Source organism: Streptomyces sp. NPDC015532, from assembly GCF_043078065.1.
Taxonomy (GTDB): Bacteria; Actinomycetota; Actinomycetes; order Streptomycetales; family Streptomycetaceae; genus Streptomyces.
Genome location: NZ_JBIBSY010000017.1, coordinates 80,544 through 194,198, shown reverse-complemented (window position 1 = coordinate 194,198; position 113,655 = coordinate 80,544). Strand labels below are relative to the sequence as shown.

At 71.6% G+C, this 113,655-nt stretch carries 105 protein-coding genes, 1 tRNA gene and 1 pseudogene (1 of these 107 cut by a window edge); 51 read left to right on the top strand and 56 right to left on the bottom strand.

Going from position 1 to position 113,655, the window contains the following annotated elements; genetic code table 11:
• From ACF07B_RS36465 to ppdK, 3 genes are all read right to left on the bottom strand, one after another.
• Positions 1-244: the beginning of a globin domain-containing protein gene (locus tag ACF07B_RS36465; RefSeq protein WP_392182061.1), read on the bottom strand. 971 nt of this gene lie to the left of the window's left edge; only the first 244 of its 1,215 coding nucleotides appear in the window; the start codon lies at positions 242-244; the stop codon falls past the left edge of the window.
• A 52-nt stretch (positions 245-296) separates the two neighbouring features.
• A complete protein-coding gene (gene adhE, locus ACF07B_RS36460) occupies positions 297-2,984 on the bottom strand; it encodes a bifunctional acetaldehyde-CoA/alcohol dehydrogenase (protein ID WP_392182060.1) in 2,688 nt (895 codons plus the stop codon).
• Between the two features lie 233 nt (positions 2,985-3,217).
• Positions 3,218-5,902 (bottom strand): pyruvate, phosphate dikinase, encoded by a 2,685-nt coding sequence (gene ppdK / locus ACF07B_RS36455; protein ID WP_392182059.1) that lies wholly within the window; start codon positions 5,900-5,902, stop codon positions 3,218-3,220.
• 348 nt (positions 5,903-6,250) lie between these two features.
• Here ppdK and ACF07B_RS36450 point away from each other — a divergent pair, with 348 nt between their 5' ends.
• The 4 genes from ACF07B_RS36450 (at position 6,251) to ACF07B_RS36435 (ending at position 9,035) form a co-directional block, all read left to right on the top strand.
• The gene (locus tag ACF07B_RS36450; protein ID WP_392182058.1) at positions 6,251-7,153 is read left to right on the top strand and encodes a universal stress protein; all 903 of its coding nucleotides are present in this window, start codon (positions 6,251-6,253) and stop codon (positions 7,151-7,153) included.
• Between the two features lie 73 nt (positions 7,154-7,226).
• Positions 7,227-8,123 (top strand): universal stress protein, encoded by an 897-nt coding sequence (locus ACF07B_RS36445; protein ID WP_392182057.1) that lies wholly within the window; start codon positions 7,227-7,229, stop codon positions 8,121-8,123.
• A gap of 81 nt (positions 8,124-8,204) precedes the next feature.
• Positions 8,205-8,411, top strand: coding sequence for a DUF5988 family protein (locus ACF07B_RS36440; protein WP_392182056.1), 207 nt, complete (start codon positions 8,205-8,207; stop codon positions 8,409-8,411).
• A gap of 222 nt (positions 8,412-8,633) precedes the next feature.
• Complete coding sequence (locus tag ACF07B_RS36435) at positions 8,634-9,035, top strand: VOC family protein (RefSeq protein ID WP_392182055.1); 402 nt, start codon at positions 8,634-8,636, stop codon at positions 9,033-9,035.
• Here the strand turns inward: ACF07B_RS36435 and ACF07B_RS36430 are convergent.
• The 3 genes from ACF07B_RS36430 to ACF07B_RS36420 form a co-directional block, all read right to left on the bottom strand.
• A complete protein-coding gene (locus tag ACF07B_RS36430) occupies positions 9,032-10,279 on the bottom strand; it encodes a ricin-type beta-trefoil lectin domain protein (RefSeq protein WP_392182054.1) in 1,248 nt (415 codons plus the stop codon). The two genes, ACF07B_RS36435 and ACF07B_RS36430, sit on opposite strands and share 4 nt — an antisense overlap.
• Positions 10,280-10,427: 148 nt before the next feature.
• Positions 10,428-11,123, bottom strand: a complete 696-nt coding sequence (locus ACF07B_RS36425; protein ID WP_392182053.1) for a VanZ family protein — start codon at positions 11,121-11,123, stop codon at positions 10,428-10,430.
• A gap of 289 nt (positions 11,124-11,412) precedes the next feature.
• Positions 11,413-12,063 carry a DUF4230 domain-containing protein gene (locus ACF07B_RS36420; protein ID WP_362402815.1) on the bottom strand — a complete coding sequence of 217 codons (651 nt, stop codon included), beginning with the start codon at positions 12,061-12,063 and terminating at the stop codon, positions 11,413-11,415.
• A gap of 433 nt (positions 12,064-12,496) precedes the next feature.
• On the opposite strand from ACF07B_RS36420, the gene ACF07B_RS36415 reads away from it, so the two are divergent.
• A complete protein-coding gene (locus ACF07B_RS36415) occupies positions 12,497-13,450 on the top strand; it encodes a ribose-phosphate diphosphokinase (protein ID WP_369481978.1) in 954 nt (317 codons plus the stop codon).
• Between the two features lie 215 nt (positions 13,451-13,665).
• On the opposite strand, the gene ACF07B_RS36410 is transcribed toward ACF07B_RS36415, so the two are convergent.
• Positions 13,666-13,836 (bottom strand): hypothetical protein, encoded by a 171-nt coding sequence (locus ACF07B_RS36410; protein WP_057605601.1) that lies wholly within the window; start codon positions 13,834-13,836, stop codon positions 13,666-13,668.
• A 182-nt stretch (positions 13,837-14,018) separates the two neighbouring features.
• Here ACF07B_RS36410 and ACF07B_RS36405 point away from each other — a divergent pair, with 182 nt between their 5' ends.
• The 10 genes from ACF07B_RS36405 to ACF07B_RS36360 all read left to right on the top strand — a co-directional run bounded on the left by ACF07B_RS36405 (position 14,019) and on the right by ACF07B_RS36360 (position 19,721).
• Positions 14,019-14,339, top strand: a complete 321-nt coding sequence (locus tag ACF07B_RS36405; protein WP_392182052.1) for a gas vesicle protein — start codon at positions 14,019-14,021, stop codon at positions 14,337-14,339.
• 40 nt (positions 14,340-14,379) lie between these two features.
• A complete protein-coding gene (locus ACF07B_RS36400) occupies positions 14,380-14,841 on the top strand; it encodes a gas vesicle structural protein GvpA (protein ID WP_369481977.1) in 462 nt (153 codons plus the stop codon).
• A gap of 3 nt (positions 14,842-14,844) precedes the next feature.
• Positions 14,845-15,594 carry a GvpL/GvpF family gas vesicle protein gene (locus tag ACF07B_RS36395; RefSeq protein WP_392182051.1) on the top strand — a complete coding sequence of 250 codons (750 nt, stop codon included), beginning with the start codon at positions 14,845-14,847 and terminating at the stop codon, positions 15,592-15,594.
• A 1-nt stretch (position 15,595) separates the two neighbouring features.
• Complete coding sequence (locus ACF07B_RS36390) at positions 15,596-15,850, top strand: gas vesicle protein GvpG (RefSeq protein ID WP_362402800.1); 255 nt, start codon at positions 15,596-15,598, stop codon at positions 15,848-15,850.
• A gap of 7 nt (positions 15,851-15,857) precedes the next feature.
• A complete protein-coding gene (locus tag ACF07B_RS36385; protein WP_392182050.1) occupies positions 15,858-16,859 on the top strand; it encodes a histone protein in 1,002 nt (333 codons plus the stop codon).
• 6 nt (positions 16,860-16,865) lie between these two features.
• On the top strand, positions 16,866-18,002 hold the full coding sequence (locus ACF07B_RS36380; RefSeq protein WP_392182049.1) for an SRPBCC family protein: 1,137 nt from the start codon (positions 16,866-16,868) through the stop codon (positions 18,000-18,002).
• Positions 17,995-18,318, top strand: coding sequence for a gas vesicle protein (locus tag ACF07B_RS36375; protein ID WP_369481973.1), 324 nt, complete (start codon positions 17,995-17,997; stop codon positions 18,316-18,318). The genes ACF07B_RS36380 and ACF07B_RS36375 overlap by 8 nt, the downstream gene beginning before the upstream one ends.
• A gap of 87 nt (positions 18,319-18,405) precedes the next feature.
• Positions 18,406-19,215 (top strand): GvpL/GvpF family gas vesicle protein, encoded by an 810-nt coding sequence (locus tag ACF07B_RS36370; protein ID WP_392182048.1) that lies wholly within the window; start codon positions 18,406-18,408, stop codon positions 19,213-19,215.
• Between the two features lie 3 nt (positions 19,216-19,218).
• Positions 19,219-19,446, top strand: a complete 228-nt coding sequence (locus ACF07B_RS36365; protein ID WP_362402786.1) for a gas vesicle protein — start codon at positions 19,219-19,221, stop codon at positions 19,444-19,446.
• Positions 19,443-19,721, top strand: a complete 279-nt coding sequence (locus tag ACF07B_RS36360; RefSeq protein WP_392182047.1) for a gas vesicle protein K — start codon at positions 19,443-19,445, stop codon at positions 19,719-19,721. Before ACF07B_RS36365 ends, ACF07B_RS36360 begins: the two co-directional genes overlap by 4 nt.
• A gap of 243 nt (positions 19,722-19,964) precedes the next feature.
• On the opposite strand, the gene ACF07B_RS36355 is transcribed toward ACF07B_RS36360, so the two are convergent.
• A complete protein-coding gene (locus ACF07B_RS36355) occupies positions 19,965-20,915 on the bottom strand; it encodes an NADP-dependent oxidoreductase (RefSeq protein ID WP_384240290.1) in 951 nt (316 codons plus the stop codon).
• 137 nt (positions 20,916-21,052) lie between these two features.
• Here ACF07B_RS36355 and ACF07B_RS36350 point away from each other — a divergent pair, with 137 nt between their 5' ends.
• Together ACF07B_RS36350 and ACF07B_RS36345 are read left to right on the top strand one after the other, a co-directional pair.
• The gene (locus ACF07B_RS36350; protein WP_362402875.1) at positions 21,053-22,000 is read left to right on the top strand and encodes a helix-turn-helix domain-containing protein; all 948 of its coding nucleotides are present in this window, start codon (positions 21,053-21,055) and stop codon (positions 21,998-22,000) included.
• 155 nt (positions 22,001-22,155) lie between these two features.
• Positions 22,156-23,001, top strand: a complete 846-nt coding sequence (locus tag ACF07B_RS36345; protein WP_392182046.1) for a hypothetical protein — start codon at positions 22,156-22,158, stop codon at positions 22,999-23,001.
• Between the two features lie 33 nt (positions 23,002-23,034).
• On the opposite strand, the gene ACF07B_RS36340 is transcribed toward ACF07B_RS36345, so the two are convergent.
• The 4 genes from ACF07B_RS36340 to ACF07B_RS36325 all read right to left on the bottom strand — a co-directional run bounded on the left by ACF07B_RS36340 (position 23,035) and on the right by ACF07B_RS36325 (position 27,206).
• Positions 23,035-23,589: a TetR/AcrR family transcriptional regulator gene (locus ACF07B_RS36340; protein ID WP_384240286.1), complete on the bottom strand. Its 555-nt coding sequence runs from the start codon at positions 23,587-23,589 to the stop codon at positions 23,035-23,037.
• Positions 23,586-23,948 carry a DUF1304 domain-containing protein gene (locus ACF07B_RS36335; RefSeq protein ID WP_369486522.1) on the bottom strand — a complete coding sequence of 121 codons (363 nt, stop codon included), beginning with the start codon at positions 23,946-23,948 and terminating at the stop codon, positions 23,586-23,588. The genes ACF07B_RS36340 and ACF07B_RS36335 overlap by 4 nt, the downstream gene beginning before the upstream one ends.
• Before the next feature lie 87 nt (positions 23,949-24,035).
• Positions 24,036-25,667 carry an amidohydrolase gene (locus ACF07B_RS36330; RefSeq protein WP_392182045.1) on the bottom strand — a complete coding sequence of 544 codons (1,632 nt, stop codon included), beginning with the start codon at positions 25,665-25,667 and terminating at the stop codon, positions 24,036-24,038.
• A gap of 45 nt (positions 25,668-25,712) precedes the next feature.
• Entirely contained in the window at positions 25,713-27,206 is a 1,494-nt protein-coding gene (locus tag ACF07B_RS36325; protein ID WP_392182044.1) for an APC family permease, read from the bottom strand.
• Between the two features lie 130 nt (positions 27,207-27,336).
• Here ACF07B_RS36325 and ACF07B_RS36320 point away from each other — a divergent pair, with 130 nt between their 5' ends.
• Positions 27,337-28,101 (top strand): TetR/AcrR family transcriptional regulator, encoded by a 765-nt coding sequence (locus tag ACF07B_RS36320; RefSeq protein WP_392182043.1) that lies wholly within the window; start codon positions 27,337-27,339, stop codon positions 28,099-28,101.
• A 90-nt stretch (positions 28,102-28,191) separates the two neighbouring features.
• Positions 28,192-28,653 (top strand): pyridoxamine 5'-phosphate oxidase family protein, encoded by a 462-nt coding sequence (locus ACF07B_RS36315; RefSeq protein WP_392182042.1) that lies wholly within the window; start codon positions 28,192-28,194, stop codon positions 28,651-28,653.
• A gap of 81 nt (positions 28,654-28,734) precedes the next feature.
• Here the strand turns inward: ACF07B_RS36315 and ACF07B_RS36310 are convergent, their stop codons facing one another.
• Positions 28,735-29,040, bottom strand: coding sequence for a DUF4235 domain-containing protein (locus tag ACF07B_RS36310; protein WP_392182041.1), 306 nt, complete (start codon positions 29,038-29,040; stop codon positions 28,735-28,737).
• Between the two features lie 149 nt (positions 29,041-29,189).
• Here ACF07B_RS36310 and ACF07B_RS36305 point away from each other — a divergent pair, with 149 nt between their 5' ends.
• Positions 29,190-30,248 carry a cation diffusion facilitator family transporter gene (locus ACF07B_RS36305; RefSeq protein WP_392182040.1) on the top strand — a complete coding sequence of 353 codons (1,059 nt, stop codon included), beginning with the start codon at positions 29,190-29,192 and terminating at the stop codon, positions 30,246-30,248.
• Between the two features lie 210 nt (positions 30,249-30,458).
• Here the strand turns inward: ACF07B_RS36305 and ACF07B_RS36300 are convergent, their stop codons facing one another.
• The gene (locus ACF07B_RS36300) at positions 30,459-30,902 is read right to left on the bottom strand and encodes a nitroreductase family deazaflavin-dependent oxidoreductase (RefSeq protein ID WP_392182039.1); all 444 of its coding nucleotides are present in this window, start codon (positions 30,900-30,902) and stop codon (positions 30,459-30,461) included.
• A 159-nt stretch (positions 30,903-31,061) separates the two neighbouring features.
• Complete coding sequence (locus tag ACF07B_RS36295) at positions 31,062-31,694, bottom strand: LysE family transporter (RefSeq protein ID WP_392182038.1); 633 nt, start codon at positions 31,692-31,694, stop codon at positions 31,062-31,064.
• 401 nt (positions 31,695-32,095) lie between these two features.
• On the opposite strand from ACF07B_RS36295, the gene ACF07B_RS36290 reads away from it, so the two are divergent.
• On the top strand, positions 32,096-32,629 hold the full coding sequence (locus tag ACF07B_RS36290; RefSeq protein WP_392182037.1) for a flavoprotein: 534 nt from the start codon (positions 32,096-32,098) through the stop codon (positions 32,627-32,629).
• Between the two features lie 70 nt (positions 32,630-32,699).
• On the opposite strand, the gene ACF07B_RS36285 is transcribed toward ACF07B_RS36290, so the two are convergent.
• On the bottom strand, positions 32,700-33,188 hold the full coding sequence (locus ACF07B_RS36285; RefSeq protein WP_392182036.1) for a hypothetical protein: 489 nt from the start codon (positions 33,186-33,188) through the stop codon (positions 32,700-32,702).
• 215 nt (positions 33,189-33,403) lie between these two features.
• Between ACF07B_RS36285 and ACF07B_RS36280 the strand changes: the two genes are divergently transcribed.
• Positions 33,404-34,018 carry a hypothetical protein gene (locus tag ACF07B_RS36280; protein ID WP_392182035.1) on the top strand — a complete coding sequence of 205 codons (615 nt, stop codon included), beginning with the start codon at positions 33,404-33,406 and terminating at the stop codon, positions 34,016-34,018.
• Here the strand turns inward: ACF07B_RS36280 and ACF07B_RS36275 are convergent.
• The 4 genes from ACF07B_RS36275 to ACF07B_RS36260 form a co-directional block, all read right to left on the bottom strand.
• Positions 33,996-35,816 carry an ArnT family glycosyltransferase gene (locus ACF07B_RS36275; RefSeq protein WP_392182034.1) on the bottom strand — a complete coding sequence of 607 codons (1,821 nt, stop codon included), beginning with the start codon at positions 35,814-35,816 and terminating at the stop codon, positions 33,996-33,998. The genes ACF07B_RS36280 and ACF07B_RS36275 overlap by 23 nt on opposite strands.
• 203 nt (positions 35,817-36,019) lie before the next feature.
• Positions 36,020-36,688, bottom strand: coding sequence for an HdeD family acid-resistance protein (locus ACF07B_RS36270; protein WP_392182033.1), 669 nt, complete (start codon positions 36,686-36,688; stop codon positions 36,020-36,022).
• A gap of 126 nt (positions 36,689-36,814) precedes the next feature.
• Positions 36,815-37,012 (bottom strand): hypothetical protein, encoded by a 198-nt coding sequence (locus ACF07B_RS36265; protein ID WP_369484629.1) that lies wholly within the window; start codon positions 37,010-37,012, stop codon positions 36,815-36,817.
• A 257-nt stretch (positions 37,013-37,269) separates the two neighbouring features.
• Positions 37,270-38,895, bottom strand: coding sequence for an MFS transporter (locus ACF07B_RS36260; protein WP_392182032.1), 1,626 nt, complete (start codon positions 38,893-38,895; stop codon positions 37,270-37,272).
• A gap of 313 nt (positions 38,896-39,208) precedes the next feature.
• Here ACF07B_RS36260 and ACF07B_RS36255 point away from each other — a divergent pair, with 313 nt between their 5' ends.
• Positions 39,209-41,872, top strand: coding sequence for a LuxR C-terminal-related transcriptional regulator (locus ACF07B_RS36255; RefSeq protein ID WP_392182031.1), 2,664 nt, complete (start codon positions 39,209-39,211; stop codon positions 41,870-41,872).
• An 82-nt stretch (positions 41,873-41,954) separates the two neighbouring features.
• Here the strand turns inward: ACF07B_RS36255 and ACF07B_RS36250 are convergent, their stop codons facing one another.
• From ACF07B_RS36250 to ACF07B_RS36205, 10 genes are all read right to left on the bottom strand, one after another.
• A complete protein-coding gene (locus ACF07B_RS36250) occupies positions 41,955-42,374 on the bottom strand; it encodes a hypothetical protein (protein ID WP_392182030.1) in 420 nt (139 codons plus the stop codon).
• A gap of 143 nt (positions 42,375-42,517) precedes the next feature.
• Complete coding sequence (locus ACF07B_RS36245) at positions 42,518-43,837, bottom strand: alpha-glucosidase/alpha-galactosidase (protein ID WP_392182029.1); 1,320 nt, start codon at positions 43,835-43,837, stop codon at positions 42,518-42,520.
• A gap of 116 nt (positions 43,838-43,953) precedes the next feature.
• On the bottom strand, positions 43,954-44,958 hold the full coding sequence (locus ACF07B_RS36240) for a carbohydrate kinase family protein (RefSeq protein ID WP_392182028.1): 1,005 nt from the start codon (positions 44,956-44,958) through the stop codon (positions 43,954-43,956).
• Positions 44,959-44,964: 6 nt separating this feature from the next.
• A complete protein-coding gene (locus ACF07B_RS36235) occupies positions 44,965-45,795 on the bottom strand; it encodes a carbohydrate ABC transporter permease (protein ID WP_369484635.1) in 831 nt (276 codons plus the stop codon).
• On the bottom strand, positions 45,792-46,754 hold the full coding sequence (locus tag ACF07B_RS36230; RefSeq protein WP_392182027.1) for a carbohydrate ABC transporter permease: 963 nt from the start codon (positions 46,752-46,754) through the stop codon (positions 45,792-45,794). The genes ACF07B_RS36235 and ACF07B_RS36230 overlap by 4 nt, the downstream gene beginning before the upstream one ends.
• Positions 46,755-46,823: 69 nt before the next feature.
• Positions 46,824-48,116 carry an ABC transporter substrate-binding protein gene (locus ACF07B_RS36225; protein WP_392182026.1) on the bottom strand — a complete coding sequence of 431 codons (1,293 nt, stop codon included), beginning with the start codon at positions 48,114-48,116 and terminating at the stop codon, positions 46,824-46,826.
• 11 nt (positions 48,117-48,127) lie between these two features.
• Positions 48,128-48,973, bottom strand: coding sequence for an endo alpha-1,4 polygalactosaminidase (locus ACF07B_RS36220; RefSeq protein ID WP_392182025.1), 846 nt, complete (start codon positions 48,971-48,973; stop codon positions 48,128-48,130).
• A gap of 279 nt (positions 48,974-49,252) precedes the next feature.
• The gene (locus ACF07B_RS36215; RefSeq protein ID WP_392182024.1) at positions 49,253-49,786 is read right to left on the bottom strand and encodes a universal stress protein; all 534 of its coding nucleotides are present in this window, start codon (positions 49,784-49,786) and stop codon (positions 49,253-49,255) included.
• Positions 49,787-49,791: 5 nt separating this feature from the next.
• Positions 49,792-51,105: an arsenic transporter gene (locus ACF07B_RS36210; protein WP_392182072.1), complete on the bottom strand. Its 1,314-nt coding sequence runs from the start codon at positions 51,103-51,105 to the stop codon at positions 49,792-49,794.
• A gap of 242 nt (positions 51,106-51,347) precedes the next feature.
• Entirely contained in the window at positions 51,348-53,723 is a 2,376-nt protein-coding gene (locus tag ACF07B_RS36205; protein ID WP_392182023.1) for a SpoIIE family protein phosphatase, read from the bottom strand.
• A gap of 796 nt (positions 53,724-54,519) precedes the next feature.
• On the opposite strand from ACF07B_RS36205, the gene ACF07B_RS36200 reads away from it, so the two are divergent.
• Entirely contained in the window at positions 54,520-56,304 is a 1,785-nt protein-coding gene (locus ACF07B_RS36200) for an RICIN domain-containing protein (protein WP_392182022.1), read from the top strand.
• A 117-nt stretch (positions 56,305-56,421) separates the two neighbouring features.
• Here ACF07B_RS36200 and ACF07B_RS36195 read toward each other — a convergent pair whose 3' ends face one another.
• Positions 56,422-57,666 carry an RNA-guided endonuclease InsQ/TnpB family protein gene (locus ACF07B_RS36195; RefSeq protein ID WP_392182021.1) on the bottom strand — a complete coding sequence of 415 codons (1,245 nt, stop codon included), beginning with the start codon at positions 57,664-57,666 and terminating at the stop codon, positions 56,422-56,424.
• 26 nt (positions 57,667-57,692) lie between these two features.
• Here ACF07B_RS36195 and tnpA point away from each other — a divergent pair.
• Positions 57,693-58,103, top strand: a pseudogene (tnpA, locus tag ACF07B_RS36190) (IS200/IS605 family transposase).
• 222 nt (positions 58,104-58,325) lie between these two features.
• On the opposite strand, the gene ACF07B_RS36185 reads toward tnpA, so the two are convergent.
• Positions 58,326-58,817: a hypothetical protein gene (locus tag ACF07B_RS36185; protein WP_392182020.1), complete on the bottom strand. Its 492-nt coding sequence runs from the start codon at positions 58,815-58,817 to the stop codon at positions 58,326-58,328.
• A gap of 10 nt (positions 58,818-58,827) precedes the next feature.
• Positions 58,828-59,832: a hypothetical protein gene (locus ACF07B_RS36180; RefSeq protein WP_392182019.1), complete on the bottom strand. Its 1,005-nt coding sequence runs from the start codon at positions 59,830-59,832 to the stop codon at positions 58,828-58,830.
• A gap of 945 nt (positions 59,833-60,777) precedes the next feature.
• Between ACF07B_RS36180 and ACF07B_RS36175 the strand changes: the two genes are divergently transcribed.
• The 3 genes from ACF07B_RS36175 to ACF07B_RS36165 all read left to right on the top strand — a co-directional run bounded on the left by ACF07B_RS36175 (position 60,778) and on the right by ACF07B_RS36165 (position 61,587).
• Positions 60,778-61,059, top strand: a complete 282-nt coding sequence (locus tag ACF07B_RS36175) for a hypothetical protein (protein WP_392182018.1) — start codon at positions 60,778-60,780, stop codon at positions 61,057-61,059.
• A 3-nt stretch (positions 61,060-61,062) separates the two neighbouring features.
• Positions 61,063-61,269, top strand: a complete 207-nt coding sequence (locus ACF07B_RS36170; protein ID WP_392182017.1) for a hypothetical protein — start codon at positions 61,063-61,065, stop codon at positions 61,267-61,269.
• A gap of 144 nt (positions 61,270-61,413) precedes the next feature.
• On the top strand, positions 61,414-61,587 hold the full coding sequence (locus ACF07B_RS36165) for a hypothetical protein (RefSeq protein WP_392182016.1): 174 nt from the start codon (positions 61,414-61,416) through the stop codon (positions 61,585-61,587).
• Between the two features lie 755 nt (positions 61,588-62,342).
• On the opposite strand, the gene ACF07B_RS36160 is transcribed toward ACF07B_RS36165, so the two are convergent.
• Positions 62,343-63,092 (bottom strand): hypothetical protein, encoded by a 750-nt coding sequence (locus ACF07B_RS36160; RefSeq protein ID WP_392182015.1) that lies wholly within the window; start codon positions 63,090-63,092, stop codon positions 62,343-62,345.
• Positions 63,089-63,403: a PadR family transcriptional regulator gene (locus ACF07B_RS36155; RefSeq protein ID WP_392182014.1), complete on the bottom strand. Its 315-nt coding sequence runs from the start codon at positions 63,401-63,403 to the stop codon at positions 63,089-63,091. Before ACF07B_RS36155 ends, ACF07B_RS36160 begins: the two co-directional genes overlap by 4 nt.
• A gap of 121 nt (positions 63,404-63,524) precedes the next feature.
• Here ACF07B_RS36155 and ACF07B_RS36150 point away from each other — a divergent pair.
• Positions 63,525-63,596, top strand: a tRNA-Ser gene (locus ACF07B_RS36150).
• Between the two features lie 110 nt (positions 63,597-63,706).
• Here the strand turns inward: ACF07B_RS36150 and ACF07B_RS36145 are convergent.
• The 4 genes from ACF07B_RS36145 to ACF07B_RS36130 all read right to left on the bottom strand — a co-directional run bounded on the left by ACF07B_RS36145 (position 63,707) and on the right by ACF07B_RS36130 (position 66,502).
• Complete coding sequence (locus ACF07B_RS36145; RefSeq protein WP_392182013.1) at positions 63,707-63,838, bottom strand: hypothetical protein; 132 nt, start codon at positions 63,836-63,838, stop codon at positions 63,707-63,709.
• Between the two features lie 86 nt (positions 63,839-63,924).
• Positions 63,925-64,155: a helix-turn-helix domain-containing protein gene (locus ACF07B_RS36140; protein WP_392182012.1), complete on the bottom strand. Its 231-nt coding sequence runs from the start codon at positions 64,153-64,155 to the stop codon at positions 63,925-63,927.
• Positions 64,156-64,361: 206 nt separating this feature from the next.
• On the bottom strand, positions 64,362-65,336 hold the full coding sequence (locus tag ACF07B_RS36135) for a 2-hydroxyacid dehydrogenase (RefSeq protein WP_392182011.1): 975 nt from the start codon (positions 65,334-65,336) through the stop codon (positions 64,362-64,364).
• The gene (locus ACF07B_RS36130) at positions 65,333-66,502 is read right to left on the bottom strand and encodes a lactate 2-monooxygenase (RefSeq protein WP_369484647.1); all 1,170 of its coding nucleotides are present in this window, start codon (positions 66,500-66,502) and stop codon (positions 65,333-65,335) included. The genes ACF07B_RS36135 and ACF07B_RS36130 overlap by 4 nt, the downstream gene beginning before the upstream one ends.
• 113 nt (positions 66,503-66,615) lie before the next feature.
• Here ACF07B_RS36130 and ACF07B_RS36125 point away from each other — a divergent pair, with 113 nt between their 5' ends.
• Entirely contained in the window at positions 66,616-67,794 is a 1,179-nt protein-coding gene (locus ACF07B_RS36125) for a PucR family transcriptional regulator (protein ID WP_392182010.1), read from the top strand.
• Positions 67,795-67,901: 107 nt separating this feature from the next.
• Here ACF07B_RS36125 and ACF07B_RS36120 read toward each other — a convergent pair whose 3' ends face one another.
• Complete coding sequence (locus ACF07B_RS36120) at positions 67,902-68,453, bottom strand: hypothetical protein (protein ID WP_369484649.1); 552 nt, start codon at positions 68,451-68,453, stop codon at positions 67,902-67,904.
• A 341-nt stretch (positions 68,454-68,794) separates the two neighbouring features.
• Between ACF07B_RS36120 and ACF07B_RS36115 the strand changes: the two genes are divergently transcribed.
• Positions 68,795-69,217, top strand: coding sequence for a subtilase-type protease inhibitor (locus tag ACF07B_RS36115; protein WP_369484650.1), 423 nt, complete (start codon positions 68,795-68,797; stop codon positions 69,215-69,217).
• Positions 69,218-69,596: 379 nt separating this feature from the next.
• Positions 69,597-71,114 carry a phosphatase PAP2 family protein gene (locus ACF07B_RS36110; RefSeq protein ID WP_392182009.1) on the top strand — a complete coding sequence of 506 codons (1,518 nt, stop codon included), beginning with the start codon at positions 69,597-69,599 and terminating at the stop codon, positions 71,112-71,114.
• 246 nt (positions 71,115-71,360) lie between these two features.
• Here ACF07B_RS36110 and ACF07B_RS36105 read toward each other — a convergent pair whose 3' ends face one another.
• The 5 genes from ACF07B_RS36105 to ACF07B_RS36085 all read right to left on the bottom strand — a co-directional run bounded on the left by ACF07B_RS36105 (position 71,361) and on the right by ACF07B_RS36085 (position 78,419).
• Positions 71,361-74,189: an NHLP bacteriocin export ABC transporter permease/ATPase subunit gene (locus ACF07B_RS36105; RefSeq protein WP_392182008.1), complete on the bottom strand. Its 2,829-nt coding sequence runs from the start codon at positions 74,187-74,189 to the stop codon at positions 71,361-71,363.
• 1 nt (position 74,190) lies between these two features.
• Entirely contained in the window at positions 74,191-76,413 is a 2,223-nt protein-coding gene (locus ACF07B_RS36100) for an NHLP family bacteriocin export ABC transporter peptidase/permease/ATPase subunit (protein ID WP_392182007.1), read from the bottom strand.
• Complete coding sequence (locus ACF07B_RS36095; RefSeq protein WP_392182006.1) at positions 76,410-77,219, bottom strand: HlyD family efflux transporter periplasmic adaptor subunit; 810 nt, start codon at positions 77,217-77,219, stop codon at positions 76,410-76,412. Before ACF07B_RS36095 ends, ACF07B_RS36100 begins: the two co-directional genes overlap by 4 nt.
• Positions 77,220-77,310: 91 nt before the next feature.
• A complete protein-coding gene (locus ACF07B_RS36090) occupies positions 77,311-77,526 on the bottom strand; it encodes a type A2 lantipeptide (protein ID WP_326783939.1) in 216 nt (71 codons plus the stop codon).
• A 479-nt stretch (positions 77,527-78,005) separates the two neighbouring features.
• Positions 78,006-78,419: a PaaI family thioesterase gene (locus tag ACF07B_RS36085; RefSeq protein ID WP_369485976.1), complete on the bottom strand. Its 414-nt coding sequence runs from the start codon at positions 78,417-78,419 to the stop codon at positions 78,006-78,008.
• A 279-nt stretch (positions 78,420-78,698) separates the two neighbouring features.
• On the opposite strand from ACF07B_RS36085, the gene ACF07B_RS36080 reads away from it, so the two are divergent.
• Positions 78,699-80,045, top strand: a complete 1,347-nt coding sequence (locus tag ACF07B_RS36080; protein ID WP_392182005.1) for a S1 family peptidase — start codon at positions 78,699-78,701, stop codon at positions 80,043-80,045.
• A gap of 147 nt (positions 80,046-80,192) precedes the next feature.
• Here ACF07B_RS36080 and ACF07B_RS36075 read toward each other — a convergent pair whose 3' ends face one another.
• On the bottom strand, positions 80,193-82,361 hold the full coding sequence (locus ACF07B_RS36075; protein ID WP_392182004.1) for a SpoIIE family protein phosphatase: 2,169 nt from the start codon (positions 82,359-82,361) through the stop codon (positions 80,193-80,195).
• 290 nt (positions 82,362-82,651) lie between these two features.
• Between ACF07B_RS36075 and ACF07B_RS36070 the strand changes: the two genes are divergently transcribed.
• The gene (locus tag ACF07B_RS36070; protein WP_392182003.1) at positions 82,652-85,084 is read left to right on the top strand and encodes a SpoIIE family protein phosphatase; all 2,433 of its coding nucleotides are present in this window, start codon (positions 82,652-82,654) and stop codon (positions 85,082-85,084) included.
• A gap of 12 nt (positions 85,085-85,096) precedes the next feature.
• Positions 85,097-85,606 carry a metallophosphoesterase family protein gene (locus ACF07B_RS36065; protein ID WP_392182002.1) on the top strand — a complete coding sequence of 170 codons (510 nt, stop codon included), beginning with the start codon at positions 85,097-85,099 and terminating at the stop codon, positions 85,604-85,606.
• 57 nt (positions 85,607-85,663) lie between these two features.
• Here ACF07B_RS36065 and ACF07B_RS36060 read toward each other — a convergent pair whose 3' ends face one another.
• A complete protein-coding gene (locus tag ACF07B_RS36060; protein WP_392182001.1) occupies positions 85,664-86,884 on the bottom strand; it encodes an XdhC family protein in 1,221 nt (406 codons plus the stop codon).
• Positions 86,885-87,136: 252 nt separating this feature from the next.
• On the opposite strand from ACF07B_RS36060, the gene ACF07B_RS36055 reads away from it, so the two are divergent.
• The 3 genes from ACF07B_RS36055 to ACF07B_RS36045 all read left to right on the top strand — a co-directional run bounded on the left by ACF07B_RS36055 (position 87,137) and on the right by ACF07B_RS36045 (position 92,278).
• Entirely contained in the window at positions 87,137-89,122 is a 1,986-nt protein-coding gene (locus ACF07B_RS36055; protein ID WP_392182000.1) for a GTP-binding protein, read from the top strand.
• A gap of 109 nt (positions 89,123-89,231) precedes the next feature.
• Positions 89,232-91,100, top strand: coding sequence for an endoglycosylceramidase (locus ACF07B_RS36050; RefSeq protein WP_392181999.1), 1,869 nt, complete (start codon positions 89,232-89,234; stop codon positions 91,098-91,100).
• Between the two features lie 152 nt (positions 91,101-91,252).
• Entirely contained in the window at positions 91,253-92,278 is a 1,026-nt protein-coding gene (locus tag ACF07B_RS36045) for a polyprenyl synthetase family protein (protein ID WP_392181998.1), read from the top strand.
• A 278-nt stretch (positions 92,279-92,556) separates the two neighbouring features.
• Here ACF07B_RS36045 and ACF07B_RS36040 read toward each other — a convergent pair whose 3' ends face one another.
• Positions 92,557-92,922 (bottom strand): nuclear transport factor 2 family protein, encoded by a 366-nt coding sequence (locus tag ACF07B_RS36040; protein ID WP_326783928.1) that lies wholly within the window; start codon positions 92,920-92,922, stop codon positions 92,557-92,559.
• Positions 92,923-93,095: 173 nt separating this feature from the next.
• Between ACF07B_RS36040 and ACF07B_RS36035 the strand changes: the two genes are divergently transcribed.
• Entirely contained in the window at positions 93,096-93,392 is a 297-nt protein-coding gene (locus ACF07B_RS36035) for a hypothetical protein (protein WP_369486312.1), read from the top strand.
• Here the strand turns inward: ACF07B_RS36035 and ACF07B_RS36030 are convergent.
• The 3 genes from ACF07B_RS36030 to ACF07B_RS36020 form a co-directional block, all read right to left on the bottom strand.
• The gene (locus tag ACF07B_RS36030) at positions 93,389-94,351 is read right to left on the bottom strand and encodes a helix-turn-helix transcriptional regulator (RefSeq protein ID WP_392181997.1); all 963 of its coding nucleotides are present in this window, start codon (positions 94,349-94,351) and stop codon (positions 93,389-93,391) included. The genes ACF07B_RS36035 and ACF07B_RS36030 overlap by 4 nt on opposite strands.
• 482 nt (positions 94,352-94,833) lie before the next feature.
• A complete protein-coding gene (locus ACF07B_RS36025) occupies positions 94,834-96,582 on the bottom strand; it encodes an ABC transporter ATP-binding protein (RefSeq protein ID WP_392182071.1) in 1,749 nt (582 codons plus the stop codon).
• 95 nt (positions 96,583-96,677) lie between these two features.
• The gene (locus ACF07B_RS36020; RefSeq protein ID WP_392181996.1) at positions 96,678-97,262 is read right to left on the bottom strand and encodes a rhodanese-like domain-containing protein; all 585 of its coding nucleotides are present in this window, start codon (positions 97,260-97,262) and stop codon (positions 96,678-96,680) included.
• 69 nt (positions 97,263-97,331) lie between these two features.
• On the opposite strand from ACF07B_RS36020, the gene ACF07B_RS36015 reads away from it, so the two are divergent.
• Entirely contained in the window at positions 97,332-97,619 is a 288-nt protein-coding gene (locus ACF07B_RS36015; protein ID WP_392181995.1) for a metal-sensitive transcriptional regulator, read from the top strand.
• Between the two features lie 26 nt (positions 97,620-97,645).
• Here the strand turns inward: ACF07B_RS36015 and ACF07B_RS36010 are convergent, their stop codons facing one another.
• On the bottom strand, positions 97,646-98,395 hold the full coding sequence (locus ACF07B_RS36010; protein WP_392181994.1) for a sulfite exporter TauE/SafE family protein: 750 nt from the start codon (positions 98,393-98,395) through the stop codon (positions 97,646-97,648).
• A complete protein-coding gene (locus ACF07B_RS36005; protein WP_392181993.1) occupies positions 98,392-99,942 on the bottom strand; it encodes a rhodanese-like domain-containing protein in 1,551 nt (516 codons plus the stop codon). The genes ACF07B_RS36010 and ACF07B_RS36005 overlap by 4 nt, the downstream gene beginning before the upstream one ends.
• 321 nt (positions 99,943-100,263) lie before the next feature.
• Between ACF07B_RS36005 and ACF07B_RS36000 the strand changes: the two genes are divergently transcribed.
• From ACF07B_RS36000 to ACF07B_RS35980, 5 genes are all read left to right on the top strand, one after another.
• A complete protein-coding gene (locus ACF07B_RS36000; protein ID WP_369485352.1) occupies positions 100,264-101,349 on the top strand; it encodes an S-(hydroxymethyl)mycothiol dehydrogenase in 1,086 nt (361 codons plus the stop codon).
• Complete coding sequence (locus ACF07B_RS35995; RefSeq protein ID WP_369485351.1) at positions 101,349-101,978, top strand: MBL fold metallo-hydrolase; 630 nt, start codon at positions 101,349-101,351, stop codon at positions 101,976-101,978. The genes ACF07B_RS36000 and ACF07B_RS35995 overlap by 1 nt, the downstream gene beginning before the upstream one ends.
• Positions 101,979-102,136: 158 nt before the next feature.
• On the top strand, positions 102,137-103,063 hold the full coding sequence (locus ACF07B_RS35990) for an SDR family oxidoreductase (protein ID WP_392181992.1): 927 nt from the start codon (positions 102,137-102,139) through the stop codon (positions 103,061-103,063).
• Between the two features lie 61 nt (positions 103,064-103,124).
• On the top strand, positions 103,125-103,931 hold the full coding sequence (locus tag ACF07B_RS35985) for an SDR family NAD(P)-dependent oxidoreductase (protein WP_384242347.1): 807 nt from the start codon (positions 103,125-103,127) through the stop codon (positions 103,929-103,931).
• A gap of 58 nt (positions 103,932-103,989) precedes the next feature.
• Entirely contained in the window at positions 103,990-104,343 is a 354-nt protein-coding gene (locus tag ACF07B_RS35980; protein ID WP_369485348.1) for a VOC family protein, read from the top strand.
• A 44-nt stretch (positions 104,344-104,387) separates the two neighbouring features.
• On the opposite strand, the gene ACF07B_RS35975 is transcribed toward ACF07B_RS35980, so the two are convergent.
• On the bottom strand, positions 104,388-105,788 hold the full coding sequence (locus ACF07B_RS35975; protein ID WP_392181991.1) for a pyridoxal phosphate-dependent decarboxylase family protein: 1,401 nt from the start codon (positions 105,786-105,788) through the stop codon (positions 104,388-104,390).
• 261 nt (positions 105,789-106,049) lie between these two features.
• Between ACF07B_RS35975 and ACF07B_RS35970 the strand changes: the two genes are divergently transcribed.
• Entirely contained in the window at positions 106,050-106,745 is a 696-nt protein-coding gene (locus ACF07B_RS35970; protein ID WP_384243388.1) for a L,D-transpeptidase family protein, read from the top strand.
• A gap of 71 nt (positions 106,746-106,816) precedes the next feature.
• Positions 106,817-107,008: a hypothetical protein gene (locus tag ACF07B_RS35965; protein ID WP_328673211.1), complete on the top strand. Its 192-nt coding sequence runs from the start codon at positions 106,817-106,819 to the stop codon at positions 107,006-107,008.
• Between the two features lie 77 nt (positions 107,009-107,085).
• Here ACF07B_RS35965 and ACF07B_RS35960 read toward each other — a convergent pair whose 3' ends face one another.
• Both ACF07B_RS35960 and ACF07B_RS35955 read right to left on the bottom strand, forming a co-directional pair.
• Complete coding sequence (locus tag ACF07B_RS35960) at positions 107,086-108,471, bottom strand: S1 family peptidase (protein ID WP_369485345.1); 1,386 nt, start codon at positions 108,469-108,471, stop codon at positions 107,086-107,088.
• Between the two features lie 186 nt (positions 108,472-108,657).
• Positions 108,658-110,010 carry an NAD(P)/FAD-dependent oxidoreductase gene (locus ACF07B_RS35955; protein WP_369485344.1) on the bottom strand — a complete coding sequence of 451 codons (1,353 nt, stop codon included), beginning with the start codon at positions 110,008-110,010 and terminating at the stop codon, positions 108,658-108,660.
• 259 nt (positions 110,011-110,269) lie between these two features.
• Here ACF07B_RS35955 and ACF07B_RS35950 point away from each other — a divergent pair, with 259 nt between their 5' ends.
• The 4 genes from ACF07B_RS35950 to ACF07B_RS35935 all read left to right on the top strand — a co-directional run bounded on the left by ACF07B_RS35950 (position 110,270) and on the right by ACF07B_RS35935 (position 113,547).
• On the top strand, positions 110,270-110,905 hold the full coding sequence (locus ACF07B_RS35950) for an HAD family acid phosphatase (RefSeq protein ID WP_392181990.1): 636 nt from the start codon (positions 110,270-110,272) through the stop codon (positions 110,903-110,905).
• A 55-nt stretch (positions 110,906-110,960) separates the two neighbouring features.
• Positions 110,961-111,347 (top strand): PPOX class F420-dependent oxidoreductase, encoded by a 387-nt coding sequence (locus ACF07B_RS35945; protein WP_392181989.1) that lies wholly within the window; start codon positions 110,961-110,963, stop codon positions 111,345-111,347.
• A gap of 377 nt (positions 111,348-111,724) precedes the next feature.
• Complete coding sequence (locus ACF07B_RS35940) at positions 111,725-112,702, top strand: polysaccharide lyase family 1 protein (RefSeq protein WP_369485341.1); 978 nt, start codon at positions 111,725-111,727, stop codon at positions 112,700-112,702.
• Positions 112,703-112,740: 38 nt separating this feature from the next.
• Positions 112,741-113,547: a pectate lyase gene (locus ACF07B_RS35935; protein ID WP_392181988.1), complete on the top strand. Its 807-nt coding sequence runs from the start codon at positions 112,741-112,743 to the stop codon at positions 113,545-113,547.
• Positions 113,548-113,655: the final 108 nt, after the last annotated feature.

Here is a 113,655-nt window from a genome sequence, read left to right as displayed (position 1 = left end):
ACAGCAGCGCGTCCGGCCGCGAGTCGGGGTTCTCCAGCAGCGCGCCGGCGAATCCGGCGATCGATCCGGCCAGGGCCCGGCGTTGGACGCCGCCGGCCTGGTTGCCCCGGTTGAACATGCCGTCGAGGAGTTCCGGCCGGTCGTGGAACATCGTGGCGTAGAAACGGGCGGTGATCTCGTCGAGTGCTCCGGCCACGGCGGGCAGGGTGGCCCGTACGAGGGCGGCGGATTCCGCGGACAGCATGGATCCTCCTGAGAGAGCGGCGGGCGAAGAGGGCGGGCTCGGTCCGTTCGTCTCAGTGCGTCGTGGCGATGCCGTCCTTCTTCGTGCCATGGCCGTAGTAGGCCGCACGCATCAGCTCCGCCATGTCGTCGAGCATCGGCATCCGGGGGTTGGCGGGCGCGCACTGGTCCTCGTAGGCGTTGAGGGCCTGCTGGGGCAGGGCGTCGAGGAAGGCGTGCTCGTCGACGCCGAGGGACTGGAAGGTCGGTTCGATGCCCACCGCGTCGCGGAGCCGCTCCACCGCCGAGGCGAGCGCTTCGACACCCTCGGCCGGGGTGACGGCGGGCAGACCGAGGGCGCGGGCGATGTCCTGGAAGCGTTCGGGGGCGCGGTAGCTCTCGTACTTGGGCCAGCCGGTGAGCTTCGTGGGAATGCTCCCGTTGTAGCGGATGACGTGCGGCAGCAGTACGGCGTTGGTGCGGCCGTGCGCGACGTGGAAGGTGGCGCCGAGCGTGTGGGACATCGCGTGGACGATGCCGAGGAAGGCGTTGCCGAACGCCATGCCGGCGATGGTTCCGGCGTTGTGCATCTTCTCCTGGGCCTCCGGCCGGGCCGCGCGGTCGTTCACCGCGGCCTCGATGTTGTCGAAGATCATCCGGATCGCGTGCAGGGCGAGGCCGTCGGTGAAGTCGTTGGCGTAGACGGAGACATAGGACTCGATGGCGTGGGTGAGGGCGTCGAAACCGCTGTCGGCGGCCAGCGCCCGGGGCAGCGCGGTGGTGAGGAGCGGGTCGATGACGGCCACGCTGGGGGTGAGCGCGTAGTCGGCCAGCGGGTACTTCTTGCCGGTGGCGGGGTCGGAGATGACGGCGAACGGGGTCACTTCGGCGCCGGTGCCGGAGGTGGTGGGGACGCACACCAGGCGGGCGAGCTTGCCGAGGACGGGGAAGCGGAAGGCGCGCTTGCGGATGTCGGAGAACTTGTGCCGCATGTCGGCGAAGTCGACGTCCTTGCCCTCGGCCTGCTGCTCGTACAGCAGCCACATCACCTTGGCCGCGTCCATGGGGGAGCCGCCGCCTAGGGCGATGATGGTGTCCGGGCGGAAGTCGCCCATGAGGCGGGCGCCGCGCCGGACGGAGTCGATGCTCGGCTCGGGTTCGACGTTGTCGATGATCTGGATGGTGACCGGCTCGCGGCGTCGCCGCAGCACGCGCTCGACCCGGTCGACGAGGCCGAGGCGGGTCATGGTCGCGTCGGTGACGACGGTGACGCGGTGGACGTCCGGCATGGAGGCGAGGTAGCGGATGGCCCCCGGCTCGAAGTAGATCTTCGGCGGGACCTTGAACCACTGAAGGTTGTTGCGGCGCGCCGAGACGCGCTTGATGTTCAGCAACTGGGCGGCGGAGACGTTGTTGGACACCGACGTACTGCCCCAGGAACCGCAGCCCAGCGTCAGCGACGGCAGCAGGCTGTTGTAGATGCCGCCGATGGCACCTTGCGAGGACGGGGCGTTGACGATGATCCGTACGGTCTTCATGCGGCGGCCGTACGCCTCGGCGAGGCCGGGGTCGCCGGTGTGGATGACGGCGCTGTGACCCTGGCCGTGGAACGCGACCATGTCGGCGGCCAGGTCGAATCCCTGCTGCTCGGAGTCGGCGCGCAGGACGGCGAGGACGGGGCAGAGCTTCTCGCGGGTGAGGGGCTCGCCGGGGCCGACCCGGGCCGCCTCGACCAGGATGAGGGAGGTGTCGGCGGGCACGGTGAAGCCCGCTTGCCCGGCGATCCACGCCGGACTCTGCCCGACGGCGGCGGAGTTCACCTTGGGCTCGCAGCCGGCGCCCGCGGCACCGACGGGGAACAGGAAGGTCTCCAGCTTCGCCTTCTCCTCGGCGGTGGCCAAGTGGGCGTGCAGGAAGCGGAATTCGGCGAGGACCGCGTCGTAGATCTCCTCGTCCAGGATGACGGCCTGTTCGGAGGCGCAGATCATGCCGTTGTCGAACGACTTGGACAGCACCAGGTCGTTGACGGCCCGCCGCAGATCCGCGCTCCGGTGGACGTAGGCGGGGACATTGCCGGCGCCCACGCCGAGAGCGGGCTTGCCGGCCGAGTAGGCGGCCTTGACCATGGCGTTGCCGCCGGTGGCGAGGATCAGCGACACACCCGGGTGCCGCATCAGCGTGCCGGTCGCCTCCACGGACGGGGTCTCGATCCACTGCACACAGCCCTCCGGCGCGCCCGCGGCGACCGCCGCGTCGCGCACGACGCGAGCCGCCTCGGCGCTGCAGCGCTGGGCGGAGGGATGGAACGCGAACACGATCGGGTTGCGCGTCTTCAGCGCCATCAGCGCCTTGAAGACGGTCGTGGAGGTCGGGTTGGTGACAGGGGTGATCGCACACACGACGCCGACCGGCTCGGCCACCTCGGTCATGTCGTCGATGTCGTCGCGGGCGATGACGCCGACGGTCTTCATCGGGCCCATGCTGTGCGTGACGTACTCGCAGGCGAACATGTTCTTGGCCGCCTTGTCCTCGAAGACGCCACGCCCGGTCTCCTCCACCGCCAGCCGCGCGAGCCTCGTGTGCTGGTCCAGCGCGGCGACCGAGGCCTTCTTCACGATGTGGTCGACCTGTTCCTGATCAAGCGCCTCGTAGTCGGAGAGGGCCTTGAGCCCGTTCGTCACCAGGCGGTCAACCGCGATGGCGATGTCGGACGGCGCGACGGCGGGGCCGGTGGTCGCGATGCGGTCGTGGTGGCGGGTCATGGGGGCGAGCCTCCGTCGTCGAAAGGGCGCGGCACCGCACGGTCGGCGGTGCGGGGAGGGAGCGGCACCGCGGGGATGATGGCCGGTACCGCTCACACCGGCAGCGTCTCTCGTCAGCGGTGTTCCGCCCCAGGCCCCGATGGTCCCTTCGCGGGGCCGACCGGCCCCGAAAGGACGCGGACACCCGGCCCGTTGACGATCCATCACACCGACGTCTTCAGGGCGCTCACCGGTCACCTGCTGTCGCTTGCTCCCGGCTCGGGGAGCGCGGCCCGTCCGGCCTCCAGCCGTGCGACCGGTACGCGGAACGGCGAACAGGAGACGTAGTCCAGGCCGGTCGCGTGGAAGAAGTGCACGGAGTCGGGGTCCCCGCCGTGCTCGCCGCACACGCCGATCTTCAGGTCGGGTCGCGCGGCGCGGCCCTCGTCGACGGCGATCCGGACCAGCCGGCCCACACCGTCGCGGTCGAGGGTCTCGAAGGGCGAGGTGGCGAAGATGCCCTTGTCGAGATAGGCGGAGAAGAAGGCCGCCTCGACGTCGTCGCGGGAGAAGCCCCAGGTGGTCTGGGTGAGATCGTTGGTGCCGAAGGAGAAGAACTCGGCTTCCTCGGCGATCCGGCCGGCGGTGAGTGCGGCCCGGGGCAGTTCGATCATGGTGCCGACCGGGCAGTGCACGGGGATGCCCGACTCCTCGGAGACCTCGGCCAGGACGCGTTCCACCTCGGCCCGCTCGATGCGCAGTTCCTCGACCGCGCCGACCAGCGGGACCATGATCTCCGCCTGAGGGGAGCCCCCGGCCCTGGTCCGTTCCACGACCGCCTCGGCGATGGCCCGCACCTGCATGGCGACCAGTCCCGGGACGACCAGACCCAGACGGACACCACGCAGCCCGAGCATCGGGTTCTCCTCGTGCATGCGGTTGACCGCGTCGAGGAGTTCGGTGTCGTGCCGGGCGGGCGCGGTGCCCTGGGCCTCGGCGGTGGCGATGCGCACGGCGAGGTCGGTGCGGTCGGGCAGGAACTCGTGCAGGGGCGGGTCGATGAGCCGGATGGTGACCGGCAGGCCGTCCATCGCCTTCAGGATGCCGATGAAGTCCTGCCGCTGGAGCGGCAGCAACGCGCCCAGTGCCTTCTCGCGCGCGCTCTCGTCGCCCGCCAGGATCATCGCCTCGACCAGCTTGCGGCGTTCGCCGAGGAACATGTGCTCGGTGCGGCACAGCCCGACGCCCTGTGCGCCGAACCGGCGGGCGCGCGCGGCGTCCTCCGGGGTGTCGGCGTTCGCCCGCACCTCCAGCCGCCGGAGGCCGTCGGCCCGTTCCATGGCGCGGGCCACGGCCTCGACCCGGCCGTCGGACCGCTCGCCCGTCTCGAAGTAGCGCATCACGACGGAGTCGACGAGAGGAGCGGCACCCAGGTACACGGCGCCCTCGGAGCCGTCGACGGACACGACCGTGCCCTCCTCGACGACGGTGTCGCCCACGGTGAAGCGACGTCCCGCGGAGTCGACGGTGAGTTCCTCGGCACCGCACACGCACACCGTGCCCATGCCACGGGCGACCACGGCCGCGTGGCTGGTCTTGCCGCCGCGGCTGGTCAGCACAGCCTGAGCGGCGATCATGCCCGGCAGGTCGTCGGGGGTGGTCTCCTGACGCACGAGGACGACCTTCTCGCCCGAGGCGGCCCGGCGGACCGCTTCGGCCGAGTCGAACACCGCCGCGCCCACCGCCGCACCCGGTGAGGCGGGCAGTCCGTGCGCGAGCGCCTCGCCGACGGCCGAGATGTCGAACCGGGGGAACATCAGCCGGGCCAGACCGTCCCCGTCGACGCGGGCCAGGCCCTCGTCAGGGGTGATCAGCTTCTCGTCGACCAGTTCGGCCGCGATGGCGAACGCGGCCTCGGCGGTGCGCTTGCCCACCCGGGTCTGCAACATCCACAGCCGGCCCCGCTCGATGGTGAACTCGATGTCGCACAGATCCCGGTAATGCGTTTCCAGAGTTTCCATGTGACCGCGCAGTTGCCCGTACGAGACCGGGTCCAGTTCCTCGAGAGCGGTCAGCGGTACGGTGTTGCGGATGCCGGCGACGACATCCTCGCCCTGCGCGTTCGCCAGGTAGTCGCCGTACAGTCCCGGCCGTCCCGTGGCCGGGTCGCGGGTGAAGGCGACGCCGCTGCCGGAGTCGGAACCGAGATTGCCGAAGACCATGGTCTGCACATTGACCGCGGTGCCCAGATCGTCGGGGATGTGCTCGCGGCGGCGGTACAGCCGGGCGCGCTCGCCCGTCCATGACGCGAAGACGGCGGGCACCGCGCGGCGCAACTGTTCGGCCGGGGACTGCGGGAAGTCCTCGCCGGTCTCCCCGCAGATCAGGTCCTTGTACGTCCTGACCAGCCCGGCCAGGTCCGCGGCGTTCAGCCCCAGGTCGTTCGCCGCCCCGCGCGAGCGCTTGAGGCCGGTCATGGCGTTCTCGAACAGAGAGCTGTCGACGCCCATGACGGTGCTGCCGAACATCTGCACCAGGCGGCGGTAGGAGTCCCAGGCGAAGCGTTCGTTCCCGGAGACCTTCGCCAAGCCGATCACGGAGGCGTCGTTGAGGCCGACGTCGAGGATCGTCTCCATCATGCCGGGCATGGAGAAGCGCCCCCCGGAGCGGACGGACAGCAGCAGCGGGTCGTCCGGCCGGCCCAGCTGTCGTCCCGCGGTCTGTTCCAGGGTGGCGAGGTGTTCGGAGATCTCGTCGGCCAGGGTGTCCGGCGCGGTGCCGGCCGCGAGGAAGGCTCGGCAAGCCTCGGTGGTCACGGTGAAGCCCGGCGGGACCGGCAGCCTCAGCCGGGTCATCTCGGCCAGGTTCGCGCCCTTGCCACCGAGCAGATCGGCGAGCTCACGGCTGCCCTCCGCGAAGTCGTACACGTAACGGACCATGACGCCGGTCTCCTTCGATGGGCGCGGGACTGGGTACATCTCCAGGGTCCGACCGTGCGGAGCGGAGCGGCAGGTGCTGTCGGTCCCCTCCCCTGGGCCGATCGGCCCAGGGGAGGCCCGGAAGCGAGCCCGAAGCCGTCCGTCGTGAGCTGGTGTGGCGCGTGGGGCATGAACCGGGCCGGCCGCGCCGTCCCGGCGAGACGTGCCATCTCCCTCTTCCGGACCTGCGACGCCCTTCGCACAAAAGGGCCGGACGGCCCCCGGAGGGGCCCGGGCAGCCTCTGTCCCCGTATGGGCCGCGGCGTGACGCTGGTACCGGACGGCAGACCGAGTTCTGGAGGTGCCGACATGCTTTCGCCCGTGGTCGTAGGAGTCGACGGATCCGCCGAGAGTCTGGCCGCCGCCGTATGGGCGGCCCGCGAGGCCGAGCGGCGGGACCGACCGCTGCACCTGGTGCACGCCCGGGACTGGCACCCCCGCCGGCAGGAAGGCGAGATCGCCGGTGCCGCCCAGCGGCATCTGGCCCGGAGTTCGCTGCGTCGGGCGCAGGAACGCGTCCGCGCCGAGTGCCCCGACGTCCGCCTGACCGACGAGCAGACGGAAGGCCCCGCCACCGCCGCTCTGCTGAAGGCGGCGGACGAGGCCGACCTGATGGTCCTGGGTTCACGGGGACTGAGCGGATTCACCGGGTTCCTCGTGGGTTCCGTGGCACTCGGCGTGGTCGCGAAGGCGACGCGCCCCGTCGTCCTCGTCCGGGCGGACGAGCAGGCGGCCGACGAACACCTGCCGGCACGCGACGGAAGCCCCTCGACGGATACCGGCCACCGGGACGTCGTGCTGGCCGCGGACCTCGATGATGCCTGTGACGAGGTCATCGAGTTCGCCTTCGAGGCCGCCCGGCTCCGGCACGCGCGCCTTCGGGCTGTGCACGCCTGGCACGCCGCCGGCCCGGTCGGCATGGGATCCGGTGACATCGCCCTGGTCGAGGAGTCCTGGCAGGGCGAGGAGTGGCTGGGTTTCCTCAAGGCCGTGCTCCAGGTGTGGCACGACAAGTACCCCGACGTCGAGGTCCTGGAGACGGTGGTGGACGACAAGCCTTCGACGGCGCTCGTGAGGGCCGCGACCGGAGCGAGTCTTCTCGTCGTCGGCCACCGCCTCGCCGAACGCCCGCTCGGCCCCCGCACCGGACCCGTCACCCATGCCGCGATCCACCACGTCGGCTGTCCCGTCGCCGTCGTACCCCATTTCTAGAGGAGCACCCGAGAGCGCGGGCCCGTTCTCCACGGGCTCGCGACAGCGCCGACGGACGAAGGAGGCGACGGTCATGACAAGGCCAGTCGTAGCCGGCCTGGACGATTCGAGGGAGAGCCTCGCCGCAGCCGACTGGGCGGCCAGGGAAGCCCTGCGCCGCGGACTGCCGCTTCGTCTTGTACACGCCTGGGAGGGCTTGCCCGACGGCGGCACCACCGCGGACCTGCCCGAGATCCGGGCACCGCAGTACCACGCGCGGCGGATGCTGCGCGGGGCCGTCGGTGTCCTGCACGAGCGCTATCCGGGGCTGTACATCGCCGCCGAGCAGCTGCGCAGCCGGCCAGGTCCCGCGCTCCTCGCCGAGGCGGAGAACGCTGAGCTGCTGGTCATCGGAAGCCAGGGGACGAGCGGCGTCGGGGGGTTCCTCTCGGGGTCGGTCGCCATGGCCACCGTCGCCCACGCCGACCGGCCGGTGGTCCTCGTACGGGCGGGCGAGACGGCGGCGGACGAACACCTCCCCGACGCTTCTGGAAAAGCGTCGGCCGACACCCCTTACCGGGACGTGGCCGTCGCCGTCGACGCAGGCGCGCCCTGCGACGCCGTCCTCGACCACGCGTTCCGCGCGGCCGAACTCCGTGCGGCGCCGCTGCGCGCCGCGTACGCCTGGCACGTGCCGCTCACCAGAGGCGTCCCGGGTGTCGAGGAGCGTGCGCGGATCCGTGAGGCGGCGGAGCGCGCGCTCGCGGAACTGCTCGAACCCTGGCGCGCGAAGTACCCCGGCGTGGTCGTCCACGCGAACCTCCACGAGGGCCGTGCCGCTCACGTCCTCGTACGCGCGGCAGGCGGGGCCGGACTCCTGGTGGTGGGCCGTCGTCGGCGGCGTACCGCTGTCGGCGCCCACACCGGTCCCGTGGCGCACGCCTTGCTCCACCACATGCCCCAGCCGGTCGTGCTGGTCCCGCACGACTGACAGCCGCGCCACGCGAACGGCCGGAGCGCGCCTCGGCGCGTCGTGGGGGGTGCGGTGAAGCAGGGCAGAGAAGATCTGGTCATGACCGACGCGACGAAAGCAGTTCTTGAGGGTGGCCCTGACGATCTTCCTGAGCGGATCGTTTCGGTTCCGGTGCCCGACCTCGACATCAAAGTGGCGTTCCGTGGTGGGTACGAGCACTTCCGGGCCACGGCGCGTCAGCAGGAGACCGAGCAGGGCTCGTTGCCCGTCTACGAGTGGTGGGAGCGCACGGAGCTCCCGGGGTAGCCGGCCGCACGGAGCATGTGACCGGACGGGCGGTTGTCAGGCGTCGAAGTGCCCTGATCGAAGTCGGCAGGCGTCTGCTCCACGGTGCCGCACACCGTGTCGCCGACCCCCGGAGCAGACCACGGTCACGCCGAGGAAGTGAGGCGTGTCGGGTCAGCCCCGCGGGGCCCGCTCGTCCTGTCCCGAAGCCCGGACTGTTCGATCTTGTGGCAAGATCGCGGGATGCTACGACTCACCGACTTCATCATCGATTGCCCGGACACGATGAAGCTGGCGGCCTTCTACTCCGAGGTGATGGGGCTCCCGGTCAAGAAGGGCAGTAACGAGAACTGGGCGGGTATCCAGTTCGGCGAGATCGAACTGGCCTTCATCCAGGTGGAGGACTACCGGGCCCCGCAGTGGCCCGACAGTGAGCACCCCAAGCAGTTCCACCTGGACTTCGAAGTCGACGACATCGAGGCCGAACAGCGCCGCGTCCTGGCCCTCGGCGCGACCCTTCAGCGGGACTGCGCCGGCCCCGACGGCTACGGCTTCCGCGTCTACGCCGACCCCATCGGCCACCCCTTCTGCCTCTGCCGCAACAAGGGTGTCGTCTGGACCGATCAGGGCCTCGTCTGGCCCTAGCCGACCGTCCACTTCTGGTTGGCGCCGCCCGTGCAGGTCCAGATCTGCAATCGGGTGCTGTTGGCCGAGTTGTTGCCCGTGACATCCAGGCATTTGTTCGCCTGCGGGTTCACGATGTCGTGGGCCGCGGTGACCGTCCACTTCTGGTTGGCGCCGCCGCCGCAGTCCCAGAGCTGGACCGTCGAGCCGTCCGCCGTACCGTTGCCGGTGACGTCCAGGCACTTGCCGAGCGCGCGGATCGTGCCGTCCGGGGACACGGTCCACTGCTGGGCGGCCGTCCCGTTGCAGTCGTAGAGCTGTACGGGTGTTCCGTTGGCCGAGTTGGCGGCGGCCACGTCCACGCACTTGCCCGCGAGGCCCTTGATCGGACCGCTGGTGCCGCCCGAGCTGTCGCTCGTGGTCACCTTCACCTCGTCGACGACGAGTTGCTGCGGGAAGGAGGTGGAGCCGTCCGGGTCTCCGGGCCAGTATCCGCCGACCGCGAGGTTCAGGATCAGGAAGAACGGCTTGTTGAACACCCAGGTGTTGCCGCCCAGGTCGGCGGGTGTGCGCCGCTGGTATACGGTCCCGTCCACCGACCAGGTGATCGAGTTCGGTGCCCAGTCGACCGCGAAGGTGTGGAAGGCGTCCGCGAAGGCCTGGCCGTTCGGGAGGGAATAGCCGGCGCCGATGCCCGCGGATCCGGAGTACCCGGGGCCGTGGATCGTGCCGTGCACGGTGGACGGCTCGAAGCCGACGTTCTCCATGACGTCGATCTCACCGGAGTTCGGCCAGCCGACCTGCCCGATGTCGCTGCCGAGCATCCAGAACGCCGGCCACATGCCCTGCCCGCGCGGGATCTTCATCCGGGCCTCGACATGACCGTAGGCCGTGGTGAACTTCCCGGAGGTATTCATCCGGGCCGAGGTGTACTGGCATGTGCCGTACCAGCACTGGTAGTTGGCCGGGTTCTCCTTGCGGGCGGTGATCACCAGATGACCCTGGCCGTCCAGCGCGGCGTTCTTGTTGCCCGACGTGTAGAACTGCCGCTCATGGTTGTTGACGTTGTCGCCGGTCTCCAGTTGCCACTTGGAGGAGTCGACGGCCGAACCGGCCGGACCGTCGAACGTGTCCTGGAACGTGACCGCCGCGGTGGCCGCCGCCGGGCCCGCGTGTGCGGGGGCGACGACGGCCGAGGCGGAGGCGACGAGCGCGGCGGACAGCGCGGCGAAGAGGCATCTGCGCAGCAGGCGTGGGGAGTTCATGGCTCTCGTTTCCGTACGGTCACCCAGGGGGAGGGTGCGCCGACTGAGGTGGGGGGTCCATGCTTCGCCTCTTGATTTAAGGAGTGAGGTAACGGGGTGTCAATACTGTGGTCCGTACCAATAGTTGGAGTGAGGCTGAGGTGACGCCTCAGGCGCGAAGGCGCTTCCTCGGGTGCACCGCCCGGCCGAGCCTTCGGCCCAGAAGGAGGTAACCCACCAGCGCCCCGGTTGTGTTGAGGATGACGTCGTCGATGTCGAAGGAGCGTCCGGTGATGAGGGCTCCCTGAACGAGCTCGACCAGGAGCATGACCACCGCGGTGAGGGCGAGGACGCGCAGGATCCCGCGGACCCTCGGGAACACCACCGGAAGCAGCACTCCGAAGGGCACCCCGAGCAGGAGGTTCCCGCCGATCTGCTTGACGGCGTCTCGCAGCTCCGGCTGGTCGAGATAGGCCCGCAGGGAGCGCCCGGGGTGAAGATTGTCGTGGATCAGCGCCGTGGACGCCGGTGAGGGCTCCAGCGTGAGTCTGGCCAGCACGACGGCGAACGCCACCATGGCCGCGAACGCGACCAGCATGGCCAGGAGCCGGAAGGGCAGCGCCAGAGTCCGGGTCTCCGGCGCGGGCGCGGGCGTCGGCCTCTTTCGGCCGAGGAGCGACCACGACCTCTCCGGCTTCCCCCGCTCGGCCTTCGAGGCTTTGTCGCCCCGCTCGGCCCTGGACGCCGACCTGCCCCGTTCGGCCTTCGGCGCCGGCTTTCCCCGGTCCGATCCCGACTTCGGCACCGGTTTCCGCCGGCCGGCCACGGCCTTGGCGGCACGAGCGCGCAACGCGGTACGGACCATGAGACCCTCCCCTTTTCAACTGCCCTCTGGTGGAGCCCGCTTACCCCCGGAAGCGCCGACAATGCCCGGGATCTCGAAGCAGGGGAGGACTTTGCGACAAGAGAGGGCCTGCGGTACCGGCCCGGGACCCGTATCGGTCACAGGTGACGCGCATCGGTCTCGGGCCCGCGCCGGCCCGGGGTCCGCATCGGCCCGGGACCCGTATCGGTCACGGGCTCCTTCGTGGCGCACGTCGGTGCCGGGTGCGGCTGTGTGCTCGCCGCCCCGGCGCCGACGGGTCCGTCCGGACTCAGGTCCCGTAGGTGACCGTCACGTCCGTGAAGCCGAGAGAGCGCAGCAGCCCCTCCAGCATGCTGGTGGTGTTCTCCTCGGCCCGTGCGGTGAGGCGGCTGTCCTTCGCGGCCTTGCCGATGTGCTGGGCCGCGAGCCGCTGGACGGCGCGCTCGTCGTTCGGGTTGTCCGAGAAGACGTCCCCGAGCCGGTCGAGGAGACCGCGCTGTTTCGAGACGGCGTAGGAGTGGTCGGGGTCGAGGGCGGGTTTGCCCAGTGCGGCGTGCGGCAGACGGAGTGTGGCCGACGTGCGGTCGTCGTTGACCGTCACGTCCTTGCCGTCGATGCGCCCGAGATCGACATAGGCGTCGACGGTGCCGGCCCCCACGTACAGCGTGCGGGTGCCTCGGACCGCGTCGGGCAGGTACTTCGCGTCCTTCTCCAGGTCCACGACCACCTGGAAGTTGCCCGATGCCGCGTCGTAACGGCTCATGTCCTGGATGGACTTGAGCAGTGTGGGGCCCGAATTGTCGTGGGTCTCCGTGCCGAACACATCGCGCAGTCCCGGCAGAACGGCCAGCCGCAGCCCGGCGAAGAGCACCACGAGCACCAGCACGAAGGCGGAGACCACCTTCGCCCAACCGGGCATGCGTTTGATGGACGTCGTCATGTCGACGGTCCTCCTTTCAACGGTCCGGGTACCCCCCAAGCCCCGTCGCAGGCCGCCGGGTTGGCGTGCGGATCCCGCCGCCGGGAGCCAAGGGGGAGAGGGGGGAGGTGCAGTCGGGGCGCCCGGCCCAGGTCGCCTGCCCGACGTGCCGGGGTGCCGGGGTGCGACGTGCCAGGGTGCACGCCGTCCGGGGCGTGGCGACCAGGCACGGCCCGCCGCGGGTACGCCCGGGACCTGCCCGGCACCCCGCGGTCCCGCTCGCAACCGGCCCGCCGCCGGTGCGCCCGGGATTGGCCCGTCGCCCCGCGGCCCCGTCCGCAACCGGAAATCCCCGGTCGTAGGCCCGAAAGGTGCCCAGTAGCATGAGGTACGCACTCCGGGCCGATCTTGGCGCCCGGCGACGCAACCCGGTTCGATCATGCGAGGAGCGGTCGTGCGTGACATCGCCGTGTTCAGCGGTAGTGCCCATCCGGAGCTCGCCGACGAGCTCTGCGCACACCTCGGTGTGCCCCTCAGTCCGACCCGCGTCAGCCGGTTCGCCAACGACTGTCTGGAGGTCCAGCTCCAGGCCAACTGCCGCGAGCGTGATGTCTTCCTGGTGCAGCCCCTCGTCACTCCGGTGCAGGAGCACCTGGTCGAACTGCTGATGATGTGCGACGCCGCGCGCGGTGCCTCCGCCGGGCGGATCACCGTGGTCATGCCCCACTATTCGTACGCACGTTCGGACAAGAAGGACATGCCCCGGATCTCCCTGGGTGGCCGGCTCGTGGCGGATCTGATGGTGGCGGCCGGTGCGAGCCGGGTCCTCGCCATGACCCTGCACTCTCCGCAGGTGCACGGCTTCTTCTCGGTGCCGGTCGACCATCTGCACGCCCTGCGTGAGCTGGCGGCGCACTTCCGGGCCAACGACCTGTCGCGTACGACGGTGGTCTCGCCCGATCTCGGCAACGCGAAGGAGGCCGCCGCGTTCGCCCGGCTGATAGGCGCCCAGGTGGCCGCCGGTGCCAAGCAGCGGTTCGCCGACGACCGGGTGAGCATCAGCTCCGTCATCGGTGAGATCGCCGAGCGCGATGTCATCGTGCTGGACGACGAGATAGCCAAGGGCAGTACGGTCCTCGAACTCCTCGACAGGCTGCGTGAGTTGGGCCCGCGATCGATCCGCGTCGCCTGCACCCACGGGCTGTTCGCGGCGGGCGCGCTCAAACGGCTCAGCGAGCAGCCCGACGTGCTGGAGATCGTCTGCACGAACACGGTGCCGATACCGGACGAGGAGTACACGGAGAAGCTGACGGTCCTGTCCATCGCCCCGGCGCTCGCCGAGGCGGTACGGCGCATTCACAACGGTGAGTCCGTCAGCGCTCTGTTCGACGCGCCGCGGGACCAATAGACACCGCGGATTCACGCAAGCGTCAGCCGCATTCGGTGGCGTTCGGTGACGATTTCCCGGAGCGCCGGGTTCCCCGAATCCCGGATGTCACACATTCGTAGCGAGGGAATACCCGGTACCTATTCGCCGGCCCGCGTTCCCGCGACGAAACGCGGGTGGGCCCCGACGCCTTGACGTCGGGGCCCACCCGGAGTGGTGAGTTGTGCCGCGCATGCCTACCAGCGGTACCAGCGGCCCCGCTTGCCGCCGCTTGCGGCGGGCCGGATCACGAAGCCGAGCACCCAAACGATCAGCACGATGACGGCGATCCACCACAGGGCCTTGAGTGCGAAACCGGCACCGAAGAGGATCAGGGCGAGCAGGAGAACGAGAAGAATAGGAACCATAGTTATCAACCTCCGAGCCATCGTGTGCCCTGACCGACGATCTCCATTCTCCGGAGCTTAGGTATTTTTTACGGAACGCAGAGTGACGGCGGTTCTGTGGTCGCGTTCCGAGTTTGAGGGGCGGGGCACTCGACTGGCCCACTCAAGGTGCGGCGAAGCCGATACGGGCCAGACTTGAACACATGGCAGAAGAGCGTCGGCCGCGTCCCAGGAAGTCCTCGACGACCACCGCTCGACGCACACGGTCCGTGCGTGGAGCGGAACATGCTGCACGGGCTGCCTGCCAGGCCCTGGAGGGTCTGATCGGCCATCCCACGGAGGGTGTGTCGGCGGTGGGGCGTGAGGAAGACGGCTGGTGTGTCGTCGTGGACGTCCTTGAACTGCCGCGGATTCCGGACACGACGAGCCTTCTCGCTTCGTACGAGGTGCGGATCGACCAGGACGGCGAACTCATGGGGTATCGCAGGGTCCGCCGTTATCGGCGGGGGTCCGCCGATGAGTGACATGTGACTCAGGTTTGCCCGACGACCGGAAGGATCCCCCATGCCCGCGACCACCTATTCCGATGAGGTAGTGGCGTGCCCACCGCGCGCCGGCACGTTGTACGACGTGCTCGAACTCATCCTTGACCGGGGCATGGTGATCGACGTGTTCGTCCGGGTGTCGCTGGTCGGCATCGAGATCCTCAAGATAGACGCGCGCATCGTGGTGGCGAGTGTCGACACCTACCTGCGCTTCGCGGAAGCGTGCAACCGGCTGGACCTGGAGCGTGACTCCGGCAGCACCACCGTTCCCGAGCTGATCGGCGGCGGTGCCGCCAAGTCCATCGGCAAACGCAAGGTTCGCAAGGCCGCGGAAACCGTGGGGGACACCGTTCGCAAGGCGGTCGGGGGCGGTCATGACGACGACGACTCCGAGGACGAGGAAGAGCAGCAGGAACGGCCGAGGAAGCGGCGTGCTCCGGCCCGGAGCGGTAGCAGCCGACGACGATCCGTGGAGGCGTGAGCCGTGACCGGCGAAGGTGTGTACGTCTACGCGATCATCCGGGCGGGAGAGCCGCTGCCGGTGGACGCGACGGGTGTGGGTGACCCGGCTGCCGAACTGCGGGTGATTCGGCAGGGGCGGCTCGCCGCTGTCGTCAGTGAGGCTCCGTCCAAGCTCCGCGCCCGACGACGCGATCTGCTCGCTCACCAGGATCTGCTGCTGCGCCTGTCGGAACAGGGGTCGGCCCTGCCGATGAGGTTCGGTGTGGTCGCACCCGACGAGGACGCGGTGCGCGGTCAGTTGAAGGCCCGCGAACCGGAGCACCTGGCCGCCCTGGAACACCTCGCCGACGGGGTCGAGGTCAACGTCAAGGCACTCCCGGCCAAGGACGCGCTGGCCAGTCTCCTGACGCAGGACACGAACGTCCGCCGGCTGCGGGACGAAGTACGGCGACGGCCCGGATACGAAGCCAGTCTGCGGCTGGGCGAGGCCGTCTCGGCCGCTCTGGAAGGCAGGGCCGCCGAGGCCGGGCGGCGGATTCTGCGCGAACTGACGCCCAGGGCCCGTGCGGTGGCCTCGGGTCCCGAAGTCCAGGGATGTGTGCTCAACGCGTCGTTCCTCGTGGGTCGCGGCGACAGTGACGCGTTCCGAAGCGTGGCGGAGCGTTTCGGCCACACGCATCGCGACCTGGTGGATCTGCGGCTCACGGGGCCGCTGCCCTGTTACAGCTTCGTCTCCGCCGAAGGCACTCCCGCCCGAACCGCTGGAGTCTGAGATGGGGCTGATCACCGGACTGCTCACCCTCCCCATCGCGCCGGTCCGCGGCGTGGTCTGGGTGGCGGAGAAGCTCAACGACGCAGCCGAGCGGGAGTTGCACGACCCTGCTGTGCTCCGTGCCCAACTGGCCCTGCTGAACCAGGAGCTTGAGGACGGGGACATCAGCCTGGAGGAGTTCGAACGAGAAGAGGAACGGCTGCTGGACCGGCTGCACGCCGCGCAGACCTGTTCCACGTCGAGCGATCGAAGGTGACGAGATCATGGATGACAAGGACAAGGTGGCTCTCGCGGCCGCGGTAGTGGGCGGCTATGTGCTGGGCCGTACCAAGAAGGGCCGGATGGCCTTGTCCATTGCGACCTATATCGCGGGGCGTCGCTTCGGACTGGAACCTCGCCAGCTTGCCGCTGAAGGGATGCGCAGGCTGGGGGAGATCCCACAGGTCGCCGAGTTGCAGGAGCAGTTGCGAGGAGAAGTGCTGGAGGCGGGCCGCAAGGCGATGACCGCCGCTGCCGACCGGGGCATGAGCACGCTCGCGGGCAGCCTCAGCGAACGTACGGCCCGACTTCTGGAGAAGCCGGACGAAGAGGAGGAGTACGAGGAGGACTACGCGCCGGAGGACGCGGAGCCCGAGGACGAGGAGGAGCCCGAGGACGAGGAGGAGCCCGAGGACGAGGAGGAGCCCGAGGGCGAGTACGAAGAGGACCAGCCTGAGGAAGAGGAGGAAGAGGAAGAGCCGGAGGCCGAGTACGAGGACGAGGAAGAGGAGGAGGAAGAAGAGGAGGAACCGGAGGAGGAAGCGGAAGAAGAGCCGGAAGAAGAGCCCGAGGAAGAGCAGGAAGAGGAAGAGCCGGAGGCCAAGCCGCGGAGGCGCCGCGCTTCACGACCGGACCGCTCCCGCAAGGAACCCGCACCCGCCGCGCGTAAGAAGGCCGCCCCCGAAGGCGGACAGAAGCCCCCGGCGGCGAAGAAGACCGCGCCGGCAAAGAAGGCCACGCCCAGCAAGACGGCGAAGAAGACGGCGGCGAAGAAGAGCGCTCCGGCCAAGAAGACCGCGGCGAAGAAGACGGCGGCGAAGAAGAGCGCTCCGGCCAAGAAGACGGCGGCGAAGAAGAGCGCTCCGGCCAAGAAGACCGCTCCGGCCAAGAAGACCGCGGCGAAGAAGTCCGCAGCGAAGAAGAGCGCTCCGGCCAAGAAGTCCGCTGCCTCGAAGACGACGTCATCGAAGCGAGCAGCGTCCAAGCGCGCCGGTCGTGGGAGGTAGGCGGCCATGGCCGAGAAGGAAACGGACGAGTCGGCAGAGGGTACGTCGGGCATGGACAAGCTCCGTGAGGAGCTGTCCAAGTTCGTGTCCGCGCAGGTGGAGAATCTTGCGGAGAAGGCCGGCGACAAGCTGACGGACGTCGCAGGGCAGCTCAGCGACTCGGCCGAGAGCGGCTCGCTTCCCGCCATCGGGTCCCGCATCCTCCAGGGCGACTCACCGCTGAAGGCCTTCGTCTCTGAGAAGGCCAAGGGTGTCAAGGACAACGTCGTGGAGAAGGCCAAGAGCGCTTTCGGGGGCGGCAAAGGGAAGCGGAAGGCCAGCGGCGGCAAGGTCATGAACATCATCGAGGTTCTCGATGTGGGAGTGCCGCTCCGGGACACCTATGACTACTGGACTCAGTACGACAAGTTCAGCAGCTTCGCCAAGGGCGTTCGCGACGTTTCCAAGGACGATGAGGGCGGGAGCGACTGGAAGGTCAAAGTCGGCCCTTCGTCGCGCAGCTTCAAAGCGACCGTCCAGGAACAGATTCCTGACGACCGCATCGTGTGGACCTCCGAAGGAGCCAAGGGCACCACCCGAGGCGCGGTCAGCTTCCATGAGCTGGCGCCCACCCTGACGCGCATCGTCCTGGTCGTGGAGTACTACCCGTCGGGCTTCTTCGAGAAGACGGGCAACCTCTGGCGGGCGCAAGGGCGCCGTATGCGACTGGACTTCAAGAACTTCCAGCGGTACGTGACCCTCACCAACGAGGAACCAGAGGGCTGGCGCGGCGAAATCCGTGACGGAGAGGTCGTCGTGTCCCACGATGACGCCGTCGAACAGGAAGAGGCCGAGCAGGAGGAGCCGGAGGGCGAGGAGTCCGAGGGCGAGGAGCCGGACAGCGAGGCCGAGGAGGGCGCCGACTCCGCAGGCGACGGCGAGGGGGCGGAGGACGCGTACGAGGACGAGGACGAGGACGACGTCTACGAAGACGAGGCCGACGACGGGGCCGAGGACGGATACGAGGACGAGGACGAGGACGAGGATGAGGAGGGAGTGGAGGACGAAGAGGGGGCGGAGGACGAGGACGAGCCGGAGGACGAGGTAGAGGAAGAGGAGGAGGCTCCCAAGAAGAGGAGAGGACAGAGGCGACGCCGTGAGTGACGTAGACGTCCGGCAGGGCTCGTACCCCGTGTCCGGCCCTCAGACCACCAACCTCGCCGACATCCTCGAACGCGTTCTGGACAAGGGCATCGTGATCGCCGGGGACATCAAGATCGATCTTCTCGACATCGAACTGCTCACCATTCGGCTCCGCTTGTTCGTGGCGTCCGTGGACACCGCGAAGAAGGCCGGAATCGACTGGTGGGAGAACGATCCCGCGCTCAGTTCGCGAGCTTCACGCGATGCCTTGCGGGACGAGAACCGTGAACTGCGCGAACGACTGAAAGAACTCGAATCCGAGACGTCGGAGAAGTAGCTCGAATCCGGGACCGCGGAGACACAGCCTGAGAGAAGGTCTGCGGCAACGCCCCGAGTCGGCGAGGAACAAGGAGAACCGAGGCACATGACGGAGCGCGGGCCTGAGCTTTCGGGCGACACCATCTACGTGTTCGCCGTCTGCCGGAAACCGGACCCTTCGGTCGTGGCCGGGCTGCCGGGTGTCACCGACGAGGCGCCCGTGCGTGCACTGCCGCTCGGAGCACTGACGGCCATCGTCCAGTCCGTCCGGGCAAGCGACTTCACGGACGAGGTCTGGCAGGCGCGTCTGTCCGATCAGCGGGAACTCGAACGCTACGCGCGCGCCCACCACGACGTCGTCGCCGCCGTCGCGGCCCGCTGCCCGACGGTTCCCCTGCCGATGGCCACGCTGTACCACGGTGAGGACAGGGCGCGGGAGGCACTCGCCAAAGAGGCGGATCGGTTCGATGCCGCGCTCAAGCGCATCGCACGCCATGCCGAATGGGGTGTGAAGGTCTACGCGCCGCCCTGCCCACGCGATGACACGGTGCGGACGGCGCCCCGGAGTGTGACGCCGACGGAGCGGTCGCGTCCGGCACCCGGGGCCGGTCTCGCCTACCTGAACCGAAAACGAGGCGCCCAGGAGCGCCGCGAGCGGAGCCAGGACGAGGCGCTGAGGACCGCGGAAGAGGTGGACACCGAAGTGCGGGGTCTCGCCACCGCCTCCCGTACGCTGCGACCGCACGTCCAGCCCTCCGGGGACCACCGGGTCCAGGTCCTCAACGCGACCTACCTGGTGGCCGAACACCGCGCCGACGAACTGGCCCTGCTGACACAGACGCTGCGGGAACGCACCGGTGCGGAGATCGAGCTGTCCGGACCATGGGTGCCCTACTCATTCGTCGGTGAGGTGTAGACCGTGACGCACGACGTGGTGCCCTGGGACACCCCCGGCCCCCTGAGCGGCCCGATCGGCGTTCCGCTCGTGGATCTGCTGGACCGTGTCCTGGCGACCGGCGTGGTGATCAGCGGGGATCTGGTCATCGCCATCGCCGACGTCCCCCTGGTGCGGCTGTCCCTCCATGCCCTGCTGTCGTCCGTCAACGAGCGTGTCCCGGCTCCCTGGGCGGACGGCGGCCCCCTGTGACCGGCTCCCGGCTCGACCTGGACTCCGATCAGATGGGGCGCGACCTGGTCGCCCTGGTACTCACCGTGGTCGAACTCCTCAGACAGCTGATGGAGCGGCAGGCGATTCGCCGTGTCGAGCAGGGAGACCTCAGCGATGAGCAGGTCGACGAGATCGGGACCACGCTCATGCTGCTCGACCAGCGGATGACGGAACTCTGTGAGCAGCACGGAGTGCGCCCGGAGGATCTCAATCTCGACCTCGGCCCGCTCGGATCCCTCCTGCCCAGGAGCTGAAGCCGTCGATCCGACCGGTCGCCCGGACGGCCTCTGGCGGGAGGAGAACGCGACGCACCGCAGGTCGATCACGACCTGCGGTGCGGGTCCGAGGCCGCCCCGTCCAGGAGCGGGGAGATCTCCGTGTGCGCGGCGAGTCGGCCTGCCGCGCTCGGCCGCCTGGCTGCCGTCCGCGGCCCGACCGCTCGCCGGCGCGGTCGCGTGACCGTCAGCCGACCGCTCGCCCGCGCGGTCGCGTGGCCGTCAGTCGACCACCAGGACCAGCTTCCCCGTGGTCCGGCCCGTGTCGCCCAGGGCGTGTGCCTTGGCGGCGTCGGCGAGCGGGAAGGTCTCGGCGACCGTGGCGCGCAGCGCGCCCTTCTCGACGAGATCCGCGACCGCCCTCATGCCCGTCTGGTCGGCGTCGACGAGCATCCGCACCGCCCGGACCCCGAGCCGTTCGGCCTCCTCGTAGAACGCGTCGGACCCGACCGGCAGGATGGAGACGACGACGCCTCCGGGGCGCAGGACGCGCAGCGAGCGCAGCCCCGTCTCGCCGCCGATGGTGTCCAGGACGACATCGACGTCGCGCACGGTCTCGGAGAAGTCGACGCTGGTGTAGTCGACCGGCTCGTCGACGCCGATGGACCGCAGGAAATCGTGCTTGCCCGCGCTCGCGGTGCCGATCACGTGCGCGCCGAGGGACTTCGCGATCTGGACGGCCACATGGCCGACCCCGCCGGCCGCCGCGTGGATCAGCACCCGCTGCCCGGGCCGCACGCCGGCCCGCTCGGTCAGTGCCTGCCACGCGGTCAGGGAGACCAGCGGGAGGGCCGCGGCCTGCGTGTGGTCGATCACCGACGGCTTACGGGTGAAGGCGCGGGCCGGGCCGGTCACGTACTCGGCGTGCGAGCCGTGGCCGAAGGGGTAGGGCAGCATGCCGAAGACCTCGTCCCCGGGCTGGAAGAGGGCGACGCCGATCCCGGTCGCCTCGACCACGCCGGAGACGTCCCAGCCGAGGACGAAGGGGGGCTCGCCGAGGAAGCCTCCGTTCGCGCGGTGCTTCCAGTCGGTCGGGTTGAGTCCCGCGGCCCGTACCCGGACCAGGATCTCGTTCGGTCGCGGCGAGGGCCGCTCCAGGGTCACTTCCTCAAGAACCTCGGGGCCGCCGAGGACGGTCTGGCTGATGGCTCGCATGGTGTTCACAGTGCTCATGGTGAACCAGCCTGCCCGGGTGTGCCGCGACAGAAAATGGCACGATTGCCAATCTTCGATAAGATCGTGCCATGCGTACGACGGTGCAGAAGGCGGAGCGGTCAGAGCGGGCGGGGTGCGGGGAGCGAGGGGAGCCGGTGGAGCGCGTGGAGCGTGTCGTGGTCCTGGCGCTCGACGGGGTCTACCCCTTCGAGCTGGGGATGCCCAGCCGTATCCTCGGCGCGGCGGAGGGCCGCTACGAGGTGGTGACCTGCACCGTCGACGGAGGTCCGGTCCGTACGGACGCCGACTTCTCCATCACCGTCGAGCACGGTCCCGAGGTCCTGCGGACGGCGGACACGGTGGTGATCGCCGCCGTCACCCCCGCCGCCCTCCCCGTCGGCCGTTCCGACGAGGTCGCCGCCGCACTGGCGTGCATCCGTCCGGGCACGCGCATCGTCTCCATCTGCACGGGCGCGTTCGTGCTGGCCGCCGCCGGTCTGCTGGACGGGCGGCCGGCGACCACGCACTGGCATGTGGCCGACGAGTTCCGGCGCCTGTTCCCGCGGGTCGACCTGGACCCGGACGTCCTCTTCGTGGACGACGGCGACATCCTCACCTCGGCCGGAGCGGCGTCCGGCATCGACATCTGCCTGCACATCGTCCGCCGCGACCACGGCAGCGAACTGGCCAACAGGGTGGCCCGCCGCTGTGTGGTCCCACCGCTGCGCGAGGGCGGCCAGGCCCAGTTCATCGAACAGCCCGTCCCGGAGCCCTCGACGGCGAGCACCGCCGCCACCCGTGACTGGGCACTCGCGCGCCTCGGCGACCCGCTGACCCTGACCGACCTCGCCGCCCACGCCGGAATGAGCCTGCGCACCTTCGCCCGCCGCTTCAACGACGAGGTGGGTCTCAGTCCCGGCCGCTGGCTCATCCAGCAGCGCCTCTCCCGGGCCCGCCATCTGCTGGAGGCCAGCGATCTCCCGGTGGACCGGATCGCGGGCGAGGTCGGCTTCGCGACGGGGGCCTCGCTGCGCCAGCATCTCCAGGCGACGATCGGGGTCTCGCCCCAGACCTACCGCCGGACCTTCCAGACCGCGCGCTGACCCCCGCGCGAGGCCATGTGCCGTCGCTCGCGCGACGGTCCGCGCGAGGCCGTGTACGTCCCCCGGACGACCGCCCGCGCCGGGCCGCGCCGCCGGCGAACGAACGTCCGGACCCGTGCGTCGTAGGAGCACGGACGACGGGCGGAGGAACAGTGGTGAGGACGCGCAGCGGGATCGTGGCCGCGGTGGTGCTGGTGGGGCTCGCGGCGGCGGGGTGCGGCGGGGACGGGCACGACCCGCTGGTGGTGACCGGTAAGGTCCCCGCCACCCCGTACACCGGACCGCTGGACCTTCCGTACACGGCGGAGGACGACGGGGACGCGCAGCAGAGTTCGGGCGCGGCGGGCCGGGCGCTGGAGTGCGAGGGCGCGATCCGGGCGGGCGACGCGGGCGACGCGTGGAGCAAGGGCGACGGCGGCTCGACCCCCGAGGAGGGCCTGGAGGCGTACTTCGACATCTACCAGCCCGAACTGCCCGAGCGGGGCTACCGGGTGGAGCGTACCGAAGGGGACCGCGTCCTGTTCTCGTACGACGTCGCGGGCCGCACCAAGGTCGCCGTCGTCGTCGCCAAGGACCAGCCGCGGCGCCCGGGTTGGGGCCCGGAGACCAGCGCGTCCTGCGATCCTTCCGAGTTCCCGGCGAGCTGGACGAAGGCGCGGGGGTACGAGATCTGGACGGACCGGGACGGCCACCGGGTGCCGACCACCGAGGTGTCCAGCACGGCGGGCGCCGAGCACTGCGACTGGCAGAGCGCGCACTTCCTCGACCTGGGCCGGTACGGCCGTCAGTACGCGCGCGATCCGCACGGGGTCCTCCCGGCCGAGGCCCTCACCGCCGCCTACGACCCGGACGTCCGCATGCCCGCCGACGCGCGTGACACCGGTTACCGCTACGGCGACCGGAGGCTCTGGCTGACGCCGGACAGGGCCACGGCGTACGTCAGGACCTCGGACGGGGTGGAGGCGTGGCCGGCGACGACGTCGCGCTTCGGCTGCCGGTGAGCCGCCGGGCGGGCCGCCGCCCGGTCCGGCGCCTCATCTGCTCGTGTGCAGCGTGACGAGGAGTTGCCAGACCTCGTCCGCGACGGAGTCAGGGGTGCCCTCCAGCAGGCCGTGCAGCCAGTCCGCGAGGACGCCCGCGAAGGTGGCGGCCACCGCGGAGGCGACCAGGGGGGCGTCCGGCGCGCCGGCGAGGGTGCGCTCGGCCAGGCTGCGGGCCCGCAGGTCGCGGTGGAGCACGAGGCCCAGCGGGCCGCCGCCGCCCGGACTCAGCAGCGCGCGGTAGAGACCGGCGTGCGGGGCGAGTCCGGTGAAGAAGGCCCGCAGCGCGGGGGGCGCGGACACCGGGTCGGGCCGGCCGCGCCAGGCGTGCAGCGCTTCCACGGCCTCCCGTACGACATCGGCGCACGCGTCGACCGCGAGGGCCTCCAGATCGGCGTAGTGCACGTAGAAGGTGGCCCGGCCGACCCCGGCCCGCCGCACCAGCGCGGCGACGCCGGTCTCCTCCAGCGGGTGTTCGGCGCACTCCGCCAGCAGGGCCTGCCGCAGCTTCGCGCGGGTCCGGGCGGCGCGCGGGTCGTCGGGTGTCATCCGGCGAGCAGGACGGCGGCCAGGGCCAGCGCCCCCGGCAGCGCCTGGGCGAAGAGGATGCGGCGGTTCGCGGTGACCGATCCGTACACACCCGCGACCACGACGCAGCACAGGAAGAAGACCTGCGCGTCATGGCCGGTCGGGTCCGCCGCGATCAGCCCCCACACCAGACCCGCGGCCAGGAATCCGTTGTACAGGCCCTGGTTCGCGGCGAGCGGCGCGGTCGCCCGTGCCATCGGCGCGTCGAACCCGTGGAGCCCCCGCCCCGGCCTCTTCTCCCACAGGAACATCTCCAGCACCAGGATGTACGCGTGCAGCGCGGCCACCAGGCCCACCAGCACGCTCGCGGCCGTTTCCATCGTCGGCGGGCTCCGATCCGTCTCGCATTTCTTGGACAGGTGTCCACTATAGCGGGACACCTGTCCAAGAAGTAGTCCGTCAACGGCTCAGGCGTCCGGCCCGGAGTACACGCGCTCCCCTCCGACGTAGGTGAGCGCGACTCCGGTCTCCTGGATCGCCTCCGGCGGTCCCGCGAACGGGTCCCGGTCCAGGACGACGAGATCCGCGAGGGCGCCCGCCCGTACGCTCCCGGTGTCGTCGAGGTGGTTCACGTACGCCGTTCCCGCGGTGTACGCCGTCAACGCGGCGGTCAGATCGACGCGTTCGCCCGGCAGGAACACCGGCCCCGGCTCGTCCGGGCTCACCCGGTTGACCGCGACATGGATGCCCTGGAGCGGATCGGGGCTGCTGACCGGCCAGTCGCTGCCCGCCGCCAGCCGCGCGCCGGAGCGCAGCAGCGACCCGAACGGGTACTGCCAGGAGGCCCGTTCGGGCCCGAGGAAGGGGATCGTCAGCTCGTCCATCTGCGGTTCGTGGGCGGCCCACAGCGGCTGGATGTTCGCCGTCGCGCCGAGCGCCGCGAAGCGCGGAACGTCGTCGGGGTGCACTACCTGGAGGTGCGCCAGGTGCGGACGGGTGTCGCTCGGCCCGTTCGCCTCGCGCGCCGCCGCCACGGCGTCCAGGGCATGGCGTACGGCGCCGTCGCCGAGCGCGTGGAAGTGGCACTGGAACCCGAGCGCGTCCAACTCGGTGACGTAGGCGGGCAGATGGGCGGGGTCGATGAAGCTCTTGCCCCGATTCGCGGTGGCGCAGCCGCACTTGTCGAGGTAGGGGTCGAGCAGCGCGGCGGTGCCGTTCTCGGCGACCCCGTCCAGCATCAGCTTGACGCTGGTGGCCCGGAACCTGCCGTGCCGCAACGCGGCCCGGCGCTCCACGAGTTCGGGGATCTGCTCGGCGCCGCGCTCCCGGTCCCACCACAGGGCGCCGACCACCCGCGCGGTCAGCGAACCGTCGCGGGCCGCCGTCATGTACGCCTCCGACGGGTCCTCCATGCCGAGGAAGGTGCCGACGATCGCGTCCTGCCAGGCGGTGATGCCCAGGGAGTGCAGACGGCGCTGGGCGTGCAGCAGCGCGGAGAGCCGGTCCGCCGAGGTGGCCGGAGGGGTGAGCCGGCCGACGGATTGCATGGCCCCTTCCTGGAGCATGCCGGTGGGCTCACCCGACGCGTCCCGCTCGAAGCGTCCGTCGGCGGGGTCGGGTGTGTCCCGGGTGATTCCCGCGAGTGCGAGGGCGCGGCTGTTGACCCAGGCGCCGTGATGGTCCCGGTTCGGCAGATACACCGGCCGGTCGGGTACGACCGCGTCCAGGAGCTCCTTCGTGGGCGTACCCCCCGCGAAGGCCTCCATGGACCAGCCGCCCCCCGTGATCCACTCCCGTTCGGGGTGGGCCTCGGCGTAGGCGCGGACGGTGGCCACGGTGTCCTGGGCCGTCCTCGTGCCGGTGAGATCGCACTGGGCGAGTTCCAGGCCCGCCGGGACCGGGTGGACGTGCGCGTCCTGGAACCCGGGCAGCAGCAGCCGCCCGGCCAGGTCGACGACCTCGGTGTCCGGGCCGGCCAGGTCATGGACCTCGGCGTTCCCGACGGCGGTGATCCGTTCGCCGGTGACGGCCACCGCGGTCGCGGTGCGGCCCTCGGGAGTGAACACCGGGCCGCCGGTGAAGAGCAGGTCAGCGTGCATCGTTCCGTTTCCTTGTTCCGTTTCCTTCTTCGGGTCGCCGGAAGCTCAGTCGGTGGTGGCCAGGAGCAGGGGCGCGTCGGCGTCGGTTCCCCGCCCGGTGGTGAAGTACGCGGACTTGCGGACCCACTTGGCCCAGCCCCCGGCCACGAAGCCCGAGACGATCATCAGGGTCGGGGTGAGCAGCAGGAACCAGCCGTTGTCCGCGCTGACCTCGAAATGGTCGGCCGAGTCGTAGAAGGACCAGGCGAGATAGCCGCCGAGGCCGAGCAGCGCCACGGCGCTCAGCGCGGGCAGGACGACCGCGCGTATCCCGTCCCAGAGGTTCTCGCGCAGCAGCCCGCGGAACCGGGCGGCCGCCGCGAGGGCGATGAGCGCGTACGACAGCGCCACGACGATCCCGACGGCGTTGACCGTCGCCATGATCATGTCGGCCAGGCGGGGAATCACCAGCGAGAGCGTCGCCACCGCCACGGCCATCGCGCCGATGAGCAGCGTGCCGGTCGCCGGAGTCCCGTACCGGGCGCTGACCCTGGACCACACGGGCCCGAGCGTACGGTCCCGGCTCATCGCGAACATCCCGCGCGCCGTGGGGATCACCCCGGCCTGCAACGAGGCGACCGCGGAGAACATCAGCGCCACCAGGGGCAGCGCGGCCAGCGGCTGGTCGGCGAGCCGGTTCCCGAGGAAGGCCAGCCCCTCGGCACCGTGCCCGGCCAGTTCGTCCTCGGACAGCACCCGCTGGAAGGCCACCGAGCCGAGCAGGAACAGCCCCAGCATCGTCACCAGCGTGATGGTCCCGGCCCGCGAGGCGTCGCGCGGATCGCGCACCTCCTCGTTCACGGTGAACGCCGCCTCGAAGCCCCAGTAACAGAACACCGACAGCAGCAGGCCCTGCGCCAGCGCCGTCGCCGACGGGATCTGGAACGGGTCGAACCAGCTCAGGCTGAAGGGGTGCGGACCGCTCACGATGCCGTATCCGCAAAAGCCCAGCAGGACGACGTACTCGAAGACCAGCAGCCCGGCCTGGAGCCGCGCCGCCGTTCTGACACCGGTCACCGCGGTGAGCGTGACCGCGACCAGGACCAGCACGCCCACGGCCGTCGTCTGGGCGGTCGAACCCGGATCCAGCACCAGACCCCCCACCGTGTGCAGGCCCGCCTGGCCGGCGAGCTGGATCATCGCCGAACCGGTCACCGCCGTGGTGTACGCGAGGAACGCCACCGTGGCCACGATGCTCACCCAGCCGACCAGGAAACCCAGCCAGGGACTGAGCGAACGGCCCACCCACACATAGCCGTTGCCCGCGTTCGGCTCGACCCGGTTCAGCCGGGAGAAGGCGCCCGCGATCCCGAGGATCGGGACGAAGGCCAACAGCATGATCGCGGGCAGATGCAGCCCGACCACGCCCGCCGTCACGCCGAGGCCGATCCCGATGCTGGTGGTGGCCGCCGTGCTGGAGGCGGCGATGGCGACCCCGTCCAGCAGGCCGAGGGTCTTGCGCAAGGACGGGGGATCCACACCGTAAGGCTTCTGCGTCATGGCCTGCTCCGATCGCACCCGGGGCCTGATTGCGGCCCGATGACCGCAAATGAAACTGCCCGGGGCCTTAACAGGTCAACGGCGTTGTCATAAGGTGCCGGCATCAAAGGCCCGCACCGGAGGGAGACCCATGACGTCCACGAACGACCGCGTCGTCCCGCCCGCCGCCCGGCGGCGCAGACGCCCCACCAAGACCGGCGTCGTCCTCTCCGAGGAGCTGATCGTCGAAACCGCCCTGCGGCTGCTCAAGGAGCACGGCGCCGACGCGCTCACCGTCCGCCGCCTCGGCCTCGCCCTCGGCGCCGACCCCAGCGCCCTGTACCGGTACTTCCGCGACACCGACGACCTGCTGCTCGCCATCGCCGACGAGCTCATCGGCCGCACGCTGCGCGCCTGGCACCCCACGGGGGAGTGGCGGGCCGACCTCAGGGAACTCGGCCTGCGCGTGCACGCCGGGTCCCTCGCCCATCCGCAGGCCGCCGTGCTCAGCTCCTACCGGGTGACCGGCCGCGCCCACGAGATCCAGGCGGTGGAGACGATCCTCGGGGTGCTCCGCGGCGCCGGATTCCCCGACCCCGAGGCCGTACGGATCTACCACGCCTTCGTCGACCAGGCCCTCGCGTTCGCGGCCCTGGACGCCGCGAGCCTCGCCCTTCCCCCGGCCACCCGCGAGGCCGAGGCCGCCGTATGGCGGGCGACGTACGCCCGGCTGCCCGCCGACAGCCACCCGAACATCGCGGCGACGGCCCGCCATCTCGTGCACGACATGCGGCGCAGTGCCTATCCGACGGCGCTCGACCTGCTGCTCGCCGCCGCCGCGGCCCGGCTCGCGGAGATCACCGCGGGCGGGTCCGCGCCAGGACCCGCGCCGAACCGGCCCGGCCCGTCACACTGAGGCCCGCTCCACCGTCATCCGTGCGGAGGTACCTGCCCGCCCCGGGCGGGTGCGCCGCCCGTACGCCGTCGACCAGGAGGCCGTCCGCAGATGAACCCGCCCGTCCGCACCCGCAAGCAGCGCACACAGGACACGCTCGACCGGCTGGAGACCGACGTCGACGTCTGGGTGTCCACCGCCGACAGTGCCGGGGGAGCGCCGTATCTGGTGCCGCTGTCCTACCTCTGGGACGGGACGACCGTCCTGCTGGCCACCCCCGCCGCCAGTCCCACGGGCCGCAACCTGCGGGCGACCGGTACGGTCCGGCTCGGCCTCGGTCCGACACGCGACGTGGTGATGATCGAAGGCACCGTCCGGACCCTGGAGGCCGGCGAGCTGCCGGAGGGGACCGGCGACGCGTTCGCGGCCCGCACCGGCTTCGACCCGCGCGGACTCGGCACCCACTACCTGTACTTCAGCGTCACCCCGGTACGGGTGCAGGCCTGGCGCGAGGCCGACGAACTCTCCGGCCGCGACCTCATGCGGGACGGCGCCTGGCTGGTGGCCGACTGACAGCCCGAGGCGGGCGGGCGGGACGGCCCCCCGCCGTCCCGTCCCGCCCGCCCCGGGCCCGCCCTGTGACGCGTCCGTGCCTCAGTCGCGGCCGCTCCCGTCGCGGGAGGGCCACACGCCCGTGGACCGTTCGATGGCCTTGGCGCCCGAGCGGTCCACCGCGCTGCGGACGACGGCGAAGATCGCGCCCTGAAGGGCGGCGGCGAGCAGGACCTCACCCCAGCCGCGGTCCCGGTCCAGGGCGTCGGGAGCGTCCTCCTCGTGACGTATCGCCATCCAGGTCTTCTGGAAGGCGAGTCCCGCCAGGGAACCTCCTGCCCAGCTCAGCACGAAGCCGACCGGCTTGTACGCCAGGGACAGTTTGCGCTTCTTCTGTTTCTTCGACACCGAGGCTCCTTCTCCGCTTCCGAGGCCGCGGACCCGTGCCGGCCTCCTCCCACCGGGTACGGGTGCCCCATGTGCCGCCCTCCTACCCGTCGGTCCGATTCTTCCGGCCGCCCCCGTGTGAGGCGGAACCCCGAGGGAAACCGGCCGGTGTGAGTGGTGAAGAGACGACGAAACCGGCGGAGGGCGCGGATCGCGCCCCGGCGACGCGGCAGCGACAGAAGGAGGAGGGCTCGGACAGCAGAACCAGGATCACCGTTTTCGTGGCGCTGGGCGCCAACCTGGTGATCGCCGTGGCCAAGGCGGTGGGCGGTCTGGTCTCGGGATCGCCCGCGCTCCTCTCGGAGGCCGCGCACTCCGTGGCGGACAGCCTGAACGAGGTGTTTTTGCTGGCGGCGCTGCGCCGCAGCAAGCGGCCCGCCGACCGGAAGCATCCGTTCGGCTACGGCAAGGAGCGGTTCTTCTGGTCACTGCTCGCGGCCGTCGGCATCTTCGTCATGGGCGGCTGTTTCTCCTTCTTCCAGGGCTTCGAGGCGCTCCGCAACGGCGCGGAGGAGTCCTTCAGGGGCTATATGACGGGGATCGCGGTGCTCGTCGTGGCCCTGCTCGCGGAAGGGGCCTCGTTGCTGCGGGCGCTCGTCCAGACGCGCGGTGCGTCGGGCGACGGCCTGCGCGACCCGGCCCTGCGGACGGTCGTCGCCGAGGACGGCACCGCGGTCCTGGGGGTGAGCTTCGCGATCATCGGCATGGTGCTCCACATGATCACGGGCCAGGTCGTGTGGGAGGCCTCCGCCTCCTTCGCCATCGGCCTGCTGCTCGTGTGCATCGCCTTCTGGCTCGGCAGCGACGCCCGGGAGCAGCTCATCGGACGGGCGGTCGACGAGGAGCAGAGCGGCCGGATCCGTGAACTGCTCAAGGCACAGCCCGAGATCGACAGCGTCGAGGCGCTGCTGACCATGGAACTCGGCCTCGACTCGACCCTGGTGGCCGCCAGGATCGACCTGGTCCCCGGGCTCGACAGCGAGGAGGTCGAGGAGGTCGCCGTCCGGATCAAGAGCTCGGTCGCCCACGCCTTCCCCGAGGCCGACCAGATCTTCCTCGACGTGACCGACGCCGGAGCGGCGCGAGCGGCCGAGCACCGCGGCGAGGGCGGGGCGAGTGAGGGGGTCCCCGCGCGAGACGCGCCGGCGGGAAGCCCCGCCGCCACGTGAGACCCCCAGGAAGGGAAGCCCCGCCACGACGAGAAGCCCCGCCGCGACGGGGGAGCGCGGCGGGGCCTGACGTTCGGGTGCCCGACGTCCTTCGGTTCATGCGCGCCGGCACCGCGGAAATCCTGGTGCTCCGTCGCGGGTCCCCGCGGAGCGCCGGACAGGGGCCCGCCGGCGGGCCGGCCGGTACGGGCTCCCGGCGGGGTGCCGGAGTCAGGCGACCGGCTCCAGCACGAACATGGGGATCACCCGGTCGGTCTTCTTTTGGTAGTCGGCGTACGGGGGATACGCGGCGACCGCGCGCTCCCACCACTGGTCCTTCTCCTCGCCGGTGATCTCCCGGGCCCTGAACTCCTTGCGCTCGGGCCCGTCCTGGAGCTCGACGCGGGGGTCGGAGGTGACGTTGTGGTACCAGACCGGGTGCTTGGGAGCGCCGCCGAGCGAGGCGACCACGGCGTACCGTCCATCGTGCTCGACGCGCATCAGCGGGGTCTTGCGGATCTTGCCGCTCTTGGCACCGCGTGTCGTGAGGATGATGACGGGCATGCCGGTGTCCATCAGGGTCGTTCCCTTGGTCCCACCGGAACTCTCGTACAACTCCACCTGGTCCCGGACCCACTGCGTGGGGCTGGGCTCGTACTCGCCCTCAAGTGGCATGACTTCCGTCCCATCGTCGCGTCGGACTGGTCGTGTCTCGGCACGATTCAACACCAGTACGGACGCGAATCTTCCGCACCGCGGCCCGCGTGGCTCGCCGTGCCGGGCCGATCCCCCGGTGGGGTGTACGGGGCGCACACCGGCCGGGGGCCCGGACCCTCATGACGGTGCCACCAGGACGCGTACGGCGAGCAGCGCGATCACACAGCTCGACGCGAGTCCCGTCACCAGTCGTCCCCGGTGGCCCGTCAGTGTCCGGCCGAGCAGGGCGCCGCCCCCGGCGATCAGGAGCTGCCAGCTCGCGGACGCGGCGAACGCGGCGAGCACGAACACGCCCTGCTCCAGCGGACGTACCGCCTCGGCCGGCCGGCTGCCGAGCACCAGGGCGGCGAAGTAGACGACGGTGGTGGGGTTGAGCAGGGTGATCCCCAGCAGGGACAGGTAGGCGCGGGCGGGGTGCGGGGGATCCTGCCCGGTCCGCTCGGCGAGCCGGCGCTCGCGGTACCGGCGGACCGAGCCGATCGCGCCATGGACGGCCAGCGCGGCGAGGACCACCGCGGAGGCGCGGCTGAGCGGGAGCATCACCGGCTGGAGGGCGGCGGCGAGCGCCGTACCCCCGAGTGCGGCGACGAGGGCGTAGAGCCCGTCGGCCGTCGCGACGCCCAGCGCGGCCGAGGCGCCGATCCGCAGGGACGTACGAGCGGTGAGGGAGACGAGGTAGGTCGCGACCGCTCCGACGGGCATGGCGATGCCGTAGCCCGCGAGAAGCCCCGCGACGAGTGCGGCGGTCACGACCGGGGAAGCTCGGGCCTCCGCGGTCGGCCGGGCTGCTGCTGGACCCGCACCGGACGGACGGTGGCGGAGGTCGGCGGCAGGAAGGCTTCGTTCGTGGACATGGGCAGATGTTCGGGCCGCCGGACGGGACGGCGCAACCGGTTTTCGGAAGGGACGTGCGGGGCCGGGGTCTCCGCCCGACGACGTGCCGATCGAGGAGGGGGAGCGCCGGATCCCCGGCCCGCCCGGAGTCCGGACCGAGGAGTGGGAGCGGCGGACCCTCGGCCCGCCCGCAGTCCGGACGCGGACGGACGTCTCCGCTCCGGCAGGGGGATTTCCCCGGCCGGGGAGGCACTGTCCGCTCCGCCCGGGCGACGCCCCCCGCCGCCGACGGTCCCGATCTTCACTAGGGTGCGAACGTGAGCGAACCCAGCGAGAAACCCTTCCTCTACGTGGTCGTGTGCGCGGCGGGCGTCGCCGAGGGCGTCGGTACGTTGATCACCGCGGCGCGGGAGCGGGGCTGGGAGGTCGGTGTCATCGCCACGCCCCAGGGCCTCGGCTTCCTCGACGCGGCGGCCGTCGAGGAACGGACCGGCCGCCCGATCCGCTCCGCCTGGCGGGCCCCGGGCGACCCGCGCCCCTTCCCCGCCCCGGACGCGGTGGCCCTCGCGCCGGCCACCTTCAACACCGTCAACAAGTGGGCGGCCGGCATATCCGACACCCTCGCCCTCGGAACCCTGTGCGAGGCCTACGGACTTGGCGTCCCGATCGCCGTACTGCCCTGTGTGAACGAGGCGTTGGCGGCACACCCCGCCTACCGGGCCAGCGTCGAGCGTCTGCGCGGAATGGGCGTCCGCTTCGGCGACCCGTACACCGGCGAGGGCCAACAGGACGGCGGGCGAGGGGATTTCCCCTGGGAACGGGTGCTGGACCTGCTGACGCCCGGGGCGTGAGTCCGCTCCGGGCCCGCTCCGGTTCCGAGCCGTGGCCGACGGGAACCGGCGCCATCGCCGATCCGCCCCGTCAGGCGTTTCCCTCGCAGTCGGCGGTGATCCGAAGTTCGTGCACGGGCTCGCCCTCGATGACGAGACCCGGTCCGCCGGTGCGGGTGACGAAGACCGACCAGGTGCCCCGGGTGAGCCGGCTCTCGTCGGTGCCCCCTGCCTGGACCTGCTTCCAGCCACGCGCCCGCAACGCCGTGGTCACGTTCTCACGGGAACGGGGAGCGCTCTTCGTCGGCACGAAGTCGTCGAGAGAGATCATGCAGAGTTCGCCTGACGGAGTCTCCTCGCCCTGGCCTGCCATGCCGCCGGGCACTTTCGCCTCCGTCACCGCTTGCAGCAGTTCCGTACGCGTCGCCTCGTACTCCGTGCGACGCTGCCCCGCCGAGGGGTCGGCGCTCGCCGTCGGCCGGGTGGGGGCAGGCTGGGATGTCCGGGAGGTTCCGGCGCAGCCCGCGAGCAGTCCGATCAGCGGCAGAACACAGGCGAGGCGGGGTAGGGCATGACGCATGCCCGAGATCATAGGCGCTGGTCAGCGGGCTGGTCCGCGCGGACCCCGCAGCCCGCTCGGTTCGGTGTGCTCCGCGCTGTGCACGGACTCTGTCGACCCCAGGCGGTGTGTAGCCCGGTGAAGGAGTTGAACATGTTCAAATCTGCTGGCAGGATGGCGGCGCGTGATCGACGCCCGGTCGGACCGCTGTCGTTCGTGGTGCCTCGGAGGCCCGGATGGTGAAGACCTACCCGCCCGCCCCGGTACGGCGCGTCGTGGCCCTCCTCGCCGGGCTGCTCGTCCTCGTGGGATGCAGTCCGCGCATGTACGACGAGGTGCCCGCGGTGCGTGACGCGAAGCGGGCGGAGATCGTGGATTCGTGGCGCTCCGCCGACAGCACGGAGGTCACTCTCCGCGCCGACGGAACGGCCGTCATCCGCCTCCTGGACGGGCAGGAGTTCGACTTCGACGACAGCTGGCGGGTGTCGGGGACGGGGCGGTGGAAGCTGACGGACGAGCGCACCGGGTGGAACGACGGTCAGCATGTCCGGCTGACGCTCACCTCGCGTACGGCGTCGGCCACGCGCACTCCCGGTCCCGGTGAGCTCGAACCGTCGGCCGGGCCCGAGCCGGCACCGGAGACCTATACCTGGACCTTCGAGTTGCAGCGCAACGACAAGAAGCGGTTGCTGCTGTACTTCTTCTTCGGCGACCCCGACTCCCGCAGTGCCTACGTCCTGGAGCGGGCGCAGGCGAGCTCGACGGCCGTCGGTCATCCCGCGGCGGGGGTGCTCCGGCCGCTGTCCCGGCCCGGTGAACGGCAGCCGGTCACGGCCTCCGGAACACGGTGATCGAGTGGCCGATCTCCTCGACTCGTCTGCTGGGGGCCAGCAGCGCCTTCAGACGGGCGTCGGCCTTGTCGATCGCGGTGTCGGAGACGACGAGCAGTCCGTGCACCCGGGCGGCGGGCACCGTGCGGGGGTCGGTCGCGTCGATGCCGTAGGCGGACGGCACCCCGGCGCCCTTGTAGACGAGCCACACCTTCTCGTGGGGGTGGTTCGCCTTCAGCCGGTCGGCGAGGCGGCCGAGGTCCTGGCCCCAGTCGACGTTCGAGTCGTGCAGACGCAGATAGGTCTTCCCCGGGCCGCCGAACGCCTCGTTCGAGTACGGCAGGTAGTACGGGTACGTCAGCAGCGAACTGACGGCGACGAACAGCACCAGCGCCGCCGTCACCGTCCGCGGCCGGCCCGGCCCGGGCCGCCGCAGGATCCCCGCCCACTTCGGCCGCCGCTCCTCGGCTTCCGCCCACTTCGGCCGCCGCTCCTCGGCTTCCGCCCGTTCCGGCCGGCGCCCGCGCGGGACCACGGCGCAGCCCGCCGCGACCGCGAGGAACACCGGTACGAACAGGGCGTAGCGCACGCCGAGATCGCGGGAGCCGGTCATCGCCGAGGCCAGCAGCAGCGCCGGGGGGATCAGGAGGTAGGGGGCCGCGGGGCGCAGCCGGCGTACGGTCAGCAGCGCGAGCGAACCGGCCGCCCAGAGCGCCATCATGCCGAGCGGGGTCTTCACCAGCAGCGCGGCCGGCAGGTAGTACCAGAGAGACCCCTGGTAGAGCCGGCCGAAGAGGAAGCCCTGCCAGGTCGCGTTCTCGAAGCCGAACTGGACCCGCATTCCGTCCCGGTAGGGCCGCGGCACGGGCAGGTGGCCGACGAGCAGCGCTCGCAGTCCGTGCACGGACGGGAGATCCGCGGGCGCCGTCCAGCGCAGCCGGGGATCGACGGCCAGATACGTCACCCACACCACGGCGACGGCCACCACGGCCATCCCGGCGGCGGCCGCGGCGGCGCGTCCGAGCAGCCGGGCCTTCGCCCGTGGGTCGCCGGCCGGTGCCGCGTCCCGGCCGCGGGCGCCCGCGTGCCACACGGACAGGACCGCGAGGAGCAGCACCAGCGGGACGGCCGGCAGCATGCTCATCTTGGTCGCCACCGTCGCGCCGAGCGCCACGGCCGAGAGCGGCAGGTACAGGAACGGCCGTCTCCTGGCCCGCCACACCAGCCACACCGAGGTCAGCAGGAAACCCGACGCCGGAACGTCGAGCGTGGCCAGCGAGCCGTGCGCGATCACGTCGGGCGAGAAGGCGTAGAGCGCGAGGGCCGCCAACGCGCCCGTCCGGCCGCCGAGTTCACGGGCGAACGCGAGGACGACCAGGCCGAACAGCAGCGTCAGGACGATCACCGGCAGCCGCGCCCACAGCATCACCCGCCAGGGATCGTTGCCGGACTCGTACAGCACATGCCGTCCGAGCTCGGTCTGGTCGCCCTGGAACGCGGGGTCGAGGTGCGGGTGCGCGAACAGCAGACCGGTTCCGATGATCAGCTTGCCCAGCGGCGGATGCTCGGGGTTGTACCGCAGGTCGTGCTGCTGGACGTAGACCGTCGCGGTGCCCACGTACACGGGCTCGTCGATCGTCGGGGTCTGCTCGACGGCCGTACTGACCATGGCGACGGCCATCTGGACCAGCAGCAGGGCCACCGCGACGACGAACACGGCCCGTTCATGACGCCGCAGCCGCCCGAGGAGCGTGCGCGGCGCCGGCGCGCCGTTCACCGGCACGCGCCCGTCGTGCCTGCTGGCCAGAGATGTCGGCATGCCCTTTGATACGTCCGCTCCGTACGAGCCTGCTCATCGGGCGGCCCACGAATTCGGGTACGCGTCGAGGCGCCGGCCGGGTGATCCGGCCGGCGCCCGCAGGGGAGTCACGAGTATGCCCGGCCCTCCGCACAACTCAAGGGGTCGCGGGCGGCGGTGTGCCCGAACGACGGACCCTGGGCCTCGTCCGTTCCGGCCTCTCCTCAGTACGGGGAGGCCGGGTCACGCGGCCCGGCGGAGACCGCCCGGCGCAGCGCGGCCCGCCAGGCGAACGCCACGGCCAGTTCGACCAGACCGATCAGCACCATCCACAGACCGAGCAGCCGGGTCAGGGCGCGGGCCGACTCCGTCGGCAGGGCCAGGACCACGATGCCGGCGATGATGCCGATCGCCGCCGCGCACAGGACGAAGCCACGGTGTGGCAGATCCCTGGCCGCGAGGGCGGTGTACGCGGTCAGCACGCCGGACACGAGCCAGACGATGCCGAGGATCAGGGAGAGCGCGGCGATGGTCTGCAGCGGGTTCCGCAGACACAGGACGCCGGCCAGGACGTAGAGCACCGAGACCAGCAGCGTGGCGAACCGGTTGCCCTGTTCCTGGTGGCCGAAGACGGACACGAACCGGAACAGGCCGATCACCAGCAGGTAGAGGCCCAGGAGAACCGCGAGGACGTGCAGGGTCTCGTCCGGCCAGACCAGGATCAGGACGCCGGGGATCAGCGTCGCCACGGCCGAGCCGAGGAGCCAGGTCCAGGAGGCGCCTACGCGGTCCAGCATCACCGCGGGGTCGGCCGGGGGCGCGTAGGTCTGGCCCCCGGGCCCGGGCCCGGGTTCGGGTCCGGTGTGCGGTGCCGAACCATGCGATTCCGTCATGGTTCCTCCTCACGCGGTCGAGCGGACCGGTTCCGGGCCGCCGACGGGACGGTGGGTGGATTCCCGGCATCCACGCTCCCGTGCGCCGGGTTCCGGCGGCTCACCCCCGGCGGGTGATCCTCGCGGTCACCCGGGCAGTTGGCGCATCTCCACGACGCGCAGGCCGAGCGACCGGCAGCGGGCCAGCAGGCCGTACAGGTGTGCCTCGTCGACGACCGGGCCGAACAGGATGGTCTGGCCCGAGATCAGCACGTGGTCCATCTCCGGGAACGCCGCGGAAAGCGTCTCCGACAGATGTCCCTCGACACGGATCTCGTACTGCATACGGGGCTCTCCCCGGCGGGCGGCCTGGGGTGGACGGACGGCACCCTTCCCCACGATCATCCGGCACCACGCCCCGCCCGCCCTCACCCGCAGCAGGTGAACCTGGGGCACCGAGGAGCCGCATCGCGCACGCTCACGCGGGTTCGAGCCGCGCGCGCCCGCGCCGCTTCGCGCGTCGCGGTTCACGCCCTTTCGTGCGGCCCGGGCTCACACCGGTCCGAGTCCCGCGCCTTCACGCGGGTTCGGCCCTCGGGTCCTCACGCCGGTTCGGCGGGGGCGGCCGGGCTGCCCGTGCCGGGTTGCTTCCCGCGGCCGGTCCGTCCGGTCGGCAGGTGCGTCGTGACCAGGAAACTCGCGAGCGTGATGCCACCGGCCGCCAGGATCGCCGCCTTCAGCCCGTTGAGCTGCGCCGTCGCGTACGAGTCCGTGACGGCGTCGACCTCGGCCGGCGGCAGCCCGGCCTGTTCGGCCGCCGAACGCACCTGGTCGGTGGGGACGAAGCTGATGCCGGCCTCCAGCGCGACGCTCGTCTGACTGCGTGCCTCCTCCGACACCGCCGGGTTCTTCGCCACCTGGGTGGTGAAGGCCTGCGCCAGGGCGCCGACGAGGATCGATCCGATCAGCGCGGTACCGAGCGCGGAGCCCAGATTCTGGGCGGTGAACTGGAGCCCGCCGACCTCGCTGCGCTCCTCCTCGTCGGCGCTGGACTGCACGACGTTGCCGAGCTGTGAGGCGAGCAGGCCCATGCCGACGCCCAGCAGGGCCATGGCGCCGGCGAACTGGGCGTCGTCGATGTCCGGTTCGATGGTGGCCAGCAGCCACGTGATGGCTCCGAGCAGGGTCAGCAGGGCCAGTCGCACCACACGGCGCGGCCCCATCACCCGCCCCAGCCTGGAGGCCAGTACGGACGCCAGCAGCATCGTGACGGACACCGGGAGCAGCCGCAGTCCGGTCTGGAACGCGTCGAACCCCTGCACCACCTGGAGGTACAGCGGGATGGCGAAGAACAGCCCCAGCAGGATGAGGTTCTGGCTGACCAGCGTCAGCAGACCGGAGCGCAGGGGCAGCCGGTGCAGCAGGGACAGATGGATCAGCGGGTCGGTGCCGTGCGCCTCCCTGCGGCGCTCCCACTTGGCGAAGACGGCCAGGACGAGTACCCCGGCGGCGACGACGAACAGGGTCGGGGCGAAGCCGAGGACGGTGAAGGGCGGGTTGCGGGGCTGCACCCACCCCCAGGTGCCGCTCTGGAGGACGCCCAGCACGCCCAGTCCCAGTCCGGCCGCCGACAGGAAGGCGCCCACGCCGTCCAGCCGGGGGCGGGGCCCGGTCCGGGGTCTGTCGGGGATCGCCCGGCGGAAGCAGAGCATCGCGACGACGACCACGACCTCGCCCGCGAAGACCAGACGCCAGGTGAGGTACGTCGTCACCCAGCCGCCCAGCAGCGGTCCGACCGCGATGCCCGCACCGGCGAGCCCGCCGATGACACCGTAGGCGACGGCCCGGTCCTTTCCGGTGTAGGACTCCGCCACGAGGGCCGCCATGGCCGGCAGCACCAGAGCGGCTCCGAGCCCCTCGATGACCGACCAGCCGAGCGCGAGCATCCACAGGGTGGGAGCCACCGCGGTCAGGGCCGAGCCCACGCCGTAGACGACGAGTCCGACGAGGAAGAGCCGGCGGCGGCCGAGGATGTCGCCGAGCCGCCCGCCGGTGGCCATGAACGCGGCCATGACCAGCGCGTAGAGCGTGATGACGGCCTGGATGGCGGTGACGTCGGTGTCGAAGTCCTCCACGAGCTGGCTGATGGACACGTTCATGACGGAGGTGTCCAGGACCATCAGGAACTGGGCCGTCCCGAGCACGGCAAGAGCGCGCCAGTGTTTCACCGGTGACCACCTCATCGATTCGGCCCGCGACGCCGCCGCCCGGACAGGGGCGTCCGGCCCGGCCGCACATCCACGGCACCTCCATGGCACCCGCAGCTCCGCCTTCGCGCCATCCGGGGAATCCGATCCCATGGCACGCGGGACGGGGGACCCGCACCTCACCCGCGGCGGGGGACCGGAGCCTGCCTTGCGACATTCGGGACAGCGGGTGACGATCAGTGTGCGGGGGTTACACCGGGGAGGGAGCCGTGGACCCGGACCACATCGGATCGGACGCGTCGCCGCTGCCGAGACATCGCGGAGGCAGGACACCATGGCCGGGCTGCTGACCCCGGGCGGTGACCCTCTGCTCGCCGTCCGGTTCACCGTCCCCGACCTGACGGAGACCTTCGTCCGCAGGCCGCGGCTGGTCGGACGCCTCGCCGAGGGTGTGCGAGGCCCCCTCACCCTGGTCAACGGACCCGCGGGCGCGGGCAAGACGCTCCTGGTCGCCCACTGGATCTCCACGATGGACCGTCCGGACGACGTGGCCTGGCTGACCGTGGAGCCCGAGGACACCGGCCCCGGCATCTTCTGGACGTACGTCCTGGAATCCCTGCGGCGGCACGGAGCGGAGGTTCCGGACGACATCGGCAGCCCGTCGAGCCCCGGCGACGTGGACCACTCCCTGCTGACCCGGCTGGCGGCCTGGCTGAGCGAACGCGCCGATCCCGTGATCCTGGTGCTCGACGAGTTCGACCGGGTGGGTGCCTCGGCCGAGGTCGCCGACGAGCTCCAGTTCGTCCTGCGCCACGCGGGCGGTGGCCTGCGCCTGGTCGTCGTCAGCCGTACGGAGCCGCAGCTTCCGCTGCACCGCTACCGCGCCGCCGGCGAGGTCGCCGAGGTCAGGGGCGCCGACCTCGCCTTCGTCCCGGGAGAGACGGCCGCGCTGCTGAACCGTCACGACATCCGGCTGTCGGACGAAGGCGCGCGCTCGCTGACGGAGTGGACCGGAGGCTGGGCGGCCGGACTGCGCCTGTGCATCCTCGCGGCCCAGCACGTCGACGACCCGGACACGTTCATCAAGAACTTCGAGGCGGGCCAGAGCACGCTCGCGGACTTCCTGCTGGCCGAGGTCCTCGAAGCGCAGACGCAGGAGACACAGGACCTGCTCCTGCGTTCGAGCATCCTCGATCAGATCCACCCGGACCTCGCCAACGCCCTGACGGGCCGGGACGACGCGGATCCCATCCTGGCCGGGCTCCAGCACGCCAACGCCTTCGTCGAGGCCATCGGCCACTCGTGGTACCGGCTGCACCCCTTGTTCGCGGAGATCCTGCGCGTCCATCTGCGGGTCAGACTTCCGGGCACGGAGCCGGAGCTGCACCGCCGGGCCGCCCGCTGGCTGAGCGAGTCGGGTCTGCTGGCGGAGGCCCTGCCGCACGCGGCGGGGGCGGGTGAATGGGAGCTCGCGGCCGACCGCTTCGTCGACGAGCTGGCCATCGGCGAACTGCTGACGGGACTCGACGCCGAGCGCCTCGACGGGCTGTTCGCCGCCATGCCCCCGGACGCGGCCGGCCCGGCCGCGTGTCTGGTGCGCGCGGCCCGCGAACTCGTCCGCCACGACGTCGACCGGGGCCTCGACTACCTGCGCCGGGCAGGGGAGAACCTGACCGGCGACGACGCCGGCACCGCGGCCCTGCGGCTGAGCCACGCGCTGCTGCGGGTGTTCGCGGCCCGGCTGACCGGCTCGGCCGAGGGGGCGCAGGCGGCGGCCGAGGACATGACAGCGGCGGAGCAGTCCGTTCCGGCCGAGCGGCTGGAACGGCACCCGGAACTGCCCGCCCTGATGCTCACCGACCTGGGTTCGGCGCAGCTCTGGGCGGGGCGGCTCGACGCGGCCCGGCTCTCACTGTCCGCCGCCGTCCAGGTCGACGACGGGCCGTCCACCGCGTATCCCCGGCACGAATCCCTCAGCAGGCTCGCCCTGATCGACCTCCTGTGCGGCCGGCCGGGCCGCGCGGAGTCGCACGCGCGGGCGGCGGTCGCCGAGGCGGAGCGCTCCGGCCTGCCGCCCGCCGACCGGACGGGCGTCGCCCAGCTCGTGCTGGCGGCGGTCGCCGTGGAGCGGGACGATCTGGCGGCGGCGCAGACCCATCTGGACCAGGCGACCGCCTCCGGTACGGCCTCGCACGATCCCGTCGCGACGGCGGGCCTGGCGCTGCTGCGCTCCCGGATACTGCTGGCCAAGGGGCATCCGAAGGAGGCGCTGCGCGTCCTGGAGGAGCTCAGGCGCCCGCCGGACGGGGTCGAGCCCTCGCCGTGGGTCAGTGACCGGGCCGCTCTGGACATGTCCACCGCGTACCTGGCGCTCGGCGAACCGCTCGCCGCGGCGGAGGTGCTCGTGGAGGAGCGGGCGACCGGGCCGGAGGCCACGGTGGCCGCCGCCCGTGCCCGGCTCGCCACCGGTGACCGCGAGGCGGCACGCGCCCTGCTCGACGCGCTCTCCGCCGAGGTGGACGACGGACCGGGCATCGCCGTCCGGGTGCTGCTCGCGCGGGCGCAGACCGCGGACGCGCTGGGCGACGACTCCACCGCCCAGCGGCTGATGGCACGGGCCCTGCGGACGGCCAGGCCGGAGCGCCTGAGACGGCCGTTCCTGGAGGCCGGCCCCTGGCTGCGGACCTTCGTGCGGCACCGGCCCGCGCTGGCCCAGGGGCATGAGTGGCTTCCGGAGACGGCCGGGGTACGGGGCACCGGGCCGGGCCCGCGGACGGGCGAGGAATCCGTGATCGAACCGGTGATCGAATCGCTCAGCGAGCGCGAACAGGAGGTGCTGGAACGGCTGGCGCAGATGATGTCGAGGGACGAGATCGCGGCCGATCTGCATCTGTCGGTCAACACGGTCAAGACCCATCTCAAGAGCGTCTACCGCAAGCTCGCCGCGACCCGCCGGGGCGAGGCCGTACGACGGGCCCGCGACCTGCACATCCTGTGAGCCGCGGGCCTGTCGTGCCGGGAGCCGGTCCGGCCCGGTCAGGCTTGCTCCGGTCCGGTCCGGTTCCGGCGTCGCCGTCGGGCTAGACGGTGTCCGTGTCCGGCCGTGCCACGCAGAGCGCCCAGATGACGAATCCGTACAGGGCGATCAGCGTCAGCGACCAGACGGGGTAGTACGGGATGTCGAGGAAGTTGGCGATGATCAGCAGTGCGGCGATGCCCACGCCGATCACCCGTGCCCAGGTGGCCGCCATGAACAGGCCGATGCTCACGACCACGGCGACCGCGCCGAGCGCCAGGTGGATCCAGCCCCAGCTCGTCAGGTCGAACTTGAAGACGTAGTTCTGGCTGGTGACGAAGACGTCGTCCTCGGCGATGGCCATGACGCCCCGCAGGATGTCCAGGACTCCGGAGACGAACAGCATCACCGAAGCGAAGATCATCAGGCCGCCGGCCGCCGTCAGCGCGGTCTTGGAGTGCGTGTGATGCTGGGTGGTTGCCATGGAGAGACCTCCGTTGCAGGGGCTGCGACCGCAGCCACTCACCACCGAGCCTGCGGCACCGGGGCCGCACCGGCCTCACCCCCTAGGGGTGACGATGCGCTTCAGGGGCGGCGACGAGCGGGGTGAACGGGCGTCCGCCCCGCTCAGTGGCCCAGCAGCGCCCTCAGCCCGGGCTGGAGCAGATCTCCATGAGCCCGTACGAGGTCGTCGCACAGGTCCCAGATGCGCTCTACGGGGAGAGCGGCGGCCGTCGCGGGGTCGGCCATCGCGGCGTGCCGGATGTGCCGCGGCTCGTCATCGGTGGCGGCGCGGACCACCAGGTCGGTGACGGAGACGTACGCGCTGTTCAGCGCGGCGCACTGCGGGGGCAGCGCCCCGACCCGGGTCGGCCGCACCCCCAACGCGTCCGTCAGGCAGGGGACTTCGACCACGCAGTCCGCCGGGAGGTTGTCGATCAGACCGCGGTTGGGCACATTGCCGTAGATCGTGCGGGGGGTGCCGGTGAGCGTGCTGTGGATGATCTGCGGGGCGTACTCCAGGGTGCCCTCGACGGGGAGGGGCACCCCGCGGTCCAGGGCGTCGCGGGTGCGCCGGTAGCTCGCGGCGTTCTCCTCGATGATGTCCAGATAGGCGCCCACCGGCAGCCTGAGCCGCTCGATCTCGCTGTCGTGGTGGAGGTACCACGGCACGTACTCCGAGGAGTGCTCGCTCGTCTCGGTGGGGTAGTGGCCGAGGCGGCGGTACATGTCCACGCGGACCCGGCGCAGCAGCCCGGGGTCCTTGGCGATGGCCTCGTCCAGGAGCGGGTGGAGGTCCTGGCCCGCGCGCTCGAAACGCAGCACCCACGCCTGGTGGTTGACCCCGGCGGCCAGATGGGTCACCTCCTCGAAGGGAACCCCGACGAGCTGGGCGAGGTCGTGCATCGTCCAGTGCACCGAGTGGCACAGGCCGGTGACGCGCAGCTTCGGCGCGATCCGGCTCAGGTAGAGGACGTTCATCGCCATGGGATTGGTGTAGTTCAACAGCATTGCGTCCGGGCAGAGTTCGGCCATGTCGGAGGCGAGCCCGCGGAGCACGGGGAACGTGCGCAGGGCCCGGAAGATGCCTCCGATGCCGAGGGTGTCGCCGATGGTCTGGCGCAGTCCGTAGCGGGCGGGCACGGTGAAGTCGGTGCGGGTCGCGCGGTCCATGCCGACCTGGACGATGTTGATGACGAAGTCGGCGTCCTCCAGGGCCGCCCGGCGGTCGGGATGCGCGGTGATGGCGGGCTCGGCGCCGCGTACGCCGGCGATGTACCGGGCGGCGCCCTCGGCGGTGTCGAGCCGCTCCGGGTCGATGTCGTGCAACGCGATGCGCGCGTGGGCGAGTTCGGGGAACCGGAAGAGGTCGGCCAGCAGTCCCTGGGTGAACACCACGCTCCCGGCTCCGATGAAGGCGATCTTCGGGGCGGTGACGTCGTTCATGAACGGCTCCTGGTCTCGCGGATGCGGGTGCGGGGGTGCGGGGGTGTGGGGGTGTGGGAGTGCGGGGGGCTTCGCGGGGACGGCCGGGTGCCCGGCGGTTTCGGGGGCGCTCGCGCTCAGCGGCCCGTTCGGGACGGCGGGGGGTCCGGCAGAGCTGGGAAGTCCGGGAGGTGCGGCAGGTCCGGGAGGTGCGCGCGGGCCGCGGCGAGGGCCTCGTCCCAGGTGGGCTGTGCCGCCGTGCCGCCGTGTGCTCGTGTCGAGAGCGAACCGCAGGCCGCGGCCACCGTGAGCGCGGAGCGCAGGCCGAGGCCGCGCAGGGTCGCGGCGATGAACCCGGCGTCGAAGCTGTCGCCCGCGCCGACGGTGTCCACGGGGTCGACGGCCACGGCCGGTGCGTGGGTGAGCCGCGTCCCGGTGTGGGCGAGGGCGCCGTTCGCGCCGTCCTTGACCACGACCGTCGGCCCCCGGCCGGCCAGGGCGGCGGCAGCGGCGACCGGTTCGGCTTCCCCGGACAGCGCCGACGCCTCGGCCGCGTTGGGCAGCAGGAAATCGGTGAACTTCCATACTGGGTCGAGGAGTTGACGGTCCCAGAGTCCGGCAGGGTCGTCATTGGTGTCGAGCGACGTCGTCGTGCCCGTCTCCCGTGCCAGGCCGAACACCGAGGCCAGGGAACGGGCCAGACGGGGCATCAGGAAGAACGAGGCCACGTGCACATGCCGGGAGGCCGCCATCAGGTCCCGCGGCACGTCCTCGGGACCGGTCCGGGTGAGACAGCCCGGCGCCGTCAGGATGGCCCGGTCCCCGTCCCCGGCCATGACGACGGCCGTGAGCGGTGTGGGCCGGACCGGGTCGGTGACCAGGAAGCCCACGTCGACACCGCGCCCGGCGAGCGCCTCGCGCACGAAGGCGCCCGCGGGATCGTCACCCACCCGGCCCGCGAACGCGACGCGCAGCCCGAGCCGCGCGGCCCCGCACGCCATGATCGCCGCGGAGCCGCCGAGCACCAACCCGGCGTGCTCGACGAGCTGTTCGCGCTGCCCGAACACCAGGGGGCCGCGCAACGGGCCGAGGACGACATCCGGATTGGCGTCGCCGACGACCAGCAGATCGAAGGAAGTCATGGTGGCCTAGCCCTTCAGACCGCTCGACGTGAGCGACTGGACGAAGGTCTTCTGCGCGAGCAGGAACGCGACCAGGACGGGCAGCACGGTGATCACGTTGCCCGCCATCACCGCCGACCACCGTGTGTGGTGCTGTCCCTGGAACGTCGTCAGACCGAGCTGCAAGGTGTACCGCGTGTCGTGGTTGATCGCGATGAGCGGCCAGGACAGGTCGTTCCAGGTGCTCAGGAAGGTGAGCACCGCGACCGTGGCCAGCGCGGGCCGGGCCAGCGGCAGCACGATCGAGAACAGCACCCGCAGCCGCGAACACCCGTCGATCCAGGCCGCCTCCTCCATCTCCCTGGGCAGCGCCAGGAAGAACTGCCGGAACAGGAAGACCGCGAACGGGGTGACGAGCGAGGGCACGATCAGCGCGCCGAGCGTGTCGATGAGACCCAGTTCCTTCATCACCAGGAAGGTCGGGATCATCGTGAGCTGGAAGGGGATCACCATCGTCGCGAGCATCAGCCCGAGCAGAGTCCGTGATCCGGTGAACCGCATCCGCGCGAAGGCGTAGCCGCCGAGCGCTCCCAGCAGCAGGTTCGACAGGACGGCCGCGACCGCGACGATCAGCGAATTGGCGAACCAGCGGGGGAACATCGCGTTCCCGAGCACATACCGGTAGCCGCCCAGGTCGATCCCCTTCGGCCACAGCGCGGGCGGGAACCGGTTGATCTCCGCGTCGGACATCACCGAGCTGAGCACCAGCCACACCAGCGGCAGTGCGAAGCACAGGGTCAGCGGCGCCAGCAGCAGATGCCAGGGGCCCGGCCTGCGGGAGGTGGCGGGTGAACTCATCGGACCGCTCCTTCGGTACGTTCCTGCCGGCGCCGCAGAAGACGCAGCACCCCGCCGGCCACCAGCAGGGCGACCGCGAGGACGTAGGCCGCGGCGGCCCCGTAGCCCGCCGTGAACGTCTGGAACGCCTGCTGCCAGACGAAGTAGACGACCACGTCGGTCGAGCCGAGGGGGCCGCCCTTCGTCGTCACGTAGATCAGGTCGAAGACCTGGAGTGCCGTGATCAGCTGCCACAGCAGCAGGAACACGGTGACCGGGGTGAGGGTCGGCAGGACGATGTGGCGCAGCACCCGCCCGCGGCCCGCCCCGTCGATCCGCGCGGCTTCCACGAGTTCGGGCGGCACGTCCTGGAGCGCGGCCAGATAGACGACGACGCAGAATCCGACCCCGCTCCACAGCGAGATCAGCACCAGCAGAAAGATCGCCTGGTCGGGGTCGGTGAGAAAGCCCTGCGGGGACAGCCCGAGCTGGTGCAGCAGGGAGTTCGCGACACCGAACTCGGGATCGAGGATGAACGAGAACAGCACGCCCTGCGCGGTCGCCGAGACCACGAACGGAACGAAGACGAGCGTGCGGTAGAGGCCGATCAACCGGATACGGCGGTTCAGGGCCAGAGCGAGCATCAGCCCGCCGAACAGGCTGAGCGGCACGTAGAGGGCGGTGTACAGCAGTGTATTGCCCACGGCTGTACGGAAGTTGGGGTCCTGGGCCAGGGCCCGGTAGTTGTCGAGGCCGACCCAGCGGCCCGGGGTGACCAGGTCGTCGGCCCGGAAGGAGAGCAGCAGCGACCAGACGACGGGCACGATGCTCAGACCGAGGATCACGACGACCGCCGGGCTGATGAAGGCCCAGGCGGTGGCCGTCTCCCGACGGCCGCGGCGGCGGGCGGCACGCCGTGCGGCGGCCGGGGTCACCGCGGGGCCCGGAACGATGGTGATGGCGCGGGGTAAGGCGGACATGACGGCCTCCTTCAGCCGGAATTCGGCTGGGAACGTCTGACGTCGAGGTCAGCGGGGGACGAGCCGAGGTCACCGGGGGATGAGCAGGGCCGCGTCGGCGGTGTCGGCGCACCGGCGGAGGGCGTGGGCGGGGGAGTCCTCGCCGAGCAGGACCGAGACGATCGCCTCGCCGAGGGCCTGGGAGATCTGCGGATAGGCCGCGTGCACGGGCCGGACCCGGGCGGAGTTCAGCGTGTCGGTGAACACGCCGAGTCCGGTGGTCGTCCCCGCGTGCTCGCGCCACTGCGGCCGCCGGGCGGTGGCCGAGCCGAGCGGGAGACTGCCCGCCGCGATGTCCCAGCGCGCGTCCTGGGCCGGCCGGATCATCCAGCGTACGAACTCGACGGCGGCCCGGGAACGGGCGGAACCGTTGTCGAAGACGGTCCAGGTGTCCGGCCCGGAGATGGTGACGGGCCTGCCGCTGTACGTCGGGAGCGGGACGACGCCGTAGTCGACCTTGGCGGTGATGACGTCCGGAAGCTGCCAGGGCCCCGTCGCCACCATCGCCATCCGGCCGCTCAGGAACACCTGGTACATCTGCTCGCTGCCGGGCTTCGGGTCGACGTACACGCTTTTGTCGTGGGCCAGTCGGGCGAGTGTCGTGAGGGCCTGGGTGCCCTGCTCGGCGAAGCCGATCCTCTTGCCGTCGGCGGCGATCACCTCGCCGCCGAGGTCCCAGATCATCGGCCACAGCCGCCAGACCGTGTCCTCGTCACCCGTGCCCGGCCAGCCCGTGCCGAACGTTCCGTGTCCGGAGTCGGTGAGCCTGCGCGCGGTGTCGGTGAACTCGTCCCAGCTCCAGCCCGCCTTCGGGAAGGGGACCCCGGCCCGACGGAACAGCTTCTTGTTGTAGACGACGGCCAGCGAGTCGAGCACCGCCGGGGCGGCGCGCACCCTGCCGTTGACGGTGACCGCGTCGCGTACCGGCGCCCAGAAGGACGTCCACGGCGGGGTGCCCTCGTGCAGCGCGGAGGTGAGGTCGACGACCCGGGGGCTGCGGGCGACGCTCGCCAGGTCCGAGCCGAAGATGTAGGCGATGTCGGGGTACGAGCCGGCGGCGAGCGCGGCCGTCACCTTCTGCAGCATGGCGTCGGCCACCACCCCGCCGCCCGAACTGTCCACGCGGATGCGTGGATGGGTGCGGTTGAACTCGGCCACCAGCGACTCCAAGGCCTTCCTGGCCGTGTCGTTCTGACCGTGCCACAGCTCGACGGTCACTCTGCCGTCGGTGCCTACGCCGTCCGAGGGGCCGCCGCAGCCTGCCAGTGTCCCGGCGGCGGCCGCTCCCAGAAGCAGCCGGCGCCGCGCGATCACGCGTGTCATCCCGGCCTCCGTCAGCGCGTTTCGCGGACGTAGTCCGCGCTGCCGGGTGTCGAGACCTTCACGTCCCGGCGCACGATGCTCAGCCGGTCGCCGAAGGCCGAACGGGCCTTGCGCAGACCGCTGTCGGTGTACTCGACGACCACCACCCGATCGTGGAAGGCCTTCGCGTACTCACCGCACTCGTCGTACTCGCCGCACTCCTCCGCCACCGCGAAGTCGAGTCCGGTCCGCGATCTGAGGCCCGCCAGTTCGACGGTGTTCTTCTGCCCGATCGCCAGATGCCGGGTGTGCGCGTGCCGCGAGAGCAGGGTGATGAACGCGGTGGCGTCGTCCGCGCTCAGCAGTTCGTGCGAGCGGGTGTAGCTGTCGTAGTTGTCGGGCTCGACGGCCTCGAATCCCTTGTCGGCGCAGTCGTCGATCCATTTCTCGACCCGCGCGGCCACCCGGCGGCGCTTGTCCGGCGTCCGGATGTCCAGCAGCGCCTCGTTCCAGTCCTGGTCGACGACGACCTTGCCGTGCGCGTCCCGCAGCAGCAGGTCGGCGGGCCACTGCCCGCGTTCCTCGGGCTGGGCCTGGAAGGCGTTGACGTAGCAGATGTTGTACAGGCCGCGGGCGGGGGAGGAGGAGCGGTCGCGGCTGACGATGCGGACGTCGGCGGCCGGGGGGTAGGCGCCGCCGATCTGGTAGTCGAACCCCGTGTGGAGCGGGGGGAGTTCGACGGAGGTCGCGGTCCGGCCGGGGCGGGGCGTCGGTTTCGCGGAGGCGCTCGTGTCCGCGTCGCAGCCCGCGAGCGTCAGAAGACCGGCGAGGGCCGTGACCGGAATTCCGGCACGAAGAACACGTTTGACGGGGGGCATGTCCGCTCCATCAATCGCGAGTGCGTCCCCGCCTCGGACGCTTCGAGCGATCCTGGCGACTTTGTCCGGACTTGAACCTGGTCCGTTACCGGCTGGGCGCACCTCTGCGTGCCGGGTCGCACCACGGCACGCAGAGGATCAAATCGCGCATGCCCGACTTCGTCAAGTGGCGGGCTCGGCCAACGGCGTTCTTTCGGCTCGTCCGGACGGAACAGGCCCGTCGACGGACGCCCGGCACGACCTCCGGGACGCCACCGGGCGTCCGCCGGGCGGGTGTTCTCAGGAACGCGGAGGATGCGGAGGATGCGGGGGAGGCGGGTCGTGCGGCGGATGCGGGGGCGCAGGCGGCAACGTCGTGACGTCCGGCGCCGGTTCGGGCCACACGAGCAGCACCGGGCAGGGGGCGTGGTCGACGACGAAGCGTCCGGCCGGGCCCAGGCTGTGCGGGCCGAGCCGGCTGCGGTCGCCGTCCCGAGCCAGGATGAGCAGTCCGGCGTCCTCGGCCGCCGCCACGACTTCCCGCTCCACCCGGCCGGTGCGCTCCAGGCGGGTCGCCGGGCCCCCGAGCCGCTGGGCCGCCGCGTCGAGAAGCTCGGCCCCGGAGGCCGTGCCGAGGGTCTCCAGGAGGTCGCCGGGATCGGGCTCGGCGCGTCCGCGTCCGAGGAGCCCCGCGAAGGCGCCGTGTGCGAGACCGGGCACGGCGGGGTCCGCGACATGCAGCAGCACCACGTCCGTGGCACCGGGGGCGTGCGTGCGCACGGCGTCCACACACGCGGGCCATGTTCCCTCGACCAGCCAGACGACCACCCGCATGTCCATCAGCCTCCGATGACGTGGAGCGAGACCCACAGCGCCAGGACGGCGGGCACCAGTGCCGCGGGTACGGCGATCAGGCCCAGCCGGGTGAACTCCTTGAGGTCGACGCCGTGTTCGTGTTCATGCACGATACGTCGCCACAGCAGCGTCGCCAGGGAACCCGCGTACGTCAGATTGGGCCCGATGTTGACGCCGAGCAGGACGGCCAGCACCGCGCCCGCGCCCGAGCCGGCGGCCAGCGGCAGCAGTACGAGGACCGCGGGCAGGTTGTTGATCAGGTTGGCCAGGACGGCGGCGATCGCCGCGATGCCGAGCAGCGCCGGCAGCGATCCGCCCTTCGGGAGGAGGTCGTCGAGGGCGTCGGCCAGACCGTTGTCGACGACCGCGCGGACGACGATGCCGAGCGCGAGGACGAAGGCGAGGAAGGACGGCGCGGCGGCGCGCACCACGGTCAGCGCGGTGGTGCGGCGGCGGAGGAGGGCCCGGCCGGCCAGGACGAGTGCTCCCGCGGCGGCCGACCAGGCCGGATCGACGCCGACGGCCGAGGCGACGACGAAACCGGCCAGGGTGCAGCCCACGGTGATCAGCGCGAACAGCGGCACCTCCGGCGGCTCCTCGGCGCGCGGGGAGGGCGCGCCCGCCGCGAGGTCACGGGCGAAGAAGCGCCGGAAGACCACGTACTCCGCGCCGATCGCGACCAGCCAGGGCAGCACCATCAGCGCGGCGAACCGGGTGAAGCTCAGACCGCTGGCCGTGAAGGCGAGCAGGTTGGTGAGGTTGGAGACCGGAAGGAGCAGCGACGCGGTGTTCGACAGGTGGGTGCACGCGTACACATGCGGTTTGGGGCGGGCCCCCATCCGCGCCGCCGTCGCGAACACGACGGGGGTCAGCAGCACGATGGTGGCGTCCAGGCTGAGCACCGCCGTGATCGCCGAGGCGAGCACGAACACCGCGGTCAGCAGCCGGCCCGGCTCCCCCGCGGCCCAGCGGGCCATCCAGGCTCCGCAGGCATGGAAGAGCCCTTCGTCGTCACAGAACTTGGCCAGCACGAGGACCGCCGCCAGGAAGCCGATCACCGGACCCAGATGGGCGGCCTCCGCGCGGACGTGGTCCCAGGAGATCGCCCCGGTGGCCAGGACCAGCCCCGCGGCCGGCACGGCCACGACCGCCTCCGGCCAGTTGAACGGCCGTACGACCGCGCAGACGAGGACGGCCGCGAGCAGGACGACGGACAGCGCCTCGGCGAGCGGGGTGCCGAGAGCGGCGGCCAGCGGCGCGGCGACAGGGGTGGCGGTGCCGCCGAGGTGCGGCGTGATGACGGGGGTGCCCCGGCCGGCGGAGAACGCCTCGACGAGACGGGTGCCGGAACCGGCGGAGAACGCTTCGGCGAACCTGGTGCCGGCCGCACCGGGGACGCCTTGGACGAGCGGGCTGTACAGGATGGTGTCCTCCGGGCGGTGATGGCGGCACCCTCCATCACATCAGACGCGGGGACCGCGGCCCGTGAAGGCCCTCCCTCGTGCCGCGGCCCTGCTCCGCCTCCGTCCCGGTGGAGCCCTCACTCCTCGCCGAGGAGGGACAGCTCCGCCCAGATGGTCTTGCCCTCCTCGGTGTGCCGGCTGCCCCAGCGCTGGGTGAGCTGGGCGACCAGGAGCAGCCCGCGTCCACCCTCGTCGAAGGTCTTCGCCCGGCGCAGATGCGGCGCGGTGTGGCTGCTGTCCGAGACCTCGCAGATCAGGGTCTCGGCGTCGTGGATGAGCCGCAGCCGAATGGGCGGTTCGCCGTAGCGGATGGCGTTGGTGACCAGTTCGCTGACCACCAGCTCGGCCGTGAAGGTGGCCACGATCAGGCCCCAGATCTCCAGCTGGTCGGCGACCTGCTTGCGGATCGGCGCGACGAGGGCGGGGTCGGCGGGGATGTCCCAGGTCGCCACGGCGGACGCGGCGAGGCCCTGGGTACGGGCGAGCAGCAGCGCCACGTCGTCCGGCGCGCCGCCCGGGGGCAGCAGGGCCTGGAGGATCGCTTGGGCCGCCCCCTCCAGATGCCGCGACGACTCCTCCAGGGCCCGGCAGAACAGCCGCAGACCGGCGTCGACGTCCCGGTCGCGGCTCTCCAGCAGACCGTCGGTGTACAGCGCGAGCACCGTGCCCTCGGGCAGGTCGAGCTCGACCGACTCGAAGGGCAGCCCGCCCAGGCCGAGCGCCGGACCGGGCGGCACCTCGATCTCCCGGGGCGGTCCGTCCGGCGGCAGGACGAGGGGCGGCGGATGGCCCGCGCTGGCGAGCGTGCAGCGCCGCGAGACCGGGTCGTACACTGCGTAGACACAGGTGGCGCCCACCTCGCCGGTGGTCTCCTCGGCCCCGGCCTCGGAGGACAGCCGTACGACGAGGTCGTCGAGGTGGGTGAGCAGCTCGTCCGGGGCCAGATCGATGTCGGCGAGCGTGCGGACGGCGGTGCGCAGCCGGCCCATGGTCGCCGAGGCCTGGATGCCGTTGCCGATGACATCGCCGACGACCATGGCGACCCGCATCCCGGACAGCGGGATCACGTCGAACCAGTCGCCGCCGACCCCGGCCCGTGCCGCGGGCAGATAGCGCGAGGCCATCTCCAGGGCCGCTGTCCGGGGGAGGGACTGGGGCAGCAGGCTGCGCTGGAGGGCCAGCGCGGTCTGCCGCTCGCGGGAGAAGCGGCGGGCGTTGTCGATGCAGACGGCGGCCCTGGCCGTGACCTCCTCGGCGAGCAGCACGTCGTCGGCGGTGAAGGGGTCGCGCCGCCGGAACCGGCTGAGGACGACGACCCCGAGGGTCCGGCCCCGGGCCCGGACGGGCACCGACATGGTGGCGTGGACGCCGTACTCCCGGACGTGTCTGCCGCGCGGTCCGTCCGTGCTCAGCCATTCCTCCAGCGTCCCGGTCGCGTTCGGCGCGACGAGGGGCCGGCCCGCGATCAGCGAGTCGGCCTGCGGCGAGGACGCGGGATAGACGTCGACGTCGCCGGGTTCGAGGACGGCCTCGGGGCTGCCCTCGTTCACCGACCGGTGGGCGGCGCGGCGGAGCGTGACCGGGGCGGCCGGCGGCTCGACGTCGTACTCGCCCCCGTTCTCCGGGGGGTCCAGCAGATCGACGCTGACGAAGTCGGCGAGGGCGGGTACGCAGACGTCGGCCAGTTCCTGGGCCGTCCGGGAGACGTCGAGAGTGGTGCCGACGCGCACGCTCGCCTCGTTGACCAGCTGGAGCCGCTCGCGGGCCTGGTACTGCTCGGTGAAGTCGTGCGCGGCCACGGACACGCCGATCACGCGGCCATGGGTGTCGGTGAGCGGGGCGATCCGCGCGAGCCAGTGGTGCGCCCGGTCCTCGCCGTCGGCGCGCGCGTACGTCGCCACGGCGCGCGGGAGGCCGGAGGCCAGGACCTCGGCCATCTCGCGCTCCAGTTGCTCACCGGCCCGCCGGGAGCCGATCTCGGAGACCCGCAGGCCCCTGATGCGTTCCTCCGGCAGGCCGAGCACCTCGGACATCGCGTCGTTCAGGCCGTACAGCCGCAGCCGTTCGTCGTAGACGGCGATGGCACAGGGAGCCTGTGCGAGGACGGCGCGGACGAGCGGGTCCTCCAGGGCGCGGGGCTCCCGGGCCTCCAGCGGGGTGAGCACGAGCCAGTCCCCGTCCCGCTCCAGGCGGTGGGCGAGCAGCCACACGGACAGGACCCGGCCGTCGCGGTGGCGCAGGGCGAGCACTCCGTACCGGCGGTCGCCGCCGGTCTCCGGGAGCGGACCCGCGCTCCCGGGAGCCAGGAGATCCGCGGCCGGGCGGCCCTCGACCTCCTCGGGGGAGTAGCCGAGGAGCCGGCGGGCGCCCTCGCTCCAGTGGATCAGGGTGCCGTTCCCGTCGATGACCGCCCGTGCGGTGGCGGCCTCGTCGAGAGGGTGGACCGGGCTCATCGTCGCCACTTTCCCTTGTGCGCACACTCACAGTGAACAAGCGCGTCGTCCGGGTTCCAGACTAGTGGCTGGGCGTCTCGCGCACCCTCGAACGCGGAGGGTCCGGACAGCCATTCGTAGCGGACGGCCCGCGCGCGGCGCCTTCTCGGCCGGTGCGGCGCGCGGGACGGAAGGGAACGCCGGACCGGCGACGGCCGGATCGGTGAGCCCGTACCCCTCCGTCAGAATCCGTGCGTTCATGGGCTTTTGCTCCGGGACAGCACGAATGTGAGGGCTCCGCCATGGCCCCGGGGCCGCCGACCGAGGACGGGAGGATCGGGGTCGGCGGCCGGTTTCGCGGGGGAGCGCCCGCCGTCCCGCGCGGGGCCTTCGGAAAGGGCCGGTCCCAGTGGACTGCGGAGTCGTGCGCGCGGGGAGCGTGCGTGAGAGGCCGGCGCGTGCGCACGGTTCACACGGGGGCGCGTGAAATGCCGAAAGCCGGACGGCCCGCCGGGTCACCGATCGCTTTTGACATGTTTTCAATAAGGCTGATCTGGCTCGTGCGCCTTGTTGGTGACGAGTGTGTTGTGCGAGGGTGAGCCTCCCGCGCTTGGTCAAGGGCCGGGTCTGAATCGCTGTTCGCCATTCCCGACTGTCGAGGAGCTCGAGAAGCTCCCTGCGTGACGGTCGCCGCACGGCCTTCGTCCCCGGCCGTTCTCCCGGCGCTCCGTCAAAAGGTCCACACCAATCGGGACTCCTTTTCGACGGGCAAGCACGTCCTGTGTGCCACCTTGCACCTCGGAAGGAACCCGCTCCCGTGCGCACCCCCCACCCGCCGCCGCCCGACCGTCCGCCCGGCGGATACTTCGGCGAGTCCGACGAGGATCTCGCCGCTGCGCTGAGAAGCGGGGAGGAGGCCGACACCACCCGTGCCGTCGCCCTGCTGACAGCCCGGCACTGGCGGCCGGCGTACGACTACGCGGTGATCTGCCTCGCCACGTCCTCGCAGGTCGCCTCCATGGTCACCGAGGCGTCCTTCCGGTACGTCCTCGACGGCCTCGGGGAGGGCGGGCAGGCCCACGCGCTGCGGCCCCAACTCCTCGTGACGGTGCGGGACACGGTCCGGACCTGGGCCGCGGACGACCGGATGTCGGAAGCCCTGCCGGCTTTGCGGAAACCCGCGGGGGGCCGCGGAATGCGCGCCGCGAAGTCCATGACGGCGGAGAACCGCAAGCTCGCCGAACACGCTTTCCTCGCTCTTCCCGGCGTCGCCCGCTGCCTGCTGTGGCACACCGAGGTGGAGGCCGAGTCGCTGTCCGTGCCGGCCGGTCTTCTGGGCATGGGGGAGCCCATAGCGGTCGCCGCCTGGGAACAGGCCCGCGAGCAATTCCGCCAGGCCTGTCTGCGGGCGCATCTGGAATTCGCCCCGACCAGGGAATGCGGTTTCCACAACCGGCTCCTCGACGCGCCGCTCCGGCGCGGCGGAGCTCTGCTGCCGGATGTCCAGGAGCATCTGTCGGAGTGCTCCTACTGCCGGTACGCGGCGGCACAACTCAGCCATTTCGAGGGAGAACTCGGGGTTCTGATCGCCGAGTCCGTACTCGGCTGGGGCGCCCGTCGCTACTTCGACTCCCGCCGGGCGCGCGGGCGGCAGGGCCTGCGTCCGCGGGGTGTCTCCCCGTTCCGGGGCAAGCGGCAGCGAGGCGGTGAGACCTCCGGGAAGAGCGGCCGTCTCCTCGGTGGCGGACGCCCGGACAGCGGCGAGCGGCCCGCGAAGGACGCGCGCTCCGGGGACGACGTGCGCGCGGTGAGCGGCGAGACCCCTGCGGGCCGTGGGCCGGCCGGAACGGACGGGCGCCGTGGAGGGGAGGGCCGCGCCGAAGGCGGTGCGAGCCCGGCGGGCGGCAGGAGCCCCGGAGCGGACGGGCGCCGTCGTCCGCAGCCCTTGTTCGCGTCGACGGGGCGCCGGGCCGCCAGGTCGGCCGAGGGGTCCCAGCAGGCCCTGGTCACCGGGGCCGGTCTGTCGGCCGCGCTGCTGGCGACCGTCCTCGCGGTCAGCCTGTGGCCGAACGAGGAGGGCGGCACCGACTCCGCCGCCGCCATCGGGGCGAGCAGCAGCCGGACGCTGTCACCGGCCCACGGCTCCCAGGTCCCGCCCGTGATGTCCACGCCGTCCACCGCGGCCGAGGTCGCGGCCAAGGGTGAGCGGACGCGGCTGCGCAACGTGGACGCCGACCTGTGTCTCGGCCTGCGGGACGCCAGGGCCGTGGAGGGCGCCGAGGCCACGCTGGACGTGTGCTCCTCCGCCTGGACCCAGCAATGGGTGCTGGAGCGGGACGGACTGCTGCGCAGCGTCGCGAGCGCCGGGCTCTGCCTCGACGCACGCGCCGACGACGGTGTCCTCCTTCTCGGCCGCTGTGCCGAAGAGGAGGAGCAGCGGCGCGAGGACATGCGCTACGACCTCACCGCTGAGGGCGAGTTGCTGTCGCACGGCCGCGACGGACTGGCCGTCGCACCCGCGTCCACGGACCCCGGTGCCGACATCGTGGTCAAGGTCCGCGACTACTCGGACATCCAGCGCTGGCGGCCCGAACGGCCCTGAGTACGGTCGGGTGGCGGCTGCCGTGAAAACCCCGTGCCCGGCGGCGGTCGTGCGGCTACGGTAGGCGCGTCCAGGTGCGCAGGTACCGGTTACTTCGACTTTGACGTGCTCCCTGGCCTAAAGTCCAGGGATTCCGGCCTGGGTCGTCTGACCCTTCCGGGGGCTTCCTGCTTCAACGCGCTGTGCGGGCACGTGTGCCCGTCTTACCGGCACTCCACAGGCGTTTAGCGTCTCCACCCGTCCGGCGGCGACGATGCGGCGTCCTTCGAACAGGACATTACGTGCTGCGTTGTGGTCGCGGTCGTGGACGGCGTGGCACTCGCCGCACGTCCACGACCGGACGTGCAGGGGCTTGGGGCCGTCCCGGAATCCGCAGGCCGAGCAGACTTGAGAGGACGGGAAGGCCCGGTCCACCCTGGCGAAGGTGCGGCCGTGCTTGGCCGCCTTGTACTCCAGCATGCCGACGAACGCGGACCATCCCGCGTCGTGCACGGACTTGGCGAGCCGGGTACGCCCCAGGCCAAACACCGCGAGGTCCTCCACGAACACCGCTTGGTTGTCGCGAATGATCTGTGTGGATGCCTTGTGGTGCCAGTCCCGGCGCCGGTCCGCCACCCTGGCGTGCTGGCGTGCGACCTTGATCCGGGCCCTGGCCCGGTTTTTTGATCCCCTGGTCTTGCGGGACAGCTCCCGCTGAAGGCGCTTGAGTTTCTTCTCGGCCCGGCGCAGGAAGCGGGGACTGTCGATCTTGCTGCCGTCGGACAGGACGGCGAAGGCGGACAGGCCGAGGTCGAGACCGGTGTCGGCCTCCAGCCCGGGCAGGATGTCCGGCTCGGTGTCCACGACGAAGCTGAGGAAGTAGCGGCCGGAGCTGTCTTTGGTGACGGTCAGCGACGTGGGTGGGGCCGGGAGCCGGCGGGACCACTTGACCTTGAGGTTGCCGACCTTGGCCACGTAGACCGTGCCGTCGTCCTGGAGGCAGAAGGCGTTGGTGTTGAGACGGATCGACTGCCGTGTGTCCTTCTTCGATTTGTAGCGGGGAGGGCCGACCTTGCGGCTCTGCCCTCTGCCCTTGATCGAGTCGAAGAAGTTCTTGTAGGCGGTGTCCAGGTCCCGAAGGGACTGTTGCAGGACGACCGCGGACACCTCGGCGAGCCAGGCACGTTCCTCGGTGCGCTTGGCCAACGTGATGCGAAGACGGGACAACTCGGCCGACTTCACATACGGCAGTCCTGCCGCGTGCGCCTGCTTCCGGTCGCGCAGGCAGTCGTTCCACACCACGCGGGCACACCCGAACGCACTCGCCAGCGCACGACGCTGCGGGTCATCCGGGTAGGCCCGGTAGTTGTAGCGAAGCTGCACACCCCGATCCTACGAGGGTTGATCTCATGGAGGGTCAGAACGACTACAGGCGTGGCAGACATCTCGTGTCGGCGATGGAAGCTCACTTGGGTCTTTGGGACGAAGTACCGGCGCGGAGTGTGCAACAACGAGATGCTGACACGCTTCGAAGAGAGACCATGCGCAAGGGTCTGCCGCACGAATGGGTGACATCTTGACCTGACCTGCATCAGACCCCAAGGTCTGTTCGGGCTTCCGCCCAAGGTCGCAGTCTCGAAGCTGGTCAACAGCCTCAAGGGCGTCTCCGCTCGCCGGATAGGCAGGAGTTCACCGGCCAGATCAACCGCGCCATCATGCACGGGCACCTATGGTCGCCCTCGTATTTCTCCGCATCGTACGGCGGAGCACTTTGGGCAATCGTCCGCCAGTACACCGAGCAGCAACAACGCCCCCTCTAAAGTGCATGTCAGAGCAGCCTTGAGACGCATTCATCCCCGACGTGAATACCGGGGCTTCCTGCAAGAGCCCCGGTAAATCGGGAGACGCGGGTTCGAATCCCGCCGTCAGCTTCGACGGTGTATCTCAGCGGCCAAGAGCGCTATGTACCGGCACCGAACTTGATCTCTGGACACCAGACACGGGCCGCCCGCCACGGGGGAGTTGCGGGCGGCTCTGCTGTGTCAGATCCTCCGGGCGGCGCCCTCCGGCCAGACGACATCGACAGGCAGACCGGCCGCACGGGCCTCAAGGACGGTGTCTGCCGTACCTCCGCCGTTGCCACTCGGCGGTTCGCCGCTCCAGACGGCAACGAGATGATCCGCGCGCTCGAGGAGCGTGCGGTTCGCGTCCTCGTATGCGGCCCTGTTGGCCGTGTCATGGTCGAGGACGTCGACCTGGTCGGCGGCCGCAGTGAGCCGGTCGAAGGTCTCGACGTGGTCGGGCTTCACCTTGTTCTCGCGGTAGTCCGCGGACGGGACGACCACAGCCAGGCTGCCGCCGAGCTCCAGGACGACCTCGGCGAAGATTGAATCGGCGCCCTTTGCGATACACGAGAGGCCGACCAAGCCGCCGGACGCCGCGTGCGGCTTCAGCACTTCTCGCAGAGCGTCCCGCACCAGAGGCACGCTGTCCTCGGTGAGATCCATGTGCCCGGTCACGGCGATCGTGGCCACTGCGTTCCCTTCAGATGGAGAGGACTTCGCGGAGTCTGGCCCGCGCTTCGCCGACCGTACTTGAGGTCGATCGACCCACTGTGTACGGGTAGAGCTGGCTGAGTTGCATGCGGACCCGGCCCGACCGGGTGTCTGCCGCCGCGTCGACGGCTCTGTGGGTCTGCTCCACTGCCCCGGTCACGTCGCCCACCAGGAAGTGGCACTCAGCCAGCCCGATGAGGTCCAGGGCGTGACTGAGGCCTGCTTCCGCGCCGCGGGTTGTGAGAGCGTTGCGGATGCTCGTGGCGGCAGCCTCAGCGTGCTCGTGGGGGTTGTGCCGGGCCATGTCGAGGAGCCTGCCGCCGGTGACTCCGGCGAGCTCCGCCTCGTTGAAGTAGGCGATCCAGTACGGCTCTTCGGCGCCCGACGATTCAGCGAGGACTTCGGCTGCCTCCTGGGTCGCCCGTTCGAAGGCGGCGGCTCGGCCCATGGCTGCATAGGCCCACGCCTCGCGGGTGTGCAGCATGGCCCGGACGCGGGGACTGGCCGAGGCGCGTGCACACCCTTCTGTGCCAGGCGGATGAGTTCGAGAGCGTCCTGTGGCCTGTCGGTGTACAGCATTTGCCGGGCCATTCCTGCCAGCAGGTTGGCGCCGAAGCCATGCGTCACCGCCCGCGTGCGCGGCGCGGAGCGCGAGCAGATAGTAGTTCTGGTCCTGCTTGTGGAGTCCGGAATCCCAGGCCATGGTGGCCGCGACGCCGCCGAGCTGCGCCATCACCCGGAACAGGGCCTGCTCGACAGGGGGCGTCTGGTGTTCGTCGAGGTGGCCTGCCACCTCGTTCAGCTGGCCGACGACGGCCTTCCGGCGCAGACCGCCACCGTACTTGTGGTCCCAGGCGCGGAACGCCCGTGCCGTGGCTTCGAGTTCCTGGACCTCTCGGCGTCCGATCCTGCCGCGCCGGACGGTTGGGTCCGCGGCTGGGAGGGTTGGAGCCAGGCTTCCAGGCGCCACCGGCGACACCTGGCTCCAGGCCACCCGGCCCACCAGTGATCGCGACAGCGCCGAGCAGACCCTCGCAACCCGTCAAGACCGCGACCCCGAAAGCGAGTTCACCTCCGGGGCGCTTGGAGGAGCCTTGTAACCGTCACGCGGACGTGTCTGGTTGGGGATCGGCCGCAGGGTCTGGCGCAGGGGTCGGTTCTGGGTCGGGGGTGCTTGGACCTGTCCGCCGTCGGTGATCCCTGTTCAGTGAAATCGTGTGCCCGAGGGTGGCGAACGCTGCGAAGCCAGCCAGCAGGCTCCCGATGGCGGACACCATTGCTGCCAGGCCTGACCAGTCGTCGCCACCACTGCCACCGCCCGCGACCAGAACGGTCCGCGTCACGACTGGAACTGGCCGCGTGTCAGTGACTCGACGGGCTGGACCATTGTTGGAGTCGCGGGATCCGCCCACCGACGGCTCGTCTGTCGGGGCTGTAGCTTCCTCCGAGGGCCCGGTGGGCCAGGCCGACCGAGGCCTGTCGCGCGAGCTCGTGTCCGGGGTAAACAGTCGAGTTGAGATGTGTGGTCGCGGTGTTCCCGCAACGTCTCGGGACGACAGCCCCAAAGACAGCGACGCAAGGCCAAGACTGACAGCGAACAAGGCGCAAGTGCCTGCGATCCAGTAAGCAGGTTGTGCGCGCCGGTGGTGGTTCTTCCCCATCTGATCCCCCCGGAGCCAGCGTAGGGGCGGGGCGGGAAAGCGGAGACGGATTCACTGAATCGCCTGGTTTGTTTCAGCTTGGGTGGGCGGTCAATCGCTTGCCCCCGCACCGCGGGTGGGCGCCGCCGGCGCTCGACGCCGGCGGCCGGTCCCCAGCGGCGGAACTTCTCGGGGTCGTAGCCGGTGAGGCGGGCGAGGTCGCCGACGGTGGCGCCGTTCTCGCCCATCTCCCGGACGGCCATGTCGTGCAGCGGGCCGCTTAGCGCTCGCAGGGCGTCGTGCGCGGCCTTGACCTTGGCGAACAGTTCGGCTGCGCCCTCGGGGGGTTCGTAGCTGCTGCGGCTCAGACCTGGCAGCCTGACACCTACCTCAAGGGCACCTTCGAGAACATGGTCCGCCTGCTCGGGCAGGCCGCGGCCATCACGAAGCTCATCAGCCTCCTCGGCGCCAACGTCGACACGGCCACGGTCGTCGCGGCCGTGACGGCCGTGGACGACGTGGTCGCCAACGCGGTCGTCCGGGTGTCGGTCGACGTGACCGGCCCCGCGAAGGAGGGCTGACCCGTGAAGCTGCCCCGCTACGCCAAGGCCATCGTCGCCGCGGTGGTCGCTGGCTCCGGCACGCTGGCCGCCGCCCTGAACGACGGGACCGTGACCGCGACCGAGGCCTTCACGGTGGACCTGGCCGTGCTCGGCGCTCCCGGCATCACGCTGGCCTTGCCCAACCGGCAGGTACCCCCGTCCTCCGGCGGCCCCTCGACGGAGGCCTGACCCTGCCCGATGCGCGCGCCCTGGAGGTGGCATGGACGCCGCCATGGTTACGGCCGTAGCCGCGCTGATCGCGGGGCCCGTGGCCGCGGCGGCCGCATGTACGGGCAGCGGGGCGCGAGCCGGGCGGCCCGGGAGGCCTCCGCGATGACGGGCTACGACAATCTGACGCAGCGCCTGGTGACCGAGCGGGACAAGGCCGAGCTCGACGAGCGGGCGGCCGAGGCGGGGGCCACCGCGGCGGAAGCCAGAGTTGCCGCAATGGAGGCCGAGATCGCGCGCCTGCGGCCGCTGGTGACGACGCTTGGGGGCACGCCGTGACGCGCACCGAGCGGATGCTGTACCGGACCTGTATCTGCTCTAGGTCACGGCCGCCCTGCTGATCCTGGGCGGCGGTGTCGCGCTGTCTCTGCTGCTCATCCACCGCGAGACGGACGCCCGCGAGCAGGTCGCCCGGGAGGCGGACCTGCGGGGCACCACGGTGAGCACCCTTGCCGGCGACGTCCGGGCGCTGCGCGAGCAGGTGAAGGCCGCAGGGAAGACACCGGTCGCCCCGGACCCGACGCGGGCCGTGGACAACCTGCCCGCGCGGACCGAGGTACCGGTGCCGATCCCGGGGCCGGCAGGAGCACCGGGCCGGACCGGATCGCCCGGACCGTCGGGGGCGCCGGGCCTCAATGGCGCGGACGGATCCAGCGGAGCGGACGGCTCTGAGGGCCGGCAGGTCCGCCGGGCCCGTCCGGTGCTCCTGGCGCCGCGGGTCCTCCGGGCCCTGCCGGACAGGACGGCAAGGACGGCGCCGACGGGGCGGCCGGAGCCGACGGTCCGGACGGCCAGACCTGCCCGGACGGCTACAGCCTCCAGGCCCCGTCGAACGACCCGGACGCACTGGTGTGCCGCAAGGACGGCGCCCCCGGCCCGGCCCCCACGGGCACGACACCCCCGGCCCTCGCACTCGACCCGCAGCGCCGCCAGTACGCCTGACCTAGGAGAGCCCCCGCCGCCTTCGGGCGGCGGGGGCTTATTCGCATTCCCAGCGCCGGTCCGGCAGAGGGAGCTGGCCACGCAGCCTGGGCCTACTCGTCGGCAGCCTCGTGCCCCGACGGTTCCACTGCGATCCCGCGAACCCGACGAAGCCAGCACGCCAGGCCGTACAGCGACGCTCCCGCGACCGCGCACGGCTCCCACACGTCCGTCACGAGAGCACCCAACCCCTGATGGCCGACGATATAGATCGCCTGGGCGCCGACCACTGCGGTGATGACCCCGCTCGTGCGTGACGCCTTCTTCAGCAGCCAGTCAAGGGGCCGCCAAGCCGGACGTGCCACGTCGTGCAGTCGCATTCGAATCGACGCGACGAGGAATCCAAGAACCATCAACCGCTGAGCCGTCAGGGACGGCGTCCAGCCGTCCTCAGGGCAGCCGATCAACAGGGTGAGCCACTCGTTTCGAAGATGTGCCCGGGTGGGTCCGGCCACGCGCACGGCGATACCCATCGCGGAACGTGCCCCCCTGGGGGGTTTTGGTAGTTCCGGCGGAAGCTGCTCGATAGACATGATCCGCACCAGTCCCAGCTGAGGGAACGGAACTACGGTGAGCACCAGGCGGGTGGTTGCGCCGACCGTGGCGGGGTCGGTGGCGTCGATGACCTCTTGCTTGCACATGATGCGCAAGGACTTGCCGGAGAATCCTGCGACAACCTTGGACTCCGGAAGCCCTCTGAGTACCGAGCGTGCTGCTGATAGTCCGTCGGGATCCAGTTCCTTGTAGCTCCTGAGCGCTGACTCGGACCACGTGATCTCGAGCGGTGGCAACTTGTTCTTCACGATGCCCCACCGGCCAGTCCAAGGCCGAAGCGGCGGGCCTGGCGTGCCCGTAGGGCCTCGGATGCCATCAGGCGGCCAGTGCCTGTGAGTTCGTAGAAGCGGCGCGCGGGTCGACCGGGGTGAGGGCCGGTCTCTTCCTGGCTTGTGACCCAGCCGCGTTCGGTGAGGCGGTCGAGGATCGGGTACACGGTGCCGGGGCCGAGGTCGGCGTCGCGGCAGATGCTGAGGCCCCAGGCCGGCGCATCGGCCGTCGCGGAAAGCAGTGCTTCCAGGACGGCTATGGTCGGCTTGGTGAGCCGGAGGTTCGCCATGACCTCATTGCAGCATGTATCGAGTACGAGCATCAAGCGTATATCGAGATAGATACACGCGAGGGTGTCGGGGCAACGAAAACCTGATGCCCAGGGCCGATTGCGCGGCTACCGTTGTCATGTCCAGGTGCGAAGGCAACGGCTACTTCTCCTGTAAAGAGGGAGACGCGGGTTCGAATCCCGCTGCTGGCCTCGGCCAGTGTCGTCTAGCGGCCCAAGACGCCTTGTCGCCGTCGCCGAACTTGATCTCTGGACATCAGGCCTGAGGCGTCCGCCACGGGGGAGCAGCGGGCGGCTCGCAGGTCATCCCAGGGGCACGGCCGCGTAGGACTCCCACTCGTACATCTGGTTGTCGCGGTTCAGGACGATCAGCTCAGCACTGGAGATCCGGGCGTGAGCCGGGGCCAGGGCGAGGCTGTCGAGGACCCGGGCCACCGGTGCGGCCGGTCCGTCGCCCCCCGGGGCGACCCCGCTCGCCGATGACGGATGAGCGGGGTCCTCCTGCGTCTGGGGCGGGTCGGCTAGTCCACGAGCACAGAGACGCGTTGGTCCAGGACTGCGGCGATCCGCAGGAGGTCGCTGGAGCGGGGGTCGCTGGTGCCAGCCTTGATGCGCTGGAGGGTGCGGCGGTCGATGCCGGTCGCCTCGGCGAAGGACTCCTGCGTGTGGTTGGCCTCAAGCCTCAGGTGCCGAACGCGGTCGCCTAAATCGCGACTTCGGTCGGTGATCCATTGGTCCAGGTCGCGAGGCACCAGACGTTGGACACCTCATGATCGCATGTCAGCGTCAAGCCTGTCGTTTTTTATGATCATGGACACTAGTCGTGATGCGGCACCCGAAAGCCCTCGGCCCGCTGGCATCCCGGAGGACACCGGCGGACCGTACGCCCTTGAGCGGGGCCCCGATCAGGCAGGGCTCCGGTCTGCTGTTGCCGGTTGCCCGTCGCCTATCGCCCCGGCTACGAGACGACGTCCTGGGGTGGCTTGCCCGCCACGTAGTCCGCGGCGTTCTGAACCGCGGCCAGGGCGATCCGTACGAGGGTCTCGCGGGTGACGCCGGCGACGTGCGGGGAGAGCACGACGTTCGGGGCCTTGAGCAACCGCAGGTCCGGGGTGGGCGGTTCGGGGTCGAAGACGTCGAGACCCGCTCCGGCGAGGGCGCCCGCGTGCAGCGCGTCCGCGAGGGCGTCCTGGTCGATCAGGGCGCCCCGCGAGGTGTTGACGACGAACGCGGTCGGCTTGAGCAGCGCGAGCCGTTCGGCGTTCAGGAGATGTCGGGTCGCGTCGGTGAGCGGAGCGTGCAGGCTGACGTAGTCCGACACGCGCAGCAGTTCCTCCAGTTCGACATGGCGGGCGCCGAGCCGGGCCTCCGTCTCGGCGGACGCGCGCGTGGGCCCGGCGTACACGACGTTCATGTCGAACGCGACCGCCCGCCGCGCGACCTCCTCGCCGATGTGGCCGAGTCCCACGATCCCGAGCGTCTTGCCGGACAGCTCCGTGATCGACTGCTGGAGCCGGGGCAGCGCCCAGTCCGCCTCGGTCAACGCGGTGTGGGCGGGAACGAGTTGCTTGGCCAGGGCGAGCATGAGGGCGAAGGTCTGCTCGGCCACGTTCTGCTTCTCGGCGCCGCTGGAACCGATGTTGCACACGGGTATGCCGCGCTCGCGCGCCGCGTCCAGATCGACGTAGTCGAAGCCGTGGCTCGCGCACTGGATCAGCTCCAGGTCCGGTGCGGCGGCGATGTGTTCGGCGGTCACCGGGCCGAGGCCGGTGACGACGACCTGTGCCTCGCGCAGCGCGGCGGGGTCCTCGTCCGTGCTCTCCACGACGGTGACCCGGACCTGCCCCGGGAAGAGGGTGGCGAGCGCCGCTCCCGCCGTACGGCCGCCCACATGCGCGGAGACGACGGCGAGCACGTTCTTGGTGACGGTCATGCGGTCTCCTCGATGAGGTCCTCGGGGCCGAGGGAGGCGGGGCGGGCGTGTCCGGACAGGGCGAGGGTGAGGTCGAACTCGGCGAGCAGACAGCGGACGACGTGCTCGACGCCCGGCTGTCCGTCGAGGCCGAGGCCGTAGGCGTACGGACGTCCGACGAGCACCGCCCGCGCCCCGAGGGCGAGCGCCTTGAAGATGTCGTCGCCGGTGCGGATGCCGCTGTCGAAGAGCACGGTGAGCCGGTCGCCCACCGCCGCCGCCACGCGGGGCAGCGCGTCGGCGGCCGCGACGGAGCCCGCCACCTGCCGGCCGCCGTGGTTGGAGACCACCACGCCGTCCATGCCGGCCTCGGCGGCGTGCCGGGCGTCGTCCGGGTGCAGGATGCCCTTGAGGACGATCGGCCCGTCCCAGTTCTCCCGCAGGAACGCCAGGTCCGGCCAGGTCTTGCCGGGGTCGGCGAACATGCTGACGAAGTGCATGACGGCCGCGTTCGGGTCCTCGTGCACCGGCTTGGCCAGACCGGCCAGGAACGCCGGATCGGAGAAGTAGTTGGCGGTGCCCACGCCGTGCAGGAACGGCAGGTACGCCTGGTCCAGGTCGCGCGGGCGCCATGCCAGCAGCGGGGTGTCGAGCGTGACGAACAGCGCGGTGAACCCGGCCGCCTTCGCCCGGTCCAGGAAGCTGCGGGTGACCTCGCGGTCCTTCGCCCAGTAGAGCTGGAACCAGCGCTCGCCGTCGCCCATCGCCTCGGCGACCTGCTCCATCGGCGTGCTGGAGGCGGAGGACAGGATGTAGGGCACGCCCTGCGCGGCGGCGGCCCGTGCGGCGGCGCACTCGGCGTCCGGATGCATGATCGACAGCACGCCGATCGGCGCGAGCGCGAGCGGCGCGGGCAACGGGCGCCCCAGCACCTCGACGGACAGGTCGCGTTCGTGGACGTCACGCAGCATGCGCGGCACGATCCGGCGCCGGCCGAGCGCCTCACGATTGGCGCGCGCCGTGCTGCCGTCGCCCGCGCTTCCCGCCACATAGCCGACAGGACCGGGGCCGAGCCGCTGCTCGGTCAGTTCCTCCAGCCGTGTCAGATCGGTGGGCAGCCGCGGTACGGCCCCCGTCATCCCGTTCAGGTAGATCTCGTACTGGAAGTCGGCCCAGTGCTTCGCCATCCGTACGTCCCGCCTCTCGTCCCCAAGACCGCGCTGTACGAGGTCGATCCTGGCGAGGGTGACAAGTCCCGTCCACCGTGGTGCGCACAACGTGCGGCTGGAATCATCACTCTGTGACAAAGAAGCCCTCCGAGGACCGGGAACGCGTCCGGCAGGAAATGGTCGCCGACCCGCGTGTCGTGGAGGCGATCGTCGCCGCCGTCCACGAACAGGTCCCGGTGTACGCGGCGCTCGACGACAGCCGGCTGCCCGAGGTACGGGCCATCGCGGCCTGGGGCCTGGAGCGGCTGCTCCATCTGTGGGTCACCGACGGCACGCTGGGACCGGCCGACCTCCGGCGTTTCCGGGGCATCGCGGCGGCCCGCGCGGCGGACGGGCGCCCGGTGCGGGCGGTGCTGCGCGCCTACCGGGTCGCGGGCACCGTCCTCACGGACGAGGTCGCCGCCCGCGCGCCCCGGCTCGGCGCCGCCGACGCGTTCGCGCTGGCCCGCATGCTCCTGGTCAGCCTCGACACCCTCTCCGAGGAGATGGCCACCGCCTACGCCGCCACCAGCGAGGACCTGGCCGGGGACCGGAGCCGGGCGCTGCGGCTGCTGTTCGACGACCTCATCGCCGGACGGCACGCCTCGGTGGGCGCGCTCTCCGACCGCGCCGCCCGGCTGGGCATCCAGCTCCCGGATCCGTACTGCCTGCTGGCGGCGGAGCCGGTCGCCGCGGACCGGCCGGATCTCGCCCACGAGACGGCGGCGGCACTCCTGGACGCGCTGGCCCCTCCCGGGGGCGAGGTGACGTCCCTGGCGACCGTACGGGGCTCACGCGCCGTCCTGCTGCTGCCGCTCGCGGCGTCCGGGCGGGTCGGGGAGGTGATGGGCGAGCGGTCCTGGCGCGGGTGCGTCATCACCGGCGAGAGCCTGGACCGGATCGCCCTGGCGCACCGGCTCGCCGCCGACGCGCTCGACACCGCCCCGGCCCACGCCCACCGGTCCGGGCAGGTGCTGAACGACGCCGACGCGCAGGTGCTCGCCCTGCTCGCCGGGCGCCCGGCCGCCGCGCCCGACCACATCGCGCGGCTGGTGCTCGGGCCGCTCGCCGAAGCCACCCGGCGGCATCTGCTGGACGCCCTCACGGCGTACATCGACTCGGGCTCGGCGAACGCGGCCGCGCGGGCCCTGCACCTTCATCCGCAGTCCCTGCGCTACCGCCTGCGCCGGGTGCACGAGCTGACCGGCCGGGACCCCCGCGACCCCTGGCACCGGCTCACCCTGGACATCGCCCGGACGATCCGCGACTGAGGCTTCGGGGCGGGGCGGACCCGGAGGGCACCGGCCGCGACCGCGGCGCACCTCCGGGAAGTGGCGTCCGAGGCGGCGGCCCGGCTCTCACCCCTCGTCGCCCGCTCTCACTCCTCGTCGCCGGGGAGGTCCTGTGATCCGGCGTCCGGGCCCTGTGAGCGGATCCGTTGCACCTGCTCCAGCGAACCGCGCAGTTCGCCCAGCCAGTCGTCGGTGTGCCGCTGCACGAGGCGGACGCACCAGGCGAGGGCGTCACTGCGGCTGCGGGCGACGCCGGCCGCGACGAGGGTGTCGAGGACCTCGCGTTCGGGCTGGCGCAGCCGGGTCATGACGGGGGCGGCGACGTGGGTGAACAGGGCGCGCTCGGTGCCGCACTCCACACCCCACGAGACCTTTTTGCGGAACCGGTGCTCCGCGTCCCGGGCCACCTCGACGCGGTCCTCGCGGGTGCGCTCGCGGAATTCCTGGATACGGGCCCGCAGCGCCGCCTCCTTCTCGGCGTCCGAGGCGCCTTCGGCGAGCCGCGGTTCGGGGATGCGGCCGACGACGGTGATCTCCTCACGGTCGGCCGTCACCTCTGTGAGGCTCTCGAAGAGATCGTCGGGCAGGCGGCCGGCGAACCAGCCGCGCAGCTTCTCGCGTTGCTCCGATGTAATCATGTAATTACGATTACTCGATCGCGACCGATGTGCAAGGGCGGCCGGAGAAGTCCGCCGACAGCTGAAGTCGAGGCGGCATGCCGGTTCAAGTGGAATGTTTCAGGCCTATTGCTGAGCCGTGTCTTTCCGGCCAGGTGGCTGTCGGCGGTTGTCGTCGGGCGCGCAGTTCCGGGCTTCATCCGTTCGAATTCTGTAACTTCGCGCCACTGATTCAATACTCAAAGTTACTGAAACGTGTGGGGTCGATGTGTGTTTCCTGTGCGAACTCGGCAGACTCGCGCTCGCCGAACCGGCACCGACCGAGCCGGTATCGCATTCGATCGAGCGGAAGGATGCACACAATGCCGAACACCGCGCGTTGGGCAGCGACTCTCACCCTGACGGCCACCGCCGTCTGCGGCCCCCTCGTCGGGTCCGCCCACGCAGCCCCGTCCGGGCTCTACGCCCCCTCCGCCCTGGTGCTCACCACGGGCCATGGCCAGACCGCCTCCGTCGCGACGCCGGAGCGCGCGGTCACTCTCAACTGCGCCCCGACGGCCTCCGGGACCCATCCCGCCGCGGCCGACGCCTGCGCCGAACTACGGGGGGTCAAGGGTGATCTCGACGCGTTGACGCCGAGGAACGATGTCTTCTGTACCAGGCAGTACGACCCCGTGGTCGTCACGGTGGCCGGCGTCTGGCAGGGCAAGCGCGTCGCCTACGAGCACACCTTCGCCAACGAGTGCGTGAAGAGCTCCTACGGGATGACGGTCTTCGCGTTCTGAGAGACCGGGATCGCGTGGCCGTCGTGGACATGGACCGGGATCCGTAGCTGGGGAGTGCGGGCACCGTCACGAGGCGCCATGTGATTTCGCACCGAGGGCCGGTCAGACGGAGTGGGGCCGTCGACCGGCCTTCGGCATGTCCGCGTTCCGCCGCGTCACCACGGCACGGGCGTCATCCCCCTGGGGGGTGCCGCGGCGGACGCGGACCGTTCCCGGGCCCGAGCCGTACCCGGGACCGTGTCGTACCCCGGGGCTGTTCCCGGGCCCCAGCCGTACCCAGTACCACGCCGGAGCGGTCCGTGCGCCCAACGGCCCACGCCCTTCACCGTTTTGGGTCACCCGGGATGCGGGCGCGGCCGAGGGGGCGTAGCGGTGGAGCATGGGTGCACTCCTCGAATGGGACCAGCGGCTGTTCACACGGGTGGCCACCGCGCGGGTGCCCGGAGCCGATCCGGCGCTGCGGCGGCTCAGCCACGCCGCCAACCACGGCCGCCTGTGGCTCGGCACGGCCGCCGGGATCGGCCTCGTCGGGGGTCCGGCCGGGCGCCGGGCGGCACTGCGCGGCCTCGGCTCGCTGGCGCTGGCCTCGTTCACCGTCAACACGCTGGTGAAGTGGAGCGCCCGCCGCCCCCGCCCGCTGCTGGAGGGCGTCCCCGCGATCCGGCACCTGACGCGTCAGCCGCACACCACGTCCTTCCCGTCGGGACACTCCGCCTCCGCCGCCGCCTTCGCCACCGCCGTCGCCCTGGAGTCCACCCGTTACGGCCTCCTGGTCGCGCCCGTGGCCGCCGCCGTCGCCTTCTCGCGCGTCTACGTAGGGGTCCATTACCCGGGAGACGTCCTCGCCGGCGTGGCCATCGGCGCGGGCGCGGCCGCCCTCACCTGCCGCTGGTGGCCGCCGCGCCCCGTCGTACCGGAGCGGGAACGGCCCGCCGCGCGGGCGCCCGCCCTGCCGCTCGGCAAGGGACTGGTCGTCATCGTCGACGACCCGGCCGGTTCCGGAGCGCCCAGAGCGCCCGGAGCGCCGCTGCCGTACGCACGGCGGCTGCGCGCCCTGCTGCCCGAGGCCGAGGTGATCGAGCGAGGCCCCGACGACGACCTCGCGGAGGTCCTCGTCATGGCGGCCGACCGGGCGGTGGAGACCGGCGGAGCGCTCGGTGTCTGCGGCGGCGACGCCGACGCCGCCGTCGCCGCCCGCGCGGCGGCCGAACGGGGGCTGGCACTGGCCGTGTTCCCCGGTGCCACCGCCGACCGCTTCGCGCTGGACGTGGGGGTCCGGGACCTGGAGGACACCGCCGTCGCGGTCGCCCGCGGCGAGGGGGTGTCGGTGGACATCGGCGTCGCCCGTTCGGGGACGGGGGACACCTGGTTCCTCAACGAGTTCAGCATCGGCCCGTACCCCGAACTCGCGCGGCTGCGCGCGTGGTGGGAGCGGCGCGGGCCCGCCGCGCCGACGGCGGCGCTCGCCCTGGCCCGGGTGCTCGCCGCCGCCCGCCCGGTCGAGCTGAACGTCAACGGCCGGCCCCGTCGCCTGTGGCTGCTCCTCGCGGGCAACGGCCGTTACGTGCCGGAGGGACTCGTCCCCGCCTTCCGGCCGCGTCTGGACGACGATCTGCTCGATGTGCGCCTGGTCGACGCGGGGCGCCGGCTCGCCCGCACCCGTACCGTCGCCGCCGCGGTCCTCGGCACCCTGGAGCACTCACGGGTCTACGAGGCCGAGCGCGTTCCCTGGCTGGAGCTGGACGGCATCACCGGCGGGGACACCGTGGCGTTCGACGGTGAACCGCGTCCGGGAGCCACCGGGTTGAGGCTGGAGAAGGAGTACCGGGCGCTGACCGTGTACCGGCCCGTCCGGGGGAGGGGCGAGCCGGAGAAGGCGGAACCGCCGGCATGGTGATGCGATGTCCTTCCGGGAAGAGCCGTCGCCGGCCGGCCGAAGGCGGCCGAACGGCACGGCACCGCTGGGCCGAACGGCGCGGCACCGCCACGGGAAGCCTCCTCACCGAAGGAGCGAGACACCATGGCGGCCGAAGCCACCGCACGCACCGGGACCTGTCTCACCCTGGACGACGGCCGTGGTCGTAGGTGCGGCTGAAGCGGACGGCGGGGCCCCGGTGCCCGGTGCCGGGGGCGGACTGACCGCTCAGGCCAGCTGCCGCCGCACCAGCTCGTGCAGCCGCCCGCCCGTGTCCGCCAGCAACTGCGCGGGCGGGCCCTGCTGGGCGACCCGGCCGTTCTCCATCACGATGACCCGGTCCGCGTCCAGGACCGTCGACAGCCGGTGGGCGATCACCACCCGGGTGGCGTTGAGCGCCTTGGTGCTCTCGATCACCGTGCGCTGCGTCGCGTTGTCCAGCGCGCTGGTCGCCTCGTCGAAGTAGAGGATGCGCGGCCGTCGTATCAACGCCTGGGCGATCATGAGACGTTGGCGCTGCCCGCCCGAGATCGCGCCGCTGCCCGAGACGAGCGTGTGCAGTCCCATCGGCATCCGCGCGATGTCCTCGGCCAGACCCGCCATCTCGGCCGCCTCCATCGCCTCCTCCGGCGTGTACGCCTCGGTGCCGCAGATGCAGTCCAGGATCGACCCCGTGAAGGGCTGCGCGTGCTGGAGCACGACACCGCACTGACGGCGTACGGCGGACTGGTCGAGGGCCCCCAGATCCTGGCCGTCGTACAGCACACTGCCCGACACCGGCCGGTCGAAGCCGATCAGCAGCCGCAGCAGTGTGGACTTGCCGCAGCCGCTCGGGCCGACGATCGCCACGAACTCGCCCGGCCGGACGGAGAACGACACGTCGTCCAGGACGAGCGGACCGTCGTCGGCGTAGCGGAACGACAGCCGCCGCGCCTCGACCGAGCCGGACAGGACACCGGGACGCGTGCTCGCCCCGCGCACCTCGGGCGTCGCGTCGAGCACCGGCCTGATCTCCTCGAACATCGGCAGCGCGGCCGCCGCGGAGACCAGCGCCCCGGTGATCTGGGTGACCGAGGTCAGCAGCATCGTCACCGAGGTGTTGAAGGTGAGGAAGGCCGCGGCCGACAGCGAGCCCCGCGCCGGGCCCGCCAGGAGCATGAACATCAGCAGGGAGCACAACGGCAGATACACCGCGCCCATCACCGTCGTCAGGTTCTTGACGCGGCCCACCCGCTGCTGGAGTTCACGGCTGCGCGCGAACTCGCCCGCCCAGGCCGCGTACGCGTAGTTCTCGGCCCCCGCGACCCGCAGCTTGGGCAGCCCGCGCAGGGTCTGGAACGCCTGGTTGTTGAGCTTGTTGCCCAGGACCACAAGACGGCGCTGCCCGCGCACCTGCCACAGACCGAGACCGAGGAACACGGCCGCGACGACCACGAGCATGCCGATCGCGGCCAGCGCCATCGGCACGCTGTACCAGAGCAGCAGACCCAGGTTCATCGCGCCGACCGTGCCCGCCTGCGCGAGCGTGGGGCCGACACCCGCGAGCAGCCGGCGGATCGCGCTCACGCCTAGGGCGGCACTCGCGAGCTCACCGGTCGAGCGGGCGGCGAAGAACGACGTGGGCAGCCTCAGCAGCCGGTCCCACACGGCCGGTTGGAGACTCGCCTCGATCCGGCCCTCCATCCGCAGCAGCGTGAGGTTCTGCAACAGCGTGAACGCCGCCGAGACGACGCTGGTGACCATGAGCGCGAGACAGACCTGCGCGATCAGGCCGTGCTCGGCCCTCGGGACGTACTCGCCGAGCACCCGGCCGGTCGCGATCGGCACCAGCGCGCCGATCGCCACGGTCACCAGAGCGCTGATCGCGAGGTTGCGCAGATCCCCGCCCGTGCCCGCCAGACAGAACCGCAGCAGCCGCAGCGGGCCGAGCCCGCGCTCGGGCAGCGGGCGGTAGAACATCACGGCCCGCGGCTCGAACTCCGAGGCGTTGGCCTTCTCGACCGGCGTCTTCCGCCCGGACGACGGCTGCACGGCGACGTAGCCGCCGCGCCGCCACAGCAGCGCCACCGGCGCACCGGACACCGCCCGGCTGCCGACCAGCGGGCCGATGTCGTCACGCCACCAGCGCCCGTCCAGACGCACGGAACGGGCGCGGAGCCGGGAGGCGAGCGCGATCCGTTCGACGGGATCGAGCCGCTCGCTCTCCGCGCCGCCGCCCGCCCGTTCGGCGAGGGTGATCCCGGCCGCGCGGGCGACCAGCTCGCAGGCCGCGTAGGTGGCGTCCGTCTCGGCCGCCGTCGGGCGCTTCCCCGAGGGTCTGCCGATCGAGGCGAGCAGGGTGCGGTCGGCCCGGTCGCGGACGTCCTCACCGGCCTTGATGCCCGCCGCCGCGCGGTCCTCGTGACCGGCCTCCAGTTCCTCGATCCAGCGGTCGAGCGTGGACAGCAGCCGGTACTGCTGGTCGACCATGCTCTGCCAGACACCGGAGTCCATCAGCAGATCGGCCGCCGCCTCGGCCCCGTACAACGAGCCGTACTGCACACTCCCCGGCGGGACCCGCATCCAGAACACGTCGTCGTCGGTGGGGGCGGCGGCGTTCTCCGCGGCCGTCGGCGCCTGGAAGAGAATGGAGAGACCGCGTCCGACGCCGAGCGCGAGGGCGTGCTCCAGCGGGCTCGACGTCGGCGGCACGAACTGCGGGTTGCCGTACGCGTCGTAGGACCAGGTCGCCGTGTCGGCCGGCCGATGCAGCTCGCGCAACCCGATCCGGCGCAGCTCGCAGCCGCGCAACGGCCGTCCCACCAGGGTGTGCTGAGGGCCCGTCACCGGGCCGAGCAGCAGGGAGCCCGCTTCGAGCCGGCCGAGGTGATGCCAGTGGCCCTGCTGCGCCGCGTCGACCGCGAACAGGTCCAAGGCGCCCGCGACCACCAGCCACAGGACCTGCGGACCCTCCAGATCGAGACGGCTCACTCCCGCGCAGCCGACCGGGGTGCCCATGCCGCCGAGCGCGCCGAGCACCATGTCCTGCTCGTGGACGCCTTCGTGGACCGTGCTCATCTCAACGCTCCCTGACCAGACCGGCGTACGGGCCCTCGGCCGCCACCAGTGCCTCGTGCCGCCCGCGTTCCACGATCGAGCCGTGTTCCAGCACGACGATCTCGTCGCTGTCCCGCACGGTGCTGAGCCGGTGGGCGATCACCACGCAGGCACAGCCGCGCCGGCGCAGGTTGTCCATGACGGTCTGCTCCGTCTCCGCGTCCAGGGCGCTGGTCACCTCGTCGAGCACCAGGATGCTGGGCCTGCGCACCAACGCCCGCGCGATCTCCAGGCGTTGGCGCTGACCGCCGGAGAAGTTCCGTCCGTCCTGCTCGACGCGGCTGTGGATCCCGCCGGGACGGCGGGTGACGACGTCGTACAGCGCCGCGTCCTTCAGGGCCGCGGTCACCGCGTCGTCGGGGACCGACGGATCCCACAGCGCCACGTTGTCACGGACCGTTCCCTCGAAGAGGAACACGTCCTGGTCGACGAAGGACACGGACGACGCGAGCGCTCCGCGCGGGATGTCCTCCAGGCGCCGGCCGTCGATGCGAATCGTGCCCTCCCACGGCGTGTACAGGCCCGAGATCAGCCGGGACACCGTCGACTTGCCGCTGCCCGAACCCCCGACCAGGGCGACCTGCTGACCCGGCCCGACCGTCAGCGAGAATCCGGTGAGCAGCGGCGCGTCGAGCGGGCTGTAGCCGAACGTGATGTTCTCCAGCTCCACATGACCCCGCAGACGCCGGGTGGACCCGGCGGTGCCCGAGCGGGCGTAGAGCGGGTCGGCGCGGAAGTTCTCCACGTCCTTGAGCCGGGCCACGTCGGCCGCGAAGTCCTGGATCCGGCCGGCGACACCGTTGAGCCGGGTGATCGGTGCGGTGAAGCGGGTGACCAGCGCCTGGAAGGCGACCAGCAGACCCACGGAGACCTGTCCCTCGACCGCCCGCAGGCCGCCGATCCACAGGATCAGCGCGCTGTTGAGCATCGCCAGCGTGGGGGCGACCACCCCCAGCCACGCGCTCGGCACCCCGAGTCGCTGCTGCTCCTCCAGCGTGGTGGCGTGCTGTCCCGCCCACTTGCGGAAGTAGCCGTCCTCGCCACCGGTGGCCTTCATCGTCTCGATCAACTGGAGCCCGGTGTAAGAGGTGTTGGTCAGCCGGGCGGTGTCGGCGCGGAGCTTGGCGGTGCGGGTCGCGCGCAGCCGGATCACCACCCGCATCGCCACCACGTTGAGCAGGGCGACACCGATACCGACAGCCGTCAGCTGCGGGTCGTAGGTGTAGAGCAGCACGGCGTACAGGACGACGACGACCGCGTCCACGCCCGCCGCGGCGAGATCGCGCGCCAGGGTCTCGGCCACCGTGTCGTTGGACTGGAGCCGCTGCACCAGATCGGCCGGGCTGCGCTGGGAGAAGAAGGTGACCGGCAGCCGCAGCAGATGGCGCAGGAACCGGGCGCTGGAGAGCGTCGAGGAGATGATGCGCCCGCGCAGCAGATTCGCCTGCTGAAGCCAGGTCAGCACCACGGTCAGCAGCACCGAGGCGCCCATGGACGCGAACAGCACCGCAAGCAGCGAACTCTGACCGCCGATCAGGTACTGGTCGATGAACGTCCGGCTGAGCGCCGGCACGGCCGCGCCGACCGCCACCAGGAGCAGACTCGCCAGCACTGCGACGGGCATCGTGCCCGAAGTGCCGCGCAGCCGGGCCGGCATGGCGCCCAGGACCCCCGGCCTGCGACCACCCCTGCGGAACCCGGGGCCCGGCTCCATGACCAGGACGACTCCGGTGAAGCTGGTGTCGAAGTCCTCCATCGGCACGAAACGACGGCCCTTGCCCGGGTCGTTGATGTGCACACCCCGGCGTCCGAGACGGCGGCCCATGCCGTCGTACACGACATAGTGGTTGAACTCCCAGAACAGGATCGCGGGCCCCCGCACCTCGGCGAGAGCGGCCGTGTCCATCTGCATGCCCTTGGCCGTCAGACCGTAAGTCCGGGCCGCTTTCAACAGGTTGCTCGCGCGCGAACCGTCCCGCGAGACACCGCACGCGATACGCAGCTCTTCGAGCGGAACGTGCCGGCCGTGGTGGCCGAGCACCATGGCGAGGGACGCGGCACCGCACTCCACGGCCTCCATCTGGAGGACGGTGGGGGTACGGACGCTTCTGACCCGGGTCCTGGGCACGCTGCGCCGGGGCGGGGCGGCGCGCCGTCTGCCGCGCGTGTCCGGTGCGCCGCTCACGGCAGGAGCCAGTCGACGGGGCGCTGACCGGCCAGCCGGACCGAGGCCGTGGCCAGGGTCATGGAGGTGAGCGCGTAGGGCGGCCCGTCCGCGGACGACCACTTCAGGCCGCTGCGGGTGTCGGACGACCGGTCGAGGCGGACCAGCACGGCGACCGGCCTGCCCTTCTCGCTGAACTGCTCGCCCAGTTGGGCGTCGCCCAGGTAGGCGGCGATCTGCTGCCGGGTCTGCGCGTCGCGGCCCACCGCCTTCACATGACCGCGCAGCACTCCGTAGCGCTGGGCGGGCACCGACTGGACGGTGAGGTCGACGGCGGCGCCCGCGGGAATGGCGGCCGCGCTCGCGGCGGAGACGTACACCGTCGCGTACAGGAGGTCGTCGGCGTGGGCGACCTTCTCCACGGCGGCGACGTTCGCGCCGGTCGAGATGATCGCGCCGATGGTGGCGGCCAGGGCGGTGACGCGGCCCGCGGCGACCGCGCGGACGACGGCCGTCTCCCCTCGCGCCGTACGCACCTTGAGCACGGGGGCGTTCGCGGGGAGCCGTTCGCCCTCCTTCGCGAGGACCGCGGTGACCTGCCCGGCGACCGGGCTCTGCAGGAGGTAACTGCCCTCGGCGTGGGTGAGGACGGCGGGCGCCGCGACGGTGGAGGTGACGGTGCCGGTCACGGCCCAGACGGAGGCGGCGGCCATGGCGAGGACCGTCACGGACAGGGCGAGCCGGCCCTGGGGGCGGGCGAAGCGCACCGGAAGGTCGAGCTCTTCGGGGGAGCGCAGCTTGGCGAGGGCCTGTTGGCGGAACTGCACGGGACTCTTCTCACCTGTTCGAGAGGCTCACGGCACCCGAGAGTCCCGGAACCGGTGGGGCGGTTCCGGGACTCGGCGGCGTGAAACGCGATCAGAGACCGGCGACCAGGCCGGTGACCGGGGCGGTGTTCAGGCCGGTCACACCCTCGACGGTGCCGATGGCCGTGCCGACGATGCCGGAAACCGGGGCAACGCCGTCCACCAGGCCGGTGACGGTGCCGACGGCGTTCAGCGCGAGGCCACCGGAGACGTTGTCGAGGTCGGCGTCGGAGATCTCGGCGGTCTCGACACGGGGGGTGGAGTTCATGATGGAACTTCCCTTCATATGGATATTCACAAGGGGGAGAGCGGCCCCCTCTGGGGGACAGATGACGGCCGCCACCGCAGGGGTGCGGCTCCCGTTGCCGGGAGCAGTGCTGCGACCTCCGCGGTGCAACGGATCAAAGCACGGCCGCGGGGCGCGCTTCCAATCAACCGGGGCTCTCACCTGCGAACTTGTGCTCCATGAGCGGTGAACCGTGCACGGGTGCACACGCCTCTGCGGCCACTTCTTCACATGCTGCGCGGCATCGATCCACCCTGACCCTTGCCACTCCCGCGCCGAATCGGACAGTCCCGGCCCATCCGCGCGCGGGGGGCGCGCGACTGTGCAGATCCCCGGTCCGCGGTGACCCCGGTGAGCATGGGCTGTGCAGATTCCCTGAATCCGGGATTCCGCCGCCACTCGTCGACGGAGCGTCGTCGGCCGGTCGCTTTCCGTGCCAACGGAGGGGGTGCGGCCGTCGTTCAGCCGAGGATCGCGTACACCGTGCTCGCTCGCGCGGCGATCTCGGCCGACCCCTCCGCGGTCATCGTGATGTCCGCGAAGGCCATGCGGCGGCCCAGTTTGGTGAGGACCGCCTCGATCAGTACGTCCGCGTCCGTCACCGCCCGCTGGAAACTCGTGGACTGCTGAACCGTCGTCATGGGGACGAAGGCGCCGCGGGCCGCGGAGACCGCGATCACCGTCGCCGTGTCCGCGGCGGCCATCAGGGCCTGGCCCGACAGGGAGCCGCCCTCCCGGGCCAGCCGCGCGGACCACGGCAGCCGCAGGACCGCGCGACGGTCGTCCAGTTCGGCCACGGACAGGCCGAGGTCGAGCACCCAGGGGGCGAAGTTGTCGGCGAGGATCTTGTCGGCTTCGACGAGAGTCAGTGTCATAGGGCGCATTGTTCCCTTCCGGCAGGTGAATCCCCCTGTACGGCCCGGGGTCCGCCCCGGATGCGCGGCCACCCTCGGATGCGGCCGTCCCCTCGGGCGCGGCGCGGGGGAGGAAATGCCCTGGTTGCCTCCGCAATCGACGCCTTTGGTGAAGCCAACTCCCGCAATTTGCAATGGCAGTTGAACACCCCGGGCGGCACACGCGTATCAACGGGCAAGCAGGCGCCCCCTAGTCAGCTGCCGGACGCGGCATCGACCCCGTCCCCAGGAGGTCAAGAGTTGAGTCACAAACGGATACCCAAGCGCAAGGCCGCCATCGCGGTTGGCGGCGTCGCGGCGCTCGGAGCAGCGGCTCTGCTGCTGCCCAACGCCAACGCGTCGCAGTCGAACGGGGACGCCGCCACTCCCAGAACCTTCGCGGCGAAGGACGTCTCGGACGTCGCCTCCATGCTGGCCTCCCAACTGGGCGACACGTTCGCCGGCTCGTACTACGACGCTTCCCAGAAGCAGCTCGTCATCAATGTGGTCGGTAACAACAGCAACGTCGTCAACCAGATCGAGAAGGCCGGCGCCGTGGCCCACCAGGTGCAGAACAGCACCGCTGATCTGCGGGCCGCCGCCCAGACGCTCAAGGCCGACGCGACGGTCCCGGGCACGGCGTGGTCCGTCGACCCGAAGACCAACGAGATCCGCGTGAGCGCGGACTCCACCGTCACGGGCGACAAGTGGAACACGGTCGAGTCGACCGTCAAGAACCTCGGTTCCGGGGTGGCGACCCTCACGAAGTCCGCCGGGACCCTCAAGACCTTCGTCGACGGCGGCGACGCCATCTTCGGCGGCAACGCGCGCTGTTCGCTGGGCTTCAACGTCACCGCGGGCGACGGCACCCCCGCCTTCCTCACCGCGGGCCACTGCGGTGTCGCCGCCGCCGAGTGGTCGGACGCGCAGGGCGGTGCTCCCATCGCGACCGTCGACCAGGCCACCTTCCCCGGCGCCGGTGACTTCTCCCTCGTCAAGTACGACGACCCGGCCACGCAGGCGAACAGCGCCGTCAACGTCGGCAACGGGCAGAGCGTCCAGATCAACCAGGCCGTCGAGGCCGCGGTGGGCCAGCAGGTCTTCCGGATGGGCAGCACCACGGGTCTGCACGACGGCAACGTGACCGGTCTCAACGCCACCGTGAACTACCCCGAGGGCACCGTCACGGGCCTCATCCAGACCGATGTGTGCGCCGAGCCGGGCGACAGCGGCGGCTCCCTGTTCACCCAGGACGGCGGCGCGGTCGGCCTGACCTCCGGCGGCAGCGGCGACTGCACGGCCGGCGGCGAGACGTTCTTCCAGCCCGTCACCACCGCGCTCGAAGCGGTCGGCGCGACGCTGGGCGCCGGTGACGCGGGCGCGGGCGCGGGTGACGCGGGCGCCGGCGGCGCGGTGGACCCGAGCGCCGGTGCGGTCGACCCCGGCGCCGGTGACGCGGTGGACCCGAGCGCGGGCGCCGTGGACCCGGGTACCGGTGAGGCGGTGGACCCCAGCGCGAGCGCCAGTGACGCGGCGGGCGCGGGTACCGCCCAGAACGGGACGCACCACCGGTCCCGCAAGCACCACTCGTCCGGCGCCTCCCAGTAGTCGGCCACCGGTGACGGCCCGGGCCTCGTGCCCGGCCCCGAAACCGGTGCCTCCGGCGATCAAGAACCACTGACCGGCCAACGGAACAGGGAATTCCGGTCGACAGTGGACAGGTCCGGCCCTCCGGCGGGAGGGTCGGACCGCTCCTCATAAGGCGCCGGTCCCCCCACGCGGCCGTACCCGCAGCAGAAGCAGCGCCACGTCGTCGGGCCGCTCCCGCGCGCTCCCCTCGCCCTGCTGGAGCAGCGTGTCGGCCAGCTCGTCCAGGGGCTGGTGCCCGCTCGCGGCGAGCCGTCGCGCGAGGTCGGCGAGCGCGTCCTCGATGTCGACACCCGGGGACTCGATCAGACCGTCGGTGTACAGGGCGAGCACCGACCCCGGGACGAGCGGCACCGCGGTCGTCGGATAGACGGCGTGCGGGTCGATCCCCAGCAGCGGCCCGCCTGCCAGGTCGAGCACCTTCACCTTGCCGTCCGGACGGAGCAGCAGCGGCGGCGGATGCCCCGCCCTGGCCATCACGGCGACCCCGCGCGCCGGGTCCAGGCGCAGATACAGACAACTGGCGAACAGTTCGGTGCCCAGGTCGATGAGCAGCCGGTTGGTGCTGCCCATCACCTCCTCCGGGGCCTGGCCGACCGCCGTGTACGCGCGGACCGCGGTACGGATCTGCCCCATCAGCCCCGCCGCCGTCACGTTGTGCCCCTGCACGTCCCCGATCACCGCCGCCGCCCGGCCGTGCGAGGACACCAGGTCGTAGAAGTCCCCGCCGATGTCCATGCCCTGGGTCGCCGGCAGATAGCGTGCCGCCGCCTCGACCGAGGCCAGCGGCGGGAGCGAGGCCGGCAGCAGCGCGGCCTGGAGGCCCTGCGCGAGCTGGAGTTTCGCGTCGTAGAGCAGGGCACGCTCCAGCGCCTGGGCGATGAGACCGCTCAGACTGGTCAGCACCGCCCGCTCGTCGGGCGCGAAGTGGTGGGACTGCGCGTACCCGAGGACGCAGGTGCCCACCGGCCGTCCGGAGGCCACCAGCGGCAGATACGCCCACGCCCCCATGCCGTCGGGCGTGGCGTTCCGCGACGGATACAGCCGCTCCAGCTGCTCGCGCGAGTCGAAGAACGCGGGCACACCGGTGTTCAGCGCCTGGGTGCCCGGGGTCTGCTCGCTCAGCGGCAATCCGTTGAAGCGCTCCACGATGTGCGCGTCCGCGTAACCGCGATGCCCGAGGACGTGCATGCGCCCGGCCCGGCTGGCGAGGACCACCAGGGACTGGCTGCCGACGGCGGGCGAGATCTCGTCCGCCACCAGCTGCACCACGTCCTGCACGCCCGCCGCCTCCGTCAGCGCGCTCGCCAGACTCAGCACATGGGAGATCGTCACCAGGCGGGGGCTGCCGTCGCGCCGCTGCGGTCCCGCCCGTGTCATCTCGGACACCGGGCGGGCCCGCGAGATCCGCACGCTCAGCCCGCTCGTACTGGGATACAGGCGGAAGGAGAGCCATTCGCCCGGCGGGCGCAGCGCCACGAAGGAGGTCACGTGCTGGCTGATCAGTGCCGCCCGGTAGCGGTCCTCGTAGACCGGGTCGTTCAGCCAGGGCACGGCCGCCCACAGCTGGGTGCCCAGGAGACGGCTGACGGGCACCCCGAGCAGCTCGGCCGTAGCCGCGTTCGCGAAGCCGACCCGCCCGTGCAGATCGAGCGAGCACAGCCCGTACGGCAGGCGCCCCACCATCCGCGTGGCCTCCAGCGAGCCGAGCGTGCCGCCGGGCGCCGCCGCGGACGGCGTGAGCAGGTCCGGCTCGGGACGCAGCGGCCGGTTCTCCGCGGCGGCGCGCTCCAGACGCAGCGCCAGCCGGTCGCAGGCCGCGGTGAGGCGATCGCGTTCCCGGTCGGAGAGGTCGGGCGGATGCGAGCCGGGCCAGGTCACGTAGACGGCGCCGTACACCGTGGTGGCCGTCGCCACCGGGAGTGCGACGAGCGCGAAGGGATACGGGAGCACCACCGCGATCCGGGGATACCTGCGGGCCATGTCGTGCTCGCCGCCCACCCAGATCAGCCGCCGCTCCCGTACCGCCTCGGCGACCGGGATCGGCGCGTTCAGCCCCACGCGTTCCCATGGCGCGGCGAAGGCCCGTGGCAGTCCGGCGGAGACCGCCATCTCCAGCACCGGCTCGTCGGAGGACAGCAGGTAGACGGCTCCCGAGTGGGCGTCGACGTCGTCCAGCATCGCGGCCAGCGTCAGCGACAGCAGCGGACGTCCCACGGGGGCCTGGCGGCCGGCCGGCGCCTGCGCGGCCTCCTGTCCGTCGGACACGGCGACCACCTCCTCGCGGGGCCGTCCACGACTCCGCACCTCCAGGGGTCAAGGCTCCTCCCTGGAGGACGATCCCGCACGGCGAGCCGACCCGCCCCTCCGGCCCCGAGCCCCGCTGTCCCGGCCGGCCGCGACCCGAGCCGTCACCCCCGGCAGGGGGGCACGGTGTGAACGACACGCGTCGCGACGGATTCCCTTTCGCCCGATCGGTTGTCCCGCATGGCTTCCGCCGCAGGCCCGGCGCGTTCGGAACGGTCACAGGGGCTGCGCCCGAGCCCGGGAAGCGCTGTAATGACGGCGTGGTCAGTGAGGGTGCTGCGGAACGCGGAACGAGAACGTCGCGTGCCGAACTTGCCCTGAAGACGCTCACCGCGGATCTCGACCCACGCGAACGGCTGCACCGCCTGCTGGAACTGGCGCTCGTCTTCACCGGTGCGACCGTGGCCGCCGTGTACTCACCGAGTGTGAGCGGCGGTGAACTGCACCTGGCCGAGTCCGCGGGGGTGCCCAGGACGTTGTACGGGCTCCGCGACAGCTACCCCCTGTCCGGCGGCTCCCCGGCCGCCGAGGCCCTGCGCTCGGGACAGCCGCGCTGGCTCGGACCCGAGGAGCTCGCGCGCTGCGCCGACGCCCGCAGGCTGGCCTCCCAGGACTTCTCGCTGGCCGTGCTGCCCCTGGGCGGCAACGGCTGCCTGGTCGCCGTCAGCGAGCGCCCCGACGGCTTCGGCCCCGAGGACCGTGCCTGCCTCGGGCTGCTCGCCGATGCCGTGGTCTGCCCGCCCGCGCCGCCGCCGGACAACGCGGCGGACCTGCCCGCCAGCGCCTTCAGCCTCGCCATGGACACCGGGCACGTCGAGGTCGACCGCGAGGTGCTCGACCTGTTCGGACTGTCCTCCACCACCTTCGACGGCAAGGTCGAGACCCTGCTGTCGATGGCCGTGCCGGAGGACCTCCCGGCCCTCATGTCAGCGGTCGAACCGGACCACATGTCGATCGGTGAACGCGAGCTGGAGTTCCGAATCCTCCAGCCGTCCGGCGGCCACAAGTGGCTCCGGCTGCGCGCCCGGCTGCTGCCCTCCGCCGAGGGCCGCCCCGCACGGCTCGTGGGCACCGTCTCCGACGCCTCCAAGCTGCGTTCCGGCCTGAGCGACGTGGGCCGCGTCCAGCGGCTCGCCGCCGCGCTGGCCACCGCCGGCACCGTCCGCGACGTGGGCCAGGCCGTCGTCGCCGCCCTGCGCAAGCCCCTCCAGGCCGACCGGATCGCCGTCGCCGAACTGGAGGGCGACCGTCTCGTCGTCACGCTCCTGGACCCGCCTCAGCCGGAGTTCTGGCCGGAGCTGTGGCGCAGTGAATGGCGCTCGGAGTGGCCCGACGCGCCCGTGCGGGCCATGCCCACGCTCGCCGCGGCCCTCAACGAGGGGCGGCCCGCCATCTGGCCCGCGGGCGCGGACCTGGAATCCGCGCTCGCCGAGGTCGGCCCCGGCGGCCTCGCCGTCCTGCCGCTGCCCGCGGGCGGCCGCATGGCGGGCGCCTGCCTGATCGGCTGGGACGCCCCGCACGAGTTCGGCCCCGAGGAGCGAGCCCTGCTCACCGCGTCCGCGGGTCTCGCCGGGCAGGCCCTGGTACGCGCCCACGCCTTCGACGCCGAGCACGAACTGATCGGCATGCTCCAGCGGACCCTGCTCCCGCGACGGCTGCCCCGGCTGCCCGGCGCGGTCGCCGTCGCCCGCTATCTGCCGACCACCTCCGGCCTGGACGTCGGCGGCGACTGGTACGACGTCATCCCGCTGCCCGACAACCACGTCGCCCTGGTCATCGGTGACGTCCAGGGACACAACGCCTCGGCCGCGACCCTCATGGGCCAGATGCGCACCGCCCTGCGCGCCTACGCCGTCGAGGGCCACCCGCCGGACGTGGTGGTCTCGCACGCCAACCGGCTCCTGCTCGATCTGGAGACCGACCTCTTCGCCACCTGCTGCTATGTCGACGTCGACATGGAGGAGGGGTCCGCCTGGTATGTGCGCGCCGGACACATCCCGCCCGTGCTGCGTCACCCGAACGGCCGTACCGAGGTGCCCGAGTCGGAGACGGGACCGCCGCTCGGTGTCATCCGCCAGACCGACTTCCCCATGAGTCCGCTGCGGCTCCAGCCCGGCACCATCGTCGCGCTGACCACCGACGGTCTGGTCGAGTCCGTCGAGGTCGACATCGAGGACGGCCTCGAACGTCTCGCCGAGGGTCTGGCCGCCTCCGACCCCGCCCACCTCGGTCTCGTCGCCGACGAACTGCTCACGGGCGCCAACCGCAGCGACGACGTGGCCCTCCTGCTCATGCGGTACGACGGCATGGAGGTCCTGCCGCTCCGCGAGAGCTGGACCGTCTGGCGGGTCCCCGAGGCGGTCCGGCACGCCCGCCGCTACACCCGGCGCGCCCTGCGGACCTGGGGCGTCGGCGCGTACACGGACGCCGCCCTGCTGATCGTCTCGGAGCTCGTCACCAACGCCCTGGTGCACACCGACGGCCAGGTCAGGCTCGACCTGACCCTCGTCAACCACCGCCTGCGCATCGCGGTCGCCGACAACTCGCCCCGTACGCCGATCAAGCCCACCAGCATCGGCTGGGAGGCCACCGGAGGCCGTGGCATCCTGCTCGTCGAGGCGATGTCGGCGACCTGGGGCACGGTGCCGGTCAGCGGCGGGAAGCAGGTCTGGAGCGAGATCTCGCTCGACTGACGAGGTGAAGCCGTGCGTCTGCTGCTCATGTCCGACACCCACCTTCCGAAGCGGGCCCGGGAACTGCCCGCCGCGCTGCTCGCCGAGCTCCCCTCGGCCGATGTCGTGATCCACGCGGGTGACTGGGTGGACACCGCGACCCTCGACCTGCTGGAGGCCCGTTCCCGGCGGGTCGTCGGCGTGTACGGCAACAACGACGGCCCCGGTTTGCGGGCCCGCCTCCCCGAGATCGCCCGCGCCGAGCTGGGCGGCCTGCGCTTCGGTGTCGTCCACGAGACCGGACCCGCGCGACAGCGCGAACAGCGCTGCGCAGGGCGTTTCCCCGACCTCGACGTGCTGGTCTTCGGGCACAGCCACATCCCCTGGGACACCACCGCGCCCACCGGCCTGCGCCTGCTCAACCCCGGCTCACCGACCGACCGCCGCCGCGAGCCGTACTGCACGTACATGACCGCGACGGTGACCGACGACGGCCGGCTCACCGAGGTGACCCTGCACCGGCTGCCGCCGCGCACCGGCTGATCCCACGGTCACGGGCCGCTGGACGCGGGTCCCGGCGCGGTCGGAAAAGCCCCGGGCTCACCGCGGATGGATCACCCCGCCCCTGGCTGTCAGGGGCAGTCCGCTGCCGCCCCAGCGCAGCGCGATGATCTCCGCGGCGACGGACACGGCCACCTCCTCCGGTGTACGGGCGCCGAGGTCCAGGCCGACGGGGGAGCGCAGCCGGGACAGCTCGTGCTCCGGCACGCCGGCCGCGCGCAGCCGTTCCAGGCGGTCGTCGTGGGTGCGGCGGCTGCCCATCGCGCCGATGTACGCGGCCGGGCGGCGCAGCGCCTCCTCCAGCAGGGGCACGTCGAACTTGGGGTCGTGGGTCAGGACGCAGATCACCGTGCGCTCGTCGGTCGTCGTGCCGCTCAGGTAGTGGTGCGGCCAGTCCACGACGACCTCCACACCCGCCGGGAAGCGCTCGGGCGTGGCGAACGCCGGACGGGCGTCGCACACCGTGACGCGGTAGCCGAGGAAGGCTCCGATGCGGGCCACGGCGGACGCGTAGTCGATAGCGCCGAAGACCAGCATGCGCGGAGGCGGTGCGAAGGAGTGCAGGAAGACGGTGACGGCGTCCTCGCGCCGCTCACCGTGCGGCCCGTAGTGCCGACGCCCCGTCGCCCCCTGGGCCAGTTCCCCCCGCGCGTCGGCGGCGACGGCGGCGTCCAGCCCCCCGGACCCGAGCGACCCGACCGTCCCGGCGTCCGGGTCCGTGGGCCCGGGTGGAGCGGAGGCGGCGCCGTCCGGGCCCGCCGAGCCGGGCGCGCCGTCCGGGCCGGTGGAGGCCGTCGAGCCGGGGGTCGCGCTCCCGGCCGGGGTCCCGTCAGGCCGGACGGCCAGCGTCGCCCCGCGTGGCGCGGGGCCGTCGAGCACCGTGGCCAGCGTCACCGGGCGGCCCGCCGCCACCGACTCGGCCACCGCCGCGAAGGCCGGATCGCCGGCGGCCGACACCCGCCGGACCAGCAGGGTGATCTCTCCGCCGCAGGTGAGTCCCACGGCGAAGGCGTCCTCGTCGCTGTACCCGAACGTCTCCAGGCGGGCCTCGCCCGAGGCGATCACCTCCCGGGCCAGCTCGAAGACCGCGCCCTCGACACAGCCGCCGGACACACTGCCCACGACCTCGTCGCCCGGGCCCACCGCCATGGCCGCGCCCGGGTCGCGGGGCGCGCTGCGGTCGACCGCCACCACCGTGGCCAGCCCGAAGGGCGATCCGGCCGCGTACCACGCGGACAGCGTGGGGAGGAGGTCACGCATCGTCCGCTCCTCTCGCCGCGGGGCGGGGCCGTCCCGGGGATCCGGTCACCTCGAAGGACCAGGATCCGGTCACCTCCAAGGATCCGCCCCGCGACGAGATTTCGTTGAGCGTTAATGCGTTGCCGTCGCGGGTGGCCACCTGCTGCACTGACGGGACCGCGTTCACCGGGACCGAAGAGGAGCAGCTCATGCGCGCACCGTTCATGTCCGCCCAGGAAGGAATCACTCTCATCTCAAAGGACATGACACCCGGTGCATATGCTCAACCTGGGAATCCTGGCGCACGTAGACGCCGGTAAGACAAGCCTGACCGAGCGGCTGCTGCACACGGTCGGGGTCATCGACGAGATCGGCAGCGTCGACGACGGCAACACCCGGACCGACTTCCTCGCGCTGGAGCGGCAGCGCGGCATCACGATCAAATCCGCCGTCGTCTCCTTCGCGATCGACGACCTCACCGTCAACCTGATCGACACCCCCGGTCACCCGGACTTCATCGCCGAGGTGGAACGGGTGCTCGGCGTGCTCGACGGCGTCGTCCTCGTCGTCTCGGCCGTGGAGGGCGTGCAGGCGCAGACACGCGTGCTGATGCGGACGCTCCAGCGGCTGCGCATTCCCACGCTGATCTTCGTGAACAAGATCGACCGCCGCGGTGCCCGGTGCGAGGAGATCCTGGACAAGATCTCCGAGCGCCTCACCCCGGCGATCGTCCCGATGGGCGAGCCCGGCGAACTGGGCACGCGGGCCGCGTACTTCGCTCCCTACGCCGCCGACCGGCTGCGGCCGCGTCTCCTGGACCCGCTGGCCGGGCACGACGATGAGCTGCTGGCCGCGTACGTCGAGGACGGCGTGTCGGACGCGTGTCTGCGCGCGGCGCTCGTCCGGCAGACCGGGCAGGCCCTGGTGCACCCGGTGTTCTTCGGGTCGGCCATGACAGGCGCGGGCGTCACCGAACTGATCGGCGGGATCCGGGAGCTGCTGCCCACGGCGAAGGCGGACGCCGAGGGGCCGCTGTCGGGCACCGTCTTCAAGGTCGAGCGGGGAGCGGCCGGGGAGAAGATCGCGTACGCGCGGATGTTCTCGGGCACCCTGCGGACCCGTGACCGCCTGCTCCTGCGCGACGGCGAGGAGGGCAAGGTCACCGCGATCAGCGTCTTCGACCAGGGGTCGGCGATCCGTGAGGCGAGTGTGACCGCGGGACGCATCGGCAAGCTGTGGGGGCTCGGCGCGGTCCGGATCGGCGACACCATCGGTGAACCGCGACTCTCGACGGCGGGCGGACACCATTTCGCTCCGCCGACCCTGGAGACCGTCGTCTCGCCCGGCCGACCGGCCGACAGGGGTGCGCTGCACACGGCGCTCACCCAACTCGCCGAACAGGACCCGCTGATCGGTCTCCGGCACGACGAACTGCGCGGGGAGATCTCGGTATCGCTCTACGGCGAGGTCCAGAAGGAGGTCCTCCAGGCGACCCTGGCCGACGAGTACGGCATCGACGTCCTGTTCCGCGAGACGACCCCGCTGTGTGTCGAACGGCCCCTGGGCACCGGCGCGTCGGTCGAGTTCAACAAGAGGGACCCGAATCCCTTCCTCGCGACCGTGGGACTGCGGGTCGACCCGGCGCCGATCGGATCCGGTGTGGCGTTCCGGCTGGAGGTCGAGCTCGGATCGATGCCGTACGCGTTCTTCAAAGCGGTCGAGGACACCGTCCAGGAGACGCTGGGACAGGGACTGCACGGCTGGCAGGTCACCGACTGCGCCGTCACGATGACGCACTCGGGCTACTCGCCGCGCCAGAGCCATGCCCACCAGGGATTCGACAAGAGCATGTCCAGCACGGGTGCCGACTTCAGGGGCCTGACCCCGCTGGTGCTGACGGCCGCACTGCGCGCGGCCGGGACCCAGGTGTACGAGCCGATGAACGCGTTCCGTCTGGAGGCGCCCGCGGACACGCTCGGCGCCGTGCTGCCCCTGCTGGCCCGGCAGCGGGCGGTGCCGCGGACCACCCGGATCGAGGGGTCCTCGTGTGTGCTGGAGGGGGTCCTCCCGGTGGTGCGGGCGCATGAGCTGGAGCAGCGGCTCCCGGGGCCGACGCGCGGAGAGGGTGAGCTGGAATGCTCCTTCGACCACTACGCGCCGGTGGCGCGGGACGCGATCCCGGACCGTCCCCGGACCGATCTGAACCCGCTGGACCGCAAGGAGTATCTGCTGAACCTGACCCGCAGGCTCGGAGGGTGAGCCGGCCGGCCGTGCTGTCGACCCTGTGCGCGGAGGCGGGTGAAACGAGAAACTTACTCATGAGTCAGAGGTGTTGACGGCTCCTGATGCCGGCGGGACTGTTGTGGACATGACGAAGTTACGTGCGCGTCTGCTCGGCGTCCTCGTACTCCTCACCGGTCTCCTCGCGGCGGCGGGCACCCGGCCCGCCGCCGCGGACGGACTCCCCGACTCCCTCTGGTTCGACCAGCCGGCCGCCGCCGCTCTCACGGTCGTGAACGGCCGCTTCACCGACGGCCTCGGCCGCGAGGTCGTCCTGCGCGGCTACAACGTCTCCGGCGAGACCAAGCTGGAGGAGAACGGCGGACTGCCCTTCGCCTCGGTCGCCGACGCGGCGAAGTCCGCGTCGGCGCTGCGCGCCCTCGGCGGCGGCAACTCCGTGCGCTTCCTGCTCTCCTGGGCGCACGCCGAACCGGCCCGCGGCCAGGTCGACAACGCCTACCTCGCCGCGGTCACCGACCAGATGCGAGCCTTCCTCGACGCGGGAATCCGTGTCTTCCCCGACTTCCACCAGGACCTCTCCTCCCGCTACCTCTTCAACCCGGGAAGCTGGTACTCGGGTGACGGCGCCCCCAAGTGGGCCGTGACCGCGGGCGGTTACCCGCAGGAGTCCTGCGGCATCTGCCTCTTCTGGGGTCAGAACATCACCCAGAACAACGCCGTGAAGGCCGCGCAGTACGACTTCTGGCACAACTCCTACGGACTCCAGGACGCCTTCCTCACCACGGCCCAGGCCGCCATGACGTACGTCCGGCAGCACCTCACCACCGCCGAGTTCGCGGGCGTAGCCGGCTTCGACCCGTACAACGAGCCCTACGCGGGCAGTTACGACTCGGGCCAGACCAGCCGCACCTGGGAACGCGACCTGCTCTGGCCGTTCTACGGAAAGTTCCGGGCCCGCATGGACGCGGCCGGCTGGCAGGACAAGCCGGCCTTCGTGGAACCCAACCTCTTCTGGAACGCCAACATCGCCTCCCAGAAACAGGAGGGCGGACTGCTCGACGCGGGCACCCTCGGCCCGCGCTATGTGCTCAACACCCACTTCTACGACCAGAAGGCCATCTCGGGCATCCTCATGTGGGGCAAGGCGGGAGACGGCCAGTACACCGGCGACTTCGGCACGGTACGGAACCGGGCCGGCGCCGCCGGGACGGCGGCCGTCGTCTCCGAGTTCGGCCACCCGCTCTCCGGAACCGTCTCGGACAAGGCGCCGACCGTCGACAAGGCGATGTACCAGGCCCTCGACTCCCGGCTCCCCGGGTCCGGCTGGTGGTCGGGAGCGGCCTCGTCCGGACCGGTCCTGTCGGGTACCCAGTGGCAGTGGGACATCTACAGCGGCCGTCACCACGAGCTGATGAACGACAACCCCCGCAAAGTCCTGACCTCGGGCGACGCCTGGAACGACGAGGACCTCTCCGCCGTGCGCCTCGACGACTCGGGCACGGCCGTGCTGCGCCAGGACGCCCGGCTCCTCGACCGCCTCTACCCCGGTGCCACCACGGGCACCACCCTCGCCTTCACCTACGAGGACCGCTCCCGCGACGGCTCCACCACCCTGACCTGGAACCCGGTCCCCTCGACCCTCCCGCAGGTCTCCCAGCTCGTCGGAACGGGCCAGTACGGCCTGCTCGTCTGGCGCTCCGACGGCGGCTCCGCCCCGACGGAACTCCATCTGCCGGCCTCGTTCCCCACCGGGGCCACGACGGTGGTGTCCGACCTCGGAGCGCTGGTCTCCCCTCCCGCCTACACTCCGGCCACGCCCGTCGCCGTGGCTCCCGAGCCGGGCGGCACCGGAAGCCGCCGCCTCCTGCTCACCGCGTCCGGCTCGGGAAGCGTGCACTACGCGCTGGTCACGAACGGGGCGAGCACCCCGTCCGCCGCCCTGCTGAACGGAGCCCGGACCGAACTGGCCGCCTGGGCGGCGGCCAGGTTCGGCTGAGTACCGCCCACGGACCGGGGCGGGGTGCGCGGCCCGTGACCCGCGGCTTCACCGGAGAAAAAGGAGGACACTCAAGGAACAAGCCATGGCACGAAGTTGCTCTAGCTCGCCATCATGACGAATGATCGAATCGGTGCTCGAACAATTCGGTGGTGGGGGTGGGCGGCGTGCGGGCGAAGTCGTACTTGGATCTGCATCGGGAGATGTCCGCGGACATCGAGGCGGAGCGCTCGTCCGCGCTCGGCATGCTGGGTCCGTCGGCCGGGTCCGTCCGGGCGGCGGTCGCCGAACTCCTGGAACACCGGACCTTCGCCTACCCGTTGTCCGTGCTGCCGGTGATCGTCCACGCCGTGGAGACGGGGGCGCCCGGACCGGCCGTTCCGCTGGCCGTCGTCCACGAACTGTGGTGGACCTCCGCGTGCTACCTGGACGACCTCGCCGACGGCCAGGCCGTCTTCGCCGCCGGCGCTCTCGGCGAGAGCGAGGCGCTGCTCGCCACGGTCATCAGCGGAATTCCGCTTCCCCTGCTCGTCGTTCAGTCGCCGCGGATCCCCGAGAAGGCGCGCGGCCCGCTGTCGGCCGAGGTCGTGAGGTGCTGGATCACCGCGACCGAGGGGCAGTTGAGGGATCTGCGCGCGGACGTCGGGGCGGCCACCCGTGACGCCGTGGTCACGGCCTACCTCGGCAAGTCCGGCGCCCCGTTCAGCATGGTCACCGCCATGGCCGCGCTGCTGGCCGACCGCTCGGACGAACGAGTCGAGCTGTGGCGGGAGTTCGGCAACGTCCTCGGCATCCTGTGGCAGCTCTTCAACGATCAGCAGGACATCCTGACCGGCCGCAACGAGGACCTCGCGAACGGCACGGTGACCTATCTGCTGGCCTGCGCGGTGGAGAGCGCCGGCCGGGATTCCGCGGGCCACGTCCTGGAACTGCACGCCGCCGCACGCCACTCGCCCGACGCCGGGGCGGCGCTCACCGGCATCCTTCTCGCACCGGAGGTGCTGCGCCGCTACGAGGAGGACATCGCCGTCTTCCGCGACCGGGCCCATCGCCTCCTGTACGAACTCGGGGGCGACGCGGCCTATTCGGCCGTCCTGCACGACCTCGTGGACCGGGCCTCCCCGATGCTTCTGCGGGCGGCGGAGCCCGTCGCCCGAGAGGTCGCGCCCCAGCTCTGACGGCGACCTCGCCCCGCTCGAAGCCGGCACGAGCCGGCCGGGCGGCACTCACCGGGGCCGGATGCGAAGCCTTCGGGGGGTGCGGGCCACCGGGGGGCGCGGACGCGAACGCGCGGTCCGCAGCACCGAGTCCAGCAGGGAGGCGGACACCCGCAGACCCGCCGCGGAGAGCGCGTGCCGCCGTCGAGGCCGGTCCGGGCGGGAACTGCCCATCGCCGCGCCCGCGGAGAAGGTCCAGGTCAGACGAGACGTGACCTGGACCTTCGGCCAGTTCCTCCCTACTCGTCCCATGCCTGTACCAGCGTCTGCTCGATGATCTTGCCGTCGCGCAGCGACATCATCGACGTGCTCATCACCCGGACCCCGTCCGCGTAGACGCAGGTCTCGGTGTAGGCGACGTGGTCGCCCTGGACGACGCACTGGTCCATCTTGTGCGTCATGTCCCGGCTGTAGACGTCGTCGAGCATCTCGGCGATCTCGGCGCGACCGTGTTTGACCATCGGGTGGCTCGGCTGGGTGTTGCGGTCGACGATGCGCAGTTCCGCGTCGTCCGCGTAGAGCGACAGCAGATCTGCCGCACTGTGTCCTTCAATGCCCCGGCGCAGCGCCTCGGTGTCGAAGGCGGGGGCTGCCGCTGTGCCCATGGGTGACCTCCTCAGGAAGGCGCGGACCGACAACGAGCCGGCCGCGAAGCGCCTCAGTATCGAGCGTCCTCCGCCTGGGGGCCCACGGCAAACGCAAGGTGCCCGATGCGCCTCTCGGGTGAGCGCGGACCCCGGGCCGTGTCCGCTCGGGGGCCCACGCCGTTGCTGATTGCATGATCTCAACACGACGTATCGTCGCCGCCGTTGGTCTCGCCGTCGGCGTCACGGGGCTTGTCGCGCCGATGGCGGCGGCCGCGGGTTCCGACGCTCACGACGCCGGGAAGCTGAACCCCATGACCACGCTCGACTCGCTCGCGGCGAACGACATCCCCGCCGAGCAGCAGGCCGGGCTCCCACGGCCCTCCGCCCAGCTCGCGGGCCTGAACCGGCTGAACGATCTGAACCAGCTGCACCAGGTCACCGACCTGGCCGCGCCCGTCACCGGACTGCTCCCGGGCATCGAGGGCTAGGGCCCGGCAGGCCGGCGGGCGGCGGCAGCGGCGGCATCCCCTTCGTTCCGTGCCGAGGGGATGCCCGTGCCCCGTTCGCGTACCGCCGTGCGGAACGCGATGGGCGCCTGCCCGGCACGCTGGTGGAAGTACTTGGCGAAGTTCGTGGCGCTGGAGAAGCCGAGCTGCGCGGCGATGCGGGCCGCGGCCAGGTCGGTGTGGGCGAGCAGCCGCTTGGCCTCCAGGATCACCCGGCGGTCGATGAACTCCTTGGCGCCGATCCCCGCCGATTCGAGGGCGGCCCGGGACAGCGTGCGGGCCGAGTAGCCGAGGGTGAGGGCGTAGTCGTCCACCCGCCGGGTGCGCGCGAAGTCCCGCTCGACGGTCGCGCGGAAGCGAAGAAAGGTTTCGCCGGGTCCGGCCGGAGGGGGGTCCGATCCCTCCGGATGGGACAGGCGCAGGATCAGTACGTCCAGCAGATGACGCAGTACGGCGCCTCGCGCGTCGCGCGGCAGCCGTCCGGGTGCCCGGAACTCGTGCTCCAGATGGTCGGTCGCCACGCGCAACGAGGTGGCGACCTCGGCCTCGGGGGTGCGCAGCACGGGGGCGTGCGGGTCGTCGAGCCGGGCCGCGCGGACGGTGGCCGCGCACGGGAAGTCCCGCTCGAAGGCGATCAGTGTCCCCTCGGCCCCCGAGAGATCCCCCCACTGCACGACCTGCCCGGGGCGCGTCCACAGCCAGGAGTCCCGCTCGACGTCATGGGCGGTGAAGTCCACGCGCTGGCGCAGGGTGCCCGAGGCCAGCGTGAGTACCTGGTGGAACGCGGGACGCTGCGGCGCGCCGAGATCGGTGCCGTGGGCACGGGTGCGGGCGCGCAACGCCGCGAGGGAGATCACTTCCAGGCCGGCGGGTGGGCCGACGGGGGCCGCGAAGATGATCCCGGGGACGGCCTGCTCGGCCGGGTGTCGGTTGTTGACCATGATCAGTCGCCTGCGTATCCGGGTGGGACGTGCCTCGCCGCCCGGTCGGGGGTGGCGGCGTGCGGACGACCGCCCCGGGGCGGAAGGAAGGCATCACCATAGAGGAGAGCGGGGCCGTCGCCAAGGAACCGACGCGGGCTTCTTCGCCGGGCGTGGTGGAGGGAGGCGGTCCGGATGCCGGGGCGCGGTCATCGTGCGGGGGTCGTTCCGCGGCTCGGTGCCGGGGTGGGTCGCCGTGCCGGGGCGTTTGCGTGGGGCCCGTGCCGGGGTGTGGTCGCCGTGCCGGTGGCGTTGCGTGGGGCTGTTTCGGGGTGTGGTCGCCGTGCCGGGGGCGTTCCGCGGCACGGTGTCGGGGTGCGGTCGCCGTGCGGGGGTCGTTCCGCCTCGCGGTGTCGGGTTGCGGTCGCTGTGCCGGGGCTCGCGGGGCGTGGGGTCGGGGTGTGGTCACCGGCCGGGATCACCCCGCGGCGCGGTGCCCGGGGTCACCCCGTGGTCGCGAGGAACTGGGTGGCGGCCAGCTCGGCGTAGAGCTGATCCTCCGCGACGAGGTCGCGGTGGGTGCCCACGGCGCGGACGCGGCCCGCGTCCATCACGACGATGCGGTCGGCCGTCGTGACCGTGGACAGCCGGTGCGCGACCACGAGAACCGTGGTCGTACGGGCCACATCGGCGACCGTGTCGCGCAGCGCGGCCTCGTTGACCGCGTCGAGCTGCGAGGTGGCCTCGTCGAGGAGCAGCAGCCGGGGGCGGCGCAGCAGGGCCCGCGCGATGGCGACGCGCTGACGCTCGCCGCCGGACAGCTTGGTGCCGCGATGCCCGACCAGGGTGTCCAGACCGTTCGGCAGCCGGGACACGAGTCCGTCGAGGCGGGTCGTCCTCAGCACCCGCGTCAGTTCGCCCTCCTCGGCCTCCGGATTTCCGAGCAGGAGATTGTCGCGGAGCGATCCGGACAGCACCGGCGCGTCCTGCTCGACGTAGCCGATGGCGGACCGGAGCCGGGGCAGCTCCCACTCCTCCAGCGCGCGGCCGTCCACACGGATGAGGCCCGCCTCGGGCTCGTAGAACCGCTCGATGAGCGAGAACACGGTGGTCTTGCCGGCTCCGGAAGGGCCGACGAACGCGGTCAGGCCCCGGGCCGGGACGGTGAACGTCACACCGTGGTGGACGTACGGCAGGTCGTCGCTGTACCGGAAGCGGACGTCCTCGAAGGCGAGCGTCGCCGGCTCCGCGCCCGGCGTCGGCAGGGGCGCGGGCGGGGCGGCGGGTTCGGCGGGCAGCCGCAGGGCCTCCTGGATACGGGCGAGCGCGGCGGCCCCCGTCTGGTACTGCGTGACCGCGCCGACCACCTGCTGGATCGGTGACATCAGGTAGAAGACGTACAGCAGGAAGGCGACCAGGGTGCCGACGTCGATGGCGCCGGTCGCGACCCGGGCGCCGCCCACCGCGAGGACCGTGATGAAGGCGACCTGCATCGCCAGACCGGCCGTGTTGCCGGCGGCCGCCGACCATCCGGCCGCCCGCACGCTCTGCCGCCAGGACTCCTCGGCGGCCTCGTGGACGCTCCGCTCCTCGCGGTGCTCGGCGCCCGACGCCTTGATCGTCCGCAGCGCGCCGAGGGTCCGCTCCAGCGACGCCCCCATCACCCCGACGGCGTCCTGCGCCTGCCTGCTCGCCCGGTTGATGCGCGGCACGATCAGGGCGAGCACCGAACCCGCGCACAGCACCACGCCCAGCGTGACGCCGAGGAGCACCACGTCGACCAGGCCCATCATCACCACCGTCGCGACGAGGGTGAGGCCGCCGGTGCCGACGCCGACCAGCGAATCCGTCGTGACCTCGCGCAGCAGGGTCGTGTCGGAGGTGATGCGCGCCATCAGGTCGCCGGGCTCGCTGCGGTCCACGGCGGGTATGCGCAGCCGCAGCAGATACGACGACAGGGCGCGGCGCGCGCCGAGGACCACCGACTCCGCGGTGCGCCGCAGAACGTACGAACCCAGCGCTCCCACCGCCGCGTTGGTCACCACGAGGGCCGCCATGCCGAACAGGGCCCGTCCGATCGGTCGGTCGTGCGACAGATCGTCGATGAGCCCGCGCGCCACCAGCGGCAGCAGCAGACCGGTGGCCCCGGTCGCGAGTGCCAGGAGCGCGCCCCCGAACAGCGCCCGGCGGTGGGGTCGTACATACCCGGACAACAGGCGCCACGCGGGCAGCTCGGGTTCGGCCTCGGTCAGGCTCACGGCGCTCCTCGCGGACTGGGGACAGGGCACTCAGGCTACGTGGGCGGCATCGGCGGACCGGCCCCGACTGCCCCGGATCCGGGCGGACTTCAGGACACGCGCCTAGCGAGTGCCGCGAGGGTGGCGTCGAGGTCCGCCGGGCGGGGCCGGTTGTGCGGGAGCCGCGAGAGCAGCGCGGCCATGCCGCAGGTGTTCGTGAGCGCCGAGAAGACCAGACCGCCCGCGACGCCGGCGGAGAGCAACTGCCAGGCGGGGTGCAGGAGTCCGAGGGCCAGACCGGCGAGGACGATGCCGCCGGCGGTGAACCGGACCTGGCGTTCCATGGACCAGTTGGCCCGCGTCGCGGTGGCCGGGCGGTGCAGTTCGTGGCCGCGCTCCGTCCAGGCGCCGGTGCCGCCGGTGAGTGAGGCCGCGGGCACGCCGTGCTCGGCCAGCAGGGCGCGGGCGGTCGCCGAGCGGTTGCCGGAGGCGCAGACCACGAGCAGTTCGCTCCGGGCGTTCCCGAGCACGGGCAGCGCACGGCGGAGCCGGTCCAGCGGCACGTTCAGGGCGCCCGGCAGATGGCCGGAGGCGTATTCGCCCGGGGTGCGGACGTCGATGACGGTCAGCTCGCCGAGGCGGCCATGGGCCTGGTCGACGTCGAGGGAATCGGGGGTGTTCACGCGGAGTATCATCCTTGCTCTTCGGTGGTGCCCCACAGGGCGGAGTACCATACCCCTAGGGGTATAGACGGAGGAGTGTTCGTGGAACTGGAACTCGCTGGTGACGAACTGAAGTCGGTGCTGAACCGGCTGCGACGGGCGCAGGGGCAGATCTCCGGAGTGATCCGGATGATCGAGGAGGGGCGTGACTGCGAGGACGTGGTCACCCAGCTCGCCGCCGCCTCGCGTGCCCTGGACCGGGCCGGCTTCGCGATCATCGCCACCGGGCTCCAGCAGTGTCTGACCGACGTCGAGAAGGGCGCGAGGAACGGCGAGGACAGTGATCGGATGAGGGCCCGGCTGGAGAAGCTCTTCCTGTCCCTGGCCTGAGCCTCACAGCGTCCCCGGCCTGAGCCTCACAGCACGACGTCCACGAGCATCAGCACCGCCACGGCCAGCAGGGCCCAGGCGAAGATCCGCTGAAGCGTGCCGCCGGACACCCGGGCCGCGAGTCGCTTCCCGTCCCACGCGCCGAGGACGGCGGCCCCGGCGAACGGCGCGACGACCGCCCAGTCGAGGCTCTGCGCCGTGCCCGCGCGGGCGACCAGTGCCGCGAGTGAGTTCGCCGTGATCACCAGCAGGCTGGTGCCGACGGCGGCCCGCATCCGCAGACCCACGACGTTCACGAGGGCCGGTACGGCGAGAAAGCCGCCGCCCACCCCCAGCACCCCGGTCACCGCGCCGAGGCCGGCGCCCGTCCCGGTGATCCGGCCGGTCCCCGCGGGCGCGGCCCCCGCCCCACCGGCAGCCGGGGGACGGAGCATCCGCCATGCCGCGAGGCCCGCGATCAGCGAGAACGCGCCGGTCAGCACGGCCGGAGGAAGCCGTCCGGAGAGCGCCCCGCCCAGTGCCGCGGGGATCAGCCCGGCCGCCGCGAACAGCGCTCCGGCGCGCCAGCGGACGGTGCCCTCCCGGGCGTGCGCCGACAGCGCGGTCACCGAGGTGAGGGTGACGATGACCAGACTCGCGGTGGTGGCCGCCGAGGGAGTGAATCCGAGCAGGTAGATCAGGGCGGGCACGGTCAGCACACTGCCACCGCCGCCCAGTGCGCCGAGCGCGAGCCCGGTCACGGCTCCGGCGACGAGGGCGAGGATCAGGACGCTCACGCCGCGGGGCCCTCGGACTCGCGGTCGGCCGCGCCGGGGGCAGAGGGGGCAGTGGGGACGGAGAGGGCGCCGGGGGTGCCAGGGACGCCGGGGGCAGAGGGTATGGCAGGGGCACCGGGGACGGAGGAGATGAAAGGGGTGCCAGGGAGGGCAGGGGTGGAGGGGGCGCCGGGGGTGGAGGGGGTGCTCGGCGTCATGGGCAGACCGGAGGCGGCCGCTGCGGCGAAGGAGTCGTCGACGGCCACGACGTCCCGGTCCGCCGCGTCGAGCAGGGAGGCGGCGACGGCGGCCCGCATGCCTCCGGCGCAGTGCACCCAGACGGTTCCGGGGGGTATCTCCGCGAGCCGGTCGCGTACCTGGTGCACCGGGATGTGCACCGACCCCGCTATATGGCCCCCGGCGCGTTCGGAGTCGCGCCGGACGTCCAGGATCACGGGCCGTCCGGGGGAGGCGTACTCCCCGGCCAGTTCGGCGAAGCCGGCGCGCCGGAAGGCGCGCGGTCGTTCCCCCTCACGCAGCCAGTCGGCCGGCGAGCCGATCGCCGCGGCGGCCGGACGGTCCACGCCGACCTGCGTCAACTCGCGCTGTGCGTGGGCGAGTTGTTCCGGAGATTCGGCGAGCAGCGTGACCGGCCTGCCCCAGGGCAGCAGCCAGGCCAGATAGACGGCGAGCTGCCCGTCCGCCTCGAAGTTGACCGCTCCGGCGACATGCCCCGCGGCGAACGCGAGCCGCCCGCGCAGGTCCACGACCCATTCGCCGGCCGCGAGCCGCGCGGCGATCTCCGCGGCGTCCGCACGCGCGGGCGGGGTCAGATCGATGGCGCCCGGACCCCCGGCGTTGGCGGGGCCCATGTGGGCGTAGTACGCGGGCACGTCGTCGAGTCCGGCGAGCAGGTCCGCGACGAAGGAGTCGACATCCTTGACCAGGGCATCGTTTCCGGCGCGCTCGCGTCCGATCGTGGTCGCGTCGCCCTCGGCGGTTCCGGCGGAACAGAAGCTGCCGAAGCCGTGGGTGGGCAGGACGGCGGTCCCGTCGGGCAGCTCGGCCGCGAGCCGGTGCGCCGAGGCGTGCTGGGCGCGGGCCAGCTCCCCGGTCAGCCGGGGCTCCACCAGATCGGGCCGGCCGACCGTGCCGATGAGGAGCGATCCGCCGGTGAAGGCCGCGACGGCCTGCCCGTTCTCCCGGAGCACGTACGAGGTGTGGTGCGGGGTGTGTCCGGGCGTGGCCAGCGCCTCCAGTGTCAGTCCGGTGTCCACCGGGACGGTGTCCCCGTCCGACACGGGGACCCGCTCGAACGCGACCCGGGCACCGGCCGGGACCAGGTAGGCGGCCCCGGTGAGCCGGGCCAGTTCCAGGCCGCCGCTCACGTAGTCGTTGTGCAGGTGCGTCTCGACGACGTGGGTGATCCGCACGCCCCGCCGGGCCGCCGCCGTGATCACCCGCTCGATGCCCCTGGGCGGATCGACGGCGACGGCGGCGCGCGGGCCACCGGCCAGATAGCTCCGGTTGCCCAGGCCCGCCACCTCGATGGTGTCGACGAAGAACACGGCAGCACTCCTTTCCCGCGGGAAGCCCGACAGGCTTCGCGGCTCTGCGAAAATTACCCCCGGGGGTATGCGTCCACGGTAGCAGAGGTACCCCCGGGGGTATCTGGAAGCCGCTGGTGACGCGCCTCTCCCCGCCCTCGTCCGTGGTCCGGGCCGTGGCGTCTGCCTCCGGCCGGGCGGGGTGCGCGGCGCCACCGTCCGCCACGGGTCGGCCGTTCGCGGCACCGGGACCGTGGCCGCGGCGGCCACCTGGCCTTCTACCGGCCCGTCACCCCGTAGGGTCGGTTGACGGAACGTCGACTCAGGGAAGGGCTTACTCACATGGCGCAGGAAGTGCGGGGCGTGATCGCACCGGGCAAGAACGAGCCGGTGCGCGTCGAGACCATCGTCGTGCCGGATCCGGGGCCGGGCGAGGCCGTGGTGAAGATCCAGGCCTGCGGGGTCTGCCACACGGACCTGCACTACAAGCAGGGCGGAATCAACGACGACTTCCCGTTCCTGCTCGGCCACGAGGCGGCCGGCATCGTGGAGTCGGTCGGCGACGGCGTCACGGACGTCGCGCCCGGCGACTTCGTCATCCTCAACTGGCGCGCGGTGTGCGGACAATGCCGCGCGTGTCTGCGTGGACGTCCCTGGTACTGCTTCGACACCCACAACGCGAAGCAGAAGATGACGCTGACGGACGGCACCGAGCTGTCCCCGGCCCTCGGTATCGGCGCCTTCGCCGAGAAGACGCTGGTCGCGGCCGGACAGTGCACCAAGGTCGACCCCGCCGTCTCCCCGGCGGTGGCCGGACTGCTCGGCTGCGGAGTGATGGCCGGCATCGGGGCCGCCATCAACACGGGCAACGTCGGACGGGGCGACACCGTCGCCGTGATCGGCTGCGGCGGCGTCGGCGACGCGGCGATCGCGGGAGCCCGGCTCGCGGGCGCGGCGAAGATCATCGCCGTGGACATCGACGACCGCAAGCTCACGACCGCCGAGAAGCTCGGCGCGACGCACACCGTCAACTCCCGGTCGACCGACCCCGTCGAGGCGATCCGCGAACTCACCGGCGGGTTCGGCGCCGACGTCGTCATCGACGCGGTGGGCCGCCCCGAGACGTACCGGCAGGCCTTCTACGCCCGCGACCTCGCCGGCACGGTCGTCCTCGTCGGTGTGCCCACCCCCGACATGAAGCTCGAACTCCCCCTGATCGACGTCTTCGGCCGCGGCGGCGCGCTCAAGTCGTCCTGGTACGGCGACTGTCTGCCCTCCCGCGACTTCCCGATGCTGATCGACCTCCACCTCCAAGGACGCCTGGATCTCGGCGCGTTCGTGAGCGAGACGATCGCCCTGGACGACATCGAGGCGGCCTTCGAGCGGATGCACCACGGCGACGTGCTGCGCTCGGTGGTGATCCTCTGATGGCCGCGCGCATCGAACACCTCGTCACCTCGGGCACGTTCGAGCTCGACGGCGGCACCTGGGAGGTCGACAACAACGTCTGGATCGTGGGCGACGACCACGAGGCCGTCGTGATCGACGCCGCCCACGACGCCGACGCCATCGCCGAGGCGGTGGGCGACCGCCGCCTGCGCGGGATCGTGTGCACCCACGCCCACAACGACCACATCGACGCCGCTCCCGCCCTGGCGGAGCGCACCGGAGCCACCATCTGGCTCCACCCCGACGACCTGCCGCTGTGGAAGCTCACCCACCCGGACCGGCTGCCCGACGCCTGGCTCCAGGACGGGCAGGTGATCGAGGCCGCGGGCACCGATCTGACCGTGCTGCACACCCCGGGCCACGCCCCCGGCGCGGTCTGCCTCTACGACCCGGGCCTTCGCACGCTGTTCTCCGGCGACACCCTCTTCCAGGGTGGCCCGGGGGCGACCGGCCGGTCCTACTCCCACTTCCCGACGATCGTCGCGTCCATCCGCGACCGGCTGCTCACCCTGCCCGCCGACACGGTCGTACGGACGGGCCACGGCGAGACGACCACGATCGGGGCGGAGGCTCCGCACCTTCAGGACTGGATCGCACGCGGCCACTGACATCCGGCCACCGTGCCGGGCGGACGTCCGTCTCCGCCGCGCGGCGACACGGTGAAGCCGCCATGCGGATACCTGACAGAAGATGTCCGGCTTCCGAGAGAGGCTCGTAGGGACACGCGGGCGAGCGCCCGTGGACGCCACGAGCACGGAGGTCGGACATGTCAGGGCCGTCGGAAGGCACACTGCGGGACAGGGTCGCGCTGGTGGCGGGCGCGACCCGGGGCGCGGGACGCGGAATCGCCGTCGAACTGGGCGCGGCCGGCGCCACCGTCTACGTGACCGGCCGCAGCACACGGGAACGGCGCTCGGAGTACGACCGCCCGGAGACCATCGAGGACACCGCGGACCTGGTCACCGCGGCGGGCGGACGCGGCATCGCGGTCCCCACCGACCACCTCGTCCCGGCCGAGGTGGCCGAACTCGTCGCCCGGATCGCGGACGAACAGGGCCGTCTCGACCTCCTCGTCAACGACATCTGGGGCGGCGAGAAGCTCTTCGAGTGGGACGCGCCCGTCTGGGAGCACGACCTCGACAACGGACGCCGGATGCTCCGGCTCGCCATCGAGACCCACGCGATCACCAGCCACCACGCGCTGCCCCTGCTGCTGCGCACCCCCGGCGGCCTGGTCGTCGAGATGACCGACGGCACCGCGGAGTACAACCGGGACACCTACCGGGTCTCCTTCTTCTACGACATCGCCAAGTCCGCCGTCCTGCGCATGGCGTTCGCCCTCGGGCACGAACTGGGCCCGCGCGGGGCCACCGCCGTGGCGCTGACCCCCGGCTGGCTGCGCTCGGAGATGATGCTCGAAGCCTTCGGCGTGACCGAGGAGAACTGGCACGACGCCGAGGCGAACGTGCCGCACTTCGCCATCTCCGAGACGCCGTTCTACGTGGGGCGCGCGGTCGCCGCGCTGGCCGCCGATCCCGAACGAGCGCGCTGGAACGGGCAGTCCCTCTCCAGCGGGCAGCTCGCCCAGGTGTACGGCTTCACCGACCGGGACGGCAGCCAGCCGGACGCCTGGCGCTACATGGTCGAGGTGCAGGACAAGGGGAAGCCGGCGGACGCGACGGGGTACCGCTGACGGACGGCGGGTCCGGGCCGTCCCCTGTCGCTGTCACGATCATGGAGGTACCTTCCCAGCCATGACTGCGATGAGGCGCTTCGAGGGACACGGGGTTCTGATCACGGGCGCGGCCCGCGGCATCGGCGCGGCGACCGCCCACCGCCTGGCCGCGGAGGGCGCTCAGGTCCTCGTCACCGACGTGGACCCGGACGAGGCCGGGAAGACCGCCGCCGCAGTGCGTGAACTGGGCTCGCGGGCCGAGGCGTTCACCTGCGACGTGGGGCGCCGGGACCAGGTCGAGGCGGCCGTGGCGTACGCCGTGGACACCTTCGGCTCGCTCGACGTCCTGGTCAACAACGCCTACCGGTGCAGCCCCGACGCCCCGCTCTTCGAGGACGAGAGCGACGAGTCATGGGCCCGTGATCTCGACATCACCCTCACCGGCGCCTACCGCTGCGCCCGCGCCGCGCTCCCGCACCTGGTCGCCTCCGGCCGCGGGGCCATCGTCACCATCGGCTCCGTCAACGGCATCCAGGACTTCGGCAACCATGCCTACAGCGCGGCCAAGGCGGGACTGATGTCACTCACCCGCACCCTGGCCGGTCACGCCGCCGATCGGGGTGTCCGAGTCAACCTGGTGGCGCCGGGAACGGTCCGTACCACGGCCTGGGAGGGCCGCGAGGACGATCTGGCCTCGGCGGCCCGGCAGTTGTACCCGCTCGGCCGGGTCGGTGAACCAGAGGACATCGCGGCCGCCGTCGCCTTCCTCGCCTCCCGCGACGCGTCCTGGATCACCGGGACGACCCTGTGTGTCGACGGCGGCCTGCTGGGCGTCAACAAGAGGTTCCGGCAGGCGATCGGGGGCGAGGGCGAAGAGGCAAGCTGAAGCAGGCTCCAGGTGTGGTGCCGGTCCGTCCGGCGCCCCTGCTGACAGGATGGCCCCCATGGAACGTGTGCTTGGAATCGGCGGATACTTCATGCGCGCCGCCGACCCGGCGGCCCTGAGCGCGTGGTACCGCGACTGCCTGGGCCTGGACGCCGACGAGAACGGTCTGTGGCGCCCGGAAGCCGGGCCGACCGTGTTCGCGACCTTCGAGTCCGGAACCGACTACTTCGGGTCCCCCGCCCAGCGGACCATGCTCAACTTCCGCGTGCGCGACCTGGACGCGATGCTCGCGCAACTGCGCGCCCGGGGAGCCGACGTGGCGGAGGAGACCCAGGACATGGACGGCGTCGGCCGGTTCGGCTGGGTCACCGACCCGGAAGGGAACCGCGTCGAGCTGTGGCAGCCCGCCTGACGCGAGGACCGACGACCGCCCCGTGACCCATGCGCCGCCGGCCGTCACATGCGCGGCTCCGTGCGGTGACGCGCGACGGCCGCGAACACCCGGTCCGTGTCCGCCTCGGACGTACGCCAGTTGCTGAAAGCGGCCCTCAGCCCGTGGGTGCCGTCGTAGCACGTCGGCGTCACGAACGCCTCGCCCGAGGCGGCCACGGTGTCGGCCAGCGCGCGCACCCGCCGCTCGGTCGGGTCGTCGGCGAGGGTGAAGCACACGACGTTCAGCCGCACCGGCGCGAGCAGCCGCAGTCCCGGGGTACGGCCGATCCGCTCGCCCAGCCGCCGGGCGAGCGCGATGTTCCGCTCGACGATCTCGCGATGCCCCTCGCGCCCGTAGGCCGCCAGTGAGAACCAGGCCGGGAGCGCGCGCAGCCGGCGCGAGTTCTCCGGCGTCAGGTGCAGGAAGTCGGGGTCGGCGCCGGGAAGGCCCAGATAGGGCGAGGCGTTGTGGAAGACCCGGACCTGGAGGTCCTGACGACGGGTGAACTGCACGGCCGCGTCGTAGGGGACGTTGAGCCACTTGTGCAGGTCGACACAGACGGAGTCGGCGGCGTCCAGGCCCGCCACCAGTGAGGAGTACGCGGGCGACAGCGCGGCGAATCCGCCGAACGCCGCGTCGACGTGCAGCCAGAAGTCATGGCGTTCCCTGAGCGCGGCGATGGCCCGCAGATCGTCGAAGTCGACCGTGTCGACGGTCCCGGCGTTCGCCACGACGACGGCCGGACGCCCGTTCAGCGCGGTGAGCGCGGCGTCGAGGCGCTCGACGTCCACGGCCTCGCGGTTGCCGGGCAGCACCGGCACCCGAAGCAGGCTGTTCCGGCCGAGGCCGAGGATCGACAGGGCTTTGGTGATGCTCGAATGGGGGCGGCCCGACAGCACCTCCACCGGACCGAGCGCGCCGGCTCCGTCGTCCGCGACCGACACGCCCCGGCGTTCGCCGAGCCATTCCCGCGCGATCGCGAGCCCGACCGTGTTCGAGACCGTCGCGCCGCTCACGAACGCTCCGTGGTGCTCCTCGCCGAGCCCGAACAGCTCACGCAGCCAGCCCAGTGTCTCGTGCTCCAGCGCGCTCGCGAAGGATCCGGTGGCGCCCGAGACGTTCTGGTCGTAGGCGCTGGTCAGCCAGTCCCCGGTGAGCGAGGCGGGCGTCGCGCCGCCGGTGACGAACCCGAGGTAGCGCGGGCCCGCGGAGCCGGAGAACCCGGGTGCCCAGCGTCCGGCGAACCGGGCCAGGGCGCCCTCGGCACCGGCGCCCCGGCCCGGAAGCGGATCGGGGACGGGCGCCTTGCCGAGCCGGGCGACGGGACGGCCGTCGAGGCCGCTCACCTCCTGGACGGCGAAGTCCCGGGCGGCCTGGAGGATTTCAGGGAGACGGCCGAGGTCGTCGGAGAGCGCGGGATGCATGACGGCAGCCTAGAAGGAACGCCCGTCGAACAAGCGGTCCACTTCGCGGAAAGCGGACCGGTTCGGAGCGGATGCGCAGCCGGGTCCCGCCGGTTCGGCCGGTCCGGCGGGACCGGGGTGATGGCGCGCCGCCGGGGGACCGGTGCCGTCACAGCGAGGAATGTCACTGTTTCGTGCCTGTCTGACTAGCCGTACAACGCAATACCCTCTAGGACGGTCTAGCAGGCAGACAACACGATGGACACAACAGGAAGGTCCGCCATGGGGGACATACGCAGGCGGGGAGCTGTCGCGCTCGGACTCACCGGACTGGTGGCACCGCTCACCCTCGCGCTGGGCGCGACGCCCGCCCAGGCCGCGAGCTGCACGACGGCCGCCGGCCCGTACCAGAAGCAGGTGGAGAAGTTCCTCGGCCGGCCCGTCGACGGCCGGCAGTCGACCACCGACTGCAAGGCGATCCAGGCCTTCCAGAACAAGCACGGCATCACCCCGAACATCGGGTACGCGGGCCCTGTCACCTGGGGCGTGATGGACCTCATGAACAAGCAGAAGGCCGTGGGGACCAACCCCAACCGGGACGGCAAGTGTCCGGTGAACAAGGGCCGTATCGCCTGCGTCAACCTCACGCTCCAGCTCAGCTGGATCCAGGACGGCAGCCGCCTGGTCTACGGACCGGTGCCGGTCCGCACGGGCAGGGACGGCTACGAGACCCGCACCGGCCTGAAGAAGGTCTACTGGCGTGACATCGACCACGTGTCGAGCATCTACAACGTGGCGATGCCCTACAGCCAGTTCTTCGACGGCGGGCAGGCCTTCCACTCGGTGGGCCTCAGCATGTGGAATCCGCCCGGCTCGCACGGCTGCGTCAACATGACCTCGACGACGGCCAAGAAGTACTGGTCGCTGCTCAAGAACGGCGACGACGTCTCCGTGTACGGCCGCAAGCCCGGCACGTGAGTGACGAGCTTCACGGTCCGGTATGTCGCTCCGTGGGCCTTTACTCACATCATCTTCACGTCAAGGGCCGTATGCTTCACGCCATGTGCACCACTCTTGACAACGACACTCAGCGATCCGCTGCCGAAGTCAACGAGGAGATCCGGGCTCTCTGGTTCCGGGCAGGTGGGTCGCTGAACATGGACGAGCGGCGTGAGTACCAGCGCCTCGTCCTGGAGTGGGCGAAAGCCGCCCCGTCGTCCTCGGCGACCCAGGCCGCCTGACTCTCCGCCTCCGGCAGGGCTCCCCGTTCCCGGGGAGCCCTCGCCTCGCGTCCCGGCACCGACCTCCGGTGGCCCGCTCAGCCCCAGCTCTGTGAATACTGCCGCCGGTAGGCGTTGCGGTCCTGCTCGGTGCGGATGAAGCGGGTCGCCATCAGCGCGATGACGCTTCCCCCGATGACCAGCAGGCCGGGGCCGACGTTCTGCGGGTCGGTGAGCTCGGAGATGAGCGTCTGGGCCGTCCCCGTCTCACCCACCGCCTCGACCGCGCCCGGAGCCGCCGAACCAGGCGACCCTCCCTGCGAGGCCATCGCCGACGCGGACGGGGCGACGGACGGCTGGGCCGCACCGCCGGCGCCCTGCGCGGGCAGACCCGCGAGCGTCACCCCCAGCGCCGTCAGCGCCTTCGTGACGGGCTGGAAGAACGTCGTACCACCGCTCTTGCAGTCCCCGTTGCCGCCCGAGGTCACCCCCAGCGCGATGCCTTCGGAGAACAACGGGCCGCCGCTGTCGCCGGGTTCGGCGCACACCGTCGTCTCGACCAGCCCGGTGACCGTGCCCTCGGGGTAGTTGACCGTCGCGTTGAGCGCGGTCACCTTGCCGTCGCGCAGCCCGCTGGTGCTGCCGCTGCGGAAGACCCGCTGGCCCACCGCCGGATCGGCGGCGCCGGTGATCCGTACGCCGTTGCCGCCGCCGATGGAGACGACGTTGCTCCCGGCCGAGGTCTGCTGCCCGTTGTCGTACTGGATCAGCGAGAAGTCACTGCCGGGGAACGCCGTGGTGACCGTGCGGCCCACCTGCTGCTTGCCGGTGTTGTCGGAGAACCAGACCGATCCGGCGGGGCCGCAGTGTCCGGCCGTGAGGATGAACTCGCTCTGGCCGTTGGTCACGTTGAACCCGGCCGAGCAGCGCCCGCCCGTCGAGAAGATCGCCTGTGCGCCGTTCACCCGCGTGGTGAACGTGCCCTGGGTCCGCTGCATCCGCACCGAGTCGCCGATGCCGTGGGCCAGTTTCGTCATGCTCGACCAGTCGGTGGCGGAGACCGTGCTGTCGGCCTGTACCACCACCTCGTTCTTCGTGTAGTCCACCGCCCACGCCGTGCCCGGCACGCGGGGTGCCGAACTGAGCGTCTGTGTCGCGGACTTGAGGTCCTGCAAGCTGTGGCTCACGACCTTCGGGCGAGCACCCGCCCGCTTCACCGCGTCCGCGGCGTCCGCGTCGGTGACCGCGACGACGGGACGTCCGTCGGCGGCTATCCAACTGCCGGCCGTGCGCGAGGTACCCAGCCGGGACACGAGTCCGGCACCCGTGTCCGCCGCGACCCGCGCCGAACTCGCCGTGGTGCCCGACGCGTCGGAGGGTTCGCTCGCCACGGCGCGCGTCACCATGAACCCCCCGCAGAGCAGCCCGCCGACGGCCGCGAGGCGCGCCCCCCGTTGGACGAACCGTCGTCGTGCGTGCCTCATGCGTGGGCTCCCGAAACCGTACGGAGCGGCGGCCCCGCCGCCGAAGGCCCCGGTCGAGGGCCCTCCCCTCATACGTGCGCCCCGGCCCCCGCGTTCACCGCCCCTCGGAGCTCTCGCACAGGTGGCCGGTTCACGTCGGGAACGGCCGGGATCAGGAGCGCGCGGGCGCTCCTGATCCCGTGAGGCCTACACGCCCGCGCCGATTCGGGCGGCCACCTCGTCCCGGGTCAGATACACATCCGTCCGTTCGAAGTCCCGCAGGGTCCCCTTGCGGTCCGCGAGGAAGCCGGTGCGGACGAAGTCGTCGCCCGCGACGGCGTTGAGCAGCCAGTTGGCACTCGTACGGAACCGGGCGGCGCCCGTGCGCAGGGCGTACAGGTGGTATCCGCGGGCCACGAGCTGCGCGGGCGCGCCCTTGAGGCCGATGCCGAGCGGCTTGGACACGGCGTCGTGGCCGCCGAGGTCGACGACCAGACCGAGGTCCTTGTGCCGGTAGGGCAGGGTGGGCCGGCCGCGCAGCTTCGCCGCCAGGACCTTGGCCGCGTGCCGGCCCTGCCGGGCCGCGTGCTGGGCGGTCGGCGGGCAGGGAGAGCCGTCGCCCTTGGCCAGATCGGGCACCGCCGCCGCGTCGCCCAGCGCGAACACCCCGTCGAGTCCCGGCACCCTGAAGTCCGGCTCGGTGACGAGCCGTCCGCGCACCGTCTCCGCGCCCAGCGAGTCGACCAGCGGACTCGCCGCGACGCCCGCGGTCCACACCAGCGTCCGCGAGGGCAGCACCCGCCCGTCGGTGAGGGTGATCTCGTCCTTGGTGACCGAGGCGACGGAGGTGCCCAGCGAGATCTGTACACCGCGGTCGCTGAGCATCCGCATCGCGCTCGCGCCCAGTTTGTCCCCCAGCTCGGGCAGCAGCTTCGGGGCGACGTCGATCAGATGCCACTTGATGAGACCGGGGTCGATGCGGGGGTGGTAGCGCCGTGCCGCCGCGGTGGTCAGGCGCTGGAGACAGGCCGCCGTCTCGGTGCCCGCGTATCCGCCGCCGACCACCACGAACTGGAGTCGAGCGGCCTGCTCGTCGGGGTCCGAGGTGGCCGCCGCCAGGTCGAGTTGGGCGATCACGTGGTCGCGCAGATACACGGCCTGGGCGAGCGTCTTCATCCCGCGCGCCTCCTCGGCCAGCCCCGGGATGTCGAAGGTGCGGGTCACGCTGCCCGGAGTGAGCACCAGGTAGTCGTAGCGCAGATCGACGAGGTCTCCGGTGATCTTCCGGACCACGCACACCTTGGCTTCCGGGTCGACACCGATCACTCCGCCCGGTACCAGCGCGGTGCGGGGCAGGATCCGGCGCAGCGAGGGCGCGACGGACTGAGGTGTGACGACACCGGCGGCGACATGGGGCAGCAGGGGCAGATAGAGCTGATAGTCGGAGGGGCTGATCAGGGTCACCCGGGCCTCGCCCGGGGTGAGCGTCCGCTCCAGGCTTCTGGCGGCCTCGACCCCGGCGAATCCAGCGCCGACGATGACGATGTTCGGTCCTTGCATCAGAGCAGCCTCTTTCCACTGGTGTCAGCCGCGAGCCCAGGCTCACACGGGTCGCGGACGCGTGCCACTGCACCGCCGCGTACCCCGAAGCGCCCGGGGCACGATCTCTACCGATCGGTAACTACCTCTTCCCCCTCCGTACACGGGCTGCCAGGATCATGTCCGCCACGGCGACGGTCACGGGCACCGTCGCCGTCGCGAGGTATGGGCTCGGCCAACTCATGCGATTCGACCGGCAGATGAGAAAAAGGGGACAGGCATGACGAGACACGGTGTGGTGCGCAGGATGGGCGTGGTGTCGGCGGTCGTGGCGCTCGGGATCGGAGGGACGGCCACGGCGGCCGGTTCCGCCGTCGCGGCCCCGGCGCGGACGGCCGCCAGTGCCTCCGCGACGGCCGGTGTCGACTACGCCACCTGGCAGAACGACGTCCAGGCCGTCATCGACCAGGCGGTGCCGTACGTCGAGCAGCGCACCGCGAACGCCGGCGGCCAGAAGCTCGCGGTCGTCTTCGACATCGACAACACCACGCTGGAGACCGACTTCCACCCCTGGTACGAGCTGCCCACCCCGGCCGTCAAGGCCTCGCTCGCCCTCGCCCGCTACGCGCACTCCCGGGGCGTGGCCGTGTTCTTCGTGACGGCTCGTCCGGGCATCATCGCCAGTGAGACGAAGTGGAACCTGAAGTGCGTCGGCTACCCGGTCGACGGACTCTACGTGCGGGATCTGCCGGACCTCTTCGGTGAGGTCGGCGCCTACAAGACCGGCAAGCGCGCGGAGATCGAGTCCCTCGGCTACACGGTCATCGCGAACATCGGCAACAACACCACCGACCTGGTCGGCGGACACGCGGAGCGCACGTTCAAGCTGCCGGACTACGACGGCGAGCTGTCCTGACCCGGACGGCTCGGGCTCCGAGGGGGCCGTGGACCGCCCGGCATACACTTCCGCCATGGACGAGGCCTCGCTGGACGCGCTGGGATCGGGCAAGTACCTGCTGATCACCAGCTATCGCAAGAACGGCACGGGGGTCGCCACACCCGTGTGGGTGGTGCGGGACGGGGCGGCGCTGGGCGCCTGGACCGTCGCGGACAGCTGGAAGGTGAAGCGCATCCGCAACCGTGCCGACGTCCTGGTCGGTCCGTGCGACGTGCGCGGCAGGCCGACGGGGGAGCCGGTCGCCGGCACGGCCGAGATCGTCGACGCGGCGGAGACGGCCCGCTATCGCAAGCTCATCGCCCGCAAGTACGGCGTGACGGGCCGTCTCACCCTGTTCGGCAGCCGTCTGCGCCGCGGCGAGAGCGGCACGGTCGGCATCCGTATCACCCTGTCCCCGTGACGTAGTCCGACGTGAGGACGGCTTTCGAGCCGTGTGCCGTATCCCGGGAGGGCGCCGAGGGCGCCCTCCCTTTCGCATGCCCGCCCCGCCTTCCGCGGCGGCCCGGGTTCGCGGCCGATACGGGAGTTGGCCGGATGAGTGCTGCCGGAAGCGTTGACTAGAAAGCGCTTACCGCCTACGTTCCCGTTCAGCAGCGTGACCCGTGTGTGACATCTCGTATACGAGACATCAGATCTCCGAGCCGCACCACCAGGGCAAGTCGTCAAATCCCGCTCGCTCCAGTTCCAAGAACGTCATGTCGCGCACGCCACGTTGTTCAGATACAGGCACAACATCCGTGTACATGTCCACAGTCCACTCTGAAGGGACACCGTCGCATGCGTACTCGCCCCCCACGCAAGCGCTCCCGCCTGGCCCTGCTGACGGCCGGGGCCGCCACCCTGGCGGTCACCACCGCGCTCGTACTGCCGCAGTCGGCCGGAGCCGCCGAGACCGCGCCGGTCGGCTTCGGCGCCGGAACCACCGGTGGCGGCGGCGCGACCGCCGTCACCGTCACGACACTCGCCGCGTTCAAGACCGCCGTCACCGGTGACACGGCCAAGGTCGTCAAGGTCAGCGGACTGATCTCGCTCAGCGGGCAGGTCGACATCGGCTCCAACACCACGGTCCTGGGCGTCGGTTCGGCTTCCGGGTTCACCGGCGGCGGACTGCGCCTGAAGAAGGTCACCAACGTCGTCGTCCGCAACCTGAACATCAGCAAGCCGGTCGCGCCCGCCGACGGGATCACCGTGCAGGCCTCGACGAAGGTGTGGATCGACCACAACGCCTTCTCGTCCGACCGCGACCACGGCAAGGACTACTACGACGGCCTGCTCGACATCACTCACGCCTCCGACTACGTCACCGTCTCCTGGAACACCTTCAAGGACCACTACAAGGGCTCACTCGTCGGCCACAGTGACAGCAACGCCAGTGAGGACACCGGGCACTTGCGGGTGACGTACCACCACAACTGGTTCAACAACGTCAACTCCCGCATCCCCAGCCTCCGTTTCGGCACCGGACACGTCTACGACAACTACGTCGTCGGCGCCGACACCGCGGTGCACTCCCGGATGGGCGCCCAGATGCTCGTGGAGAACAACGTGTTCCGGAGCACGGCGGTCGCCGTCACCACGAACCGCGACAGCGACGTGGACGGCTACGTCAACCTCACCGGCAACGATCTCGGCGGAGCCGCGACCGAGATCTCGCAGGTCGGCACGTTCACGAAGCCGCCCTACAGCTACACCGCCGAGCCGGCCTCGACCGTCGTCGCCTCGGTGACGTCCGGCGCGGGCACCGGAAAGCTCTGACGTACTCCACCACCCCCACAGGAAGAAGGCATCCGGACATGACGTCATCAGCACGTCCGCGCGCCAGGCGGCGCGCCCTCACCGGCACCCTCGCCGCACTCGGCCTCTCGGCCGCCATGGTGATGGCCGACGGCGCCCTGACACCGGCGAGCGCGGCCACCTGGCCCACCGCGACCGGCACTCAGGCCGTCTCCTCCACCATCTCGGTCTCCGGTACCAAGGACTACGGGATGAAGCGTCTCTACGGCACCGGCGACCTGGGCTCGGACAGCCAGGACGAGGACCAGGGGCCGATCCTGGAACTCGCGGCGGGCACCGTCCTGAAGAACGTCATCATCGGCGCGCCCGCGGCCGACGGCATTCACTGCCTGGGCAGTTGCACGCTCCAGAACGTCTGGTGGGAGGACGTCGGCGAGGACGCGGCGACGTTCCTCGGCTCCTCGTCGTCCAACGTCTACACCGTCAGCGGCGGTGGCGCGAAGGCGGCCAGCGACAAGGTGTTCCAGTTCAACGGCGCCGGAACGCTGAACGTGTCGAACTTCGCGGTGCAGACCTTCGGCACGTTCGTCCGGTCCTGCGGCAACTGCAAGACGCAGTACAAGCGGACGATCAATCTCAACAGCATCGAGGCGACCTACAAGGGAAGCAAGCTCGTCGGCATCAACACCAACTACGGCGACAGCGCGACCCTGAAGTCCATCAAGATCGTCGGGGACAGCAGCAAGAAGATCGTCCCCTGCCAGAAGTACATCGGCAACAACACCGGGGCGGAGCCGACCACGAACGGCAGCGGCCCCGACAGCACCTACTGCAAGTACGCGACGTCCGACATCACCTACCGCTGACGGCCGTCGCCCGGCGGCGGGGCCCCCCCCCCCCGGACCCCCGGGCGGCCACCCCCCGCCCGCCCGGCCGCCCCGGCCCCCCAGCCCCGCCCCCCGGGCCCCCCGGCC

Coding starts and splice junctions, on each gene's coding strand:
- ACF07B_RS36435 (WP_392182055.1), top strand. CDS start 8,634: ATGCTACGACTCACCGACTTCATCATCGATTGCCCGGACACGATGAAG.
- ACF07B_RS36245 (WP_392182029.1), bottom strand. CDS start 43,837: ATGAACGACGTCACCGCCCCGAAGATCGCCTTCATCGGAGCCGGGAGC.
- ACF07B_RS36120 (WP_369484649.1), bottom strand. CDS start 68,453: ATGATTACATCGGAGCAACGCGAGAAGCTGCGCGGCTGGTTCGCCGGC.
- ACF07B_RS36000 (WP_369485352.1), top strand. CDS start 100,264: ATGGCGCAGGAAGTGCGGGGCGTGATCGCACCGGGCAAGAACGAGCCG.
- ACF07B_RS35960 (WP_369485345.1), bottom strand. CDS start 108,471: ATGAGGCACGCACGACGACGGTTCGTCCAACGGGGGGCGCGCCTCGCG.
- ACF07B_RS36020 (WP_392181996.1), bottom strand. CDS start 97,262: ATGATACTCCGCGTGAACACCCCCGATTCCCTCGACGTCGACCAGGCC.
- ACF07B_RS36445 (WP_392182057.1), top strand. CDS start 7,227: ATGACAAGGCCAGTCGTAGCCGGCCTGGACGATTCGAGGGAGAGCCTC.
- ACF07B_RS36255 (WP_392182031.1), top strand. CDS start 39,209: ATGGCCGGGCTGCTGACCCCGGGCGGTGACCCTCTGCTCGCCGTCCGG.
- ACF07B_RS36230 (WP_392182027.1), bottom strand. CDS start 46,754: ATGTCCGCCTTACCCCGCGCCATCACCATCGTTCCGGGCCCCGCGGTG.
- ACF07B_RS36135 (WP_392182011.1), bottom strand. CDS start 65,336: ATGACCGTCACCAAGAACGTGCTCGCCGTCGTCTCCGCGCATGTGGGC.
- ACF07B_RS36385 (WP_392182050.1), top strand. CDS start 15,858: ATGGATGACAAGGACAAGGTGGCTCTCGCGGCCGCGGTAGTGGGCGGC.
- ACF07B_RS36405 (WP_392182052.1), top strand. CDS start 14,019: ATGGCAGAAGAGCGTCGGCCGCGTCCCAGGAAGTCCTCGACGACCACC.
- ACF07B_RS36370 (WP_392182048.1), top strand. CDS start 18,406: ATGACGGAGCGCGGGCCTGAGCTTTCGGGCGACACCATCTACGTGTTC.
- ACF07B_RS35990 (WP_392181992.1), top strand. CDS start 102,137: ATGTCAGGGCCGTCGGAAGGCACACTGCGGGACAGGGTCGCGCTGGTG.
- ACF07B_RS36300 (WP_392182039.1), bottom strand. CDS start 30,902: ATGCCACTTGAGGGCGAGTACGAGCCCAGCCCCACGCAGTGGGTCCGG.
- ACF07B_RS36165 (WP_392182016.1), top strand. CDS start 61,414: ATGACGGGCTACGACAATCTGACGCAGCGCCTGGTGACCGAGCGGGAC.
- ACF07B_RS35985 (WP_384242347.1), top strand. CDS start 103,125: ATGACTGCGATGAGGCGCTTCGAGGGACACGGGGTTCTGATCACGGGC.
- ACF07B_RS36400 (WP_369481977.1), top strand. CDS start 14,380: ATGCCCGCGACCACCTATTCCGATGAGGTAGTGGCGTGCCCACCGCGC.
- ACF07B_RS35995 (WP_369485351.1), top strand. CDS start 101,349: ATGGCCGCGCGCATCGAACACCTCGTCACCTCGGGCACGTTCGAGCTC.
- ACF07B_RS35965 (WP_328673211.1), top strand. CDS start 106,817: ATGCTTCACGCCATGTGCACCACTCTTGACAACGACACTCAGCGATCC.
- ACF07B_RS35945 (WP_392181989.1), top strand. CDS start 110,961: ATGGACGAGGCCTCGCTGGACGCGCTGGGATCGGGCAAGTACCTGCTG.
- ACF07B_RS36425 (WP_392182053.1), bottom strand. CDS start 11,123: ATGGTCCGTACCGCGTTGCGCGCTCGTGCCGCCAAGGCCGTGGCCGGC.
- ACF07B_RS36285 (WP_392182036.1), bottom strand. CDS start 33,188: ATGCGTCATGCCCTACCCCGCCTCGCCTGTGTTCTGCCGCTGATCGGA.
- ACF07B_RS36235 (WP_369484635.1), bottom strand. CDS start 45,795: ATGAGTTCACCCGCCACCTCCCGCAGGCCGGGCCCCTGGCATCTGCTG.
- ACF07B_RS35970 (WP_384243388.1), top strand. CDS start 106,050: ATGGGGGACATACGCAGGCGGGGAGCTGTCGCGCTCGGACTCACCGGA.
- ACF07B_RS36340 (WP_384240286.1), bottom strand. CDS start 23,589: ATGACACCCGACGACCCGCGCGCCGCCCGGACCCGCGCGAAGCTGCGG.
- ACF07B_RS36130 (WP_369484647.1), bottom strand. CDS start 66,502: ATGGCGAAGCACTGGGCCGACTTCCAGTACGAGATCTACCTGAACGGG.
- ACF07B_RS35935 (WP_392181988.1), top strand. CDS start 112,741: ATGACGTCATCAGCACGTCCGCGCGCCAGGCGGCGCGCCCTCACCGGC.
- ACF07B_RS35975 (WP_392181991.1), bottom strand. CDS start 105,788: ATGCATCCCGCGCTCTCCGACGACCTCGGCCGTCTCCCTGAAATCCTC.
- ACF07B_RS36250 (WP_392182030.1), bottom strand. CDS start 42,374: ATGGCAACCACCCAGCATCACACGCACTCCAAGACCGCGCTGACGGCG.
- ACF07B_RS36090 (WP_326783939.1), bottom strand. CDS start 77,526: ATGAACTCCACCCCCCGTGTCGAGACCGCCGAGATCTCCGACGCCGAC.
- ACF07B_RS36220 (WP_392182025.1), bottom strand. CDS start 48,973: ATGCCCCCCGTCAAACGTGTTCTTCGTGCCGGAATTCCGGTCACGGCC.
- ACF07B_RS36355 (WP_384240290.1), bottom strand. CDS start 20,915: ATGAGCACTGTGAACACCATGCGAGCCATCAGCCAGACCGTCCTCGGC.
- ACF07B_RS36440 (WP_392182056.1), top strand. CDS start 8,205: ATGACCGACGCGACGAAAGCAGTTCTTGAGGGTGGCCCTGACGATCTT.
- ACF07B_RS36280 (WP_392182035.1), top strand. CDS start 33,404: ATGGTGAAGACCTACCCGCCCGCCCCGGTACGGCGCGTCGTGGCCCTC.
- ACF07B_RS36390 (WP_362402800.1), top strand. CDS start 15,596: ATGGGGCTGATCACCGGACTGCTCACCCTCCCCATCGCGCCGGTCCGC.
- ppdK (WP_392182059.1), bottom strand. CDS start 5,902: ATGGTCCGTTACGTGTACGACTTCGCGGAGGGCAGCCGTGAGCTCGCC.
- ACF07B_RS36265 (WP_369484629.1), bottom strand. CDS start 37,012: ATGCAGTACGAGATCCGTGTCGAGGGACATCTGTCGGAGACGCTTTCC.
- ACF07B_RS36050 (WP_392181999.1), top strand. CDS start 89,232: ATGACGAAGTTACGTGCGCGTCTGCTCGGCGTCCTCGTACTCCTCACC.
- ACF07B_RS36410 (WP_057605601.1), bottom strand. CDS start 13,836: ATGGTTCCTATTCTTCTCGTTCTCCTGCTCGCCCTGATCCTCTTCGGT.
- ACF07B_RS36450 (WP_392182058.1), top strand. CDS start 6,251: ATGCTTTCGCCCGTGGTCGTAGGAGTCGACGGATCCGCCGAGAGTCTG.
- ACF07B_RS36155 (WP_392182014.1), bottom strand. CDS start 63,403: ATGGCGAACCTCCGGCTCACCAAGCCGACCATAGCCGTCCTGGAAGCA.
- ACF07B_RS36085 (WP_369485976.1), bottom strand. CDS start 78,419: ATGACACTGACTCTCGTCGAAGCCGACAAGATCCTCGCCGACAACTTC.
- ACF07B_RS36275 (WP_392182034.1), bottom strand. CDS start 35,816: ATGCCGACATCTCTGGCCAGCAGGCACGACGGGCGCGTGCCGGTGAAC.
- ACF07B_RS35950 (WP_392181990.1), top strand. CDS start 110,270: ATGACGAGACACGGTGTGGTGCGCAGGATGGGCGTGGTGTCGGCGGTC.
- ACF07B_RS36040 (WP_326783928.1), bottom strand. CDS start 92,922: ATGGGCACAGCGGCAGCCCCCGCCTTCGACACCGAGGCGCTGCGCCGG.
- ACF07B_RS36420 (WP_362402815.1), bottom strand. CDS start 12,063: ATGACGACGTCCATCAAACGCATGCCCGGTTGGGCGAAGGTGGTCTCC.
- ACF07B_RS36330 (WP_392182045.1), bottom strand. CDS start 25,667: ATGCACGCTGACCTGCTCTTCACCGGCGGCCCGGTGTTCACTCCCGAG.
- ACF07B_RS36110 (WP_392182009.1), top strand. CDS start 69,597: ATGGGTGCACTCCTCGAATGGGACCAGCGGCTGTTCACACGGGTGGCC.
- ACF07B_RS35940 (WP_369485341.1), top strand. CDS start 111,725: ATGCGTACTCGCCCCCCACGCAAGCGCTCCCGCCTGGCCCTGCTGACG.
- ACF07B_RS36315 (WP_392182042.1), top strand. CDS start 28,192: ATGAACCCGCCCGTCCGCACCCGCAAGCAGCGCACACAGGACACGCTC.
- ACF07B_RS36205 (WP_392182023.1), bottom strand. CDS start 53,723: ATGAGCCCGGTCCACCCTCTCGACGAGGCCGCCACCGCACGGGCGGTC.
- ACF07B_RS36105 (WP_392182008.1), bottom strand. CDS start 74,189: ATGAGCACGGTCCACGAAGGCGTCCACGAGCAGGACATGGTGCTCGGC.
- adhE (WP_392182060.1), bottom strand. CDS start 2,984: ATGACCCGCCACCACGACCGCATCGCGACCACCGGCCCCGCCGTCGCG.
- ACF07B_RS36380 (WP_392182049.1), top strand. CDS start 16,866: ATGGCCGAGAAGGAAACGGACGAGTCGGCAGAGGGTACGTCGGGCATG.
- ACF07B_RS36060 (WP_392182001.1), bottom strand. CDS start 86,884: ATGCGTGACCTCCTCCCCACGCTGTCCGCGTGGTACGCGGCCGGATCG.
- ACF07B_RS36115 (WP_369484650.1), top strand. CDS start 68,795: ATGCCGAACACCGCGCGTTGGGCAGCGACTCTCACCCTGACGGCCACC.
- ACF07B_RS36335 (WP_369486522.1), bottom strand. CDS start 23,948: ATGGAAACGGCCGCGAGCGTGCTGGTGGGCCTGGTGGCCGCGCTGCAC.
- ACF07B_RS36030 (WP_392181997.1), bottom strand. CDS start 94,351: ATGGTCAACAACCGACACCCGGCCGAGCAGGCCGTCCCCGGGATCATC.
- ACF07B_RS35980 (WP_369485348.1), top strand. CDS start 103,990: ATGGAACGTGTGCTTGGAATCGGCGGATACTTCATGCGCGCCGCCGAC.
- ACF07B_RS36035 (WP_369486312.1), top strand. CDS start 93,096: ATGATCTCAACACGACGTATCGTCGCCGCCGTTGGTCTCGCCGTCGGC.
- ACF07B_RS36325 (WP_392182044.1), bottom strand. CDS start 27,206: ATGACGCAGAAGCCTTACGGTGTGGATCCCCCGTCCTTGCGCAAGACC.
- ACF07B_RS36270 (WP_392182033.1), bottom strand. CDS start 36,688: ATGACGGAATCGCATGGTTCGGCACCGCACACCGGACCCGAACCCGGG.
- ACF07B_RS36430 (WP_392182054.1), bottom strand. CDS start 10,279: ATGAACTCCCCACGCCTGCTGCGCAGATGCCTCTTCGCCGCGCTGTCC.
- ACF07B_RS36215 (WP_392182024.1), bottom strand. CDS start 49,786: ATGCGGGTGGTCGTCTGGCTGGTCGAGGGAACATGGCCCGCGTGTGTG.
- ACF07B_RS35955 (WP_369485344.1), bottom strand. CDS start 110,010: ATGCAAGGACCGAACATCGTCATCGTCGGCGCTGGATTCGCCGGGGTC.
- ACF07B_RS36320 (WP_392182043.1), top strand. CDS start 27,337: ATGACGTCCACGAACGACCGCGTCGTCCCGCCCGCCGCCCGGCGGCGC.
- ACF07B_RS36225 (WP_392182026.1), bottom strand. CDS start 48,116: ATGACACGCGTGATCGCGCGGCGCCGGCTGCTTCTGGGAGCGGCCGCC.
- ACF07B_RS36240 (WP_392182028.1), bottom strand. CDS start 44,958: ATGACTTCCTTCGATCTGCTGGTCGTCGGCGACGCCAATCCGGATGTC.